General features: G+C 48.6%; 95 protein-coding genes and 1 pseudogene (1 of these 96 running past the window's edge). 56 read left to right on the top strand and 40 right to left on the bottom strand.

Annotation, left to right across the window (positions count from 1 at the left end; translation table 11 throughout):
• Positions 1–1,932, bottom strand: partial view of a transglycosylase domain-containing protein gene (locus tag NT073_RS20875; protein ID WP_297377311.1) — the 5' portion only. It extends 426 nt beyond the left edge of the window; the window shows 1,932 of its 2,358 coding nt (coding positions 1–1,932); its start codon is at positions 1,930–1,932; its stop codon lies beyond the left edge, outside the window.
• A 77-nt stretch (positions 1,933–2,009) separates the two neighbouring features.
• Positions 2,010–4,259, bottom strand: a complete 2,250-nt coding sequence (locus NT073_RS20870) for a hypothetical protein (RefSeq protein WP_297377309.1) — start codon at positions 4,257–4,259, stop codon at positions 2,010–2,012.
• Positions 4,260–4,376: 117 nt separating this feature from the next.
• Here NT073_RS20870 and NT073_RS20865 point away from each other — a divergent pair, with 117 nt between their 5' ends.
• From NT073_RS20865 to atpH, 6 genes are all read left to right on the top strand, one after another.
• Positions 4,377–4,652, top strand: coding sequence for an AtpZ/AtpI family protein (locus NT073_RS20865; RefSeq protein WP_297377307.1), 276 nt, complete (start codon positions 4,377–4,379; stop codon positions 4,650–4,652).
• A 51-nt stretch (positions 4,653–4,703) separates the two neighbouring features.
• Positions 4,704–5,066, top strand: a complete 363-nt coding sequence (locus NT073_RS20860) for a hypothetical protein (RefSeq protein WP_297377305.1) — start codon at positions 4,704–4,706, stop codon at positions 5,064–5,066.
• A gap of 19 nt (positions 5,067–5,085) precedes the next feature.
• Positions 5,086–6,207, top strand: a complete 1,122-nt coding sequence (gene atpB, locus NT073_RS20855; RefSeq protein ID WP_297377303.1) for a F0F1 ATP synthase subunit A — start codon at positions 5,086–5,088, stop codon at positions 6,205–6,207.
• Between the two features lie 81 nt (positions 6,208–6,288).
• Entirely contained in the window at positions 6,289–6,546 is a 258-nt protein-coding gene (gene atpE, locus NT073_RS20850; protein WP_012927750.1) for an ATP synthase F0 subunit C, read from the top strand.
• 238 nt (positions 6,547–6,784) lie between these two features.
• On the top strand, positions 6,785–7,279 hold the full coding sequence (gene atpF / locus NT073_RS20845; RefSeq protein WP_297377301.1) for a F0F1 ATP synthase subunit B: 495 nt from the start codon (positions 6,785–6,787) through the stop codon (positions 7,277–7,279).
• Between the two features lie 7 nt (positions 7,280–7,286).
• A complete protein-coding gene (gene atpH, locus NT073_RS20840) occupies positions 7,287–7,826 on the top strand; it encodes an ATP synthase F1 subunit delta (RefSeq protein ID WP_297377300.1) in 540 nt (179 codons plus the stop codon).
• A 109-nt stretch (positions 7,827–7,935) separates the two neighbouring features.
• Here atpH and NT073_RS20835 read toward each other — a convergent pair whose 3' ends face one another.
• Together NT073_RS20835 and NT073_RS20830 are read right to left on the bottom strand one after the other, a co-directional pair.
• Positions 7,936–8,850 (bottom strand): serine hydrolase, encoded by a 915-nt coding sequence (locus NT073_RS20835; RefSeq protein ID WP_297377298.1) that lies wholly within the window; start codon positions 8,848–8,850, stop codon positions 7,936–7,938.
• Positions 8,850–9,311, bottom strand: a complete 462-nt coding sequence (locus NT073_RS20830; protein ID WP_297377296.1) for a GNAT family N-acetyltransferase — start codon at positions 9,309–9,311, stop codon at positions 8,850–8,852. Before NT073_RS20830 ends, NT073_RS20835 begins: the two co-directional genes overlap by 1 nt.
• A gap of 80 nt (positions 9,312–9,391) precedes the next feature.
• Here NT073_RS20830 and NT073_RS20825 point away from each other — a divergent pair, with 80 nt between their 5' ends.
• On the top strand, positions 9,392–10,612 hold the full coding sequence (locus tag NT073_RS20825) for a DUF6786 family protein (RefSeq protein ID WP_297377294.1): 1,221 nt from the start codon (positions 9,392–9,394) through the stop codon (positions 10,610–10,612).
• 65 nt (positions 10,613–10,677) lie between these two features.
• On the opposite strand, the gene NT073_RS20820 is transcribed toward NT073_RS20825, so the two are convergent.
• Complete coding sequence (locus NT073_RS20820; RefSeq protein WP_297377293.1) at positions 10,678–11,337, bottom strand: oxidoreductase; 660 nt, start codon at positions 11,335–11,337, stop codon at positions 10,678–10,680.
• A gap of 74 nt (positions 11,338–11,411) precedes the next feature.
• Between NT073_RS20820 and NT073_RS20815 the strand changes: the two genes are divergently transcribed.
• Positions 11,412–13,883 (top strand): TonB-dependent receptor plug domain-containing protein, encoded by a 2,472-nt coding sequence (locus NT073_RS20815; protein ID WP_297377291.1) that lies wholly within the window; start codon positions 11,412–11,414, stop codon positions 13,881–13,883.
• Between the two features lie 92 nt (positions 13,884–13,975).
• On the opposite strand, the gene NT073_RS20810 is transcribed toward NT073_RS20815, so the two are convergent.
• Positions 13,976–15,019, bottom strand: coding sequence for an ATP-binding protein (locus NT073_RS20810; protein WP_297377289.1), 1,044 nt, complete (start codon positions 15,017–15,019; stop codon positions 13,976–13,978).
• A 946-nt stretch (positions 15,020–15,965) separates the two neighbouring features.
• Here NT073_RS20810 and NT073_RS20805 point away from each other — a divergent pair.
• The gene (locus tag NT073_RS20805; RefSeq protein WP_297377288.1) at positions 15,966–16,580 is read left to right on the top strand and encodes a hypothetical protein; all 615 of its coding nucleotides are present in this window, start codon (positions 15,966–15,968) and stop codon (positions 16,578–16,580) included.
• A 137-nt stretch (positions 16,581–16,717) separates the two neighbouring features.
• Here NT073_RS20805 and NT073_RS20800 read toward each other — a convergent pair whose 3' ends face one another.
• Positions 16,718–18,154 carry a Gfo/Idh/MocA family oxidoreductase gene (locus NT073_RS20800; protein ID WP_297377286.1) on the bottom strand — a complete coding sequence of 479 codons (1,437 nt, stop codon included), beginning with the start codon at positions 18,152–18,154 and terminating at the stop codon, positions 16,718–16,720.
• Positions 18,155–18,294: 140 nt separating this feature from the next.
• Here NT073_RS20800 and NT073_RS20795 point away from each other — a divergent pair, with 140 nt between their 5' ends.
• From NT073_RS20795 to NT073_RS20775, 5 genes are all read left to right on the top strand, one after another.
• Entirely contained in the window at positions 18,295–19,323 is a 1,029-nt protein-coding gene (locus tag NT073_RS20795; protein ID WP_297377284.1) for an SMP-30/gluconolactonase/LRE family protein, read from the top strand.
• 159 nt (positions 19,324–19,482) lie between these two features.
• Complete coding sequence (locus NT073_RS20790; protein ID WP_297377282.1) at positions 19,483–21,447, top strand: penicillin-binding transpeptidase domain-containing protein; 1,965 nt, start codon at positions 19,483–19,485, stop codon at positions 21,445–21,447.
• Positions 21,448–21,548: 101 nt separating this feature from the next.
• Positions 21,549–22,829, top strand: coding sequence for a rod shape-determining protein RodA (gene rodA, locus NT073_RS20785; protein ID WP_297377280.1), 1,281 nt, complete (start codon positions 21,549–21,551; stop codon positions 22,827–22,829).
• Positions 22,830–22,971: 142 nt separating this feature from the next.
• The gene (locus tag NT073_RS20780) at positions 22,972–25,791 is read left to right on the top strand and encodes a substrate-binding domain-containing protein (RefSeq protein WP_297377278.1); all 2,820 of its coding nucleotides are present in this window, start codon (positions 22,972–22,974) and stop codon (positions 25,789–25,791) included.
• A gap of 173 nt (positions 25,792–25,964) precedes the next feature.
• Entirely contained in the window at positions 25,965–26,546 is a 582-nt protein-coding gene (locus tag NT073_RS20775; RefSeq protein ID WP_297377276.1) for a hypothetical protein, read from the top strand.
• Positions 26,547–27,111: 565 nt separating this feature from the next.
• Here the strand turns inward: NT073_RS20775 and NT073_RS20770 are convergent.
• The 8 genes from NT073_RS20770 to NT073_RS20735 are packed head-to-tail and all read right to left on the bottom strand — an operon-like array spanning position 27,112 to position 33,448.
• Entirely contained in the window at positions 27,112–27,720 is a 609-nt protein-coding gene (locus NT073_RS20770; protein ID WP_297377273.1) for a 4'-phosphopantetheinyl transferase superfamily protein, read from the bottom strand.
• Entirely contained in the window at positions 27,717–27,977 is a 261-nt protein-coding gene (locus NT073_RS20765) for an acyl carrier protein (protein ID WP_297377271.1), read from the bottom strand. Before NT073_RS20765 ends, NT073_RS20770 begins: the two co-directional genes overlap by 4 nt.
• A gap of 8 nt (positions 27,978–27,985) precedes the next feature.
• Entirely contained in the window at positions 27,986–29,257 is a 1,272-nt protein-coding gene (locus tag NT073_RS20760; protein WP_297377269.1) for a beta-ketoacyl-[acyl-carrier-protein] synthase family protein, read from the bottom strand.
• Complete coding sequence (locus NT073_RS20755; protein ID WP_297377268.1) at positions 29,250–29,696, bottom strand: hydroxymyristoyl-ACP dehydratase; 447 nt, start codon at positions 29,694–29,696, stop codon at positions 29,250–29,252. Before NT073_RS20755 ends, NT073_RS20760 begins: the two co-directional genes overlap by 8 nt.
• A 10-nt stretch (positions 29,697–29,706) precedes the next feature.
• Complete coding sequence (locus NT073_RS20750) at positions 29,707–30,504, bottom strand: SDR family oxidoreductase (protein WP_297377266.1); 798 nt, start codon at positions 30,502–30,504, stop codon at positions 29,707–29,709.
• Positions 30,498–31,550 carry a type III polyketide synthase gene (locus NT073_RS20745; RefSeq protein WP_297377264.1) on the bottom strand — a complete coding sequence of 351 codons (1,053 nt, stop codon included), beginning with the start codon at positions 31,548–31,550 and terminating at the stop codon, positions 30,498–30,500. The genes NT073_RS20750 and NT073_RS20745 overlap by 7 nt, the downstream gene beginning before the upstream one ends.
• A complete protein-coding gene (locus NT073_RS20740; RefSeq protein ID WP_297377262.1) occupies positions 31,547–32,260 on the bottom strand; it encodes a methyltransferase domain-containing protein in 714 nt (237 codons plus the stop codon). Before NT073_RS20740 ends, NT073_RS20745 begins: the two co-directional genes overlap by 4 nt.
• A gap of 45 nt (positions 32,261–32,305) precedes the next feature.
• Positions 32,306–33,448: an NAD(P)/FAD-dependent oxidoreductase gene (locus NT073_RS20735; RefSeq protein ID WP_297377261.1), complete on the bottom strand. Its 1,143-nt coding sequence runs from the start codon at positions 33,446–33,448 to the stop codon at positions 32,306–32,308.
• A gap of 288 nt (positions 33,449–33,736) precedes the next feature.
• On the opposite strand from NT073_RS20735, the gene NT073_RS20730 reads away from it, so the two are divergent.
• The 3 genes from NT073_RS20730 to NT073_RS20720 all read left to right on the top strand — a co-directional run bounded on the left by NT073_RS20730 (position 33,737) and on the right by NT073_RS20720 (position 37,707).
• Positions 33,737–35,062, top strand: coding sequence for a sugar porter family MFS transporter (locus tag NT073_RS20730; protein ID WP_297377259.1), 1,326 nt, complete (start codon positions 33,737–33,739; stop codon positions 35,060–35,062).
• Positions 35,063–35,073: 11 nt separating this feature from the next.
• Complete coding sequence (locus tag NT073_RS20725) at positions 35,074–35,967, top strand: carbohydrate kinase (protein WP_297377257.1); 894 nt, start codon at positions 35,074–35,076, stop codon at positions 35,965–35,967.
• Positions 35,968–36,186: 219 nt separating this feature from the next.
• Entirely contained in the window at positions 36,187–37,707 is a 1,521-nt protein-coding gene (locus NT073_RS20720) for a glycoside hydrolase family 32 protein (RefSeq protein WP_297377255.1), read from the top strand.
• 106 nt (positions 37,708–37,813) lie between these two features.
• Here NT073_RS20720 and NT073_RS20715 read toward each other — a convergent pair whose 3' ends face one another.
• Positions 37,814–38,128 carry a hypothetical protein gene (locus NT073_RS20715; RefSeq protein ID WP_297377253.1) on the bottom strand — a complete coding sequence of 105 codons (315 nt, stop codon included), beginning with the start codon at positions 38,126–38,128 and terminating at the stop codon, positions 37,814–37,816.
• A 301-nt stretch (positions 38,129–38,429) separates the two neighbouring features.
• On the opposite strand from NT073_RS20715, the gene NT073_RS20710 reads away from it, so the two are divergent.
• From NT073_RS20710 to NT073_RS20690, 5 genes are all read left to right on the top strand, one after another.
• A complete protein-coding gene (locus NT073_RS20710) occupies positions 38,430–39,467 on the top strand; it encodes an aldo/keto reductase (RefSeq protein ID WP_297377251.1) in 1,038 nt (345 codons plus the stop codon).
• A gap of 75 nt (positions 39,468–39,542) precedes the next feature.
• On the top strand, positions 39,543–39,899 hold the full coding sequence (locus tag NT073_RS20705) for a VOC family protein (protein ID WP_297377249.1): 357 nt from the start codon (positions 39,543–39,545) through the stop codon (positions 39,897–39,899).
• A gap of 136 nt (positions 39,900–40,035) precedes the next feature.
• On the top strand, positions 40,036–40,422 hold the full coding sequence (locus NT073_RS20700) for a hypothetical protein (protein ID WP_297377247.1): 387 nt from the start codon (positions 40,036–40,038) through the stop codon (positions 40,420–40,422).
• 179 nt (positions 40,423–40,601) lie between these two features.
• Complete coding sequence (locus NT073_RS20695) at positions 40,602–45,005, top strand: CusA/CzcA family heavy metal efflux RND transporter (RefSeq protein WP_297377245.1); 4,404 nt, start codon at positions 40,602–40,604, stop codon at positions 45,003–45,005.
• Between the two features lie 25 nt (positions 45,006–45,030).
• Positions 45,031–46,266: an efflux RND transporter periplasmic adaptor subunit gene (locus NT073_RS20690; protein WP_297377243.1), complete on the top strand. Its 1,236-nt coding sequence runs from the start codon at positions 45,031–45,033 to the stop codon at positions 46,264–46,266.
• Between the two features lie 49 nt (positions 46,267–46,315).
• On the opposite strand, the gene NT073_RS20685 is transcribed toward NT073_RS20690, so the two are convergent.
• Positions 46,316–47,068, bottom strand: a complete 753-nt coding sequence (locus NT073_RS20685) for a LytTR family DNA-binding domain-containing protein (RefSeq protein WP_297377241.1) — start codon at positions 47,066–47,068, stop codon at positions 46,316–46,318.
• Between the two features lie 21 nt (positions 47,069–47,089).
• Positions 47,090–48,136, bottom strand: a complete 1,047-nt coding sequence (locus tag NT073_RS20680) for a sensor histidine kinase (RefSeq protein ID WP_297377238.1) — start codon at positions 48,134–48,136, stop codon at positions 47,090–47,092.
• Between the two features lie 235 nt (positions 48,137–48,371).
• On the opposite strand from NT073_RS20680, the gene NT073_RS20675 reads away from it, so the two are divergent.
• Positions 48,372–49,448 carry a DUF5694 domain-containing protein gene (locus NT073_RS20675; protein ID WP_297377236.1) on the top strand — a complete coding sequence of 359 codons (1,077 nt, stop codon included), beginning with the start codon at positions 48,372–48,374 and terminating at the stop codon, positions 49,446–49,448.
• Between the two features lie 190 nt (positions 49,449–49,638).
• Positions 49,639–50,364: an outer membrane beta-barrel protein gene (locus tag NT073_RS20670; protein ID WP_297377235.1), complete on the top strand. Its 726-nt coding sequence runs from the start codon at positions 49,639–49,641 to the stop codon at positions 50,362–50,364.
• A gap of 36 nt (positions 50,365–50,400) precedes the next feature.
• On the opposite strand, the gene NT073_RS20665 is transcribed toward NT073_RS20670, so the two are convergent.
• Entirely contained in the window at positions 50,401–50,934 is a 534-nt protein-coding gene (locus NT073_RS20665; RefSeq protein WP_297377233.1) for a hypothetical protein, read from the bottom strand.
• 242 nt (positions 50,935–51,176) lie between these two features.
• Between NT073_RS20665 and NT073_RS20660 the strand changes: the two genes are divergently transcribed.
• The 4 genes from NT073_RS20660 to NT073_RS20645 all read left to right on the top strand — a co-directional run bounded on the left by NT073_RS20660 (position 51,177) and on the right by NT073_RS20645 (position 58,331).
• On the top strand, positions 51,177–53,660 hold the full coding sequence (locus tag NT073_RS20660; RefSeq protein ID WP_297377231.1) for an outer membrane beta-barrel protein: 2,484 nt from the start codon (positions 51,177–51,179) through the stop codon (positions 53,658–53,660).
• A gap of 275 nt (positions 53,661–53,935) precedes the next feature.
• The gene (locus tag NT073_RS20655; protein ID WP_297377229.1) at positions 53,936–56,377 is read left to right on the top strand and encodes a TonB-dependent receptor; all 2,442 of its coding nucleotides are present in this window, start codon (positions 53,936–53,938) and stop codon (positions 56,375–56,377) included.
• Between the two features lie 77 nt (positions 56,378–56,454).
• Complete coding sequence (locus tag NT073_RS20650; protein WP_297377228.1) at positions 56,455–57,072, top strand: hypothetical protein; 618 nt, start codon at positions 56,455–56,457, stop codon at positions 57,070–57,072.
• Between the two features lie 38 nt (positions 57,073–57,110).
• Positions 57,111–58,331, top strand: a complete 1,221-nt coding sequence (locus tag NT073_RS20645; protein ID WP_297377226.1) for an AraC family transcriptional regulator — start codon at positions 57,111–57,113, stop codon at positions 58,329–58,331.
• A 6-nt stretch (positions 58,332–58,337) separates the two neighbouring features.
• Here the strand turns inward: NT073_RS20645 and NT073_RS20640 are convergent, their stop codons facing one another.
• The 6 genes from NT073_RS20640 to pth form a co-directional block, all read right to left on the bottom strand.
• Entirely contained in the window at positions 58,338–59,498 is a 1,161-nt protein-coding gene (locus NT073_RS20640) for a DUF692 family multinuclear iron-containing protein (RefSeq protein ID WP_297377223.1), read from the bottom strand.
• A 36-nt stretch (positions 59,499–59,534) separates the two neighbouring features.
• Positions 59,535–59,693: a hypothetical protein gene (locus NT073_RS20635; protein WP_297377220.1), complete on the bottom strand. Its 159-nt coding sequence runs from the start codon at positions 59,691–59,693 to the stop codon at positions 59,535–59,537.
• Positions 59,694–59,842: 149 nt separating this feature from the next.
• Entirely contained in the window at positions 59,843–61,447 is a 1,605-nt protein-coding gene (locus NT073_RS20630) for a DUF5060 domain-containing protein (protein ID WP_297377219.1), read from the bottom strand.
• 105 nt (positions 61,448–61,552) lie between these two features.
• Positions 61,553–62,623: a nucleotidyltransferase domain-containing protein gene (locus tag NT073_RS20625; protein ID WP_297377217.1), complete on the bottom strand. Its 1,071-nt coding sequence runs from the start codon at positions 62,621–62,623 to the stop codon at positions 61,553–61,555.
• 177 nt (positions 62,624–62,800) lie between these two features.
• Positions 62,801–63,241 (bottom strand): hypothetical protein, encoded by a 441-nt coding sequence (locus tag NT073_RS20620; RefSeq protein ID WP_297377215.1) that lies wholly within the window; start codon positions 63,239–63,241, stop codon positions 62,801–62,803.
• 240 nt (positions 63,242–63,481) lie between these two features.
• Positions 63,482–64,042 (bottom strand): aminoacyl-tRNA hydrolase, encoded by a 561-nt coding sequence (gene pth / locus NT073_RS20615; RefSeq protein WP_297377213.1) that lies wholly within the window; start codon positions 64,040–64,042, stop codon positions 63,482–63,484.
• A 220-nt stretch (positions 64,043–64,262) separates the two neighbouring features.
• Here pth and pyrR point away from each other — a divergent pair, with 220 nt between their 5' ends.
• The 3 genes from pyrR to fdhD all read left to right on the top strand — a co-directional run bounded on the left by pyrR (position 64,263) and on the right by fdhD (position 68,490).
• Positions 64,263–64,802 (top strand): bifunctional pyr operon transcriptional regulator/uracil phosphoribosyltransferase PyrR, encoded by a 540-nt coding sequence (pyrR, locus tag NT073_RS20610; RefSeq protein WP_297377211.1) that lies wholly within the window; start codon positions 64,263–64,265, stop codon positions 64,800–64,802.
• Between the two features lie 206 nt (positions 64,803–65,008).
• Entirely contained in the window at positions 65,009–67,582 is a 2,574-nt protein-coding gene (locus tag NT073_RS20605) for a DUF5686 and carboxypeptidase-like regulatory domain-containing protein (RefSeq protein ID WP_297377209.1), read from the top strand.
• Between the two features lie 62 nt (positions 67,583–67,644).
• On the top strand, positions 67,645–68,490 hold the full coding sequence (fdhD, locus tag NT073_RS20600; RefSeq protein WP_297377207.1) for a formate dehydrogenase accessory sulfurtransferase FdhD: 846 nt from the start codon (positions 67,645–67,647) through the stop codon (positions 68,488–68,490).
• A gap of 32 nt (positions 68,491–68,522) precedes the next feature.
• Here fdhD and NT073_RS20595 read toward each other — a convergent pair whose 3' ends face one another.
• A complete protein-coding gene (locus NT073_RS20595; protein ID WP_297377205.1) occupies positions 68,523–69,398 on the bottom strand; it encodes a diacylglycerol kinase family protein in 876 nt (291 codons plus the stop codon).
• Positions 69,399–69,446: 48 nt separating this feature from the next.
• Between NT073_RS20595 and NT073_RS20590 the strand changes: the two genes are divergently transcribed.
• Positions 69,447–70,520 (top strand): phosphatase domain-containing protein, encoded by a 1,074-nt coding sequence (locus NT073_RS20590; protein WP_297377203.1) that lies wholly within the window; start codon positions 69,447–69,449, stop codon positions 70,518–70,520.
• Positions 70,521–70,541: 21 nt separating this feature from the next.
• On the opposite strand, the gene NT073_RS20585 is transcribed toward NT073_RS20590, so the two are convergent.
• Positions 70,542–70,961 carry a hypothetical protein gene (locus NT073_RS20585; RefSeq protein WP_297377201.1) on the bottom strand — a complete coding sequence of 140 codons (420 nt, stop codon included), beginning with the start codon at positions 70,959–70,961 and terminating at the stop codon, positions 70,542–70,544.
• A gap of 198 nt (positions 70,962–71,159) precedes the next feature.
• On the opposite strand from NT073_RS20585, the gene NT073_RS20580 reads away from it, so the two are divergent.
• On the top strand, positions 71,160–72,782 hold the full coding sequence (locus NT073_RS20580; RefSeq protein ID WP_297377199.1) for a hypothetical protein: 1,623 nt from the start codon (positions 71,160–71,162) through the stop codon (positions 72,780–72,782).
• Positions 72,783–72,884: 102 nt separating this feature from the next.
• Here NT073_RS20580 and fabG read toward each other — a convergent pair whose 3' ends face one another.
• Positions 72,885–73,637: a 3-oxoacyl-ACP reductase FabG gene (fabG, locus tag NT073_RS20575; RefSeq protein ID WP_297377197.1), complete on the bottom strand. Its 753-nt coding sequence runs from the start codon at positions 73,635–73,637 to the stop codon at positions 72,885–72,887.
• 438 nt (positions 73,638–74,075) lie between these two features.
• On the opposite strand from fabG, the gene NT073_RS20570 reads away from it, so the two are divergent.
• The 11 genes from NT073_RS20570 to NT073_RS20520 all read left to right on the top strand — a co-directional run bounded on the left by NT073_RS20570 (position 74,076) and on the right by NT073_RS20520 (position 87,365).
• On the top strand, positions 74,076–74,504 hold the full coding sequence (locus tag NT073_RS20570; protein WP_297377195.1) for a response regulator: 429 nt from the start codon (positions 74,076–74,078) through the stop codon (positions 74,502–74,504).
• A gap of 362 nt (positions 74,505–74,866) precedes the next feature.
• Positions 74,867–75,319 carry a response regulator gene (locus NT073_RS20565; RefSeq protein WP_297377193.1) on the top strand — a complete coding sequence of 151 codons (453 nt, stop codon included), beginning with the start codon at positions 74,867–74,869 and terminating at the stop codon, positions 75,317–75,319.
• Positions 75,320–75,412: 93 nt separating this feature from the next.
• Positions 75,413–77,017 carry a hypothetical protein gene (locus tag NT073_RS20560; protein ID WP_297377191.1) on the top strand — a complete coding sequence of 535 codons (1,605 nt, stop codon included), beginning with the start codon at positions 75,413–75,415 and terminating at the stop codon, positions 77,015–77,017.
• 355 nt (positions 77,018–77,372) lie between these two features.
• On the top strand, positions 77,373–78,521 hold the full coding sequence (locus NT073_RS20555) for a glycosyltransferase family 4 protein (protein ID WP_297377189.1): 1,149 nt from the start codon (positions 77,373–77,375) through the stop codon (positions 78,519–78,521).
• Between the two features lie 89 nt (positions 78,522–78,610).
• Positions 78,611–79,819, top strand: coding sequence for a DUF1972 domain-containing protein (locus NT073_RS20550; protein ID WP_297377187.1), 1,209 nt, complete (start codon positions 78,611–78,613; stop codon positions 79,817–79,819).
• Positions 79,820–79,860: 41 nt separating this feature from the next.
• Positions 79,861–80,961, top strand: a complete 1,101-nt coding sequence (locus tag NT073_RS20545; RefSeq protein ID WP_297377185.1) for an MraY family glycosyltransferase — start codon at positions 79,861–79,863, stop codon at positions 80,959–80,961.
• 139 nt (positions 80,962–81,100) lie between these two features.
• The gene (locus NT073_RS20540; protein WP_297377183.1) at positions 81,101–82,465 is read left to right on the top strand and encodes a sigma-54 dependent transcriptional regulator; all 1,365 of its coding nucleotides are present in this window, start codon (positions 81,101–81,103) and stop codon (positions 82,463–82,465) included.
• 24 nt (positions 82,466–82,489) lie between these two features.
• Entirely contained in the window at positions 82,490–85,309 is a 2,820-nt protein-coding gene (locus NT073_RS20535) for a PAS domain S-box protein (protein WP_297377181.1), read from the top strand.
• Positions 85,310–85,475: 166 nt separating this feature from the next.
• Positions 85,476–85,916 (top strand): MarR family transcriptional regulator, encoded by a 441-nt coding sequence (locus NT073_RS20530; RefSeq protein WP_297377179.1) that lies wholly within the window; start codon positions 85,476–85,478, stop codon positions 85,914–85,916.
• Positions 85,917–85,926: 10 nt separating this feature from the next.
• Positions 85,927–86,370: an organic hydroperoxide resistance protein gene (locus NT073_RS20525; RefSeq protein ID WP_366107594.1), complete on the top strand. Its 444-nt coding sequence runs from the start codon at positions 85,927–85,929 to the stop codon at positions 86,368–86,370.
• Positions 86,367–87,365: an NADP-dependent oxidoreductase gene (locus NT073_RS20520; protein WP_297377177.1), complete on the top strand. Its 999-nt coding sequence runs from the start codon at positions 86,367–86,369 to the stop codon at positions 87,363–87,365. Before NT073_RS20525 ends, NT073_RS20520 begins: the two co-directional genes overlap by 4 nt.
• Positions 87,366–87,444: 79 nt before the next feature.
• Here NT073_RS20520 and NT073_RS20515 read toward each other — a convergent pair whose 3' ends face one another.
• Positions 87,445–88,212, bottom strand: a complete 768-nt coding sequence (locus tag NT073_RS20515; protein WP_297377175.1) for a class I SAM-dependent methyltransferase — start codon at positions 88,210–88,212, stop codon at positions 87,445–87,447.
• A gap of 182 nt (positions 88,213–88,394) precedes the next feature.
• Between NT073_RS20515 and NT073_RS20510 the strand changes: the two genes are divergently transcribed.
• From NT073_RS20510 to NT073_RS20500, 3 genes are all read left to right on the top strand, one after another.
• The gene (locus NT073_RS20510; protein ID WP_297377174.1) at positions 88,395–89,846 is read left to right on the top strand and encodes a GWxTD domain-containing protein; all 1,452 of its coding nucleotides are present in this window, start codon (positions 88,395–88,397) and stop codon (positions 89,844–89,846) included.
• Positions 89,847–89,911: 65 nt separating this feature from the next.
• Positions 89,912–90,649 carry a 23S rRNA (guanosine(2251)-2'-O)-methyltransferase RlmB gene (gene rlmB / locus NT073_RS20505; protein ID WP_297377678.1) on the top strand — a complete coding sequence of 246 codons (738 nt, stop codon included), beginning with the start codon at positions 89,912–89,914 and terminating at the stop codon, positions 90,647–90,649.
• Between the two features lie 229 nt (positions 90,650–90,878).
• Positions 90,879–91,340 carry a hypothetical protein gene (locus NT073_RS20500; protein WP_297377172.1) on the top strand — a complete coding sequence of 154 codons (462 nt, stop codon included), beginning with the start codon at positions 90,879–90,881 and terminating at the stop codon, positions 91,338–91,340.
• Between the two features lie 66 nt (positions 91,341–91,406).
• On the opposite strand, the gene NT073_RS20495 is transcribed toward NT073_RS20500, so the two are convergent.
• The gene (locus tag NT073_RS20495) at positions 91,407–91,796 is read right to left on the bottom strand and encodes a c-type cytochrome (protein WP_297377170.1); all 390 of its coding nucleotides are present in this window, start codon (positions 91,794–91,796) and stop codon (positions 91,407–91,409) included.
• Between the two features lie 174 nt (positions 91,797–91,970).
• Between NT073_RS20495 and NT073_RS20490 the strand changes: the two genes are divergently transcribed.
• On the top strand, positions 91,971–92,711 hold the full coding sequence (locus tag NT073_RS20490; protein ID WP_297377168.1) for a class I SAM-dependent methyltransferase: 741 nt from the start codon (positions 91,971–91,973) through the stop codon (positions 92,709–92,711).
• Here NT073_RS20490 and NT073_RS20485 read toward each other — a convergent pair.
• Positions 92,706–94,394, bottom strand: coding sequence for a VRR-NUC domain-containing protein (locus tag NT073_RS20485; protein WP_297377166.1), 1,689 nt, complete (start codon positions 94,392–94,394; stop codon positions 92,706–92,708). The two genes, NT073_RS20490 and NT073_RS20485, sit on opposite strands and share 6 nt — an antisense overlap.
• A 50-nt stretch (positions 94,395–94,444) precedes the next feature.
• Here NT073_RS20485 and NT073_RS20480 point away from each other — a divergent pair, with 50 nt between their 5' ends.
• The 3 genes from NT073_RS20480 (at position 94,445) to NT073_RS20470 (ending at position 98,082) form a co-directional block, all read left to right on the top strand.
• On the top strand, positions 94,445–95,446 hold the full coding sequence (locus tag NT073_RS20480) for a DUF2157 domain-containing protein (RefSeq protein WP_297377164.1): 1,002 nt from the start codon (positions 94,445–94,447) through the stop codon (positions 95,444–95,446).
• Complete coding sequence (locus tag NT073_RS20475) at positions 95,433–96,623, top strand: hypothetical protein (RefSeq protein WP_297377162.1); 1,191 nt, start codon at positions 95,433–95,435, stop codon at positions 96,621–96,623. The genes NT073_RS20480 and NT073_RS20475 overlap by 14 nt, the downstream gene beginning before the upstream one ends.
• Positions 96,624–96,894: 271 nt before the next feature.
• Entirely contained in the window at positions 96,895–98,082 is a 1,188-nt protein-coding gene (locus NT073_RS20470) for a phosphoglycerate kinase (RefSeq protein WP_297377160.1), read from the top strand.
• Positions 98,083–98,145: 63 nt separating this feature from the next.
• Here the strand turns inward: NT073_RS20470 and NT073_RS20465 are convergent, their stop codons facing one another.
• The 5 genes from NT073_RS20465 to NT073_RS20445 form a co-directional block, all read right to left on the bottom strand.
• Positions 98,146–99,633 carry a tetratricopeptide repeat protein gene (locus NT073_RS20465; RefSeq protein ID WP_297377158.1) on the bottom strand — a complete coding sequence of 496 codons (1,488 nt, stop codon included), beginning with the start codon at positions 99,631–99,633 and terminating at the stop codon, positions 98,146–98,148.
• Between the two features lie 125 nt (positions 99,634–99,758).
• Complete coding sequence (locus NT073_RS20460) at positions 99,759–100,514, bottom strand: C4-type zinc ribbon domain-containing protein (RefSeq protein WP_012927660.1); 756 nt, start codon at positions 100,512–100,514, stop codon at positions 99,759–99,761.
• 17 nt (positions 100,515–100,531) lie between these two features.
• Positions 100,532–101,632: a Nif3-like dinuclear metal center hexameric protein gene (locus NT073_RS20455; protein ID WP_297377155.1), complete on the bottom strand. Its 1,101-nt coding sequence runs from the start codon at positions 101,630–101,632 to the stop codon at positions 100,532–100,534.
• Between the two features lie 194 nt (positions 101,633–101,826).
• Positions 101,827–103,140, bottom strand: a complete 1,314-nt coding sequence (locus NT073_RS20450) for a sialidase family protein (protein WP_297377153.1) — start codon at positions 103,138–103,140, stop codon at positions 101,827–101,829.
• Between the two features lie 26 nt (positions 103,141–103,166).
• On the bottom strand, positions 103,167–105,596 hold the full coding sequence (locus NT073_RS20445; RefSeq protein WP_297377151.1) for a TonB-dependent receptor: 2,430 nt from the start codon (positions 105,594–105,596) through the stop codon (positions 103,167–103,169).
• Positions 105,597–106,196: 600 nt separating this feature from the next.
• Between NT073_RS20445 and NT073_RS20440 the strand changes: the two genes are divergently transcribed.
• Positions 106,197–106,562: a hypothetical protein gene (locus NT073_RS20440; protein WP_297377149.1), complete on the top strand. Its 366-nt coding sequence runs from the start codon at positions 106,197–106,199 to the stop codon at positions 106,560–106,562.
• A 186-nt stretch (positions 106,563–106,748) separates the two neighbouring features.
• Entirely contained in the window at positions 106,749–107,102 is a 354-nt protein-coding gene (locus tag NT073_RS20435) for a hypothetical protein (RefSeq protein WP_297377147.1), read from the top strand.
• Positions 107,103–107,313: 211 nt separating this feature from the next.
• On the opposite strand, the gene NT073_RS20430 is transcribed toward NT073_RS20435, so the two are convergent.
• The 4 genes from NT073_RS20430 to NT073_RS20415 form a co-directional block, all read right to left on the bottom strand.
• Positions 107,314–107,499 carry a hypothetical protein gene (locus NT073_RS20430; RefSeq protein WP_297377145.1) on the bottom strand — a complete coding sequence of 62 codons (186 nt, stop codon included), beginning with the start codon at positions 107,497–107,499 and terminating at the stop codon, positions 107,314–107,316.
• A gap of 286 nt (positions 107,500–107,785) precedes the next feature.
• Positions 107,786–108,031 carry a hypothetical protein gene (locus NT073_RS20425; protein WP_297377143.1) on the bottom strand — a complete coding sequence of 82 codons (246 nt, stop codon included), beginning with the start codon at positions 108,029–108,031 and terminating at the stop codon, positions 107,786–107,788.
• A 909-nt stretch (positions 108,032–108,940) separates the two neighbouring features.
• Positions 108,941–109,630, bottom strand: coding sequence for a YetF domain-containing protein (locus NT073_RS20420; RefSeq protein ID WP_297377141.1), 690 nt, complete (start codon positions 109,628–109,630; stop codon positions 108,941–108,943).
• Positions 109,631–109,636: 6 nt separating this feature from the next.
• Positions 109,637–110,320, bottom strand: a complete 684-nt coding sequence (locus tag NT073_RS20415; protein WP_297377139.1) for a YetF domain-containing protein — start codon at positions 110,318–110,320, stop codon at positions 109,637–109,639.
• Between the two features lie 130 nt (positions 110,321–110,450).
• Here NT073_RS20415 and NT073_RS20410 point away from each other — a divergent pair.
• The 3 genes and pseudogenes from NT073_RS20410 to NT073_RS20400 all read left to right on the top strand — a co-directional run.
• A pseudogene (locus tag NT073_RS20410) lies at positions 110,451–111,746 on the top strand (alpha-amylase family protein); the annotation flags it as partial.
• A gap of 550 nt (positions 111,747–112,296) precedes the next feature.
• Positions 112,297–114,216: a malto-oligosyltrehalose trehalohydrolase gene (treZ, locus tag NT073_RS20405; RefSeq protein WP_297377135.1), complete on the top strand. Its 1,920-nt coding sequence runs from the start codon at positions 112,297–112,299 to the stop codon at positions 114,214–114,216.
• A partial coding sequence (locus tag NT073_RS20400) for an alpha-amylase family glycosyl hydrolase (protein ID WP_297377133.1) occupies positions 114,158–115,343 on the top strand: 1,186 nt, incomplete at its 3' end. The genes treZ and NT073_RS20400, both read left to right, overlap by 59 nt.

Genomic DNA, 115,343 nt, shown 5'->3' with positions numbered 1-115,343 from the left:
CATTTCGTAAGCTCGTTGAGCACTAATGACCTGTTTGGCATCGGGGGTGAAATTTTTCAGCACATTACCATTTTTGTCCGTAATACGAATAAGCATCATTGGCCGAACGCGTGTGCCTCCATTGGCAAATGCGCAGTAGGCCGCTACCATCTCATAAACGGATACATCACTCGTTCCTAAACAAAGGGTAGGGTCTTCACGCAGGTCTTTGCTTTCGATCCCCATGTCATGGGCGTATTTAACAACGGCAGCCGACCGCGTTTTCTTAATCAGTTGAGCACTTACTGTGTTGATTGACTGCCCAAGGGCTTCCCGTAGTGACAAACTCTGACCACTATAACGGCCAGTTGAGTTCTTAGGCATCCACGGCGGTCCATTGTTGTTGTCTTCGCCATGCGCAAATACTGTAGGCTGGTCAACGATATGGCTACAGGGTGTAACAAATCCCTGATCCATGGCCGTCAGATAAACAAACGGTTTGAAGGTAGATCCCGGCTGGCGTCGGCTCTGACGCACGTGGTCAAATTTCATGTATTTAAAATTGATACCACCTACCCAGGCTTTGACGTAACCATAGCGAGGGTCCATCGACATAAATCCGGTGTTGAGCAGCCGCTTGTAGTACCGGATTGAATCGAGCGGACTCATGGTCGTATCTTTGTCGTTGCGCTGGTTTCCATATACGAAAACCTTCATTTTAATGGGCTTGCGCATCTCGGCCCAGATGGCTTTCTCATCGTCGCCAAAAGCGGCCTTCAGTTGTTTATACCGGGTTGTGCGTCGGGCTACGGATTCAATGAAGCCCGGAATTTCGACGTACTTTTTGGTTCTTGGGTCTTTTTGTACCCAGGGGTTTCGACCGCGCCAGTGCTCATAGAACTTTTTCTGCTGGTCGCGCATGTTCGCCATCACGGCTTCCTCGGCATAAGCCTGCATTCGGGAGTCGATGGTCGTATAGATTTTCAGCCCGCTCGTGTACAGGTCCAGTTCGGCACCGGGATTCTCTTCATTGTATTGCCGAATCCAGCGCTTGATATCATCGCGGATAACCGACCTGAAGTAAGCGGCCATCCCTGTATTCTGATTCTCGACGCTGAAGTCAAGTTTCAGGGGCTTGTTCTTATAGGCAATGAACTGGTCTTCGGTCAGAAATTTGTACTTTTTCATCTGACTCAACACCACATTCCGGCGTTCCCGAGTCCGCTCTTCGAATAAGCGCGGGTTGTAGAACGTTGGGTTTTTAAGCATACCTACCAGCAGGGCTGCCTCCTCTACCGTCAGATTCCAAGGTTCTTTACTAAAATACGTTTTAGCTGCAGTTTTAATGCCATAGGTATTATTGCCGAACGATACGGTATTGAGGTACATCATCATGACCTCCTGCTTCGTATAATTCCGCTCCAGACGAACGGCCAGAATCCACTCTTTCGTTTTTGCGATGATCAGGCTGATAATAGGGATATGGCCTAATGCACCACGTAATTCTTCCCGGCGGGTATCAAACAGGTTTTTCGCTGTTTGCTGAGTGAGTGTGCTGCCCCCTCCGGAACTTGACGCATTCTTGAACGTAAGAAAACCACCTACTGCCCTGAACAAAGACCTGGGATCAATACCAGAGTGTTTAATAAAGCGGGCATCTTCCGTAGCCAGCAGGGCTGAAGTTACATTGGGCGATACCTGCGATATCTCGATGGGCGTTCTGTTTTCGACGTAGTATTTGCCAAGCAATTGATTGTCGGCAGTATATACTTCGGAGGCCTCTTCACTTTTAGGGTTTTCCAGCGCTTTCAGACTAGGCATACCCCCGAAGAGCCACAGAAAGTTATAGCTGACAGCAACAATATATAAGACCAGCAGAACGATGCCCAGCAGTGAGTATCGCCAGAGGTTTCGGATTATCTTCCGGTAGGGACCAGGAGCAAGATCAAACATGTAATAGGTGTTAGTGTTTAATGGTGTTGATCATTATGGAAAAGGACACTTTGTCAGCGTGACCGGCCGAAAATGCCTTACTTTTTTACTGTTGCCGAGTTGGCCGCAGTCTGCATATCTTTCACATGAGGGACTAACTGGCTGGCTGGATAATCACGAATAAACTCAGCTAATGCCTGCTTATAAGTATCCAGTGGCTTCACCTTACCAACCAATATAACCCGCAGCAGGGCTAATTTGTCTTCTAACTGACTACCAGCGAAACCAGGCATAGCCGCATCGGCACGAGCAAGCGCTTCGGCGTTGTTATTTGCTTTATACAGGTCATAAATAGTTGTGTAGGTTTTTTGAGCCTGTGCTTCCGAATCCGTCGTCTGAGCTACTAATTTCCCCGTCAAACGGGCGTATGAAGTATTGGGGTACTCGGCCAGCAGTTTTTCCTTCCAAGTCGATGCTTTGCCAATCTGCTCGTTTGATAGGTACAGTAAATAATATACTTCAGGTTTTTGAAGTGTGTTCGGGTACCGTATTAAAAGCTTTTCGAATGTTGGAATGGCATTGGCAGGCTGATTGAAGTCAAATTTATACAGCTTGCCCAATCGGTAAAGCGCATTCTCAATGCGTTGGTTGGCGGCAGTCTGGGCTTCTTTTGTAAAGGGAATAGTAGCCATCATGGCCTCTTTTTGCCCTTTTCGGCTGGTATTGGGACCCGCCAAGTTAACCGGTACGCCACTTACCGTAGCAGGTTGCAAAGTTGGGTCAGGATTAATTGAATTAGCCGGAGATGCACCGGAAAGGGGGCTGTTTGCGGCAGCAATGGCACCGGATGCTTCCTTATTGCTTCGTCGCCAGTTATCTTCTAGGGGGCGGTTACCCCATCGAACAGAAAACTCCTGACGTCCCTGACTCAGGGCGACGGGATTATACAATATCCAGCGTTCGGCAGGGGGCAAATTTGAATTTGTTGCGCCGGGTACGGCACTTATGTTACCCGACGTAGCCTTCTCGATAATCTGTTGGGCGAGGGCCGCCTGCGCCTTATCCTCTTTTTCGCGCTGTGAAATAGTTTTCTCAAGCACATTGTCGAGTGCAGCCGGGTCCATTCGGGCTAGGTTCAGTAAACTATCGTCGGTGCGGATGGTCGTTTGATATTGAACAAACTCATCGAGCGTTTTTTTACGGTTCTGCAAAGCAGCGTAATCAGCCGATTGTTTAGGAATCAAGGCCAGTGCGCTGTCATAATAGACTTTCGCATGTTCGTAATCGGCTTTCTTCTCAAAATACAGCTTTCCTATTTCCAGATATGTATAAGGAACCTGAGTTGTATTGCCGCCCGCTGCCTGAATTGACCGGCTATAATAGGCAATGGCTTTATCAATCCGACCACTTCGAGCTTCGAGAAGCCCCATGGTAAAATATATTTTGTCTTTCAGGTCGGCGTTTTTTCGGTCACTGAGCATCTGCTCGAACGTCTCTGCCGATTGAGCCATGCGCTTCTGGTCGCCGGTGAGGCCGTTGCTTTGAATGGCGAACAGATTGGCGTAAAACGATTGGTCGTAGGTTGGTTGTGAGGCTAGTACCTTTTTGTAATGCTCGACGGCTTTCGCTGGCTGGCCAACTAGATCATACAACTGACCGGCTATCAGGTGAAGCCGGGCCGTCGACTCTCCTTTTTTTAGAACCGGAAAGGTAGCGTCCAGAATACCGGCGGCCGTGAGGTACTCACCCTGACGTTCATGCAGATACGCTTTAGTGAGGTAGAAATCACGGGTGTTGTTCTTGTTGAGAGGTTGGTTGCGAAGATACTCAGCTACGTTCAAGGCATTGGTGTAATCACTTGCTTCAACATACGCCCGCATTAAACCAACCAGCGCTGTATGTTTGTCGTTCTCGTTGGTTCCCTTTGTGTTAACGTACTTGAATACCTCGATTGCGTTAGGTAAATCCTGCTTGATCAATCGGGCGCGGCCAATGAGAATGTACGCGTTGTCGAGCCATTTGCTGTTCTGGTGGCGTTCGGGAATTATAGATGCTTTCTTGATGGCGTCGTCCAGTTGCGGCTTTAGGGGCTGAGCAAGCATGGAATCGACCGGCAGCAGAATAGGCAGCAGTTGATTATAGTTTTCCTGGCGGGTTTTAAACAGTATTTGTTCTGCCTGATTGATCTGATCGCGGGCAATCACGTAGGCATTAAAATGGGCCGTCAGATTATGATACCCTTTGCTTACTGGTTTGGTGCTGTACTGAGAGCACGATACCAGACCACCGGTCAATGACGTAAAGACCGTAAGGAATAAAACTAGTTGGATACCTGAATAACGGGACATTCGAAAAATAACACGTGGTCACTCGTACTAAAACGTTTCAGGACGGTTTGGTAATATGGAACCTTAGCCCAAATTAACGAATTTTGCACGGCATATAACATCAAACGCCCTAATTCTATGGAAAACGACCCGGACCAACCTGAACAGAGCAACCCGGATAAGCCGGTTCGGGGCGATCAGCCAATTAAAAACGTAACTGAGAAGACAACCTCATTTGTACAATTTAGTGGCATTGCCTTTCAAATGCTGGGGACTATTGGATTGGGTGTTTGGATAGGCATGAAGCTCGATGCCTGGCAGAATAATCATCGGCCTGTCTGGACAATCATACTATCGCTGACGGCCATTGGTGCCTCACTCTATCTGTTTATCCGGCAATTGACAAAAAGATAATCTAGAACGTTTGCTTTGAACTGACTTCAACTGACAGGCTGGATGCCCATCATGATCAAAATAATTTTATTTACGGCGTTTTTCGCAATTGCATTTTTCGTAGCCGAACGATATTCTGTCACCCTCTGGCTTCACCCAAACTGGAAGATTTTACTGATTTTCTTTTTGTGTGTGTCATTCCTGACAAACCGGCTGGTAGAGTCTGGTTTACAGGATAATCAGGAGCGGTTCATCCCTCTTTATATGGCAGCTACCGTAGCCCGTCTTATCCTCGGACTAGCCTTTATTGGTTTCTTTCTATTCCGCCATATCGACCAGCGCCGAACCTTCGTTTTGGACTTTCTTGTACTATATATATGTTACACAGGCTTTGAGATTTGGACGATGACTCGTAACTTGCGACGCGATTCGTAAAAACGATTTGTCACATCATATGATGCGTTCGGCTATTAATAGAATTTTGTTAGCAACGGCTCTCATTCTGAGTTCGTTAGTAGGTGCCCAGGCACAAGAGCATGCCCACGAGGGTGAAGCGCATGCCAATCATGAAGGTGAGGCAAAAGCCACCAATGGAAAATTTGATGTCGGTGGAATGATTATGCACCACATTAAAGATGATCACGGTTGGGAGTTTGCCCACGGTGTTACGCTACCATTACCCGTTATTCTATATTCTAAAGATCGTGGATTGGAAGTCTTCTCTTCGTCAAACTTAGCCCACGAAGCTACTTACAATGGCTACAAGAATGTACACGGCAAAATTCACCGGGTCAATGAAGCGGGCGAGGTTGATCATGAAGCGAAAGTTTATAACTTCTCGATCACCAAAAACGTAGCGTCGCTGTTATTGAGCGCTGTCATTCTGTTGCTGGTGTTTTCGGCGGTTAGCCGGGGCTATGCGAAAAACAAAGGCAAAGCACCCAGCGGAATCCAGTCGCTTCTGGAGCCGATCATCCTGTTTGTTCGGGACGAAATTGCCAAACCAAGCATTGGACCTAAATACACCAAGTATCTGCCTTATCTGCTTACCCTGTTTTTCTTTATACTGGTTAACAACCTTTTAGGACTGTTACCGGGTGCGGCTAACCTGACGGGCAATATCACCGTAACGCTGGTGCTGGCCGTTATTACCTTCCTGATCGTTACGTTCAGCGGGAATAAGCATTACTGGCTGCACATTCTAAAGCCAACGGGTGTTCCGGTTGCTTTGTTACCCATCATGATTCCGGTTGAAATTGTAGGTGTGTTCATGAAGCCGCTGTCGCTCATGATTCGACTATTCGCTAACATCACCGCTGGTCACATTATCATTCTGAGCTTGCTCGGTCTCATTTTCATGGCCAACAACATGGGTGGTATGGGAACAAGCGTGGCGATCAGCCCGGTTGTGTTGTTCTTTACCTTGTTTTTGAACCTGATCGAATTGCTGGTAGCGTTCCTTCAGGCGTTTATCTTCACCCTGCTAACGGCGATGTACATCGGCAGTGCGGTTGAAGATCATCACGATGCCGACCACGGCATTGGTTACGAAGGCACGCCTTCTGAATTAGGTTAATTATTGGCTATCTCCCGGCTGGTTTGGGGAGTAGTATTGTCTGGCAATCTTTTGTTTCACTAATAAATACGTTTGAAGTTTATGTTCGCAATGTTGTTTGCTCTGCTGTTGGAAGCTACTGGTAGTGTTTCGGTTATGGGTGCTGCTATCGGCGCTGGTTTAGCCGCTATCGGTGCTGGTCTTGGTATCGGTAAAATTGGTGGTAGTGCTATGGAAGGTATTGCCCGTCAGCCAGAAGCGGCTGGTCGTATCCAAACTGCCATGCTGATCATCGCGGCTCTGATCGAGGCCGTAGCTCTGTTTGCAGCTGTTATTTGTCTGCTCGTCGCTACTGCCTAAGCCAGCGCGACGTAGCCGTCAACTGAGTTTGAGCAGGCTGGTTGCATTAGGCACCGGCATCCCTGCTCGCCCAATTTAAGAGAAACGTCCGCCCGTTTGGGTTTGCCGATGGGCGGACGTCCTCTAACAAAAGATTGAGTTGAATTCCGCTGTACGATTGACGAATTCCGATTTGTGGACGTACCAATAAACTTATACATCAAAACTCGAAATCAGCCGCTCGCGCGGTCGTAAATCCATGGATTTGCTCACACCCGATCTTGGTTTATTATTCTGGCAGGTAGTGGTTTTCCTCGGCCTGTTTCTTATCCTTCGTGCCTTCGCTTGGAAACCTATTACCGAGAGCCTGAACGAACGGGAAAACAACATTCAAAGTGCGCTTGATCTGGCCGAAAAAACCCGGCTCGAAATGACCGCGCTAAAAGCCGACAACGAAAAATTACTGGCTCAGGCTCGTTCGGAACGTGAAGCTATCCTGCGCGGTGCCAAAGAAACTGCCGATAAAATGATGGCCGAAACACGTGAGAAAGCCTCGGCAGAAGGTCAGCGCATTCTGGAGCAGGCTCGTGAGTCGATGCAGAACGAACGCCTTGCACTGGTTGCCCAGATGAAAAAAGAAGTTGTTACACTTTCGCTTGACATTGCTGAGAAAGTACTTCGTAAGGAGCTTAGCGACAAAGCATCTCAGGAGAAGTTGGTAACTGATCTGGTCTCTAATTCACGCTTAAACTAATTCGATTATGGCAGTCGCTACTGTTGCCTCTCGCTACGCCAAATCGCTGTTAGATCTGGCGCAGGAGCAAGGCCTGACCGAGACGATGTATAAGGACATGCAGTTGTTCAAAAACACAGTTGACCAAAGTCGTCCGCTGATGTTAATGTTAAAGAACCCTATCGTCCGCGCAGAAAAGAAAAGTGCCGTCATTAAAGCCGCCTTTGCTAATCGGGTTAATCCAATGACGATGGCTTTCTTCGAAATCATCGGAAAAAAGAACCGCGAGGGGATTATGGACGCCATTGCAGAGCAGTTTATTAGTCAGTACGATCAACTGAAAGGCGTTGGCCGGGCTACTGTTATTACCACTGTTCCGCTAACAGCTGCCCAGCGTGACACATTCAAGGCAATGGTCACGAAGGCAACGGGAAGCAACTCTGTTGAGCTGGAAGAAAAAATCGATTCGAAATTAATTGGTGGATATGTTCTGCGTTTAGGCGACCGTCAGGTTGACGGCTCAATCCGTAGTCAATTAAACGACATTCGGCTGAAGTTCCTGAATTAGTCATTCTGCCGGGGAGACCCGCACGCACCGGTTTACTAATACTTGCGGAGATACATTCGCACTACTTTAGAATAAAGCCGCTTCTCATATCGAGAAGCGGCTTTACTCATTACCACCATTTTTCGTAGCCTACGCTGGGTTTCCAGGTAGATTTTGGCTCGAAATGCTGCCATAACAGAGCCCCTACATTGCGTAAAAGTACAAAGCCTTCATTGGTTCGCTCCCAACTCTCGTCCTGCTGATTCTTTGTCATAACGCAATATACATAATCGCCATGGGGTGCGTGCACAAGCACAACTTCTGAGCGTGACTGGTTGACGGCTCCATTTTTACAGGCCGTTTTTACATCCGGCGGCACCTGCGACAGCCCGTCGTTATCCCAATACTGACGACCGAGATTCCGGTACATTTCCTCGCTGGCATCCGGGCTGACGGCGCGACCCTGGCGAATATAGGTCATCAGGTCAGCCATTTCACGGGGGGTAGTCTGTCCCCAACCGTAACGGGTCCGGTCGGCTTCACGGCCCGGTGTTCGTGAGTTAACGCGTGTCTGGTGAAAACCGTTATTCTCCAGCCAGGTGTTAATTGCTGTGCCTCCGCCTGCCAGTGCCTGACACCATAAACTAGCAGTATTGTCGCTGACGGTTTCCATGAGCATGACAACCTCACCCAATGGAATTTTAGCCCCGTCTTTAAGTGAACCGACAATGCCATCGTCATAGTGAAGGGAGTCTTTATAGGTCAGGGTTTGTCCATAGGTCAAATCGCCTTTATGAATTTTATCAAAAAGACCGCATTGAATTGGTATTTTAATCGTGCTAGCGGTTGGGAATAGGGTGTCGGCGTTAATAGCTACCGTTTTCCCCGTCTTTAAATTGTGAACATAAACGCCAACATCTCCTCGAAAGCCCTTTAACGCAGCCTGAAGATTGCGTTCCAGAATGGCATCTCGTCTTTGGGACGATTGACCATTTGTTACAAGTGAATGAATGGCAAAGAGAAGGCAAAAAGCTAATAAGCGCATCAGGATTGTATAGGTTTAACTAATTTAACATGCGTTCGGATGAATGCTTCGCGCTCGTAAAACCGGATGGTATCGACGCGTTTCTGGTTGGTCGTTACCTCAAGATTGACGAAATTTTCTTCAATGGCAAGCGCTGTCAGGGCTGCTACCAACTGCTGGCCAACACGCTGGTTGCGGAACTCAGGACGGACAAACAATTCCTGTATTTCGCCAACCTTGCCAGTGTGGTGAAGTAGATACTGAACATGGCAACTAATAAAGCCGATCACTTCTCCCTGCCTTTCGGCGACCAGATAATGTACAAGTGGACTAACTGTATTATGATGGAAAATTGCGGTGAAAGCCCTGGGGTCGAGTATTGTCTCCTCCAGTGTACATAGAAAATCGTACACAGCAGACTCGTCAGTTTGCGTAGCTGGCCGGACGGTAAGGTCGCTTGGGAAAGTAGATTGAGTAGGCACGATGATTTATAGCAATGTAGACTATCAGGCTACATAACGTTCTCAAGTTCGTCATTTTTCGCCTTGCATCTTACCCTGTTATGCATAAAATCGTCGTGTTAGCTTTGCTGGGATCGCTAATGGCCTGCTCGGGTCGTAAAACGGAAACCAGCGAAGCGCAAACCAACAATACAACTTTGGATACTTCACCCGACTCATCCGCCTTTGCCAAAGACCGGCAGTTTCTGCAACGTCATCACCCAGATTTAGTCGAACTGAAAAATGAAGACGCCTGTGCACTTATCTGTCCGGCCTATCAGGGTCGAGTTATGACGAGCAGTGCCGACGGGAAGTCGAGTTATGGCTGGATCAATTATGACTTGATCCAGTCGGGTAAACTGCTTCCGCATATGAATGCGTTTGGCGGAGAAGATCGATTTTGGCTTGGACCCGAAGGGGGGCAGTTTGCGCTGTACTTTAAGCCGGGAGACCCTTTTGACGCGATACATTGGCAAACGCCCGCAGCCATTGATTCAGAGCCTTTTATTCGTGCAGAAAGCAGTGCTTCGTCGGTTCGCTTCACGCGTGATGTAGCATTGACAAACTACGCCGGAACCCAGTTTAACCTGGGTATCGAACGTACCGTTCGATTGCTGACCAAAGCTGAAATTAATGCTCAGCTTGGTTTGGAAACCAGCTCGTTAAAGGTGGTCGGTATTGAATCGGATAATAAGATCACCAATAAAGGCAAACAAGCCTGGACAACGCAAACGGGAATGCCGTCAATCTGGATTCTGGGGATGATGAATGCGTCTCCGAAAGCCACGATCATAGTTCCATTCCGGCCGGGGGCGGGGCAGCCCGTCAATGATTCGTATTTCGGTAAAGTGCCCGCCAACCGGCTACGAATTGGTAAAACAGCTGCCTTGTTTACGGCTGATGCCAACTACCGAAGTAAAATTGGGGTTTCGCCGACGCGGGCTACAAAATGGATTGGCAGTTATGATCCGGCTAACCAAACGTTAACGCTTGTTACGTACGACTTTGACCCCGTAATCAAACGGTATGTTAATTCGGCCTGGGAGCTGCAGAAAGAGCCGTTCTCCGGAGATGTAGTCAACGCCTACAATGATGGACCGATGAAACCAGGTCAGTCTCAAATGGGGCAGTTTTATGAGTTGGAGTCGTCCTCACCAGCCGCTCAGCTAAGCCCCGGAGGCACGCAACAACATCGACACGTAACCTTTCATATACAGGGACCGGAACAACGACTAAACAACTTGGCCAATCAACTATTGCAGATAAACCTGTCTGAGATGTAATTGGCTAATAAGGATGGATAGGTGGCTTTACTTAGTGCAAAGTATACGGGAAACAATTACCTATACTAAAAGGCTTGTAGCGCATCAGATTCAAAAACGGTTTTACCCGTTAGCCCCTGCTGCGCGGTTGTGAGCATGGCATTGGCGACTTTGCTAGCCTCAACAGCTCTGTATTTGGGCGGAATTAAGGGTTTTAATAAGCGCATGGTCCCTTCTGCCAGTCGTTCGCCGAGCCGGTTTTCACCCTGTTCGGCGCGGTTGCCCAATAAGAGCGAGGGGCGGTAGATAAGTAGCGTCGGGTAGTTCATCGCAGTCAAGTCGCGCTCAACTTCGCCTTTGACTCGATTGTAAAAGAACGATGATTCGGTATCCGCTCCCATTGACGTAACGATGGCAAACTGCTTGGCTCCGTTGGTAAGCCCCATTTGAGCAACCGTCAGAGGATATTGGTAGTCTACTTTTTGAAAGGCTTCTTTTGACCCTGCTTTTTTCATGGTTGTACCCAAACAGCAAAATATATCGTCGGCTTGTATGATTAATCCATTCGGGTGGTCAAATTCGAACGAAATTTCCTGTAAGTGAGGGTGCTGCCAGGTCAATGGTTTGCGCACCAGCACTTTAACCATCGAATAAGCTGGTGAGTTGACAAGCTGATGCGTTAGCAAGTTACCGATTAGGCCGGTAGCCCCTAAAACAAGCGCTGTTTTTTGAGCGGGTAAGGTCATAGGTTAAGGGAGAGGTTTTGCTAAATTAGTCACTGTAAGGATAAAGGGATATACTGCTGTTTGAAATCTTTTCTATGCGCACAATTACTTTTAGATTAATTGGGTTGTTTTTGCTACCTGTAGTAACATTACTTGTTGCGTTCCAAACATATAATGACGAGTTTATTAAACGTTTACTCGACCAGTTTCGTCTTTATAACCAGCAGCGACCTACGGAGAAAGTATACATTCATACCGATCGGGACGCCTACCTTACGGGCGAAACGATCTGGCTGAAAGGCTATCTTGTAAATGGAAGTTCGCACGAAGCCGATACACTCAGCCGGGTGCTGTACGTCGATCTGGTAGACCCCATGGCCAGACGTGTTCGTTTACGGACTCAGCTCCGGGCCACAAGCAGCTATGCGCCTGGTCAGCTGACGTTGCCTGATTCATTAGCAGCCGGAAGCTATCAACTCCGCGCCTACACCAATTTCATGCGGAACTATCCGGAGGCTTACTTTTTCACCAAAACGCTAACCATTCTTCGTCCCGATACGGGTGCCGAAAAGAACACAGGTACTCAAGCCAGCAATCGTCCTGATATACAGTTTCTACCCGAGGGCGGGCAGTTACTTACGGGTTTGGTCGGTCGGGTAGCGTTTAAAGCCGTCAATTTGTCGGGAATGGGGATAGACGTAAAGGGCTTCGTGCTGAATACACGCAAGGATACCGTTACCGGCTTTTCCAGTTCGCATCTGGGTATGGGCTTCTTCATGCTTAAACCCGAACCCGCTCAGACCTACACGGCTTATGTACCGCTTCTGGATGGAACGTTAGCTGCTTATCCACTCCCTGCGGTCCAGCAGGAGGGTGTAAGTATGCAAGTCGAAAATCTGACGAATAAAGACAATGTGCTGGTGTATGTCATGCACAATAAAACTGGCATCGATACTACCGCCCGAATAACGCTGGTGGCGCAGACAAGAGGGCAGATTTATCAGACGGCCCGGATTCCATTTGTCAAAAAGCTGGCTATGGTGCGTCTGCCACGCGCTCAGTTTCCAGAAGGCATTTCCCAACTGACGATCTTTGACGAAACCAATAAGCCCGTTTGTGAGCGACTTATATTTATTCACCGGGCCGAACAGATCAACGTCTCTCTGGAGGCTGATAAACCTGCCTATCGGAATCGTGAGCAGGTTAATCTAACTGTGACGACGACCGACGCAAACGGCAAACCACAGGCTGCTAATTTGTCGTTGGCTGTTGTCGATGCGCAACTCGCGCCCGAAGTAGATACTAACGGGTCCACCATCCGGTCGCATCTGCTGCTGGCGTCTGATATAGCTGGCACGATCGAACAACCCGAATATTATTTTAAGTCTGCCAATCCGGACCGGTGGCTGAAACTGGACATACTGATGATGACCCAGGGATGGCGACGATTTGCCTGGGCCGATGTGCTGTCGGGAAGCGTACTGCCGAACAAATATCCACTGGAAGGGGGCTTGTCGCTGACAGGACGGGTTGTTCGGCCTAATCAGAAAGATATTGGCGGAAAAGTTAAGCTTACGTTTATGCTGGCTAAACGGGACAGTACACGTGATATCCTCATTGGCGACACCGATGAGGCTGGCAATTATGCCGCTTATGACCTTGATTTTACGGATACTACAACTGTTATGATCCAGGGCCTGAAAGGGAGTGCAAACCGAAATATGGTTATTACCCTCGACCAGCTTCTGGTGCCACCAGTAACCATTCTCAAAGTCCCGTACAATCCGCTCGAATTTAGGCGTGATGAACTGGCCAACTTTATCCGACGAACCAAGGAATATCAGGAAATTGAGCGGCAGATCCGGCGCAACGGCGAAGTATTGTTGAATACGGTGACTGTAAAAGCAAAAAAGTATAGGGAGCAGGATTCCAGAGTTATTTATGGTACGCCGGATGCCAGTGTCAAATTCGATCAGGTGAATACCTCCGGACGGTTAACGTTTCTGGATGTTATTCAGGGGCAAATTGCGGGCGTGCAGGTAACCGGTAACGGGTTGAGCGCCCGGGTGCAAATTCGGGGAGCTGCCAATTTTAATGGGCCGATAGAACCGTTGTTCGTGCTCGACGGTATGCCGATGGACTTGCAGGGGGTTATGGGGGTATCCGTGCAGGACATTGACCGGGTTGATGTCCTGAAAGGAGCGTCGGCCGCTATTTATGGGTCGCGGGCTGGGGGTGGCGTTATTTCAATCCTCACCAAACGAGGTAAGCCCGACTACGATTTTTCGAAAGATGTAACGCCGGGTACGCTCATTGCCAAACTACCCGGCTATGCACCCCTGAAAGAATTTTATGCTCCCCGTTATGATGTTAAAAAGCCAGAACACGTTCGCCCGGATTACCGGACAACGCTGTTCTGGGCACCCATGATCCAGACTGATCAAGACGGGAAAGCCACCGTTTCATTCTTTACGTCTGATGCTAAAACCAATCTTCGGATTCGGGCGGAAGGCCTTACCCGATCAGGAATGCCAGGCGTAGGTGATGCGCGAGTACGGGTGGAGTAAAGCCCGCTCCTAACGCACAAAAGGGTAGGTTAGGAGCGGTCAAAAAGTCAGTGCTGGGTAAATTTTTGCCGAAAATCAGTATACTGGCAGGTCTAGGAAAGAGGGAGTTGAATAATAAACTCAGTGGCCCCATCCGCTTCGGTTTTCACCTCAAGTCCGCCGTTATGGCCTTTGGTAATGATGTCATAGCTAAGCGACAGGCCGAGACCAGTTCCCTCTCCGGTGGGTTTTGTCGTGAAAAAGGGCTGGAATATTTTGGCTTTAATTGAATCCGGTATCCCAATTCCGTTGTCGAGTACCCGAATTTCAACTTGATTATCGGTTAATGCGGTACTTGCCATAACGGTAGGTTGGTAGGAGAGGTCTGCTTTTTTCTTTTTTTCCCGTACGGCGTAAAACGCGTTGTTTAATAGGTTTAGCAATACACGGCCGATCTCCTGAGGAATAATATTGAATTTGACCAGCTTTGGGTCGAGGCTGGTTACTAGCTTGCACGTAAACTCGTTATCCTTAGCTCGTGAACCATGGTATGCCAATTTCACGTACTCATCAACTAACGCATTGAGGTCGGTGGGCCTCCGTTCGCCAGAACTTAATCGAGAGTGTTCGAGCATACCTTTTACAATGCGGCTGGCCCGGTTACCGTGTGTACTGATTTTTTCCAGGTTCTGCGAAAGTATTTCGGCCAGATCAAGTACACTTTTTTCGTTACCCGCCCTGACTTCCTGCTTTAACTCGCTCATAAACTCGATGGATAATTCCGAAAAGTTTTTTACGAAGTTGAGCGGGTTTTGAATTTCGTGAGCAATACCAGCCGTCAGCTCGCCAAGCGACGCCAATTTCTCCTTCTGAATTAACTGCATCTGTGTCGACTTGAGTTCTGTGAGAGAAATCTGTAATGCTTCTTTTTGCTCTCTTAGTTCTGTGGTTCTTTCCTTGACCCGCTGCTCTAACTGATCATTTTGCTCTATGAGTAATTTCTTTTGTTGCTCATGCAGCAATTCCACTTCTCTATGGTGTTGAATTTTTTTTCGTTGCGACGTTATAAAGGATATGAGGAAGCCGCTGAACAGTAAAACCATTGCTGAGATGCCGACGATGATACGGGATTCAATAGACAGGTCGAATTGGTACATAAATTGCTTTGGTTATGGATAGGCAAAGAATGATATAGGCTAGGTTATGTATACTCCACATTTTTTCGGCAAGGCTGAGATTTTCCTGAATTAACGGAACATAAAACAAAAAGATAAAAAAGTTAATGACCACATATATACTAAGTCCCGTGACTATCCAAAAGGGCTGATCATTCCAAAAACTTTCTATATTATCCCGCAGTTTAGACAAGTAGTACAGCAAACAGTAGATAAGTAAAAAATAAGCTTCAATAGTAAATAAATTTCCACTTAAGTGATTTTGGTCTAAATAATCTTCCAGGAATATATAGTTTACGATAATAAATAGCAGGTATAAAAAAGGAATCAATCGTCTTAATCGTAAAAAATAAGATTGCCTGATCAATGAGAAAAAATAAGTAAAACAAACAAAGCGAAATATTGAGTGAATAACATATAAGATCAGATTACTCTGCAACCAATCGGGTAAGTATCGTTTAAAGTCACCTATTAAGTCACCCGATAAATTTAGCGCCAACGCCACCCAGAGATAAATCGAAATAGCCTTGAAATAATCGGGTTGCCGATTATGAATATAATAAGTAATAAGGGGAAAAAATAAGGCCCATACTTCCGACCAGTCAAGAACTACCTGTAACATTACGTCTTTGTGTGTTTAAACATATTTATTTCATATCATTTAAAGGGCTACCGGATCGGTGAAGCTAATCAAATATACAATTTCCGTAAAGAAGGTGGTGAAGTCTCAGTAGAGTATTACTAGTTGTCAATAGATAATTTACTCTATAGGTATTATCTGGAAGATAAGTGAGTTTACTTCCCCTATAGCGAGGCAATATTCTGATAATCAATGCTTATTTTGTGTATTTTAGGGCAATTACTTGCCTTTTAGAAGGTTATTTAACTAACTATTTTTATTTTTAGCGCTCACCTTAATCCCATCAGAATGACGCAATTTACACCTGTCAGAGTTCTCGCCTTCTGTCTGCTTTTTTCTTTCATGTTTGTCGCCTGTCAATCGGGGCAAACGTCAGCAGATAAAGCAGATTCTTCCGGAATTTCTTCTATGACTCAAAATGAAGGGGCCAGTAACTTAATTCCAGTCGTTTATCTGGATTCTTTAGTTGTTTCTGCCAAAGTGTTTGAGGACGCTAAGGGTAAGAGCTTTATTTTTGACTATTTTTTTGGTGATTCTACCGTAAGTCTAAATGGGTGGATTACCCAAAAGACAAAGTCAGATTCTATTTATTACAGCCCTAACCCTGATGTAAAATTACAGCCAAAAGGAAAAACAAACGTATCAATCGGGGCTAATACGTACGTTGGTAATCAACTTCTTTCAAAAGAAGCGGTAAAAAAAATAGTAGCTAAAATAAAATCAGATAGTTTAAAGAGGCAGGCTAATCTGCTTTTTATACCAAACCGAGATCATGCTACTAACCGAATCCAGTATAAAGTATTTATTCAGTTTATTAATAAGAACGAATCAGATCTCGATACCAACCTATACTCAGATTCGGAATTTTCTACAAACCCGTCTCCTCCTCACGGCTATAATTAATAAGTTGCAAGGAAATGTTTAGGCTTTTTAAAAACGGGTTCGAATTGCCATAAGACAGTAAAAAAGCAGCAGGACTTTCAAGCGAAAGTCCTGCTGCTTTTTTACTCGTTTAGTAGTTCAGCAAAAATGCTTAATCCTTATACAGCACCCAGGATTTTCATGTTGATCGGGTCCCAGCTAATTGCTTTCTTCTGCGCAAAGCTCATATTGCCACACTGCGTTGGTCCGCAGGCACGCAACCCGAACGTTGCATCCTCAATGTTGGGTGTTTTTGACCGAACGGAGCTGAAGAAATTGACAAAGTGCTCGTAGCGGTCGCCCTTGTAATCTTTGGGGAACGAATACTTAAACTCTTTGGGCCCTTCCAACTCGGGGCGGGACGGATAAAGTTTGTTATACTCCTGAATATACAACTCCTTCTGGTCCTTCGGGAAGTTGTCAATCGACATGCCCGGTGCCTTCGGAAACTTGTTTCGATGAACGGTCAAGGAGTCGAAGCCCAGGGATAAGTCGCCTTCCGTACCTACCAACCGAACGAGGTAATTGCCTCCTCCGCCATCAACGAAGTTTGAGCGGGTAGTCAGGTTAAATTCGGGGTGTTCGGCAGTTTTGCCATAATCATAGATACTCAGCTGAATATCCGGTACATCGCGTCCATCTTTCCAATAGCGCGTACCGCCACTCGAATAGACTTTGTTTGGTCCTTTTGAGCCCGTAATACAGTGCAGTGAGGTAAGCAGGTGAACATACAGGTCGCCCGCAATACCGGTGCCGTAGTCCTGATAATTGCGCCATCGGAAAAAACGGAGTGGGTCCCAGGGGCGTTTGGGTGCGCTGCCCAGATACGTGTCCCAGTCAACTGTTTGGGGCGATGCATCAGGCGGAATCGAATACTGCCAGGCGCCCATAGCGCTGTGGCGGTCGTAGATGGCTTCGGCAAAGACAAGTTCGCCAATATCACCGGCTTTCAGAAGTTCACGGGCTTTAGCAATGAGCAGCGAACTGGCAAACTGGCTACCTACCTGAAAAACTTTACCGGTTTCTTTAGATACTTTGATCAGCGCATGGCCGTCCTCTACCTTCTGCACCATTGGCTTCTCGCAATAGACGTGCTTGCCTTTGCGCATGGCATCCGACGATATTTTTTCGTGCCAGTGATCGGTTGTTGCGTTGATAACCGCATCAATATCCTTGCGTTCTAGAATTTCCCGGTAGTCTTTGGTTACCGGCAGGCTGTCGCCCCACAATTCTTTTGCCCGGCGCAACCGGCCGTCGTATAGGTCGCAGGCCGCAACCATCTCCACTCCATCGACCATAAGCGCCGTTTGGGTGTCGCCGATACCCATGCCACCCGTGCCAATAAGGGCAATGCGCACTTTGTCGTTAGCGGCTGTACTGGAGTGGCTTCGTACCAGATTTAAATACTGCGGAGTGCCCGTACGGGCGGTGGTTTCTGCCAATGCGGCAGGGGCAGCCGCGGCAGCAGTGCCGGCAAGGCCAAGGGTCTTCAAAAACGAACGCCGGGATTTATTTTCCTGGTCGGTTGATGAAGCCACTCGTTTTTTATCGTTCATAACAAAAACAGATTGGGAGTAAAAACCCACTTGAATGTAAGCGAAGTTGTAAGTATAATTAAAAAGAAAACTTAATCCACTTTCTCATCTTGCTACCTGCTAAAAATCGTCGTAGCATTAAGGCTTATTCCTAAAAACGTATGAACCTAAACTCTATTCTACTCGTCGGCTTATTGGGCGTTACATTTTGTCCGCTTATGGCTCAGCCGACGCCTTTTCCCACAATTGGCCAGATTGTGCGGGTCGACCCGCGTCTGGATAAGCTGATTTCCGCGGAGGCCAAAGTTGAGGTGCTGGCCAATGGTTTCGTCTGGACCGAAGGGCCCATTTGGGTCAAAGACCAGGGCTTTCTGCTCTTTTCTGACGTTCCGCAAAACACAATTTTTAAATGGACGGAAAAAGACGGTGTCACGCCGTTTCTGAAGCCGTCCGGCTATACGGGTGTGGGACCCTACAGTGATGAACCCGGTTCCAATGGGCTAACCATCGACCGGCAGGGGCGGCTCATTGCCTGCGAGCACGGCGACCGGCGTGTAACGGCTATGCCGCTAAACGGCACCGGCGGTAAACGAACGCTGGCCGATAACGTTAACGGCAAACGATTCAATAGTCCGAACGATGTAGTGGCGCATTCCAATGGAAGCTATTATTTTACTGATCCACCGTATGGAATGCCTAAAAAAGAAAAAGACCCGGGAAAAGAAACGGATGGGTGGGGCGTGTACCGGATTGCCCCCGAACGGGCTGGGGTGCCCGGTACGGTGTCGATAGTCGTAAGCGACCTTACCCGCCCGAACGGTATAGCGCTGTCGCCCGACGAGAAAACCCTTTACGTGGCGCAGTCCGACCCACTTCGCCCCCTTGTCATGGCCTACCCCCTGCAAGCCGATGGTTCGGTGGGGAAAGGACGGGAGGTTTTTGGTGCTGCGGGCATGAAAAAACTAGGTTTGGAGGGCGGCTTCGATGGAATGAAAGTAGACCGTGCCGGTAACTTATGGGTTACGGGCGGGGGCGGAGTGCTGGTTCTTTCGGCAACGGGCGAAACACTGGGTTTTATAAAAATCGGGGTAGCTACGGCAAACTGTGCCTGGGGAGATGATGGGTCGACATTGTATATCACTTCCGACATGTATCTCTGCCGACTGCGGACTATGGCTAAAGGATGGTGATTTTTTAGGATAAAGTAGGAATGATGAATGACGGGTCCTGATTACGAGTGAGAAGCAAATTAAACAAGCTGATTATTCGTACTTCTTCACTTATCATTCATCATTATTTAAACTAACTTTGTAGAGAGTACATAGCTTGATTGAAAGGAAAATATTCTCATGTTAGAGAATCGAAAGTGGGTCATCATTGGTATTTTTTGCCTGGTTGGATTAACGTATCTGACCCGATTGTTTTATCTACAGGTGCTGGACGACACCTATTCGCTGGGAGCGTCGAAGAACTCCATCAAGCGAGTGGTCGAAATACCCTATCGCGGGCAGATTTACGACCGAAACAACCAGCTTATCGTTTATAATACCCCTGTTTACGATCTATACGTGACGCCAAAGCAGGTTCGGATTCCTGATACATCGGCCTTCTGCCGGATGATGAACATCAGCGTTTCGGACTTTGACAGCATCATGGGGCTGGCGAGTAACTACTCGCGCGTAAAACCCTCCCTTTTTCTGCGACAGCTTTCCAAAGAGGATTTTGCCCGAATACAGGATGCCCTGGTCGATTATCGGGGCTTCGAGCCGGTCATAAGTTCCATGCGTACGTATCCGGCACATACCTTGTCGAACGCACTGGGCTATGTCAGTGAAATCAGTAAAAAGCAGCTTGACAGCCAGGATATTCTCTATTACCGACAGGGAGATTACATTGGCCATAATGGACTGGAGGAACAGTACGAAGAGCAGTTGCGGGGTAGGCGGGGCGTTAAGTTTATGATGCAGAATGTGCATGGCGTGAACAAAGGCTCCTGGAAGAATGGAGCCTATGATACGCTGGCCGTTGCCGGACAAAATCTGATCACCGGTATCGATGTAGACGTGCAGAAGTACGCCGATAGCCTGATGCAGAACAAAGTAGGCGCGGTGTTGGCCGTTGAACCCGCAACCGGCGAAATTCTGGTGTCGGTTTCTGCGCCAACTTATGATCCCAATCTGTTATCGAGTCGTTTCTTTTCGAAGAACTACCGGGCATTACTCCGAAACCCTTACAAGCCCCTTATCAACCGACCGGTGATGTCGAGCTATCGTCCCGGTTCAACATTCAAGTTAATTCAGGCGTTAATTGCTCAGCAGCAGGGGTCTCTTCTCCCAACTACCGTTTATGGGCATGCGGGTTCGCCCATGCGTTGTCACTGCCGGGGTGGAAACAACCTGCGTGGGGCCGTTCAGAACTCATGCAACCCGTATTTCTATTTTGTATTCCGCAAGTTTCTCTATTTCAACGGAGAGCATAACACCTTTAAGGCGTCGGCTATTGGTCTCAAACAATGGCATGACATGGCAGAGAAATTCGGGATTGGTAGTAAGCTTGGCGTCGATCTGCCATCGGAAAAGAAAGGAAATCTGCCAACGCCGGAGTATTACGATAAAGCATACGGTGGAACATTGCGCTGGAAGTTTTCAAATGTTTACTCGCTCAGCATTGGCGAAGGGGAATTGTTGATCAGCCCGTTGAAGCTGGTCAATTTGGCGGCAACCATCGCCAATCGGGGTTGGTTTATTACTCCGCATTACATCAAAGGCTTCGGTAAATCAGGCGCTGGTCTCCCTGCCGAATACCTCGAACGGCACGAAACCGGTATTGATTACAAGTATTACCTGCCTGTCATTGACGGTATGCGGGGAGCCGTGGCACATGGTACCGTAACGCCCCTGGCAAACATCGCGGGCATCGATCTGTGTGGTAAGACGGGTACATCGCAGAACAATAAATTCGGGCATAAATTCGACCACTCCATCTTCATCGGGTTTGCGCCCATGAACAACCCTAAAATTGCGGTAGCGGTTTTTGTGGAGAATGCCGGCTGGGGCGGTAAGGCGGCCGCTTCGGTGGCCGCTCTGGTGGCCGAACGCTACCTGAAGCGGAAGACAGAAGCTAAAAAACTCGAGGAGCAGGTTTTGGCTTCTAACTATATGCCACCCATTAGTGGACTGCCCGGCTATAAAAAGCCGGTACCCGTATCGCCCAGGAAGGATACCGCCCAGCATAAACCAGCACCGGCGCCTAAACCCCTGATGACCGACACAAAAGCGAAGCCGGTCGTAGCTGCTTTTATACGCGGAAACTAAGAAAATGTATGCTATAGGATGGATGGTGTATGCCGGTTCGGTATTATTCTGCATCCTGTATCATACATTATACATATTACATCTTATAGCTTAACATTGCTTTGGCCCGTAACAACGACCCATTTTCACAAAACATTGACTGGCTCACGCTCCTGCTCTATTTCGGCTGCGTAGCAATGGGCTGGCTCAATGTCTATGCCGCCGTTTATAGTCCCGAAGATCATACCAGCCTGTTCGATATGTCGACCAATGCCGGGAAGCAGATGATGTGGATTGGCACCACAGTAATTCTGATTATTTGTATTCTGGTTGTCAATCACACGTTTTTCGACACCTTTGCCTTTGTCTTTTATGGCTTCATGATTCTGGTGTTAATTCTGGTTTTATTTGCCGGAACGAACATCAACGGGTCGAGATCGTGGTTTAAGTTTGGCTCGGTCTCCATTCAGCCGGCCGAATTCGCAAAGGTCGCCACAGCACTAGCGCTGGCCAAATACCTGGATGTGCCCGGAACTAACCTGACCAAGCAAAAGGACCTGATGTACATCGGAGGCATTATTGTCCTTCCCTGTCTGTTAATTCTAGCTTCCAACGAAACCGGGTCTACCCTTGTTTTTGCGTCGTTTACAATTATGCTGTATCGGGAGGGGCTGCCAAGCTGGATTCCGGCAGTGGGTATAACGGCGGCTGCGCTGTTTGTGCTGGCACTAATTTTTCCCAAGCTGTATATTTTTATTGGTATCGGTGCCCTGCTGGGGCTGGTTATTCTGCTAATGCCTCGTTACAACCGCACAGTGGCCAATTTACTGGCAATTGGTCTGGTAGGGATTGTGATGATTGGCTATGTGACCGGGGTCGATTTCTTCGTCAATAACGTTCTGCAAAAACACCAGCGCAATCGGATAAAAGTACTTGTCGACCCCAAAATCGATCCGCTTGGCGTAGGCTGGAACGTAACGCAGGCTAAAATTGCTATCGGTTCCGGCCGACTTCAGGGCAAGGGTTTCCTGGAAGGCACACAAACTAAGTTTGACTTCGTGCCCGAACAAAGCACCGATTTTATCTTTTGCACGATCGGCGAAGAGCACGGCTTTATTGGCGGTCTGGTCGTTATTGCCTTATTCATCGGGTTGGTATCACGGATCGTTATTCTGGCCGAAAAACAGCGAACAAAATTTGCCAGGGTGTATGGCTATTGTGTCGCCGGGATCATATTCTTTCACGTCATGGTAAATATCGGCATGACGATTGGCTTGATGCCCGTGATCGGCATTCCCCTTCCATTTTTCAGTTACGGAGGCTCTTCGCTCTGGTCGTTTTCTATTCTGTTATTTATTTTTCTAAAGCTCGACTCCCGCAGAACGGCACTAACGAGACGGTAATTGGTGGATGATTATTGGTTAGTCAAATAACCAATGGCTTATTCTGGGTGATCGTGGCCCGCCAATGGCTGTTTGCGGTAAGCCTTTGCCGCCAATTCTTTATACATTATCTTTGAGCAGTGCCAAAATCTGTCTCTCTTTCATGAGTTACATCCTTCGTGGCTTTGTAGCTGTCCATATGTTGCGATCAATCAAATCGCGGTTGAGTAACGGAACCTGCGGCTTTCTGCTTTCGGTGCTGCTGCTGCTGCTGGCTGGCTGTCAGTCGGCAATAAAGAGCAAAACATACCGGATTGGCTTCTCGCAATGCACAGGGGGCGACGAATGGCGAAAAACGATGCTGCACGATATGAAACGGGAGTTGACGTTTCATCCCAATTATACCCTCCTCTACGAAGATGCCGAAAACAGCACGGCCCGCCAAATTAGTCAGATTCAAACGCTGGTCGATCAGGGAATTGACCTGCTGATTATTTCTCCCAACGAAACGGCTCCGTTTACCAAAGTTATCGAAGCTGTTTTCCGGAAGGGTATTCCTGTCATTCTGCTCGACCGTAAAATCGAAACGGAGTTCTACAACGCTTATATCGGTGGCGATAACGTCGAAATTGGCCGGTTAGCGGGCGTTTTCATTGGCAATCATCTGAAGGGGAAAGGACGGATTGTCGAAATTTGGGGGTTGCCCAGCTCATCGCCCGCTCAGGAACGGCACCGGGGACTTCTGGAGGAGTTAAGGAAGTACCCCGGTATTCAGGTGCTTAAAGAACTGAATGGACAGTGGGAGCGCGACACTGTAGGCCGGGTAGTGGCTGCGGAATTGAACACCCTGAAGGATGTCGATCTGGTATTTGCCCATAACGATGTGATGGCCCTTGGCGCGTATGCCGTCTGTAAGCAGAAGGGTATTGAAAAAAAACTCGATTTTGTTGGAATCGACGCCTTGCCGGGTCCTAACGCGGGCATGCAGGCGGTTACGGATGGTATTCTGAAAGCCAGCTTTTTGTACCCGACGGGTGGAGAGGAAGCCATTGAGACAGCTACGCGGATTCTGGCCGGGAAATCGGTGAAACGGGAGCAGATACTCAATTCCATTCAGATAGATGGGTCGAATATTCGGGCATTGAAGACACAGAGTGACAAACTACTAGCGCAACAGGCCGATATCGAAAAGCAAAGCCAGCGCATCGACGCATTAACGCAAACCTACGCGTCCCAGAAAAATACTTTATACATCACGCTGGCCAGTCTGTTCGTCGTGATGCTGCTGGGAGCCTGGGCTTTGTATCTTTTCCGGTCGAAGCAAACAGCTTACCGGACGCTTGAAAGACAAAATGAAGAAATACGGGAACAGAAAGATAAAATAGAAGCTGTGTCGCAGCAGGCACGGCTGGCAACGGAAGAAAAACTTCGGTTTTATTCCTACATATCTCATGAATTCAATACCCCCTTAAGCTTGATTCTGACGCCGACGGAGGATCTGCTGACCAAGAAGACCGTCAGTTCCCATGACCTGAAAAGTAACCTGGCACTCATCCAGAAAAACGCCTATCGGCTGCTGCGGCTGATCGATCAGATGCTTGACCTGCGCAAAACAGATGCCGGTAAACAACGCCTTCGCACGGTTGAACAGGACTTGGTTGCCTTTATTCAGGACATTGTTCAGGATTTCAAACGCAAGGCGGAAAAACAGCGGATCGACCTTCAATTTATGCCGTCGAAATCCAGTTTGCTGGTCTGGTTCGACAACGAGAAGCTGGATAAAGTGATTGTGAACCTGCTCTCCAACGCATTCAAATACACACCGAAAGGGGGCCTGATTCATATTCGGCTCGACGTGCGCGATAATCAGGTATGGATTCAGGTAGAAGATAATGGCGAGGGTATGACGCCCGATGAACAGGCGCACGCCTTCGACTTGTTCTTCAGCGGTACCCGACCGTTCAATCTCTCGAAAGGATTGGGGCTGGCGTTGTCGATGGAATTTATCCAATTGCATCAGGGTGAAGTCAGTGTGAAGTCCGAAAAGGATAAAGGCACAACGTTTACCATTCTGCTGCCCCTGGGCAGGGACCATCTGGCCGAAGAGGAAATGGATCAGTCGGGGTCTCGAAATACACTCAGGGAGGGAGCGTTCGTTTCTCCGCGCCTGCTGGTTGATGTGGAAGAGGAAGAGAGTACGATCCCTACGGATTTCACACAAAAACGGTCGGGTACCCTGCTGGTCGTTGAGGACAATGACGACATACGGACGTTTCTGACTACTCGATTGGGTCATGAGTTCGAGATTATTGCCGAGAGTACCGGCGAAAAAGGCTGGGAACGCGCCATTGACGTGATTCCCGATCTGATCATCAGCGATATCATGTTGCCGGGCATGGATGGAATGCAGCTGACCCAGCGCGTAAAAGCCGATCTGCGTACGTCACACATTCCGGTGGTACTGCTAACGGCCAAAGGGCAGATGGAGCAACGCATTGAAGGCACCCGCGCCGGAGCCGACGCTTACATCACCAAGCCGTTCAACACTACGTACCTACTCGAAGTGCTGCGTACCACGCTCGCCAATCGGGAGAAGTGGCAACGCCGGTACGCGTCCGACTTCCTGTCGCAGGCAGGGGCGGGTAATCGGCAGGATAAGAAATTCCTGAACGAGTTAACCGGGCTAATCGAGCAAAACCTAACTGATCCTGACTTTGGCGTCGAAAAGCTGAGCCGCGATATGGGCTTGTCACGGGTGCAGCTTTACCGAAAGGTGCAGGCGCTGCTGGATATGAATGTAATTGATTACGTGGCCGAGATACGTCTGAAAAAAGCTCGGCGTCTCCTGACTGAAAGTACCAAAACAATGGCCGAAATTGCCTACGAAACCGGCTTTAGCTCACCGGCATATTTTACCACCTTTTTTAAGCAGCACACGCAAAAAACCCCTTCGGAATACCGAAAATCACCGGCAAGTGCATGAGGATTAGCCTGGCAATAATGGAGTTTTAGATTGGGTGAGTAAGTAAGTTATTATGCCAGTAATAAATGGCTGGTAGAAAAGACGCAATGGAGTTATAATAACGAATTTTTATGTGAGATTACCGATAGGTTAACATAACATTTAATTATACAATGGTGCTAAATGTAAACTATATGACTTTGACCAAATGGATACCTAGCTTATTTTTGGTTTGCATGGGTTGTGCAAAGCCGTTTACATTAACCGCTTCACTAAACAACTCACCTTGGTTTGGCACAGGAGATATTACCGAAATTCACACGCCAGAAAATCAAACCTGCTCAATTGATCGATTTAGCCTAACAATTCGAACCGATCTTCCTTTTGATCAAGCAGCTCGGAAATCCATTCAAAAAGTAACAGGCTGCATTGATAAATGCACGCCTACTCAATGGTTAGGTATCTATCAAATACCCTTGACAAGAGGTACATACGACTTGGCTCTACCTGATACTTGCTTACCGACTAAGGTTGCGAAGTCATCTCAATCGTTCACCGTAGGCAGGGCTTCCTTACAATTGATGAATCCCGAAACGGGAAGCTCACAAATGACCTACCAATTTTCAGATAAGGATAAGGGGCATATAAAAATAACTAAATTGGATCGAGCCACGGGACAAATAAGGGGTAGATTTGAGCTAACATTAAGTGGCACAAACGGTCAAACTGCTCACTTCACAAGAGGGAAGTTTAGGGGTAAAATAATGCACCAATAGAGTGCTAGGTTTTCATATCGGCACTTATACAACAAATGGAAATGGTAAGACTCTTCTATATTTTAGTATTTATATTGCTGTTGTTATCTTTTCCAATAGTTTGGATAAATATTTATCCTCATATACCATTTCTCAGGTTTTCGAATGAAGTATTAAATATCACTCTGCTAGTGTTTGCACTATTTTTGTCTGGTCCACTACTAATTTTATATAGTTTACTTGTTCACCTGTTTGTTAGTATAAAATGGAGCAAGTTGCTTTCATATATATCACTATTTATCGGTTTGCCTTGGGTTTTATATTTGGTGTATTTTCGTATCTCTAACCCACACATGATCTAATTGCTATTTAGCTTTTTACAATTCCGACACAGGCATTATCCTAAAATAATTTCTTTACATAATTCCTAGTTATGCAACGTGTCCAGAAAAAGTACAAACTTGCTCTACTACGGGTAGTTGTACTATTTTCCGATACGTTGTCCTTATGCTATCCGTTTTTTATAGATACCAGTTTTACTAATTACGTGGGTCATTCCAAAACACCACAAGCAGGGGATGAATTTTTATAGGACGGCATTCGGTAAACCAGCGGCTGACTCAATAGCAAACGCCCCATACAATCCATGATGGCTTATTGAGAGTGATGCCGGAACAGAATTGCCAACCGTTAATAGGGGGGCTCCGATACTGTCTTTCGAAATAAGAATCTCCCGTTCCGGGGTATCGAACAACCGGGCGCAGTGCTGCCTGATCTGCTTCCGAATCTGATACGTGTGAAAATCGGTCGTCTCAAAGGGAACGATGACCTGCGTGTAGCTAGGCATCGCATTGGCCGAAAACGCTACGGTGCTGATATGCCGGGGCGTACTAACTGACTTTGTTTGATGAGTTCCGTGGTAAAACACGAAGCCTTCCGCAGCTCCAACCGTCGATGTTGTAAGATGACAAACAATTTTCGAAGGAGCAAAAGCGCGGTTGTATGTGCGCCGAACAGCTCGTTTATAGGCGCTTTCTTTCATGCTCCATAGCAGCCAGACCATCTGGTCGGGGTCGATGGCTGCCTCTATCAGCTGTTGCTCGTGGGGAGTAAAGATTTTGTCGAGATAGCCCCTTCGGCGCCAGTTGCTGTCGCGTTTTGCCTGGGCTAAATCGACAATATCGTTCCCAATCATGCTTTTTCGGCCAGCTTCCGAGTGATAACATCCATGGATGAACCTACCGTTAGCATCCGCTCCATGGCTTCGTTATCAATCACGATGTCGAATTCTTCCTCAACATCCAGCGCAATATCGACCAGATTGGCTGAGTTGATTTTAAGATCGTTGATGAAATCGGTGCTTTCGGTAACGTGCTCGAATGCCTGTTCGTCCTGAACGTATGGTTTTACAATTTTTTTTAGCGTGGTAATTAACTCGTCTTTAGTTTGCATACGGCTGTTTACTGATAAAACGTCTTTAAAATAACACAAGCATTCACATCGCCGAACCCGAAGTTGGCCTTCGCAAGTACGGTACTATTTTGTTTAATTACCCGCTGTGGGATTCGTTCTGGCGCGATCAGGGCCGAAATTTCTGGATGAAGGTCTTCGCAGTTGATGGATGGGTAAACGAATCCGTTGTGTAACTCCAGCACGGACGCCACACACTCGATACTCCCGGCGGCACTCAAGCAATGCCCCACCATCGACTTCAGTGAGTTGATGTATGGAAAATCTGCGCCCCGCCGACCAAGGGCCTCGCACCAGGCGGTCACTTCGGCGGAATCTTTTATGGTGGCCGTCAAATGCCCATCAATAATGTCAATGTCGTCGGGCTGAATACCTGCAAGTTTAATGGCTTGCTGAATACAGCGTTTCACGGCATGAGCGTTGGGAGCCGTCATGGACCCACCGCCCCGCTGCCCGCCCGAATTTTGATGCCCGCCCAGCATCTCGGCGTAAATGGTGGCCTTCCGCTCCAGCGCCGACTCCAGCGACTCCAGCACCAACGCACCGGCCCCGCTGCCCGGTACAAATCCGCTTGCTGTGGCGCTCAAAGGCCTCGACGCCCGTTCGGGGTCGTTGTTGAACTGATAAGGCATCACGCGCATAGCATCGAAACCACCCCAGATGTAGGGGCCGTGGTCACTGCAACTACCCGCCAGCACCCGTTTCGCCTGTCCGTTGGCAATACGTTCATATCCCAGCAACAGGGCTTCCGTACCCGTGGCACAAGCCGATGAGTTGGCCGAAAGCTGATTACCACAGCCAATTATACCACCGAGAAAGGCACTTACACCACTGGTCATCGTCTGGATAACAACCGTACTGCCTAACCGCCTGACCTGACCCTCATCGACTTTATAAATAGATTCCCTGAACTTATCAACGCCCAGCATGCCCGTTCCAAAAACGATACCACTGTCCCAGTCCGGCTCATCGGTGGCAACGGGTAATCCAGCGTTTTGCCAGGCTTCCATGCCAGCGATTACGCCATAGACGATACCGCTACTGTTGAGTTGACGGAGTTGCAACTCGCTGAAATACTGGTTTTTGATTGAGTCCGTAACGGGCGGGATGCCGCCAATCTGACACGAGAATTTCAATTCGGCCAGATCTGGCTGAAACACAATACCGCTTCGACCGGCCTGAATAGCTTCCAGGAACGACGGGATGCCTACCGCATTGGGTGCTGTAACACCCAGACCCGTAATGACAACTCTGTTACGCATAGGTAGTGGGTTTCATCATGCCCGAAATACTGCCCCGGCAAACCAGTTCGTGCCGGCTGTTCAGCATTTCAACGTTACAGGATAACTTATGAAATCGAAAATACTCTTTCGTTGAACGCACGGTTACCGTTTCTCCGGGGAAAACCGGCTTATAGAAGTCGATTTGCGTGCGGGTCATGGCAATGGCCAGATCGTCGGTCAGGGCATCGGTCAGCAGAAAAATACCCAGGCAGACAACCCCAATCTGGGCCATCACTTCCGTCAGAATAACCCCCGGCGTTACGGGCGTCTGTTTGAAATGGCCGGTATAGAAAAACGAATCTACCGGAAACGTGTAGCGGCCTTCGACCCCATTCTCATCGACATGGTTCAGCGTGTCGACAAACAGAAATGGGTGGCTGTAGGGGAGCTTTTCGAGTATGGATGTAAATGTCTGCAAGCTTGTCCGATTATTGAAGATGTTCGCCACCATTGACCGGAATGACGGCCCCGTTGATCCAGGCCGCTTCATCTTTGCACAGTAAATAAACCACATTGGCCACATCTTCGGGCATGGTCAGCCGTGAGAATGGATTCCGTTCCAGACTATGCAATCGAAGGGAATCGGCACCCGGAATCAGGCGCAACGAGGCCGTATCCGTAACGCCCGCCATGATGCAGTTGGCCCGTATGCCAAAGGGGGCCATTTCCAGCGCAATACTTCGGGAAATAGCTTCCAGCGCAGCTTTGGCGGCCGAAACAGCGGCATAGTTTCGCCAGGCTTTCTGGCTTCCCTCGCTGGTAAAGCTAAGGACGCGAGCATCGGCGGCAAACAGGCCCGCGTCAAGCAACGCTTTTGTCCAGTCGTACAAACTAATGGCCATGGCGTCGATGGTTAGTTGAAAATCATCGTGCTGAAGTGGGCGCTGGCTGTTGGTAATCATCGGTTTCAAATTGCCTTTGGCAAGGCTATGTACAAGCGTCCGGACTTTGCCCATAGCGCCCAGAGCTTCGGTTAAGTTCAAAATAACTTCCGCCCGTTTTTCCGGATTAGTTGCGTCGACATTATATTGCTTAAGTAAAACGCCTTCGGCTTCCAGTTGAGCAAACTCCCGGTCAACATTGGGAAGATCAACTTTTCGGGTGCGGTGGAGAATGCACAGATTCAGGCCGTGTTTCGCCAGCATTTTAGCCGTGGCTAACCCCAATCCTGAACTCCCGCCCAGAATAACCGCCCAATAATTGCTGCCTTTGAACTCGTTTACCACTGTAACAAAACGCGTTGGGCTGTAAAGCCGGGACCGAAACTTAACATAAGGCCATAGTCACCTTCGTTGAGGGGCTTGTCCATGAATCGTTCCAGTACATACAGTACCGTGGCGCTCGACATGTTGCCATATAGCCGAAGGACTTCTTTTGTATCGTCGATATTTTTGCCCAGCTTCCCGAACAGTTCCTGTACGACCTCCACAATTTTGCGCCCTCCGGGGTGGAAAATCAGGTGCGAAATATCGTCGATGACCAACCCGTTTTTTTTCAGGAAGGGGTGGATGATGGCTGGGAAATGTTCGGCAATGTTGTCCGTAACGGCTTTGTCCAGCACCATTTGCAGGCCGCTGTTTGTAAGGTTGAAGCCCATCATATGGGTGGCGTCGTAAAAATGGTACATCTCTTCCGATACCACTTCCGGGCCTTTGTCGTCCTCGTGCGATGAAAGCAATACGCAGGCTGCCCCATCGCCGAAAATAGCTGCACTAACGATGTTGGCCATCGAGAAATCGTTCAGCTGGAATGTGGCCGTTGGTGATTCTACAGCCAGCAGAGCCGCGCGTTTGCCGGGGTTTGCTTTTAGGAAGTTTTTGGCGTAAATAATACCTGACACTCCCGCTACACAGCCCATTTCCGTGACTGGTAACCGCACCACATCCTGCTTCATCTGCATACTGTTGATCAGGTAGGCGTCCAGCGACGGAATCATGATACCCGTGCAGCTCACTGTAATCAGGTAGTCGATATCAGTGGTTTGCCAGTTGACTTTAGCCAGGGCTTTTGTCAGCACATCTTCACCCAGCTTAATGCATTCCCGGCTGTAAATGGCGTTCTTATCTTCGAACGATGTCATTGAAAATACCTCCGTTGGGCTCATGACGGAGTAACGCCGGTCGACGGCGGCATTTTCAAAGATCTTTTTTACTTTTCGTTGAAAGCGGCTTTCCTGGCCGTCTAGCCAGGTATCCAGAAACGGTAAAATGTCATTCGTATCCCGCCAATTGGCTGGTAAGGATTTTGCAACTGCCGCAATTTTTACACTCATAGGGTTTCAATAATCCATTGGTAGCGAAAAGCCCATCGCCAGTTGATATGATAGCTTTTTAACCGTAATTGTTTCGAGAAAGCCACTAACTCCTGCTTTTTAAATCCACGGAGTATGGAAGTAAGGCCATCCTCGCGTGACAGTTTGTTGAGCCGGAAAACAAAACAAACGAGCTGGAACAGCCGATAAGCCAGTGCCGATCGCTGTAAGTCGTTGATAACAACCCCAAGTTTCGCTTTTTGCGCTAATAAACCCATTAAATACATAATTTCCTGATCGCTAAAATGATGCAGCGTCAGCGTACATAACGCAAGATCATACTCCACTGACGCAAAACTCCCATCGAATATATTTTGCGTGGTATACTGGATTGTCGGGTAAGCCGTTGAACTGGCTTTGGCGTGGTTAACGGTGTAGGCGTTGGCATCAATGCCCGTAACGATAACGTTGAGCCCTTCCTGTTTAGCAAAGTCAACGACAGCCCGGCACATATCGCCATTGCCGCACCCAATATCGACTATCGAGAAAACACGGTCTTTAGGCTGACTTTTAAGGAGTTTCCTGATGCCGTCGATCGTGACCCGGTTGCCGCCCAGCCATTGATTGATAATGGCAATTTTATCCAGGGCATCACGCAGTTCGTCGCCCTCTAACGAGAAATCATCCAGATATTCTTCTTTGGTGGTACGCTGCGTAGTACTTAAAAACATGCGGTTCGCTTTAGGGGTTGGGTTGTAGTACCGAATGTAAACGAATTAGACCAGTAAGGGTTTGCCGTGGGTTTGCTTAATGATAATGGGTAAAATGCCGGGCGTCCGTTGTACGCTTTTCAACAATACACCGGTGATGCCCGGATACGCTAATACCGTTTGGGCAATACGACCGGTAAGCAGTCGGGTTTTAAATTCGGACGACCACTGATGGGTATAGTGCTTTTCCAGCGCCGTTCGATTTGCTAGTTTACCACTAAAATACGCGATGACCAACTCGGACACCAGTTTGGCGCTGTGAATGGCCATAGCCATGCCGTTTCCGCAGAGCGGGTGAATGAGTCCGGCGGTGTCGCCACACATTAATATGTGGTTTTCGACGGGGCTTTTTCGGTCGAATGAAATTTGGCTGATCGTTAACGGCTTCGCAAAAACGGGGGTAGCACGGGCGAAAAAATCGTTCAGAAACGGGTTTTTTGCCAGCACCTGCTGCTGAAAACTCTCAATGTTTCTGAATGCCTTGAAACTGCGGTAATTGGTGAGGTAGCAGGCGTTGACGATTCCATTTTCGACCTGAGATAGTCCGCAGTAGCCGCCATCGAAATTATGCAGGGCCACCAAGTCATTCGGGAAATCGGCCTGATAGTGCGCCTTTACGCCCAGCCAGCCCGACTCCCGGCTGGCAAACGGTCTGTTGAGCCGCTTGTCTAGCTGAGATCGCTTGCCATACGCGCCCAGAACTATTTTAGCCGTGTACGTTTGGTCCGTAGCCGTGGTTACCGTAAAGACATCGTTCGCAAATTGAATATCCGTGACATCGGCTTGCCGAAGGGCTACGCCCACTGATTTAGCTTTACGGGCCAAAAAATGGTCGAGTGTGTACCGGCTCACGCCAAAGCCGCCCAGGGGCAGTTTGCTTTCCACCGTTTTACCGGCAGCCGTGCTGAGCAGGAAGCGGCTAATTCGGGCGGGGGCCAGCTCGTCGATGGAAACGCCCAGGTAATGCAAGTAGGGGAGTACTTCGTTCGAGATGTATTCTCCGCAAACTTTGTGCTGCGGGTAACTATGTTTCTCCAGCAGGAGAACCTGCATACCAGCCCGTGCCAGATGAATTCCAGCTGTTAATCCCGCCAGACCGCCCCCAACGATAACTACATCGGCATTATATGTCATTCGGACTGGCGTCATGGCTGATAAAACGAGCGAGTTAACCATTAGGTTTTAATTTTCAGCGATGAGGGCTGTGTTGGCGAAGTAACTACTTTTTTTACGAATAAGTATATGAATCAAAATCATAATTTAGAGTATCAAAACCCAAATACAGCTTTGTTTGTTATTGGTTAATGCTTTGGTAATCAATTGTTTATTTTCTGGTGTTAATTTGAAAGGATTTGATCAATTACCGAAAGTGACTCGCGGAGCATTCGCCTAAATTTGACAGGAAGCTATTCGTAAACCGTGGGCTTTCCAGTCGGTATGAGTCAAAAACAACGCATCTTTTTCTGGTCGATTACTGCCGCCCTGGGTGGTTTTCTTTTTGGCTTCGATACGGCCGTTATTTCCGGCGTGGAGCAGTCCCTGCAAACGCTATGGCACCTTAACGTGTGGGAGCACGGATTAACGGTTTCTATTGCGCTGATCGGTACCGTAGTGGGCTCTATGCTGGGAGGTATTCCAACGCAGCAACTGGGCCGTAAAAAAACGCTTTTCTGGATTGCGGTTCTGTATTTACTAACGTCCGTTGGTACGGCGATGGCTACTAACTGGCCTGTTTTTCTGGTCTTTCGTTTTCTGGGCGGCCTGGGCGTAGGAGCATCGTCGGTGGCGGCACCTATGTACATTACAGAGATTTCGCCCGCCAAGTCGCGCGGTAAACTGGTGGGGATGTTCCAGTTCAATGTGGTGCTTGGTATCCTGATTGCCTACCTCTCCAACTTTCTTTTACAGGGACTCGGCGACGATTCGTGGCGCTGGATGCTGGGCGTACAGGCACTGCCTTCGCTGATCTTTCTGATTGCCGTTCTCAACATTCCGGAAAGCCCCCGCTGGTTATTACTGGCAAAAGGCCGGGTAGAAGAAGCCCGCGATGTGTTGAACATGATTGACCCGGAAACAGCCGAAGAAACCCTGCTGGCGCTACAGGCTAATGCAGAGCATCAGAATAAGAATGCCCGGTTGTTTTCCGGTCAGTACAAGACCCCCGTTATGCTGGCCGTTTTGTTTGCCGTGTTCAACCAGGTGTCGGGTATCAATGCCATCATCTACTATGCTCCCCGGATTTTTGAAATGACGGGCCTGGGTAAAAGTTCGGCCCTCTTGTCATCGGCAGGCATCGGTTTGGTGAACCTGATTTTCACGATGATCTCCATGAACCTTATTGACCGTTTCGGCCGACGAACGCTGATGAAGATCGGGTCGGTAGGGCTGATTGTTACCCTGGCTTTGGTAGCGCGGGCGTTCTACGTCGAAGAGTTCAGTGGTATGACGGTGCCGCTGCTGCTGTTCGGCTACATTGCGTTCTTCGGTTTCTCGCAGGGGGCGGTCATCTGGGTATTCATTTCTGAAATATTCCCCAACGAAGTCCGTTCGGGTGGTCAGGCACTGGGCAGTTTTACTCACTGGTTCATGGCTGCCATCATCACCTTCTCGTTCCCCTATCTGGCTGAACATTTTGGCGGTGGAAACACTTTTCTGTTCTTTACCATCATGATGGTGCTCCAACTCCTGTTTGTGGTGCGGCTCATGCCCGAAACAAAGGGTACCAGTCTTGAAAAAATTGAAAAAACATTCGTTGTTCATTAATCCTACTCATCATGAATCCAACAATAACCTGTTTCGGCGAAATTCTTTGGGATGTGTTACCCACCAGTAAACAGCCCGGCGGAGCGCCCATGAACGTGGCCGCCGACCTGCGAAACTTCGGAGTTGATTCTCAACTGATCAGTCGCGTTGGAAGCGATGAGCTGGGTAGCGAACTGCTGGACTTTCTGCGGCAGAAAGGGCTCCCGCTCGACTTGGTACAGGTTGGCCAGTCGCACCTGACGGGTGTAGCCAAAGCGAATATTTCGGACCTCAACGAGGTAACCTACAAGATCGTCCAGCCGGTTGCCTGGGATTATATCCAGCTGGAGCCTAACCTGGTTGAGGCTGTTCGAAACAGTGATTTGTTCGTATACGGAAGCCTGGCCGCCCGTAGCCCGCAAACGTACCAGACACTGCTGGCGTTGCTGGAGGTGGCACCTAGAAAGGCGTTTGATGTTAACCTGCGGGCTCCTCATTACACCCGCGACATTGTGGAAGAGCTGCTGGAGAAAGCCGATATTGTTAAACTCAATGAACACGAACTGGTCGAACTCTCCAGCTGGTACGGCGACGAGAACGACCTGCACCGGGCCATGTATCAACTCCGGGCCCAGTATAAGCTCGAAAAGCTCATTGTCACCTTGGGCGAACATGGAGCCGTGCTGCTGGACAGAGCCGGTATGCACAGCCAGGTTGGGTTTCCGGTCGAAGTAGCCGATACGATCGGTAGCGGAGATGCCTTTCTGGCGGCTTTTCTCTATAAAACGCTGCAGGGAGAAACGCCCCGGAAAACACTCGAATTTGCCTGTGCTACGGGTGCGTATGTGGCCGGTCAGCGGGGAGCCACACCTTCGTTCACGGAGGAAGTCATTAAAAATCAGTACCTGATCTCGACTACGGTTTGACTAGCCATCTGCCGTTGCGTACCCACCCTGGCCCGTCGTGTCAGAAGCTATCTGTTTAAGTAGTATAGAGGCCGGGCAAAATTTGCAAGTAAATTATAGAGGCCACTTCATTGAGACTCTATTCTAGGTTGGTAGTGCAGTTTATTGAGGGGGGCGGCTTTTTTCAGAGTAGACTCCCCTCTATATCTTTCTTACCTTCACTCATCTGATCTATTCCCGATGTACAAAACACTCCTGAACGCTGTCTTCCTGACTTTACTAACCTACTGTTCTTTCGGGCAGGTAACCAAACCCGAAACGTACCGCCCTCAGTACCATTTTTCGCCCAAAGCCCACTGGATGAACGACCCCAATGGGATGGTCTACTGGAAGGGTACCTATCATCTGTTTTTTCAGTATTACCCAAATGGCACCACCTGGGGGCCAATGCACTGGGGACATGCCACCAGCAAAGACATGGTTCGCTGGCAGGAACAGCCCATCGCGTTGTACCCGGATAGCCTGGGCTGGATTTTCTCGGGCAGTGCGGTCGTTGATATCAACAATACCAGTGGTTTCGGTAAGGATGGAAAAACGCCTATGGTAGCGATTTTTACGCACCATAATGATAAGCTGGAGAAGCAGAAATCAGATAAATTTCAGTACCAGAGTCTGGCCTATAGTCTCGATGAAGGCAAAACCTGGACCAAATATGCCGGAAACCCAGTACTGCCAAACCCCGGTATCGTTGATTTTCGTGATCCGAAAGTGCGGTGGAACGAACAGGCTAAGAAGTGGATCATGACCTTGGCTACCAAAGATCGGATTACATTCTACTCCTCGCCAAACCTGAAAAATTGGACAAAAGAAAGTGAGTTCGGCAGCGACCTGGGCGCACACGGGGGCGTTTGGGAGTGCCCGGATTTGTTTCCGTTGGATTACAATGGTAAAAAAGCCTGGGTACTGCTGGTGAGTATCAATCCTGGTGGCCCAAACGGTGGTTCGGCTACCCAGTATTTTGTGGGTGATTTTAACGGGAAAACCTTTACGCCTTCTTCCAGGGCCACAAAATGGATGGATTACGGGACCGATAATTATGCCGGTGTGACCTTCGCCAATACGGGTAACCAGACAATCCTGATGGGCTGGATGAGCAACTGGCAATACGCCAACGTCGTACCTACCGATCCCTGGCGCAGCGCCAACACGGTTCCCCGCACATTGGGCCTGAAAGAAGTAAACCGCGAGCTTTTCCTGACCTCAACCCCCGTTAAGGAACTGGATGGCCTGAAAGGCGAGACGGTTTCGCTAAAGAATCTGACCGTAAAAGAGGAGTATGACCTGACGGCCAAAACAAAAAATGAGACCAGTCTATTCAGACTTGACCTGACTACCCAGCCGACAGCTGATTTCTCGATCGTGCTGGCCAACGAACAGGGGAATGAGCTTGTTGTCGGGTACGACAAAGCGGCCAATGCGTATTACGTGGACCGCAGTCGTTCGGGTAAGGTCGATTTCGAGAAAGGGTTTGGTAAGCGGCATACGGCTCCCCGTTTGTCGACAGATGGTAAGATGTCGCTCAGTTTGCTGGTCGATGTAGCCTCTGTCGAGTTGTTTGCCGATAATGGCCTTACCGTGATGACCGACATATTTTTTCCGGACAAGCCGATGAATAAACTGTCGATCAAGTCGACTACCGGTATTTCGATTTCCAGTCTGACCTACACAAAAATGGTATCTGCCGGGCAGAGTGGACTTTAAATAAAGATAAAACCTATGATAAATGTGGAGTAATACCAGCTTGTGAAAATGGGCCGGTTGTAATGAAAAACGGTATCGAGTCATCTCGATACCGTTTTTGGTTTACCTAGGCTGTAAGTCTGGTTAATTGGTCGGTTTTTAGCTGATAAGTTATTGTTTGATTGGCTAAACGCAGGGCTTGTGCTATCCGGATTATCTGGTCACCGAGTTTACCCTGCTCTTCTATCTGAGCCCGGTTGTATTCGTACTGACGTTGTGGCTCCCAGTAAAAAAGCTCTGTTTTTGCATCGTAGATGCCAATAGGGGCATGTCCTTCCAGCGAAAATAAATGGTCGAGGACTGAGACGGCTTCCGAATTTGTTCGACAGGAAATATGGTAGTACTGCTTTTTAAGCATATAGACTACAGAATACCGGTTCATACAATTTAAGATTAAGTTACGGAGGGTACTTTTATGAAAATCCTGATTCCTATCAACGAGTAAGGGACTAATGTTACCAGTAGTTGAAAGTCAAACAAATTTATATTTTTAATTTAATGTAAACATAAAATTTACATTAAAATTTATAATTAAACTTAATGCTTGTTTGATATCTCCAATTGAGCTTCCAGAGTAGATAGATTTTGGGCGTACTAACCAAAAAAATAGGCCCCTGTTCGCTGATTATCGGCAAACTTCTGGTTGTGGTTTGTGTTCATGGACAAAAGTAGAGACCTGAATTATGGATTATCGGCAGTTAGGCGCATCGGGATTGACTGTTCCGGTGCTGAGTTTTGGCACAGCTACCTTCGGGGGCGGAAACGATTTTTTTAAAGCCTGGGGAAGTACGCAGACCGACGAAGCGGCCCGTCTCGTTAATCTTTGTCTGGATGCCGGGGTCAATCTGTTCGACACGGCGGATGTCTATTCGGACGGGCTATCGGAAGAAATTCTGGGTAAAGCCTTGCAGGGGCTTCGGGACAAGGTTTTGATTTCAACCAAAGCCACCTTTACGTTTGGCGAAGGACCCAACAACCAGGGCTCATCGCGGTTCCACTTGATAAGGCAGTGCGAAAGCAGCCTTAAACGGCTTAAAACCGATTACATTGATATTTACCACATGCACGGTTTTGACGGGGTAACGCCAGTGGAAGAAACCCTGCGAGCCCTCGACGATCTGGTTCAGAGTGGTAAAATACGGTACATCGCCTGTTCAAATTTTTCGGGCTGGCATTTGATGAAGTCGCTGGCCATTTCCGAGAAATATGGCTGGAATCGGTACGTCGGTCATCAGGTATACTATTCGCTGGTGAACCGGGAATATGAGTGGGAACTGATGCCGCTGGGCATCGACCAGAAAGTTGGCGGCATTATCTGGAGTCCGTTGGCGGCTGGCCGACTGGGTGGCAAGTATCGCCGAAATCAGCCTATCCCGCCCGATAGCCGCGTGGCCCAGGGAGGAAGTCCCGTACCGGCCTTTGCCATTTCCGACGAGGTTTTTTACAACATTATCGATGTGCTGGACGAACTGGCCGAAGAAACCGGCAAAACGGTGGCTCAGATTTCGCTCAACTGGCTATTGCAGCGCCCAACTGTATCGACGCTCGTCATCGGCGCACGGAATGAAGAGCAGTTGAAACAGAACCTGGCCGCCGTTGGCTGGAATCTCACCACAGAGCAGGTAAAACGCTTGGACGCAGCCAGCGAGGTGCCAACTATTTACCCATATTGGCATCAGCGGCAAAATTTGACGTTGAACCCCCTGCCAAAATTTTACTAAGAATTGTGTTTTTTTGTAGCCGGAGCAATTTTTCGGCTACAAAAAAACACAATTCTACCTGCCAACCTTCTTTCCATGATACAATTCAAACGCCTGGATCATGTCTTACTCTGCATTCCGGAAGGAGCAACGGCCCGTGCCCGACAGTTTTATGGTCAGGTGTTAGGCCTTGTTGAGATACCGGGTAACCATCCTGCCGGAGCTATCTGGTTTCAGGTTGCCGATATTCAGTTGCACCTTCGGGAGGAGGCTGGCGGCAATTACTCCAAGCGGCACCCGGCATTTGAAGTCGCTAATCTGGACGAATCCCGGGAAGCCCTGAACGCTCAGGGCATTGACATCGAATATTCTTCCGAAATAGACGGTCGGCAACGGTTCTTCTTCCGCGACCCGTTCGACAATCGAATTGAGTTGCTTCAGTTTTTAGCGTAGTACTGTAACGATGGTCCAGCGACGGTCTCGATCGGTACTACGCGAATCCAATGGATTAGTTCTAAATTAGCGGGCTTTGTTTGGCTTTAGCAACTTTCGTATTTACTTGCCGTTAATGGATTGACACGGGTGTCTTATGAAATCAATTGTCGCACTACTTTTGGCTGGTCTGATGTTGGGAAGCAGTTTGCTGCCCGGCTTTGGCATTGACCAGTCGGCCAAGTGGGTCGAGTTGATGCAGCATTACAAACACCACCGGCAAACGGACGCCCAACTGAGTTTTATGGATTTTCTGGGGATGCACTATGGAGCCAATTCGGAGCACCAGAAGCATCCTAACCACAGTCACCACAACCTGCCCACAGTAGGTCATGCTGTGCCCGTTTTTTCCTCGACCGCCGTCCGGCTGCATTTCGCGTCGGTTGTAGGGGCTATTCTTTCCCATAAAGCCGATTTTTTCAGTAAGGCCGACCTCTATTCTTTCCTGGCCGTTTTTTCGCTAATCAACCCGCCCCGAGCGTAGTACCAAGTTGTTGTAAGCCTCATTGTGCCCGTTCAGTGGCATAGTCTACCCCCTTTCGGGGTTTCTCTTTCCTGTCTTTTATTATTTCTATAATCAGTTGGTTTTGGTGGTTGTCAGACCACCTGGCCGTAGTTATCCAGCAGATAGCTACGGCTGTCCGTTGATTCTGCTGCTCTCCCATGTTAAACGCAATCATCCAATTCTCCATTCGCAACAAGCTGATCATTGGTCTGTTCACCTTTGCCTTAGTGCTCTGGGGCGGCTGGTCGGCTACGCAGTTGCCGATTGATGCCGTTCCCGATATTACCAACAATCAGGTGCAGGTTATTACCAGCAGCCCATCGCTGGCAGCCGAAGACATTGAGCGTCTGGTTACCTTCCCCGTTGAAGTAAGCCTGTCGAATATCCCGGATCTGGTCGAAATTCGCTCGTTTTCGCGCTTTGGCCTTTCCATCGTCACCGTTGTATTTACCGATGCAACCGATGTGTACTGGGCCAGACAACAAATTGCCGAGCGGCTCCAGAACGTAGTTGGCCAGATTCCGCCCGGCGTCGGTACGCCCGTAATGGCTCCCGTGACGACGGGGCTGGGTGAAATTTTCCAGTATACCGTCATCCCTAAAAAAGGCTACGAGTCGAAGTATTCGCTGACTGATCTACGTACTATACAGGACTGGACCATCCGGCGTGGGTTATTGGGAACGCCCGGCGTGGCCGATGTCAGCGGGTTTGGGGGGCTGATGAAGCAATATGAAATTGCTGTTGACCCCGACCGGCTTCGGAGTATGGGCATCACCATCACCGAAATTTTCACCGCCCTTCAGCAGAACAACCAGAATACCGGGGGCGCGTATATTGACAAACAACCCAATGCCTTTTTTATTCGCTCGGATGGCCTGATCAATTCGAGGGATGATATTGCCGATATCGTTATTCACCTGAATGACCAGGGATTACCGGTGCGCGTACGGGATGTGGCGCAGGTAAATATGGGTTCGGCCGTGCGGTATGGGGCCTTAACCCGCAATGGAGAGGGGGAATCGGTAGGAGCCATTGTGATGATGATCAAAGGAGAAAATTCATCAGCGGTCATCAAACGGGTAAAAACGAAAATTGCCGAGATTCAGAAAACACTCCCGGAAGGTGTTCAGATCGTGCCATTCCTGGATCGTACAAAAATGGTGAACAGCGCCATTGGTACGGTTGAACGGAACCTGTTGGAAGGAGCCGCTATCGTCATTTTTGTGCTGGTCTTGCTGCTGGGTAATTTCCGTGCGGGCTTTGTGGTGGCATCGGTCATTCCATTGGCCCTGCTGTTTGCCATTGCCATGATGAACCTATTTGGGGTATCGGGTAACCTGATGAGTCTGGGCGCTATTGACTTCGGCCTTATTGTAGATGGGGCCGTCATTATCGTTGAGGCTACGCTCCATCACATCATGTTACGTAACCGGGATAAAACCCTTACGCAAAGCGAAATGGATGAAGAAGTGTTTCTGTCGGCGGCTCGGATCCGTTCATCGGCGGCTTTCGGCGAAATTATTATCCTGATCGTTTATCTGCCCATTCTGGCTCTCTCGGGCATTGAGGGAAAGATGTTCCGGCCAATGGCCCTTACGGTGGCTTTCGCTATTCTGGGCGCATTTATCCTGTCGATCACATACGTTCCCATGATTTCGGCGCTGATGCTGAGCAAGAAAATCGTGCATAAAGAGACGTTGTCGGATCGGCTTATGAAACGCATTTACCGGGTTTATGAACCGCTACTGCTGCGGGCTCTCAAACATCGACTGCTTATCTTGACCGGTGCCGTCTCGCTGCTGGCGGTTACCGTATTTCTGTTTGGCCGGATGGGCGGAGAGTTCATCCCGCAACTGGATGAGGGCGATTTTGCCGTCGATACCCGAACATTAACGGGCAGTTCGCTTTCCGAAACGGTGGATGCCACTCTGAAAGCCGAACGGATTCTGCTCAAACAGTTCCCGGAAGTAGAGCAGGTCGTTGCCAAGATCGGGTCCGGCGAAATTCCGACAGATCCAATGGCCATCGAAGCCGCAGACCAGATGGTGATTTTAAAACCAAAAGACGAATGGACATCGGCCACGACCCGCGATGAATTGGCCACGAAAATGGCTGAAGCGTTGTCCGTTATTCCCGGTGTAACCTTTGGCTTTCAGCAGCCGGTGCAGATGCGATTCAATGAGTTGATGACCGGCGCCCGGCAGGACGTAGCCCTCAAAATCTACGGAGATGACCTGACTCAGCTCGCCAAATTGGCCGATCAGGTAGGCCGGGTCGTTCGGACCATCGGCGGGGCGCAGGATTTGTATGTGGAGCAGGTTGGCGGGCTTTCCCAGATTCTGATCAAGCTCGACCGGGCGCAGATCGCCAAATTTGGCCTGAACGTGTCGGATGTGAACCGGGTGATCAATACCGCCTTTGCCGGTCAGTCGGCGGGGTTGGTTTTTGAAGGAGAGAAACGGTTCGATCTGGTGGTTCGACTGGCCGCCGAGAAGCGGCAGCGCATTGAGGACATTCAGAACATGTACATTTCTGTACCCACGGGGCAAGCGGGTTCGGGTGGGCAGATTCCGTTGAGCCAGGTGGCTTCGGTCACGATGGAGCAGGCCCCTAACCAGATTCAGCGCGATAATACCCACCGACGGATTACACTGGGTTTCAACGTGCGGGGGCGCGATGTGGAAAGTATAGTGGCTGAACTACAGCAAAAAGTAGGACAGCAGATCAAATTTCCGCCCGGCTATTACATAACCTATGGCGGGCAGTTTCAGAATTTGGTCGATGCCAAGAAAAGACTGACGATCGCTGTTCCCTTGGCACTGGGGCTGATTTTTGCCCTTCTCTTTTTTACGTTCAACTCCGTTCGGCAGAGCTTACTGATCTTCATGGCCATCCCAATGGCGGCCATTGGCGGGGTCTTCGCCCTGTTGCTCCGCGACATGCCGTTCAGTATTTCGGCGGGGGTGGGTTTCATTGCGCTGTTCGGGGTATCTGTGCTAAACGGTATTGTGCTGATTGCCGAGTTCAACCGACTCCGTCATGAGGATGGATTGACAGACATGATCGAAATTATCCGGCAGGGAACCGAAGTACGGTTGCGCCCCGTCATCATGACCGCCCTGGTTGCGTCATTCGGCTTTATTCCGATGGCCATTTCTAATTCGGCAGGGGCAGAAGTACAGAAACCACTAGCCACAGTTGTGATTGGGGGACTGCTCACCGCAACGCTGTTAACACTCATTGTATTACCTATACTCTATTCGCTTATGGAAAAGAAAGCTGTTGAAAACGAAGCGGATGCGGCCCGAAAGTCGACTACGGTGGCTACTATAATCCTGCTTACACTCCTGGCTATGGGCAGTAACATACAGGCGCAGGGCACACAAATGCAGGTTGTTACGCTGGAACAGGCCCTTCAGCAGGCTGGAACACGCAACGCACAGGTGCAGATTGCCGGGCTGGGTGTTAGTCAGCAGCAGGCGCTCCGCCGAACGGCCTATGATGCCGGGCGACTGTCGGCCACGGCTATGCTGGGCCAGTACAACAGCCGCCGGTTCGATAACAACCTGAGCGTTACGCAAACGATTCCCAACCCAACGCTTATGCGCCGACTGGCTACGCTGAACGATGAAACCGTCGCTAGTCGGGAGGTCGGCGTGTTGGTAACCCGGAATGATGTTCAGTATCAGGTGAAGTCGGCCTATTATAACCTGGTGTATTTACAGCAGAAAGGTCGGCTGTTCCGGCAGCAGGATACGCTGTTATCTGAATTTGTTCAGGCCGCCAACCTTCGGTTCAAGACGGGTGAGACGGGCAGTCTGGAAAAAGCAACCGCCGAAAGTCAGCTGGCCGACCAGCGCGTACGGCTGGCGCAGAATGAAGCTAATCGGATTGGCGTACGGACGCGCTTGCAAACGCTGCTCTACAGTTTAGCGCCCGTCGATGTGCCCGAACAGGCGTTGACCAAACTACCACTGCTCATTCCCACCGACACAGCTAGTCTGAATCGGAATCCGCTGCTTCGGCAGTTAAGTCAGCAGATCCGCGTAGCCCAGCAAACCCGGTTGGTGGAGCAAGCCCGGCTCAAGCCTGATTTTGTGGTGGGGTTGTTCTCGCAAACGCTGATTGGTAATCAACTGATTGATGGGCAGGAGTTGTACTTCGGATCAGGTTACCGCTTCAATGGCGGGCAGCTCGGCATTTCGGTGCCGCTGCTGGGGCAGGCGCAGAAAGCCCGGATCAATGCTGCCCGTATTGGGGAGCAACTGGCGCAGACGGAGTTGCAGCAGCAGCAGTTTGCTCTGAGTCAGCAGATGACGCAGGCCGTGCGGCAGTTTGAGCAATACCGCGACGCGCTGACCTATTATGAGCAGAATGGATTGGCACAGGCAACCCTCATTCAAACCAATGCCAGACGCGAATTTAGTAGTGGCGATATTGGCTATGTCGAATTTTCGCTGGCGCTCCAGCAGGCCCTGACGATCCGTTCCAATTATGTCGATCTGCTCAACGACTACAATCAATCGGTCCTTTACATCAATTATGTACTGGGCAACCCCTAAACCCACCGTATTTCACAAGATTTATATGCATCCGTTCATAAACTTGCGTTACTCCCTTCAGGTAGCTCTTTTGGTCGCCACTGTTCTGTTTGGGGCCGCTGCCTGCCAGTCCGGTAATTCGTCGGAAGAAAACAAATCTACCCCTAACCTTAACGAGCAGGCGTCGGCCAAAGATACAAGCGAGAAAGAAGCCCCCGGTGGACCAGTGATGGTGGAATTGAGCCAGGCACAGTACGACATGGCAGCTATCCAGCTGGGGCAACCGACTCTCCGGCCATTGAGTACCACTTTAAAAGTAAATGGATCACTCGATGTGCCCGCGCAGAATTTGGTGTCAGTATCCGTGCCGGTGGGTGGGTATATCCGCCAGATTCAGCTTGAGCCGGGTATGCGTATCCGCAAGGGCCAGACGCTTGTGGTACTCGAAAATCCGGAATACGTTCAGCTGCAGCAGGACTACCTCGATACCAAAGCCAAGCTGGAGTATGCCGATCTGGAGTTTGCCCGTCAGCAGGAACTGAGCCGGGATAATGTCAATGCGCTGAAAGTTTTCCAGCAGGTTCGGGCCAACCGGCAAAGTTTACAGGCGCAACTGGCGGGCATGGCGCAACGGCTGGCTATTCTCCGCATAAATCCAGCCACCCTGACGCCCGAACGAATGGTTCGAACCATTACCGTGCCATCGCCTGTGTCGGGTTATGTTACGGATGTGCCTACCAACAACGGCCGGTTCGTGAATCCATCCGATGTGCTGGTGCAGATTACGAACATAGACCACCTGCATGTACGCCTGAGTGTTTTCGAGAAAGATATCAGTCGTATTCATTCGGGGCAAAAGGTCCGTTTTGGCATGGGGGGCGACGCCACGCTGGAACATCAGGGAACGATTTTTCTGATCGGTAAATCTATTGCGGCTGATCGCACCATTTCGGTACTGGCTCACCCGGAGGGCGATGCCAGCCACTATATTCCGGGCGGATATATTACGGCGCAGGTCGATGTGAAAACCCAGCCTTTGACCGCTTTGCCCGAAACGGCTGTCATTGGTTTTGGGGGCAAATCGTACGTTTACGTGCTCGACCGGAAGGATACCAAAGCTGCTATGTATCATTTCAGACAAGTGGAAATTAAAACGGGCGTACATGAAAACGGCTACGTGGCCGTTACGTTGCCCGGTGATGTAGACCCGATAAAGACGCCAATTGTCATTAACGGCGGGTATGGCCTATTGTCCAAGCTGAATAACAGCGAAGAAGAGTAGCCTTTTATGTGGTGTCAGTTTTGAGAAACTGACACCACATAAAAGGCAATTATCCGTCAATCAACTTATAAAAACTATCCCGATAGGTATCGCCAATGGGAATGACTGCTTTTTGAATGAAAATGCGGTTTCGTTCGATGGATTCAATGCGATTGAGGGCAACGATGTAGGATTTGTGGACGCGGGCAAACTGATTGACCGGGAGTTTTTCGTCCAGGCTTTTCATCGTTTGCAGGGTCAGAATCCGCTCCGTTGGGGTGTAAATGGACACATAGTCCTTCAAGCCTTCGCAATATAAAATCTCACTCAGGTCAACCCGTTGCAAGCGGTATTCGGTCTTGACGAAAATGAAATCTTTCGTAGTAGCTTCTGGCGGTATCGCTGTGAATACGCTATCATGTACGGCAGCCGCCGGGGTTAGGTCGGTCTTTTCAGCCTTAACGGGTGGAAATAATTTTTGAACGGCTTTATAAAACCGCTCGAACGAAATCGGTTTGAGCAGGTAATCGACAACATTATGCTCGTAGCCCTCCAGTGCGTACGTGGAGTAAGCCGTTGTTAGAATTACCCGGCACCTGCTCTCGCCGACTGCCCGCTCCACCAACTTCAAAAACTGCATACCGGTGAGCTCCGGCATTTGAATATCCAGAAACACTAGGTCGACTGTTCCCCGTTGCACCTGCGTAAGAGCGTCGATGGGGCTGGTCGTAGCACCCACCAGTTCCAGAAAAGGTACTTTTTGAATGTAGTCGCTCAGAATAGCGTGGGCGAGGGGTTCGTCGTCAACAATGAGACAGCGCATAAACGATGTTTGAAAATCAACTTATAAACTCAATTCCAGCGAACAGGCGTAGCTATCGGCCTCATCCGTAATATGCAACGTATGTTGGTTAGGGTAGAGCAGTTCCAGCCGTCGTCTCACATTCGTCAGGCCAATTCCACCCACGGCATCCGTTTGCCGACTTGTCTTTTTATTGAGTGTATCGAACCGCAATCTACCCTTCTGAACGCTCAAATCCAGAACGAGCGGGTGATTGGGGTCGGTTAGATCGCCATGCTTAAACGCATTTTCAACGAACGATACCAGCAAGAGTGGCTCAATACGGTACAGATCCGTATTGCCTTCAATACTAAACTGCACATTGGCATCGACTACGCGCAGCTTTTCGAGTTCGACATAATTTTTAAGGTAGTTGATCTCGTTCGACAGCAATACGCGACCACTTTCTTCCGTACGGTTATTGCTGTCGTAAAGCATATAGCGCATCAGTTCCGACAGTTTCAGAATCGCACCCGGTGCGGCATCGGATTTAGTGTAGGCCAGCGAGTAAATATTGTTCAGCGTATTGAACAGGAAGTGCGGATTTACCTGCGATTTCAGGAACGCCAGCTCGGCCATGTTTCGCTCCCCAACGAGTTCGGTACGTTCCTGCTGATGCACAAGCCAGTCTTCGATGATTTTAAAGGCCAGGCCCAACCCAATGGCCGGGAAGGCAAAGTAAAGATTATCCTTGGCGTAATAGAGCAAGGTCGTGTCCGGATCGTAGTTGGTGAAGCCAAATACGTACCAGAAAAAGACTTGCTCCAGTAGATAACGGAGTACAATAAAAACGCCCAACGCCCCGACTGAACCAACCAGCGCCCATAGTATTTTTTGACGGGTAAGGTAGCGGTTAAGCACAAAAGCGTGTTCGAACCAAACGGTAAACCAGAACGTAACGCTGATCGAAATCTCCAATGGCTCGAACACATACGCATTCTTTTTAGGCTCGTAGGCATTCATAAGGATCATAGTACCACACAGCAGCAAGTAGAGCAGGTTACGAACGCGGGTACGATTGTTCAGGAAAGCGGGTACGCGAATTGCCATAAGTCCAGGAGTTTTACCGACGTACGAAATACGTCAGTGAGGCAGTTTGTCGCAAACGGGATCGACAAACGCCCATTTTTAACCGATCAACGACCGTTGGAATAGCTGAAGGGCGTTGGTCGATTGAAGAGGCTGGTTGCCGACATGATAATGAGGTTGGTCGAAAACAGGTGAACGGGCTATTTCGAAGGCCCCATCTTTGGTTCATCAATTCACAAACACAATCACGACGACCATGAAATTTTCTGTTACGCTCCTGCTGATCGCCATGTCAATTCTGGCAAAAGCTCAATCAAAAATGGTCCAACCCCTTGAAATCCTGTTCATTGCTGCTTCGCACGACTACGGTACGAAAAGCATCGAGGACTTTTCGTACCCGATCAATAAAGCACTTGCGTTCAAACCGGATGCCGTTTTCGGCGAAAATCTTTCACCTGAAGATTACGATGCCCTGGATCGCCACTGGAATAAAGAAGCCATTGATAAACGGCTAGCGTACCTCACAAAAGTAGGGTACAAGCTGCCTAAAAATCCAAAGGCGTTCATTGCGCGGCAGTATAAGCTTTTGCAGACGTACCCATACTATCACCAGGAGCGGATGAAACTGGCCCATGCCTTATTCCTGACGCACGATTTTGGCAATGCGTCTTACCAGTTTTATCTGCTCGACAAACTGCGACCTGCCTTTGGCAACGAAGAAATTGCCGCCTTTACCCGGATACTTGGCCCGGTCGATTCGCTTAAAAATCTGGGTTTCCGTCGCACGAACGAATACTACAACATCTTTCATCCAATTGCACAAACGCTGAAGTTCGAGAAAATCATGCCGATGGATTGCCAGAAATACAATACGCCCTGGAGCGAGGCATGGGGTAAAACGGATTCCCTTTACAAGCAATTTGAAACAGCCATTGAAGCCGATACCAACTCGGCTGATTACCGGAAGTATGCCGCTTTACTAAACGAGAGTAATGCCCTGCAACGGCAGATGAATGCGGCTGTCAGAGCGGGCAAAGGAACGGCGTTTTTTAACACGGCCGAATGGGATAAGCTGACCGACTTTGGTAATTTTTATGGCAACCACTATCTGTTTGGCCTGAAAGGGTTTCCGGAAAACGGAGTACGTGACATGCTCAATTACTGGACCCTCCGCAATGAAGGTATGTGTCAGAATCTGGTAAGCCGGGCAAGAAATGCGGGTGCTAAACGGGTTGTTGTTGGGGTTGGCGCTTCGCACCGGGAACTGATGGTGAAACTACTAAAGGCTATGCCTGGCGTGACGGTTTACACATTAAATGAGTATGGTAATTAATTTTTTTATACCTATAAAGATCTGATTTTTAGAAAGTTGTGGATTATTTTAAAGTGAGTTGGTGATTTTTTTTGTCCGCCATGCAACCTGCATCCGGTGTTCTTACATCTTCCTGCCAAATGCCAAAAAGAATACAACCTGAAAAAGAAACAACTCAATTATTCCTAAACCTTTAATCTTGACTACAACCATGAAAACGTTCAAACACCTCCTCACAACCACCTTAATCGCTGCTTCGACCGCTGTATTTGCTCAAAATACGACCGTTATTATCAAAACTGATTCCAGCGTTTCGACAACCCGCTACCACAAATCGGTTAACCGCGTCACATCTGATTTTAGCCTGTATGTTGGGCTGAATAACTTCGGCGGATCGATGCCGGCGGGTTATGATTTCCGACCCCTTGGTTCGCGCTTCGTGGCACTGGCCTGGCAAAAACGAATTCCACTTTCCGTGAAAGGTGCCACTAAGCTCCGGCTCGTGACCGGCCCCGAAGTAGCCTGGAACAACTTCATGTTCGAGCGGTCGGCCGATGCGGGTAGAAACATCCTTGTGGAACGAAACAATCAATTGAGCATCGAGCAGTCGGATGTCGATCTACGCAAGTCAAAACTGGTCATTGCCCAACTCAATTTGCCCGTTATGTTCAACCTGTCGTTCCGTTCGGGGCTAACGCTGGGGCTGGGTGCCTACGCCGGTATTCGGCTGGATAGTTACACGAAAGTGAAGCCCGTTGGTGGCTCTGCGGTTCGGGATCATGGCTCCTACAATCTGAATACCGTTCGCTGGGGGCTGACATCGGAGCTGGGTTTCCGGGGCAGTGCCAAATTGTTCTTCCGTTACGAACCTAATAGCCCCTTTAAGGCAGGGCAGGGACCGGACGCTAGTGTGTGGGCGGTAGGTGTAAAATTGTAAACTATTGAAGTACAGTGAGTCAGGTTGCCTACTAACTCACTGTACTTTTGTATTAGTAGTAGGTACGTCGCCCGTAAAGTGTTTCGCTTGTGTGTAAAGTGGTATACCAAGCAAAAGCCATTGTAGCGTGCCGGACGAATTGTACCGAAGATGCCGGTCAGCCCCCACCGTAACGGATGTGTAGATCGATGTCCAGCTGATTCCCGACATAAAGCCCGTTAGATTGACATAACTGCTAAGCTGAGCGGTGGCTGAATCCGATTGGTTGACAATTACCCTCTGAGTCAATTTAGAGAAGCCAAAGTCGGCCAGTTGAACAGAGTACGAATGGAATCCGTCGTCCTGAATGAGTGAACTGGATATGGTCGTTTGGAAGGCAGCGGGATTGGCTCCGGCAGATTGCTTTTTTCCTGAAGACTGACACATTGCTGCTGTTAATAAAAGAAGAATGCCGGTTGCCAGACTTCCATACCGTTCGGAATAGATACGAAAGTTACGCCATGAAATGACGAACACAGTAATTGCCAGGCCGAGGTTTAATAACCCCCAAACTATTGTGAGAGCCGCCATGAAAGGGTGGTTTGGATGTGCTTAAAAGTAGATAAAAAAGTTAAACGTGAATGCAACATTCCGTTTTTGACTGTGTCTTTCTCTCGAATTCCCTTCTAAAAATACCCCCTCCCCATTAAAATCCGCTTATCCTGCCGTTCAGACCGCTTGTGTAAGAACAGGTACTTTGCGATGCATACTACCTACCTTTGCCATGTACTTCTGAATGACATAAAGCAACCTTCCGAAAAAAGTCCAAGATCATGAAAACGATTTTACCAATATTCCTTTTAAGCCTATTTGCTCTATCAACATCATTTGGGCAAGTATTAACACGGGGAACAGTAACCGGCCAAGTGGGTACTGTAGCGGGTAAACCACTTGAGTTTACCACTATGATGCTCCTGAAAGCAAAAGACTCTACGCTGGTAAAAGGGGCCATCAGCGATGCCGAAGGAAAATATGCCTTTGAAAACGTTGGTGCCGGAAACTACCGGGTGGCTGCCCAGCAGATCGGTTATAGCAAAACGTATAGCGCACTGTTCTCTATAAATGAAGCAAATCCGGCCGTCGAACTGCCCGCTCTGACTTTGGTCGATGAAACCAAAAGCCTGACCGAAGTGAAGGTCGTGGCGACGAAACCCTTCATCGAGCAGCAGGTTGACCGGACGGTTATGAATGTAGAAAACAGCATTGTGTCTAGCGGCAATACGGCACTGGAAGTCTTGGAAAAAGCACCCGGCGTCACAATCGACCGGCAGAACGACCAGATTCAGCTGAAGGGTAAAGCCGGGGTGATCGTTTACATCGACGGCAAACAGACCTACCTCTCGCAGCAGGAAGTATCGAACCTGTTGAAAAATACCCCCAGTGACAATATTGCATCAATTGAGATTATTACCAATCCTGGCTCCAAGTATGATGCTGCGGGTAATTCGGGGATCATCAACATTAAGATGAAGAAGAATAAGAATTTCGGTACCAATGGTACGTTTATCGTCGGTACGGGCTACGGCTGGGTAAAAAATTTGCAGGGTGCCCGCGACGATCTGCCGAAATTCAACTCGTCCCTGAACCTCAATCACCGCGAGGGAAAATTGAATGTATTTGGCAACTACAGCTACGTGAACCGGGAAAGTGCCCAAACCAACGAAATCAACCGGGCTATTCCGTACAACGGTAAGATCACGTATTTCGATCAGTATTCCTTCCGGCCAAATCAGTTTACGGGTCATTCGTACAAAGCCGGGCTGGACTATTACATCAATAAGAAGAGTACGGTGGGTGTGTTGTTCAACGGTTTCTCGAACGACTGGCGGTCGGGTGGGCAGAATAATACACTGATCAGCGACGAAAATCGCCGATTGACCAGCCGCCCCACGACCAAGACAGACGCCCGTCAGTTCATGTCGAACGTGACCGGCAACGTCAACTATAAGTACGATTTCGATGGCAAAGGCCGCGAGTGGACCGTCGATGCCGACTACGTTCATTATGGTGGAAAAAATAATAACAACCTGAGCACAGTCTACTACAACGCGGATAATTCGCTGACCCGCCCCAACCAGGATGTACGCAATAACATGCCATCTGAGATCAACATCATGGCCTTCAAAACCGATTACGTACATCCGTTGAAGAACGGTAGCAAAGTGGAAGCCGGTTTAAAAAGCAGTTTTGTCGATGCAGACAACAACACCATCTACGATACACTGCAGCAGGAAACAAAACAGTGGCTGTTCGATGCCAGTCGGTCCAATCAGTTCAAATACAACGAAAATATCAACGCGGCTTACGTTAATTACGCCGGTAAATTCGGTAAGCTAAAGGTACAGACAGGACTTCGCGCGGAGCATACCCACTCAACGGGCACGTCGGTAACGCTCAACCAGACGGTGGATCGCAACTATTTGAACCTGTTTCCAACGGTGTTTCTGTCTCGTCAACTGGATACGAACAACGTGCTGAACATGTCGTACAGCCGCCGGATCGACCGGCCCGATTACCAGAACCTGAATCCATTTGTGTTCTATCTGGACCCCTACACCTATCAGCAGGGTAATCCGTTTCTGCGGCCACAGTACACCAATTCGGTTGAGTTGACGCACGTGTACAAAGGAGCTATTTCAACGACACTCGGTTTCAGCCGCACCACAGATTTTATCAACCAGGAAACACCCCGCCAGATTGCTGCTCAGAACATCACCTACGTAACACCCGAAAACTTGGGTCACCTGGACAATCTGAACCTGAATGTCAGTTTCCCGGTGTCGGTTGCCAAATGGTGGCGGATGCAGAATAACGTGAATACGTACTATCAGAACTACCAGACTTTCTATTCGGGAACACCGTATCAGGTGAAGCTAGTGGCTTTCAATCTGTACACATCAAACAACTTTACCTTGAGCAAAACCCTGTCGGCCGAAGTGTCGGGCTGGTTCAATTCAGCATCACAGTACGGGTTCTACCGGGCTCAGCCAATGGGCGGGTTTAGCATTGGGGTTCAGAAAAAAGTGATGGAAGGCAAAGGAAATATCAAGCTGAACGTTAACGACCCTTTCTGGCTGAATCAGTTCCGGGGACGGGCAATGGTTCAGGATATTGACTTCCGGGTTGGGTCGCGCTGGGAGAGTCGCCAGATCAGACTGACGTTTACCTACCGCTTTGGTAACCAGAACGTAAAAGGAGCCCGTGACCGGAATTCAGCCACATCAGCCGAACAAAACCGGGTTAAAGCAGGTAACTAGAAGATAGATAATAAATAATAATGAAGCTGGCGCGGATACATACATTGTACATTATCCATCATTCATTATACACAACAACGGACTTAGTTTAGGTTAAGAAAATGGGAAACCCGCTCTCGTATTTGAGGAGCGGGTTTTTTGTGTTCTGACTTTTTTAATTCACAGGCCTAAGAGACTCAATTCATCATTTGAGACGGCTCAAATCTTTTTTGGGGCGAAGCAGGGGGTACCAATCGGCCACCTTTGGGTCATCAATCACAAAACGACTCAACCCAATGGTACGCTACTGTATACTCATTCTTCTTTTACTCGCAGGCCGAATAATCACAGGACAATCGTTGTCCGGCTCCGTACTTGACGCTTCCCGCCAGCCCGCTCCTTTCGCCGTTGTTAAACTGCTCAAGGCTGCTGATTCGACACTCGTGAAGGGAACGATTACGACCGAAGTCGGGCAGTATTTCTTCGCAAACATTGTTGATGGAAACTACTATGTGCAGGCATCGAGTGTGGGAATGGCGAGCGCTATGAGTCCAGTTGTAACGGTTAAAAGCGGCATGCCGGTGAGCGTTTCCTCACTGCAACTTTTGGCGATTGAGCAAACGCTCACCAGCGTGGTGGTGCGAGCCAAACGGGCCCTTGTTGAACAGCAAGTTGACAAGACCGTGATGAACGTGGCGGCAGATGCTACGGCGCAGGGCAAGACGGCCTATGAACTACTCCAGCAGGCACCGGGCGTCGTTATTGACCCGAATGATAACATACGAATGGCAGGCAAGCAGGGTGTCAACGTTTTTATCGATGGTAAACCGACAAACCTGTCGGTCAGCGATCTCGCCAATCTGCTCCGGGCAACACCTGCTTCAAGCATTGATAAAGTAGAGTTAATTACCAATCCCCCCGCCCGATTCGATGCCCAGGGGGGCGCCGGTATCATTAACATCCGGTTCCGGCGCGACAAAAGTCTTGGACTGAATGGAAATGCATCGGCTGGTTATGGCCAGAGTGACCACCATCGGGCCAATGCCGCTGTCGACCTAAACTACCGTACCAAAGGGCTGAACCTGTTTAGTAACGTAGCGGTAAGCGATAATTATCAGATTACCAATGTACGGCTCGACAGGCAAACGGGAGGGAGGCAATTCCTCCAGCGGGGCTACGACACCGATGGCACCCGAGCTGTAGTTTATAAAGCCGGTGTCGACTTCATCATCGACAGCCACCAGGCTGTACCCAGGCACACAATCGGGCTGATCGTGTCGGGGAATGTGTCAGGCAACCGGTTTGGTACGTTCACCACCACCCAACTGATCAATAGCCGAAATGGACTGGATTCGAGTATCGTGAACCGGGCAACGAACGGAACGTCGGCTCAGCCCGCCCGAAACAATCGGACCAACGCGTCCCTGAATTACCGCTATGCCGATACGCTGGGACTGGAACTGAACCTCGATGCCGATCTGACCTACTTCCAGAATACATCGCCCAACCTGATCACAAGTGATTACTACAACGCCGATGGCCAATCTCTTTTTCAACGCCAGCGCCGGTTCGATGCCAGCACAAACATCAAAATTAGTACGTTGAAAGGTGATTTTGTGAAGGAATGGAAAGAGCGCCATCTTAAACTCGAAACGGGTTTGAAACATACGGATGTCTCGACCGATAACGACTTGCTGGCGTTCACTGGGTCAGCGCCTGAACAGGTTGATGTGAACCGGACCAATCGGTTCACCTACCGGGAAATCGTGAATGCCGCTTATGCATCGCTGAATCGTTCAGTGGGCAAATGGTCGATGCAGGGCGGGCTGCGCGTCGAGCATTCCAATGTGAACGGCCGGTCGACCGATTTGCTTCAGCAAACGATTCAACGACCCGATACAACCTACCTGAACCTCTTCCCAACGGCGTTTGTGCAGTACCGTGCTACCGACAACAGTCAGTTCGGTGTCAATTACGGACGGCGCATCGGTCGGCCCAGTTATCAGGACATGAACCCCTTTATTTACCAGGTCGACCCTTATACCAGCCAGCGAGGGAACCCTTATTTACGTCCCACGTACACCCATACCCTGGAGGCCAGTTATACCTACAAATGGGCGTCGACAGTAAAGCTGGCCTATAGTCATACCAATGATTTTACGACGGATATTATCCGGCAGGAGGGACTGAACGCTTACCAGACGGTTGCCAATGTGGGCCAGGTCGACGCACTGAACCTATCGGTCAGTACACCGTATCAGTTCACGAAATGGTGGAGTACCTATGCCTATGCCGGAGCCACCTGGAACCGGTTTCGGGGGAGCCTGTCACCATCGGAACGTTTCGACCAGCGGACATTTGCCTTCGAAGGCTATATGCAGCACTCTTTTACGATCTCGAAAGTGTGGTCGGCACAGGCGTCGGGGTTCTGGAGTGCTCCTACGCAGCAAACGATCTACCGCATTGGCGATCTGGGCGCGTTGAACCTGAGTGTGCAGAAGAAAGTCATGCAGGAGCGTGGCAAGGTCACCTTCGGCGTCGATGACGTGCTAAACACCATGCGCTGGAGACAGTCCGCTGATTTTCAGACCCAGCAGTTTGCCATTGATCGTAAATGGGAGAGCCGCCGTATCACCATTCGGTTCAGCTATCAATTTGGCAGTAAAGACATCAAGGCTGCCCGCGATCGGGAGACGAACAGTGATGCGGGTCGAATCAAAGTAAAAGGAAATTTATAACCCATTTGTACCGCCAACAGGAGACAAACACTAGCGCTTCCAGGCGCGGACAAACCGTTTTAACACCCACTAATCAAATGAAAGCGACTCTATTCCTTATTGTGAGCTTACTCCTTTCGAGCGTTATCTCAACCAGTTCAGCGCAAAACCCGGCAATGGCAGAACCGGTTGCTCGTGTGGCGTTCACTCTCCGAAACAACCTGGGCTATCACCGCATGTTCCGGGCAGAAGGGCCGGGTATGGCCTATGGGTTTACCATGAACCGAAACGAATCGACACCCAAGAACTGGCCGGTGGGCGGTAAGCTTTATTTCAGCACAGATGGAGAAACTACGGAGGGGTTAATTTTTACAGTGACAGCTGCCGATGCCGGTAAAACCCTCCTGACAGCCCCCAAAGCGACGACTTATGCCACTGTACCCACAGTTATGGTTCGTTTCCGAAATAACAGTTTGATTCCCCGTAAGGTGATGCTCATTTCCTATAAACCTGATGAAGCAGGCAACGGCACACAAGGAATTATGCTCTTGCCCTACAGCAGTACGACCCAGACGTTTCCTGTTGGGACTAAAGTCTATTTTGCTGACAGCGAACAGGTAGACATCGTGATGAGTGGAAAGAGAATTGACGAAGACACGCCCTTTTTAACCGTTCGCAAAGAGAATAAAGGTAAAACATTCAATATTTTTCGGTAACAAAACAGGCTGTATCTTTCCCGTAAATGGTTTTTTAGATGACGTTTGACTTCAACACGTATTCGTCACCCCTGTTATTTGGCTTTGTGCAGGGCTGGATTTATGCTATCTTATTGTGGGTGAGGGCTCGGCGTGAAGAACGACTGTCGGACTGGTTGCTGGGCTGGGTACTGGTGGGGCAGAGCTTCAATATATGGGAGTATATGCTGGGCTTCGGCGGCATCGAAATTCTCTGGCGCGAACTGGAGTTTTTTCCCCGATCACTCGGCTATCTGTTTCCGGCATTGTGCTATTTCTACCTCAAAAGTCAGGTGAATGCCGATTTCCGGTTCTCCCGGCGCGACATCTGGCATGCCGTTCCATTTCTGGTTCAGGTTACCTATCACCTCAGCGTTTTTTCGATGGGCCATGATTTTGTCGAGCGGTGGAAAACAACGGTACAATACCCATATCACCTGGAGGATGCTGAGTTTTTCGTGGGTGTTGGCCTGGATGTATACTACCTGATTTTGTCCCTGCGCTTGTACCGGCATTACCGGGCCTGGATAAAAACGCAGTTTTCGGAGACAGAAACCATTAGTTTTCGATGGTTCCGAAACTTTCTTGTCGCCCTCACAGCCACGATGTTGTTCAGTCTGTTAATGACGCTGATAAGTGCGACGTTCAATCTTGATTTCTGGCAAAACTGGTGGGACAAACTGGCGGGTGTCGTCCTGATTTATTACGTGAGTATTCATGGCTACGCACAGGCACAGCCCGGTAGGCGGCTAACGTTTTATCCGGTGTCGGCAGATGAGCCGTCTGCGCTGACTGAATTGTTGCCTGACAGAGACAATGTCATGCAACGGGAACCGGTGCTGGTAAATCAAACCGTACATGATCAACTTGTAAAAACGTCCACGGGTCTGACAACGGATTTGATGCCGTGGCGTGATACCTTACTGGAATACATGGAAAACGAACGCCCTTATTTGGACCCTGACCTGTCTCTAACCGATCTGGCCCGCCGACTTAAGACCAACGCGTCCGTATTATCGCAGGTCATTAATGCCGGAATGGGCAAAAATTTCAATGATTTTGTAAACCAGTACCGGGTGGATGATTTCAAACGACAGGCGCTCGATCCGGCGAACAGGCATCTGAGCTTGCTGGGGATAGCGCTCGAAAGCGGCTTCAATTCGAAAGCTACGTTCAATCGGGCCTTCAGGAAATTAAGCGGTCAGTCGCCGAGGGAGTTCGTTGAGTCAGTGGAACGATAGTGCGGTCTATCTGTCCTTGATAACAGGACGCTGCACGAACCCATCTTTCCATTTCTGGGCGATGGCAATGGCCGTTTCGAGCATTTCAGGTTTCCAGTTTTCGATTTCCCAATCTGAATTCGCCAGACTCGATGCGCTCAGAAACAGTTGAGCCTGAGCACAATCGGTAGCCGTTTCCAGAATGGTCGACAGTTCATTCTGTTGTTGGTAAAGTACTGAATTCTCCGTTGGCGTTTTAGGAATGCTTACTGGAGACAAAGGCAGGAAAGCGTTGGTTGCCAACAGGCTATCTACCCGGTTGGCTCCTTCGACGATGTGGTCCATGGTATAGAAATCTTCCTGAAAAAGATGCCGACTTGCATCGGTAGTGAGCCCGGTGCCAAGCTGCTCAAGCACCACATACTTCAGGTTGGGGCATTGGCCGATAACCTGCTCCAGCGCATGGAAAACCGCTGCCGGTACAGAGTCGTCGTGCGTGTCCCGCCGGATCTGTTTCGTCGGGTTTACGACCGACGGCACCCAGCTTCCACCCGAGATGTGGATTTCGCGAACCCGGTCGAGCGGGTAGAGCGTCTGTAAGTCAGTGATGTCGATAGCAAAGTTCTGACTTTGGCAATACAGGTTGTGTAAATCCAGAATAATGAATCCGTTGATTGGTTCGAGTAGTTGATCCAGAAAGTTGCCCTGCCGCTTTACGTCGTCGAGCGAATAGGCGACTGCCAGATTTTCCAGGCCGACCGGGCAGTTCCCCGCATCCTGGAGCCGGAGCAGCCGGTCGCGGCCTATGGCCAGTGTGGACGCTGTAAACGGAATACTGACGGGTGCTCCCTTGTGAAAGTCCTCACCCGTCATAAACCCGAAATGCTCCGTCAGGTGGTCGAAGGTGAAGTCGGCCGAGATAGCTTTCAACTGGTTCAACCACTGTTGCTGGTCGGGCGTCCATTTGCCGGAGAAAAGGGAAAAGAAAACCCCGTGCCCAATCAGCCGACCTTCCTGGCTGTAGGCCCGGAGTAATTCAGCAAACCATTCGGGCATCTCGCCCAAGGCAAACAGGGTATCGAACGACCATTCAATGGCCTGAACTTTTTCGGACTCAAAAAGCGGCAGCGACGCCTGTAAACTGTTGGTATCCAGGTTGCAGGCAATGGAAGAGTATACCCTGGCCATATGGAAATCAATTACACAGGAGGTTCATTTGGTACATTAACCCAGGCCACAGCCGGGGCAGTCATACGGCACTTTTTTCTGCTGCTCGCCATTGGGCGCTTTGGGATCGACGACTGTGCCTTTGGCGCAGGAACTGAGCGTGGTAACCGTTACCGCAACGGCGATAGCCTGGAGAAGGGATTTAGAAAGTTTCATGGCGCTGTTTTTAACGAGAAATCGGACGATATGGAATCTGATCTATTTGTCGATTGGGTAGACCACTGTCACCTGAAAAAGGTTGGAATCAGGGTGCTGATTTTTTGTACAGGTATCCTGTCTATCTAATTTCCTGAGATCAACAGTAATTACCGTATCTCGGATATTCGCAACGCTATATATGGTTTTAGCGGAAGCCGGACTTTTTTAAGCGTTTTGTCATACAGCCGGTAGTCGTTTTCGCTGGCTGTTTCAAAAACCTGCGGGTCTGCTTGAATGGTCATGTCCCAGGTGTCGATGACCTCGACCTTAAATCGCTGGCCAGCCGTTACTTTCTGAAACGAGCTGTTTTTGGCCGGGAGGTTGAAGAGCCAGCTATCACTCGTTTGTTTGCCGAAATAAATCAGATACTGGCCCTCCCCGGCACTAGCCGTTACATTGTCCCGGCTAACGTCCGAAAGGCTGATTGGATTGGGAAAGGCTTCAACGATTTGTCGGAGAAAGGCAATCCGTTTCCAGCTTGTCCCTTTAAAATTTCCGCCTTTGGCCCAGAAAATTGTGTCCGTCGGAGCCGCCATATAACACTCGCCGTGGGTAACGTACGTACCGCCAAGCACTCCGTTCCAGACGAGATAGGTCATTTCTTCGGGACTGTACCGGCCCCAGCGGGATTTTAGATTGCCTTCGTAACCTACCTCATCGGCAATAACAGGCTTTTGGTATATATGTCTGAGCATGGCGGCCGCATTTGGCGATTGAACCGGTGTTTCGTCCTGTATGCTCACGTGCGTGAACTCGGGTTTCCGGTAGTCGTAATAAGTGGCTGTAGCGCCGTGGATGGAGCAGAGGTGCTTATACGGGTCGTTTTGTGCGACGGTTTTGGCCAGAAGGTCCCAATCGCCAACGGTTTTACTTTTCACATAATCCCACTCATTCGCCAGCGACCACCATACGTTTTTATAGGAGGACAGCCGGGCTAGTAAGTACTTCAGGTAGCGGATGTTTACTTCGTTCGGCATGGCGTCGAAGCCCCAGCGTCCTTTGTCGTATGGATGAAACAGAATCAGATCGGCTTCAATGCCCAGCTTATTCAGGTCGTCGACCCGTTTTTCAAGGTGCTGAAAAAAAGCCGGGTTGAACTTGTCGAAGTTCCAGACGGTATACGATTTTCCGTCCGCATCTTTTTTCTGTTCCTTTATTTCAAAGGGAAACAGGTCGGGCGCTTCTTTGACTAACTCATAGTTCTTCGGAAAAACGCACATACGCAGTTTGTTAAAGCCGGACTTTTTTAAGGTGTTGATCGTAATTTCCTGCGTTTCCTGGCCCATGTGCGTCCAGGCATAGGCGGTTGTTCCAAACGGGTAATAGTTTGTCCCGTCAGCGTATTTGAAGGCATAGGTATCGCTGACCCGAACCGGTCCGGCGTTGCCTCTGGCGGCTGCTACGCATGTAAATTCTCCCTTTTGATTGTTGAGCCGGGCTACATTACTACTGATTTTATACCGCCATTTGCCCGTTTTCTGTGGCATGAAGCGAATTCTGAATGTATCCTTCCCATCATAAAATCCCGCTACGGAATAGGTTGTATCTCCATTTGACAATTCAGCCGTTAAGGTCACTTCGGTAAACGGGTTTGCCGTCGTTTTGGCCGTGAATGTTTTTTCAAAACGTCCCCATTGCTCAACCTCCTGTGCAAGGAGTGATTTTGAAAAAAGTAGACCGAGTATAAGTAGAGATAATAGTTTGTATTGCATCGTTCTTAACTGCTGGGAAAAGTAAGTAAGCATCAACTGCCAAAGAGAGTCCAATGCTTCACGTGAGTAGTGTGAAGTAAGTACAGATAGGTGTCGATATACCCACTAATAGGCCCGTTTTGCGTATAATTCCATTCTCAGGCCAACCAAGATATGCTCAATTGCAGAAAGGTCCGGGTGCTCAGGTAGGAGGCTTGCCTGAGCAGCGACATCAATCTGGTGTAACTTTTCTTCGGCTTGAGCCAGCAACTCATCGTAGTCGAAGGTGCCGGAGCGAATGGAGAGTAACTCCTCCCGATTTGGCCGACGAACAATCACTTGACCCGTTTGCAGTATTTCGAGCGCCATATCCAGCAGTCGAAACGTATGCATCATATTCTTGGTATCGTAATTTTTGCCATGCTCAACCGTATTTTCGTACCGTGCTGTATTGCGTTTATCAACCCAGTCCCAGTACTCCCGGTAATCTTTGCAGTAACTCGAATAGCCATCATGGTTGACGTATAGAAGGGCGATGGATTCTTGATCTACGGGAACGCTGCTGAGCGAAACGGCGGTGGCGTCTTCATGAGAAATCAGGCCCTGAAAGCCCAGAGAAGCCGTTTCGTCGTAGTATAACGCATACATATCGCGGGCGTGGGGAACACTGACAAGGCCACACTGTTCGGCTCTCCGATTATGCGCCGACAGCCAGTCGGGTACCGGAATGGATTTTTGTCCGACTACGACGTAACAGAAATGGAGTAATGATTTGCGCTCTTTAGGAAGCGGGTTCACAATCTTTTTGTTGAGGCCTCGCGCTTTCTTGATCTGACTGGCCGCGTAACCGGCAAAAGTATCCCGACAGCGCTTTGACAGGAAGTCACTTACCTGCAACCGATCAAACAAAGGGTTTTTCTGGAGAACACAGTCGGCAGGTGCACAGAGTAATTCCAGAATATTTGGGTTGTTTTTGGCGAGCAGTTCGACAAACCGGCGCAGTTCGTAGAAGATAACATCGTTTTTCGCATCGTTCACCTGCTCTACATAGCGGAGTCCGTACAGATCGGCCTGTGGCAGAATAAAAACACCCCGGATGTCAGTATCGGAGGAAGGTAAATCCGTTCCATACGCCCGGCTGCCGCTGATGCACTCGAATAAGATTAATTGGTTGTCGCGTAGGTCCTGAATGGTCATGGTACTGGAACGTGAGGGTTCAACATTCGGTAACCCCTAAAAAAAGATAAGGTTCCCCGATCTGTAGCGGAGAACCTTATACTGACTATTCCTAAACCCTTAACCTTTTCTACATGAAAAACTAACTTTTACTCTTTTCTGTTCCAAATCCCCGATTAATTCAGGATTTGATGTAGCTTACTGAATGTCAGCTGCTTCGGCAGCGGTCTGATTAACATTCCAGAGATAATTGATCATCCGGGTAGTGTAATCAGCCTGATTCATCCAATGGCTGGCGTTTGCATTTTTCTGCTTGACCAGCGTATTCTGTAACTGAGTAGCAGCTTCGTTGAACTTGGTACGTTCGGCAGGACTGAGAGCCAGCACAGCCGAAGGACTTTGGTTATACAACGAGACAACACTCATAAAGTTTTGCCAATTGGTAGTCTGCGCAAACTTAACAACGTTTTGTCCGATATAAGCAGCGAACTGCTTTTGCGAACCGTTGACAAGCATAGCACTTGCCGGCTTGGTGGCTGCCGGGCTATCATCAGTGTTGGTGGTGGTAGCCGCGTCTGCCTGAGTACTCACTAACCCTAATCCAAGAATGAGTGATGCAAAGATAACACGCGTTTTCATTGTTTTGTTCTATTTTGTTTTCAATCAGATAACACACAAATGTCTATAGAAAGTTTGAAATGGCAAATGCCTGTAGCGTCCCCTTCAAAATTTTCTTCCGAATATAATGTGGTTTATGATGAAAAATGGTCAATATAGAGACAAAAATTCAAGCGAAATGAAATATTATTCTAATATTACGCTTAGTTCCTATGAATTTATATTTTTCCGGAAAAGTGCAATTTTCTTTAAAAAGTTATATCATTGGTTGTAATTATTCATGGCCATTTGTATGCCCATAGTACAAAAACTGAGGGCTGCATTACCGGCCCGGTCCAAATAGTCCGGTAATTGAATCAGTTCGTCCTCCGGAAACTGCCCCAGCACAAAATCGACCTGCCTTCCTTTCGAGAAATTATTGCCGATGCCAACCCGGAGCCGGGCGTATTCCTGCGTGCCTAAAACTTCATCGATGTGTTTTAAGCCGTTATGGCCGCCGGGCGAACCTTTGGGCTTTAGCCGAAGCTTGCCAAAGGGTAAATCTTTATCGTCGGTGATAATCAGGATGTTTTCAATGGGAATAGTTTCCTGCTTCATGTAGTAGGAAACTGCCTTGCCGCTCAAATTCATGTAAGTAGTTGGCTTTACAAAAAATAGCTGTTTGCCTTTATGCTGCCATTTGGCCGTATAGGCCAGGCGGGTCATAGAGAAGCTGAAGTCATTCTGAGCGGCCAGCCGGTCGAGAACCATAAAGCCCGCATTGTGGCGGGTCAGTGCATATTCAGGGCCGATGTTGCCCAGACCAACGAGTAGGAATTTCATAGACAATGAATGTAAACGGGCAAAATTAACACGATTAAACAGGACTGCATCCAACGGTCGTAAACTATACAGGTCATTAGCCTCAAATTGGAGAAATCAATTCATTGTTTAAGCACCGGGTGATAATACGGCTGCCTCACTAAACGTCTGGATAAACTGCTCGGCTACATTTATGTGCGGGTAAACCGCTAAATGAATGACTTACTGCTATTTTTACCGCATGAATCAACAGCGTCTAATACTGTCCAGTCCACTGCTCGAAATTGTTGTGAGTCGACTGGCACAGCAACTCATTGAGAATTATCAGGATTTCGCGGATACCGTTATTCTCGGTATGCAGCCGAGGGGGATTTATTTTGCCGAACGCGTAGCCCACGAACTGAATCGTACACTTGGGTATGATGTTCCGCTGGGGTACCTGGACGCGACATTCTATCGGGATGATTTCCGACGGCGCGATACGCCCCTGCGGGCCAATACTACAAACGTGCCTTTTATTATCGAGAATAAACGCGTTATTCTTATCGACGACGTGCTGGCAACCGGCCGAATGGTGCGAGCCGCCCTCGACGCGATGACCGCCTTTGGCCGACCCCGTAAAGTAGAACTTCTGGTACTAATTGATCGTCGGTATAACCGCGACCTGCCTATAAAGCCCGATTATACCGGCAAACGGGTAAATACGCTGGAGTCACAGCAGGTTTTGGTTGAATGGACCGAGCAGGGAGCCGAAGCCGATCGTATCTGGTTAGTAGGTTAATCTGCTTGTTTGGTAGATAAAATATAAGTACGTAAAATTACTTACACATGACGAATAATAAATAAATCAGCTTTTGTAACAGTTGATACAGGATATTTGACACTTTGGCGCCTTTTTATAACGGCTAAGCTGAGATCGCCACATATAAACGTTTGTATTTGTGCTATCTTCGCTTGGTAAACAGGGCAACAAAGACTACAGAACGCTTGAAAACACTTTTACATTCTCTATCATTTATTCTGTTACTATTACTTAGTGGGCTCATTACTCAAACTAAAGCCCAGACAGTTTATACCGTTACTGGTCTGGTTACCGATGCCCATACGGGAGACCCAATCCCCTTTGCCAGTGTAGCACTGGTAGGACGCCGGAGTGGGACCCTTACCGATGAAAAAGGCCGTTTCTCGCTGGTCGTAAAGATTTTGTCCGATTCGCTGGCTGTGAGTTCAATGGGGTACAAACCCCTGCGTCGGGCTATTGATCCGGAACGCGTATCGCAGGCGGTCGATTTTAAGCTCGAGTCAGGTGGGAATTCCCTGCAGGAAGTGACGGTTAAAGCGGGCGAAAACCCGGCTTGGCGCGTGCTGCGGCAGCTTCGGAAAAACCGCTCGATAAACGACCGCAAACGGCTGGCTGCCTACGAATACGACAGTTATGTAAAGACCGAGATTGCATTGAGCCATGTTACTGATCGCATGCGAAAGAACCCGCTTATCAAACGGATTAACGAAGCGATGAGCAAGCACGACTCCATTGTCGATAACGAAGGTCACCGTGTACTGCCACTGCTGGCTTCGGAGTCCGTATCCCGATACTATTATAAAGCCAATCCCGAGCGTAAACGCGAAGACATTCGTAAAACCCGCATAAAAGGGGTAGCCGTAGACGATGCCGGGCTGAGCTCGCAGCTGCTGGGTGGTACGAACCTGGTCAGTCAGAATTTCTACGATAACTACATTCCGATTCTGGGTAAAGATTTTGCCTCACCCGTAGGCGATAACTGGAAAAACTGGTACGAGTTTTTCCTGGCCGACACCACTCAGATTGGCGATCATATCTGCTACGAAATTCAGTTTGATCCCAAACGGCCCGAAGATCTCGCTTTCACGGGTAAAGCCTGGATCGATACCACCTCCTTTGCCTTGTGCCAGATCGAAACCCGGATTGGTAAGGGAGCCAACCTGAACTACGTACGCGACCTGACCATTGAACAGGAGTTGGAAAGTACAACCGATTCATCAGCTGGCGCATCGGGCACGGCGGGCTGGCTACCAGTAAGTATTCACCTCAATGCCGACCTGACGGGTGTGGGTAAGCAATCCCTTGGTTTGCGGGCGAAGGTTACCCTCCGAAACAGTAACATTCTCGTCAACAGGACTCACCCAACGCTGTTCTACGAGCAGCCAATTGAGCCAAGCGACACTGTAGCCACCAGCAACGAAGCTTACTGGCATACGGTTCAGAGTACGCTTGCCGGGGCCGATTCATTGAATAAAGACGATCAGAAAACCCGGCAGGTCATTGAGAAACTGCGGGCCGTTCCGGCTGTAAAAATGGCCGAAGCTGTTGGGCAGGTTGCCGTTACCGGATTTTATAAAGTGGGCGGTTTCGACCTTGGCCCTTACCCGTATTTGTTTGCCGTTAATAGTGTGGAAGGCTTACGAACACGAATCGGATTCCGTACTAATGAGCAATTTAGTCGAAACTGGATTTTGAGAGGGTACCTGGTCTACGGAACGTTGGATAATCGGTTTAAATACAGTGGAGAAATAAGTTACCTGTTTTCACGGCAGCACTGGACTGTTGCAGGCGTGCGGATGGCGGATGATCTGGAGCGGCTTGGATTGACGCCCGAATTAATCGGCGGTAATCGGATTTTTTATGCTCTCAGCCGATTTGGTCGCTACCGGGGAGGCTATCGCAGCCAACAAAAAGAAGTTTACTTTAAGACAGAACCTGTTAAAGGTATCCTGCTGACGGCTACCCTAGGGACCCGAACGTTCGACCCAGTGTTCCCATTTCACTACCGCGTTCAGCCTGATTTGGGCGATCAGTCAGCGTTGCAATCAGATATATTCGATGCCTATTGGTCAATTGAAGCCCGGCTGGCCCGGAAAGAGAAGTACCTGATGGATGGCAATGAACGAATTACCTTGGGCACAAAACGGGCTCCGGTGCTCACTATTCGCTATACACACGGCTCTCAGGCATTGGGTGGGCAGTACAATTACGATCGGTTTAACTTACGGGCGCAGCAAACGTTTCGTCTCGGCCCCCTCGGTCGGATGACGTATCTGCTATCGGCGGGTTTTACGCCTTCAACGCTGCCCGCTCCGATGTTGTTCCCGCACATTGGCAATCCAACGCCCCTGCTGACCACCAATACCTTTAACCGAATGCAGTTTTACGAATTTGTAAGTGACCGTTTCGTTGCGGTACACGTCCAGCACCGCTTTGAAGGACTGCTCTTTAATCGGATTCCCGGAATTCGTAAATTGAACTGGCGCTTAATTGCCAACGTCGATGCTCTGTGGGGAGGGCAACGGAAGGCCAATCGGGATGTTGAGTCGTTTAAACTGTTACCCGGTGGAACAAGACCTATTTACTTCGGAAGCCTAGATGGAAACAAACCTTATATGGAAGTGGGTTACGGCATCGACAATATTTTCAAGATTATCCGAATCCAGGCTATCCATAGGCTTAATTACCTGAATGATAGTCCCAATGGGTTACCGCTGAACTCTTTTGCCTTAAAAGCGTCCGCTTCAATTAGTTTTTAGCCCGCCTACGTAATCATTTATGGGCGTAGCGGGTTAGTATAAACAAACTAAATTGGCTGGAAATGTCTCTTGTTGCGCCGGTTACCGTTCATAAAATCCTAGGCGAAAGTCTTTCGGAAGCGCCTGATCTGCTCGCTGTTGAAGAGCCGCTGGAAATACGCCTTGGCTTTGGCCCTGCTTCCAATCGGGAGCAACGCTCCATATCGGTCACCATGCGAACACCCGGCCACGATGAAGAGTTGGCGATGGGGTTCTTATTTACCGAAGGCATTGTTCAACGTTCAGCCGATATTGTCTCCTGCCGACATTGTGTTCAGGATGCCGAGAAGGAAGGTAATGTGATGAGGGTAGAGCTACACCCCGATGTTATTGTCGACTGGGCGCGGCTGGAACGAAACACATTTACCTCGTCAAGTTGCGGGTTGTGTGGGAAAGCCACCATCGAAGCGGTTATGGCCCTCACGCCGGGTCCGCTATTGAGCGATTTCTCGGTTGAGCCTGCCATTCTTCATGCGTTACCGGATCAGGTTCGTCAGATACAACGGGCGTTTGCCTATACCGGAGGTATTCATGCTGCCGCCCTGTTCGATGCGGACGGTAAACTGTTACTCGTCCGGGAGGACATTGGTCGCCATAATGCGCTGGACAAACTTATTGGAGCCGCTTTCTGGCAAAACTGGCTTCCTCTGGCCCAATACGGCGTTTTTTTGAGTGGCCGCATTGGGGTCGAACTAGTTCAGAAAAGTTGGCTGGCTGGTGTTCCCCTGCTGGCTGCCGTAGGCGCTCCGTCGAGCCTCGCGGTTCAGATGGCGAAAGAGGCCCATATGACAATGGCCGGATTTGTTCGCGATAACCGCTTTAATATTTACAGCCAACCCAAACGAGTGCTGGTGAATCAGTTGGTCTGATGGAGCTTTGTCTAGCCCTTTAAAGCAAATGTTTATAGCACCGACGCCGGAACAAGCATAGTCAGGGCACCTGGTTTAATAGTTGCGCTAAGGCTCGTGATCCGCCCTCGATATTCGCCGTCTATCTGAAAATACGCCTTCCGGTGGGTTTCAATCGTGACCGATGTAGCTGGGTAAATTTCTATATTCTTGGGGTTAAACGGCTGATAGCGCCAGAAAAGCTTGATGATTTCCCAGAACGACAGTCGACGGAAGATAACGACTTCGAACTGGCCGTCGAAGGGAGTACCATCTGGGTTAATAACCGCACCTGTGCCGTACATGCGGGCATTGGCCAGTACAATCATGAAGGCAGCCCGCTGCACGCATTCATCACCAATTGTAACGGCTACGCGGAGTAAGCGCCGTTTCTGAAGCACATTGACCACACTGCGGAGATAGCCAAGTTTGCCCCGCAGGTTGTTTTTTTCGTAATGCTGAACCAACTGGGCGTTCATACCAATATCGCTCAGATGTAAACAAACGTCGTTATCGTTAACGGCTATGATGTCGGTGGCTCTCTCGATTCCATTGACCAGCACATCCAGACTACCCTCAACATCGGGCGGAATGCCCAGTTCGCGCGCCATTCCGTTAGCTGAACCGGCGGGCAGAACACCCAGAGGAATACCGCTGTTAAGCAGGGCTGTTGCCACAATCTTGATGGTTCCGTCGCCACCCACGGCTACCACGCGGTCGGGTTTATGGATTTCGAGTTGCTGCCGAATCTGTTCATCATCTGTTTTCCCATTAAGATGAAATAAGTGAACAGTATGGGGTTTATCGGCAAAGTATGACTGGATACCTTCTTCCCAGGCAGTTTTTTCTTCCCCGCCCGAAACGGGGTTTATGGCGAATAAAAAGGTCAACTTCTGCGTAGATTATGTGTTATAAGATGGCGAGTATCGACTGAACGTATGAAAGCTGTGCAACCCACTCACCCTGATAAACAAAAAATAACCCTGAAGGGTAAGATAAAACGTTATTTCTTAACATTACTGCGGCTGACCGACCAGCCCACAGTGAAGATTTATCGTGGTTTTGGTAATGATAAACAGCTGACTATTTACGGCCATGTGTTCAGAAGGAGCCCGATACCTCGGAAAAAATACCGCGATATTGACTTGGTTAACCTGCTGGCAGTCATTCGCTTATTTCTGGTGAAGCCGTATCCGCGAACAATGGTACGTATCCGCTTCAGTGAACAGCTAGTTACTGTCATGACCGACGACGATGGTTGTTTTCAGGTCGAGCTTCCCATAATACATCCATTGACGCCTGGCTGGCACCCGGTTCGGGCGCAGCTCATTTCGCAAACTATAGACCCGGAACAAATACTGGCAGAAGGCGAAGGCCAGGTATTGATTCCGCACCCGGCTCAATTCATTTGTATCTCGGATATTGACGATACATTTCTGGTTTCGCACTCGGCCACGATTGCCAAGCGTCTGCTGGTCTTATTGACTGAAAACGCGCACAGCCGAATGCCGTTCGAAGGCGTCGTTGCGCACTATAAGCTGCTTGCCGAAGCCAATAGTGGGTTGAAGGCTACAAATCCGTTTTTCTATGTGTCGAGCAGCGAGTGGAATTTATACGATTATATTCTGGAATTCTCGACAAAAAACGAGTTGCCAAACGGTGTGTATCGCCTGAGTCAGCTCAAGCGTCTGTCGCAGGTACTAAAAACGGGGAAAGGCAAGCACCATACTAAATTCGACCGGATTGAGCAGATTATCAACACTTACCCGAATCAGCAGTTTATCCTGCTCGGCGACGATTCGCAGCAGGACCCAATCATATATGAGTCGGTTGTCCGGCACTTTCCCCGCCAGATTCGTTGCGTGTACATCCGTCAAATTCATGCCGAACATAAAGTCCGCACCAAGCAGTTGATGGCCAGTATAGAAGCCAACGGAGTAGCCAGCTGTTACTTCGCGCACAGTGCAGACGCCCGGCAGCATTCGATAGCTATTGGCCTCATTCCTGAGTAAAGAGACACGGTCAGCCCAGCACTAGAATCCATGCTGCGGTTGCCAAACCGTGCAGCTATCCGTTGCCGACTGCGTTTTAATAAATGCGTAATAGATAGACCGCTTGAGTTCGCCCTGGCAGTTGGTCGCTACTGTTACGATCAGTCGCTGGCTGTTAGTCGCCAGACTGTCGGGTATTATCAGCTCGTTGGCGGTGTTTATCTTTATTTTTAAATCCTGGGGCGTAAAGCCGAGGATTTGCGCCGTATCCTTAAGCGCATATACACTCCATTCGAAACTTGAGGGAGAGGTACCGTATTCACTAGCCGTCAGTGCCAGACCGTTACCTTTATAACATCGTTGATCCACACTTATTTTTTGGGGAGATCGACAGGGGCTGGTATTATCCTGAGAAGCGCAGCTACTTACGCAAATCAGGCTGAATGCTACTAGGGTTTTCATAACGAAGATGTTGAGTTGTAGTTGAACATACTCTTACTACTTAAATAGAGCAGAAAAGTTGGTAGTCCTGAAGAAGTGTGAAAGAATTTGTCTGGAGAGGGGGTATACGCAGTTCGGCAAATAAGGCAAAGGCTTTGTTTGCGGGTTCGTCCTGCTCTACGACTAACCGGCAAACCCCATCTAAACTACCGCAAAGCTATGCCTGCACAAATCTTCTTTTCTGAGAATGAGCATTTAAGTAAGGCGATCAAAGAACGGACTAACCTTCTGAAGCTGTCGCCCGAAAAACTTTACCCCTGGTGGCGCCGACCCTGTAAGGTGAGACTTCTGTTGCTTACCGATGGTACTCTCAACTTTGGCCTGGGCGATTTCGGCCTGTCTACTTTTGTTTCTATTCTGTCCAATGACGGTCGCAGTTACGTCGATTTCGAAATCACGATTGCTCACCGGGGCCTTGCTGTTGGCAATCCGGGGGTGCCGGTTTCCCGAAGCATCCCGAATTTTCGCTTTACCGACGGTTCTCATTTCTCCGACACGATGTACGATCAGGTCTGGCTGTTCGGCTTCGACGCATCGCCCGTAGGCCTCTCCGACGCTGAACTGGTGCTTCTAAGTACATTTATGAATAACGGCGGGGGCGTATTTGCCACCGGCGACCACGGAGAACTGGGCCGAGCTCTGGGTGGGTCTGTTTCGCGGGTACGCAAGATGCGGCTCTGGACCAACGCCAGTGGCAATGTAGGGATGCAGGACCCCAACCGAAACGATACGAACCGAATTGGGCATGACTCGGGTTCACAATTTGACGACCAATCGGATGACGTTCCTCAGGAAATACAGCCTCGTTTGTACTCTAGTTCACTGGGCGGTTTTCTACGCGAAACCTACCCGCATCCTATTTTGTGCAGCCCGCTGGGCCGTATCAAGGTGCTGCCCGATCACCCTCACGAAGGACAATGCGTAGAGCCGACAGACCTCACCGGCAATTACGAAAAAGATGGAACCCCCGAGTTTCCGATGGGGATAACCCCCGAAATTATTGCCTATTCAACGGTACTAGCCGGTAACACAGCAGGCACCAAGCTGGCAACGCAGGCGCAAACCTTCGGTGCCATCTGTGCCTACGACGGCCATAAAGCCAACATCGGGCGGATAGTGACCGATTCGACCTGGCATCACTTCGTGAATATTAACCTGATTGGCGAAGCCTCCGAACCTGATACAAACGTAAAGGGACTGGGCTTTATGGCATCTGCCACGGGACAACAACACCTGGCCCAGATTAAACACTACTACATCAACACGGCGGTATGGCTTTCACGAACTACTAACCACACCTGTTTCCGGTCGCGCTTACTTTGGCAGTTGGTAGTTGAACACCGTATTCTGGAGGCCACCATGGACAATCCGGCTCTGCGGTTCGAGCGAATTACGCCGTCTCTGCTATACAGCATTGGCACTCATGCCACTGATGTGCTGGGGAAAAAAGCAAGTCAGTGCCGACGGTTGATCTTACTGATTGACATTGTGCGGCCTATTTTGCCTGAATTTGTCCAACTGATTGACCCGTGGCTAAACAATCGAAAACAGGAGCCGAATCCACCCATTCCGTGGTTTGACTTTAATCCGTTGCTGGCCATGGCGTTGGGTGGCGGACTGTTGACCCTGCGGGATAAGTTCGTCAATAACAACCTGGACGATCCCAACCGGATTGAGGCTAAAGAAATTATGGCAGTGTTTCAGGAGGGAGCTAAACGAGGTGTTGAAGTGGCTTTGAAGGAACTGAATACGGATCTCCGTAAGTTTAGCTCCATCCGTTAAGAAGCTGGCTAAGATAGGGTAAGATAGCCCTGTCTTTTGATTGACCAATAACCTAACCCTCCGCATAGCTGCTGTTTTCGGTTATGCGGAGGGTTTTGCTGTTTACCGGGCTAGATACCCGCCATCGACCGGATAATACGAACCCGTAACGAACGATGCTTTATCGGAACTGAGCCAGACAACCAGCTCAGCCACTTCCTCTGATTTACCCAAACGGCCAATGGGGTGAAGTCCAATTAACTGCTGTTTGACGTCGTCCGATAGCACCGATAGCAGGGGAGTATCAATATAACCCGGCCCGACGGCATTGATGCGAATGCCCTGGGGTGCGTATTCAATAGCCGCCGTTTTAGTGAGGCCCACCATGCCATGTTTGGCGGTTACGTAGCCCGGCGAACCGGGCGTACCAACCTGCCCTAAAATAGAAGCCATGTTCACAATGGTGCCTTCACCTTGCTTCAGCATTTGCTCTAACTCGTATTTCATGCAGAAGAATACGCTGTTGAGGTTCACATTGATTATACGGTGCCAGCCCTCGAGACTATAATCGGCAGTCATATTCAACTCGCCCCCAATCCCGGCATTATTGCAGGCAATATTGAGGGCGCCAAAGACAGTAACAGTTTCCTGTACCAGTTTCTGGCACTGAAGCGGGTCGCTAACATCGCTTTTATAAAAACGGGCATTTACACCGGCAGTTGTTAGTTGCTCAGCTACTTGCTTGCCCTGCACCTCATCAATGTCAGAGATCATCACATTTGCCCCGCGCAGCCCGTAGAGTTCTGCTACTGCTTTACCAATGCCGGAAGCGGCTCCGGTTATCAGAGCCGTTTTCCCGAGTAAGTCTTTATCCATAGCCAAGTCATTAAGAGAAATAAGTGTACGCGTCGTTTTGGTTGATTAGTTGGACTATTTCACTAATTAGGCCGGTCGACGGGCCGAAATAAGCAGATATATGCCGGATGCTTTATGACTATAACTAACTATAGATTTGATAAAAATCAGGAAACGCACCCCTGGCCGTAGCCTATGATAAATAGATACCCTGAAACACTCTTTAATGCTCTACCTTTGTCCCTTATTTAACCTGGAAATAAAAATATAGACTAGGTATAAAATTAGACGCTATTCATTTACATAAGTTGGAAAAGCGGATAAGATTGGTTTCCATATTATGGAAAAATGTTCCGTTATATGGAAACTAAAAAAGATTAAATGTTGATTTTGGCCTGATAATCAGTATACATGTTTGTTGGCATAGTTTTGGGTTTCGCGTGCTTTTACGAATTATCTATGGAAACCAGACGATCTTTGTCAATATTTATTCTGGATGATAATCCCTTTTGTGGAACTATTACCGAACAACATATTCGTAATCTTGACTACACTGATGTTGACTTATTTACAGACGCAGAAACCTGTTTAAAGCAGCTTGGCAGGAGACCGGATATTATCTTCCTGGATTACCCGTCAAAATCCCCGGATGGCTTGGATATCGTTCGCAAAGTGGGTCGCATCAATCCGGATATTTACATAGTCGTTCTTACTGATCAGGAGAACAGAGAGGCTACCGCACACTCGCGTAAATATGGAGCGTTCGATTATATAGTCAGAGGTCATGATGACCTGAATAAAATACACACTGTGCTGAAAAAAATTGAGGAGGTCATGACGCTTCTGGAGTTACGACCACCTGGCAGCCCAACTCCCCAGAAGTTATAAATACAGCTATTGAATTACACATGGCCTTTGTATGATAAAAGACAATGATACCCTCTTTTGTCATACAAAGGCCATATTTGTATACTAAATATCTAGGAATAATGGCAAATTAACCTTATTCCTGAAAAATTCTAATAAAAAGCAGAAATACTGATAGTTGAGTATTTACTTTTGTAAAATATTATAAACTATATTTGCATATAATAGCTCATACGTTAATAATAGGCAACTTTCCATAATGTGGAAAATTATTCCAAATGATAGACTTATCTAGTAGACTATTGTAGTCAACAGCTTGATAATTAGGGTATTTGCCCACTGGCATAGTATTAGATCAATTAGTTAGTATAAAATAAATACACATGGAAAATAACAAATCCTTATCCATTTTTATTCTTGACGACGATGCATTTTGTGGCAGTCTTTATGAACAGCATGTCCGCAACCTTGGCTTTACCAATGTGAAATTCTTTATGGATGGGCAGGAATGCTTGAACAGTCTGACTGAACAGCCTGACGTTATCTTCCTGGACTATCACATGGAGCCCCTCAACGGCCTTGATGTTTTACGGAAAATAAAGCGCTTCAACCCCAACATTTATCTGGTTGTTGTTTCCAGCCAGGAAGATGTACAGGTCGCGGTCAATTCCCTGAAATATGGTGCCTTCGATTATATTATCAAAGGGCGCAATGAGTTCGAGCGTATAGGCTCAGTATTGAGAAAAGTTCAGGAGGTGATAGAGCTTCTTAAGCAGCATCCGCAGGGCAAATGGAAAAAATTGCGGAACATGCTCGGCATTGAACCAAAGCAGTAAAGAAACCTTAAGTCTAATTTACAGACTACACAACTGGTTATAAACACCATTGAGTTGATTTAGGCTGGTATACCACTGCTAACGCTTATTTATATGAATCTGCCCGCTGCTTATACAACTGATATTGACCGACTCCGTCGAGGCCTGCATACGATTGGTATTCCGGTGGTTACGGCATCTTCGCCTGAATTTACTTATCCGATAGACAGTTACCTGTACCGAAATACTGATGGTAGTATCCGCTGGTTATGGCCGGTAGAGGCTACAGAGCCGGACTTCTTACGGTTTTATCAGGTTGATAACCGACGAGCGCAACTGTTTGTGTGGACGGTCAGGCTGTTGTTTCGTATGGGGTTAGGCCGGCTGGTGGCTCACGACCGGCTGACGCTCTACACATCCGAAAGCGGAAACCAGCTGGTACGGCAAAGTCATATAAAACGCTGGGCTTTATCGACCGGTGCGCCCGGGCCCAATCGCAAAATAGTTATCTGGCACTGCATGCGTTCGGGAAAACGCTATCTAACCAAAATTGCCGTAGGACCGGCTGCACTAACCGGCTTACGACAGGAAGCGCGGGCGCTGCGCCATCTTCAGCAGGCTCCTTTTTTGCAGGTTAACACCCCCAAACTAACGGCGTATTCGCTGCGATTTATTGCAACCGGGTTTCTGATTCAGGAAGATATGGGGGTAACCTGTACGCCACAAACGAATCAGCTGGCTCAGTTACCCGAACGTGTTTTGCCGGAATTGTTTAGCCGAAACTGGCATACGCAACCGTTACATCAGACCGGCTTCTGGCAGCAGGCTCACCAAAACCTGGCAGCGCTAAAGGCGGCTAACGATCCACGGATACCAACCGGTTTACTTGACAAACTGAACTTGTTGATGCGGTCGCTTAATGATCAGATCGCCGTACCGATTGCTGCTGCCCATGGCAATTTTACTCCCTGGACTGTGTTATTGACGAACCGGCAGGTGAGTATCGTGGATTGGGAACGCTACGCAGACGAGTTGCCGGGGCTCTATGATCTCTTTCACTTTCTATACCAGTCTGCAACACGGATTGGCAATCAGGACTATAGCACAACCCGGCGCCTGATCGACGATACGCTGAACCGTCCGGAATGGAAGCTGTTTCGGGAAACCTATGAGCTGGACACGGCTTTGGCCGAAATATTATACCTGATTCAGGCCATTACCGCTACGCTGCTGGAGTACACGCAACAAACGAACTGGTCGGAGCCGATTAACGGGCAATTGGCGACTTGGAGCGATGCTCTAACACATTGGCTAAACCGGCAGGATAGTATCTCTGACCATCAGCTGCTGTTTTATGACGTAGCATTCTGGCTGCATCAACAACCTAGTAAAGAATTGACTGCCACAAGTTACTCTGGTTTGGTACCTGATGCATTGAAGTTGTGTTTATCTCAGTCAGCCGCTCTTCAATTGACACATTATCTCCGACATCATTCGCTGATGTCTGAATTCGTTGCCAAACCAAATGAAGGAGTAAATCAGCTCCGTATTCGTTGCCTTGATAACTCAAGCCTCCGCATCGATTTGAATTGTCGCGTTAAATCTGGTAAACTGAGCGTATGGAAGTTGTCCGGAAGTCGGCTGGGCGCTATTCTCATGAGCCTACGGTACTCAACGCCTAAGTCAGTTAAGCGTACGTTCACCTATTTTATCGCCTGAACGGGGTAAAGACCATTAGTGATTAATTGTTACTACTAGCTTATAGTATCCTTGTGGGACTCAAACGGATTCTGTAGTGGGGTGCTCGTTTTAGTAACTCAGCAAAAGCCAGTCTGTATGCATACGATGTATGAGGTAGGTCGTAACCGATATATTAACCTTATCAGTATAAGTACCGTATCATTCATTCCGTAGCTGACGGGTCGTTTTGCTATCCGATCTGTAACAGCGCCCATACCAGCTCATTTGGCAGCGGCTCAATTTTATACCCAACGGGCTGACCCAGTAATCCTAATTCAACAAAACAGATACACCATTTGGTAAAAAGGCCATGTAGGGGTAACCCACAAAAGCTATGAAATCGAAGCGAATAATTGCCGTTCATCTACTTAATGACTTCAGTGGTAGCCCCCTCGTTTTTCGGCAGGCCCTGGAAGCACTTGAAGAGGCAAATCTTGATGTTGTTTTGTTTACCGCTACGCCTAGTGGGCGTGGTTTTTTGAGCGATCTACCTGGAGTGGCAACCCAGGCTATTGCCTACAAATGGCATCCGGCCAAGCTGGTCACCCTGTACTATTACCTCAATATTCAGCTCCGGCTGTTTTTCAGACTTTTGTTTTTTCTACGGTCGACCGATGAGGTCTATATCAACACCTTGCTTCCTTTTGGCGCGGCACTGGCCGGTTGGCTGCGTAGTTGTCGGGTAGTTTATCACGTACATGAAGTTAGCTTAAAGCCCTGGCTGTTAAAGGCCTGGCTTCGGCTTATTGCAAACGTTACGGCTCAGGAGGTCTTGTTCGTGTCGAAATATACTCAGCAGCAGACCGGATTAACGCGCCCCGTTTGCCGGCAAGTATACAATGCCTTACGAGACTCCTTTACAGAACAGGCCAGCCAACTCGCCGAAGCCAATACCGCTTTTCCCTTTACGGCGCTGATGCTCTGCTCCAACAAGGCTTACAAGGGTATTTATGAGTTTGTGACCTACGCCCGTCAGTTATCGCATATTCGGTTTATACTCGTCCTGAATGCAAAAAATGAGGAGGTTACTGCATTTACAGAACAGGTAAGCCCTCCGGCTAACTGTTTGGTTTATCCCGCACAGGCCGATACAATTCCGTTTTACGAACAGGCGCATGTAGTGCTTAATTTGTCCCGGCCCGATGCCTGGGTCGAAACATTTGGCATGACAGCGCTCGAAGCTATGGCATGCGGACGCCCGATTATTGTTCCGCCGGTGGGGGGGATCTGTGAACTGATAGAAGACTCGAAAGAAGGCTTTACCGTTGATGCCCGCCAGACAGAGGAGGTTGTTCAGCGTCTTCAATTGTTGTCGTCAGATATGAACCTGTATCTGAAAATGGCTCAGGCCGCTCGTCGGCGCTCCGCATTCTTTTCGGCACGCCGATTTCGTGAGCAGATAACCAGCGTTTTTCTGCCGGAACAGGTCAGCAGTCGATCAGTGTATTCTGTGGAAAAAGTGTCCAGAATCGAGAATGAATAAGTGTTAGTTTAAATATAAGTAATTGATTTTTAGCTGTTTGCTGGTTTGGCACGGCTTAGGATAATAGAAAATTAATAAATAATAAAAGCATGAGTAAGACCAACGTAGCAATTATTGGAACTGTAGGTATCCCGGCCAAATATGGCGGTTTCGAAACCCTGGCCGAGCATTTGGTGGATCACCTGGGTAACGAAACAAACATAACGGTCTACTGTACGACCAAGAAGTACGGTCAGTCTGAACGACCGGCGACGTATAAAGGGGCACGGTTGGTATACCTGCCGTTTGATGCCAACGGTATTCAGAGTATCATTTATGACTGCTTCAGTATTTTACATGCATTATTTTATGCCGACGTAATGCTCATTCTGGGTGTTAGCGGGGGCTTTATGGTGCCCTTTGTCCGGTGGTTTACAAAGAAAAAAATTATTATCTCGATTGACGGTATTGAGTGGAAACGGAACAAATGGAGCAAACTTGCCCGATGGTACCTGTGGGCGGCCGAATGGGTGGCTGTACGTTATTCACACGCGGATATTTCGGATAATGAGTCGATTCAGAATTACACCGCTATTCGCTATAAGACGCTGAGCCACATTATTGAGTATGGCGCCGACCACACCATCGCGGTTAGTCCAACGCCTGACGACCGCGAAAAGTATCCATTTCTGGCTGCGCCCTACGCATTTACCGTTTGCCGGATCGAGCCGGAAAACAATATTCACCTGATATTGGAAGCTTTTGCCCAATTACCGAAGCATACGCTGGTTATGGTGGGAAACTGGACAAACAGTGAGTACGGAGCCAGTCTGCGCGAACAACATAAAAAGGATACGAATATTCACTTGCTCGACCCTATTTACGACCAGCGTCAGCTTGATCTGCTGCGCAGCAATTGCCTGATTTATGTTCATGGACACAGTGCCGGTGGAACAAATCCATCCCTGGTAGAAGCCATGTACCTCGGGTTACCGGTTATTGCGTTCGATGTAGCCTACAACCGGTCGACTACGGAAAACAAGGCCCTGTTTTTCAGAACATCGGCCGAATTGACCAAGCATATTCAGAACACGTCAATCAGTGAACTGAAGAACCGAGCCGACATCATGAAGACCATTGCCTATCGCCGGTATACCTGGACGGTGATTGCCCAGAAATACGCCTACCTGATTCGTCTTGTACAGCAGGTATCTACCAAAAAAGAACTTAACTCCCTGGCCGGTACACGCCTGTCTTCCGATTGGTTGCTGGAATCGGAACTGGCTCACTTAGAGAGACCATCTTACTTTTACGAATAAATTATACGTATCGATAGAATTTAGTCTATATAAAAAACATCATGATACAAGATCTTCTTACAACGAACAGCCTTATTCTTGGCTTCCTGATTGCCCTGGTAAGTTGCTGGGTGCTTTTACCCTTTCTCATTAAGTTGAGCCCCAAAATCGGGCTTGTTGATAAACCCAACTTCCGGAAGGTACACCAGAAGCTGATTCCGGCCATTGGCGGACTGACGATCGCGCTGGCCGTTACGTTTACGGCACTGGTATATGCCCCGTTGCGCAATTTACTGACCGCAAACCTGCCGCTTACTATTGCCCTGGCAACCCTTACGATAACCGGCGTGCTTGACGACCGACTGAACCTGCCGGCCATACTTCGCCTGGGAATTCAGTTAGGCTGTGCCTTCCTGATCGCCAAATATGGCATTCGCCTGACATCGCTTCATGGGGTGTTCGGTATAATGGAACTGTCCATGTTTTTTCAATATGCCATCACCATGTTTGTGCTGACCGTTATGGCAAACGCCTTCAATTTGATCGATGGTGTTGATGGTCTCGCGGGAAGTCTGGCATTTAGCAACAGTGTTGTGTTCAGTGTTTTAGCTATTGTGGTAGGTCAGCAGGAATGGCTGGCACTGCTGCTGCCCGTAGCTGGTGCCTTGCTGGCATTCCTGAGGTATAACTGGCGCCCCGCCAAATTATTCATGGGCGATGGTGGCTCGGTAGTACTTGGCTTTCTCACGGCTGCTTTAGGCATTATATTCATTGAAGGCTCTTATCAGCAGACAGTCGATTATGGTCCTTACGCCATTATTTTAACCACTGCCAGCTGCATGATTCCGTTAATTGACGCACTTCGCGTAGCCATTAATCGGATGCGAAAAGGGAAATCACCATTTGCCGCCGACAAAAATCACATGCACCACTGGTTCCTGAAACACCGCTTTGTTCACTCGGAGATTACCCTGCGTATCGTTAAAATGCATGCCGCCCTGACGGTTATGTCTATTTTGGCGTCATTTGTGTTCAGCGTTACAACAATAATTTTCCTTCAGATTTTTGCCGTTATTATTTATACCTGGTTGATTCAGTTCAGTCATGCCTTCCTCAAAAACGTCAGGCTGGTGAAAGCACTTGAAACAAAATTTGTTCCCTAAGCTTTTAGTAACCCAAACGTCACAAGGAACGTAGACAAATTCATTAATCAAGGTAAGTTTTTGTTTGCTAATTTCACTTTTGAATAAATTAGGGAATAAATTGTCTTAGTCGCTCAGAGCCAGAGCGATAACTTGTATTATGAATGAGTCTGATATCTACCGTATTTTTATTGTTGAAGATGATCCATGGTATGGTGAAGTACTGAAATATCACCTGTCCTTGAACCCTAATTACGAACTTCACCGGTTTACGACCGGTGAAGATTGTCTTAAACATATCAGTGTGTGTCAGCCCCACCTGATTACACTTGATTATTCATTACCCGATACCAACGGGGCTGAGCTATTTCGGCGTATTCAGGAGCGATTGCCTGATACGCCGGTTATTGTTATCAGTGGCCAGAAAGATGTTGAAACGGCTGTAGGATTACTACAGGCGGGGGTTTACAATTATTTTGTGAAGGATGATCGGACAAAGGATCTCCTGTGGAATGCAATCCTTAAAATCCGGGAAAATCAAAGCCTTAAGCAGGAAGTAGATCAGCTCCGCGAAGAATTAGGTCAGAAATACGACTTCAATTCAATCATTAAAGGAAGCAGTCAGGCAATAGGCAAGGTTTTTACCCTTGTCGAAAAAGCTGTTCGGACAAACATCAACGTGTCGATCACTGGTGAAACTGGTACCGGAAAAGAACTGGTCGCCAAGGCAATACACTACCACTCTGACCGTCGTAAAAAGCCATTCGTTGCCGTCAATATGGCTGCCATCCCGAAAGAGCTGGCTGAAAGTGAATTGTTCGGGCATGAAAAAGGATCGTTTACCGGTGCGATAAACAAAAAAATCGGACGTTTTGAAGAAGCCAATAAAGGCACTTTATTTCTCGATGAGATTGCGGAGCTGGATTTAACATTACAAAGCAAATTACTGCGGGTTTTGCAGGAACGTGAGCTTACCCGAGTGGGAGGCAGCGAAAAAATCATGCTGGATATCCGGCTGGTAATTGCGTCGCACAAAGACTTGCTGGAGGAGGTCAGGCAGGGGCGCTTTCGGGAGGATCTGTACTACCGGATTATGGGATTACCCATTGCACTGCCCCCGCTTCGTGAACGCTCTACAGACATAATGTTGCTGGCGAGACACTTCCTGGATGAATTTTGTAAGGATAATCGCCTGGGTACAATGACTATTTTACCCGCAACTACCGAAAAGTTAATGCGGTACAACTTTCCCGGTAACGTGCGCGAGTTAAAGTCCATTATTCAACTGGCTGCCGTAATGAGTGATGGTGTCGAAATCAGACCCGACGACCTGTTGTTTACGTCTCTTTCCGGAACTAACGAAAGTATGGCCGAAGAAATGACACTTCGCGATTACACGATTCAGATTATTAAGTCTTACCTGAAAAAGTACGATAACAACGTGCTCCTTGTGGCTGATAAACTGGATATAGGAAAATCGACTATTTACAAGATGATCCAGAACGATGAGCTTTCTCTATCCTGAGTTTGAGTGAACCAGAAATCCAACATGAAAAGAGAGACAACCCCTCTGCCCGTACATGAGCCGTTATCAACCGATTTGCTGCACCAGGAAAACGAGCGGCTCCGGGCTGAAACGAAGCAGCTGAAGGATATAATACGCCAGCAGCAGGCAGAGTTAAGACGTGTTGAACAACGCTGGAAATTTGCACTGGAAGGCTTTGGCGATGCCGTTTGGGAACTCAATCTTCAAACCAGAGAAATTATTCGCTCGGTCCGGTACCGCGAAATCCTGGGTTACACGTTGGAGGAATTTCCGGATGTTGTCGAGGTCTGGATGGATAAACTGCATCCTCAGGACCGGCAAAACTTAACCGATCCGGATATGAGTTTGTATTTGTCCGGTGCCCGGAAAAACCATATAACCGAATACCGCCTTCTGGCTAAAGATGGTACGTATAAACATTTTCTGGACAAAGGTCGGGTGTTTAGTTATTCGGAAGACGGCAAGCCACTGCTCATGATTGGCACCAGTACCGATATTACCCACCAGAAAAATATTGAAGATGCCTTACGAACCAGCGCACATCGACTATCAAACCTCATTGCCGATTTTCAGGAAGGTATCTTGCTGGAAGATGAAAACAGAGCTATTGTACTGGTCAATCAGCAGTTTTGTAATATGTTTTCTGTGCCACTGAAACCCGACGAGTTAGTTGGCGTCGATTGCTCGGGCATGGCTGAGCAAAGCAAAGGTTTCTTTAAAGAACAGGATGCGTTCGTAACCCGGGTTAATCAATTGCTACAGGAACAGAAACTGGTGATTGGCGAGGAAATTTCCCTGGCAGATGGGCGTACTTTTGAGCGTGACTATATCCCCATCTTTATCGATGGCGTTTATGCCGGGCATCTGTGGAAATACACCGACATTACAAAACGAAAACACGCCGAGGATGCTGCATTTTACCTCAACGAGAAATATCAGCGTATCATCGAGAACATGAACCTGGGCCTCATTGAGGTCGATTCAGAGGAGCGTATCGTTTATACGAACCAGAGTTTTTGTGCCATGAGCGGCTATGAACCGGATGAGCTGATTGGGCAGGTTGCTACAGATATCCTGCTAAAAGGCCAGAACATTCAATTCATGAAGGAGAAGAATGAAAGCAGGCTCAAAGGTAATGTCGATGCGTATGAAGTATCTATTAAAAATAAGCGTGGCGACGCTATGTGGTGGTTGGTAAGTGGAGCCCCCTTATACTCCCAATCAGGACAGGTCATTGGCTCTACTGGTATCCATCTGGATATTACCAAGCAGAAACAACTTGAATCGGAACTGCGGGTTGCTAAGCAGGAAGCGGAACATTCGGCCCGGGTCAAAGAACTTTTTCTGGCCAATATGAGCCATGAAATTCGTACGCCCATGAATGCTATTCTTAACCTGGGGCAGCAGATCACAAAGACGAGCCTGACAGAGCACCAGCAGTTTTTTATCGGCATGATCAATACGGCGGCCAGTAATCTGTTGGTCATTATTAACGATATACTGGATTTTTCAAAAATCGAAGCGGGTGAGCTTTCTCTGGAGCACATCAATTTCGATTTGGCCGATCTTATTGAGCAGGCTGTGCTGGTGATGACACATGATGCTGAAAAGAAAGGGTTGGTAATTTCTACAGAAGTTAGTCCTGGTCTGCCGCCGACACTTCTGGGAGATCCTTTCCGCATAAACCAGATTCTATTAAACCTGATCGGCAATTCGGTTAAGTTTACAAACGCGGGTAGTGTGCATATTCAGTGTGATTCTAAGAAGGTGGCTGGAAATCAGCTAATTGCCTTGTCTGTAGCTGATACCGGAATTGGGATCGCCCCTGAGTTCCTGAGCAATTTATTTACGAAATTTACCCAGGAAGATGGTAGTATTGGGCGTCGGTATGGTGGGTCGGGGCTTGGTATGAGTATTACCAAGCAATTGGTTGATCTGATGGGTGGTACCATTGATGTTAAAAGCGAAAAAAATAAAGGAACTACAGTAACTGTAAAGCTATCACTGCCCATAGGGAAGAACGAGAACGACGTGAATCAGAAACAAACTACTCCCAATGAAGACCTCTTGCAGACGAAACGTATTTTGCTGGTAGAGGACAATGCCATGAACCGACTGGTGGTTACAACCATTCTTAAACCGTATGGGATCACTATTGTTGAAGAAACAAATGGCTACAACGCCGTAGAAAGGCTCCGAAAAGAAACGTTCGATATCGTGTTAATGGATGTACAAATGCCGGTTATGGATGGGCTGGAAGCCACCCGCATTACACGTGAGGAGATCAGTAAATCACTTCCTATTATTGCATTGACGGCCAGCGTCATACGGAGTGAGAAAGAAGAGTGTTTTAACGTAGGTATGAATGACTTCCTGGCAAAGCCATTTGAAGGAAAAGAATTGGTTAACATGCTCATGAAGTGGCTCACTGGCACTGTCGAGGTTGCTGAGCCGGAAATCAAAGAAGCGGATGGGTCGCTCTACAACTTGTCCCGCTTAGAAATGATCAGCCGGGGTAGTCAGGAGTTTATCCAAAAAATGATTCAGCTATTCTGTACGGAAGCACCGGATGTGGCAACTCAGATAAAAGCAGCTTATGAAGCCGACGATTTTGCTAAAGTGAAGTACCTGGCCCACCGGATAAAGCCTACCATTGATACCATGGACATTACATCGCAGATCGACGCTATCCGTAAAATAGAGGAGCTGGCGATTATTGGAGAGAACTCCAGCGACTTTAAATCGCTCGTTGATGATTTTGAAAAGACAATCCACCAGGTAACCGGGCACATGCAACAAACCTACGGAACTGGAAGTAATTAAAGTTATCAACTATTCAGTGATTTGTTGTTGATGTTAGTCGGTTGAGCAACAACCAAAAATTGGTCAATACATAAAAAGCGGTCAATCTTTCTCGAAAAGTTGGCCGCTTTTAAACTTTATAGGCCCCGGTTTAGTTAGTATATTGTGCACAATCTAATTGTAGGCAATGAAAAAGCTACTCCTTGATAATCAGCTCTGCTTTCCCCTGTATGCACTCTCGCGCCAGGTAACGGCGCTATATCGCCCCTTGCTTGAACGATTGGAACTGACGTATCCTCAATACCTGGTTATGCTGCTGCTGTGGGAAACAGACAATCGATTTGTAGGCGAAATAGGCGATCGTTTGCTGTTGGATTCAGGTACGCTTACCCCTTTGTTAAAACGACTTGAACAGAAACAACTGGTTACCAGAAAACGTAACCCGGCCGACGAACGTCAGGTTACCATTCAACTTACCGAAGCTGGACAGGCTTTGAAAAATCAAGCCGTCGATATTCCGACCCAATTACAGGAAGGTCTAAATCTGGACGATAAACAGATAATTAATCTGCGTATTCAGCTAGTAACATTATTAAATCAACTTACAAAAACAGACACAGTAAACTAGTTAACCAATTATGATTCAGCCATTATATACAGCCCACGCTACCGCCACCGGCGGCCGTGATGGCCATGTGACTTCATCCGACAAGGTTTTAGATCTGGATGTGCGGGTTCCCCGCGAAATGGGGGGTGCCGGGGGGGCTTTTACCAATCCCGAACAACTTTTTGCCGCTGGCTATGCAGCTTGTTTCGATAGTGCTCTAAATCTGGTTACTCGAATGAGTAAAGTCAAAACGGGCACAACAACCGTAACCGCCGATGTAAGCATTGGTAAACTCGCGGACGGTGGCTTTGGACTGGCCGTTACACTCGATGTCAATGTGCCGGGTGTTGAACAGAACGTTGCTGAAGAACTGGTCGCAAAAGCACACCAGGTATGTCCTTACTCGAACGCAACACGCGGCAATATTGATGTGACCCTAACGGTTACGAATCACGAAAGCAGCGTACAGGCATGAGTATTCAGCAGATCGTATTAGTATCGCGTCCCAAGGGGATGCCCGATGCCGACACATTTCGTATTGACGATGCCAGCTTACCCGAGTTGCAGGCTGGAGATGTACGGATTGAACCCACTTATTTCTCGGTAGATCCATACATGCGGGGCCGGATGAACGATGCTAAATCGTATATACCTCCCTTTCAGGTTGGACAGCCGTTAACGGGTGGAGCTGTGGGTAAGGTATTGGAGAGCAAAGCCGATGGTTTCGCCGTTGGTAATCTGGTGACGGGCAATCTGCCTTGGGCCACGCAGGCCGTTGTTGCTGCCAACGGTCTTAAGAAGATAGATGCCAGTCTGGCCCCGGCCAGTTACTATCTGGGTATTCTCGGTATGCCGGGTCTGACCGCCTATTTTGGCCTGCTGGATATTGGCAATCCTCAGCCCGGCGAAACGGTAGTGGTATCGGGCGCGGCCGGTGCCGTCGGAATCATTGTGGGGCAGATTGCCAAGATCAAGGGATGCCGGGTGGTTGGCATTGCCGGTTCCGATGATAAAGTAGCTTTGCTGAAAGAAGAGTTCGGATTTGACGAGGTAGTCAATTATAAAACAGCTACCAACCTAACTGAAGCTATCGCCGATGCCTGCCCAAACGGAGTCGATGTGTACTTCGATAACGTTGGGGGAGAGGTTTCCGACGCCGTTATCAACAATATTAATTTTCATGCCCGCATTCCCCTGTGTGGTCAGATCGCGTTGTATAACACGACCGAGGTACCCATGGGACCCCGTATTCAGCCCATGCTGCTGACCCGCAGTGTGCTGATGAAAGGCTTTATTGTCGGTAATTACCAAGCCCGTTTTGGCGAAGGGGTCAAGCAACTGGCGGCTTGGGTAAACGAAGGGAAACTTCGGTATACCGAAACGACGCTTAAAGGGTTTGATAAATTACCAGAAGCCATGTTAGGCCTGTTTTCCGGCCAGAACACGGGTAAAATGATTGTGGAAGTTTAATCATCGACACAGAACTGGTAAATACAGAGAAGGCCAGACATTTAATGTCTGGCCTTCTCTGTATTTACCAGTTCTGTGTTTACTTCGTCGCTACGTAAAAGAAGTCCAGGCTACCGGCCGGGTTATTACTAACTAGGTAATCTGAATAATTGATTTCGGCGGCAATACCGTCTGCCTGTAGGAGTCGGTTTCGGTTCAAGCGATTCATCAGGTCATAAGGAACCTGTAACAGTCGGCGGGGAAGCCGGTATTGCAGATTGAAAATATCGAAGCGGGTCAGCCTTTTAACCGATTCTTTGTTCTGCTCATAATACGTCATCACTTTCTCATTGCCGTGAATACCCCTCGTTTCTACGTTAGGGAAATACTTGCCCATCAGCGATTTCAGGCCATCGGCATAATACTCCCGAACGTGCCAGGGGTTGCGTGTCAGCGAAAACGTCTTATTAACGGTCGTTAGCAACAGCTTCCCGCCGGGTTTCAACACACGGTGCGCTTCTTTGATAAACAGATCATCGTTTTCGATATGCTCAATCACCTGAAACGTAACGATATAATCGAACGTATTGTCCGGTAAACCGCCAAGAGGTGGAATATTGGCAGCGATGAATGTTGAATTGGGATACCCAACACTCAACGACGAAATTAACTCCTCGTTCTTATCAATTCCGGTGTAATGTTCGGCTGCTTTGGTGAGCAGCTCCAGCCCTCGGCCCCAGCCGCAACCAATTTCGAGTACCCGTCCGCTTACCATAGCAGCTGCTTCGACATAAGGGAATAACAGTCGTTGGTGAACAGGGTTGTCCGATGCGATTTCGGCGGAAGTAATTTCGGTCGTCTTATACATGCGTTTGCAATTCAATTGGCAAAATTACTCTTTTGCATAAGTAAAGAAAAATGGATGCAGCCGGTAACCCAAAAGATGTCTTTTTTTCGTTATTAATGCACCATCTTAAAGTGAACAATTAAACCTATACAGTTTCTGAGCCTTTATAGGTTTACAGGGTCATAGATTTTACATCATTCTTTATGCGTATTCTATCTGCTTTCTTTTTCATTTGTTTTCTGACGGCCTGTTCGACCAATAAAAAAACGCAGCAGGACCGGGCTAATGCAGCCTACGATGCCCGTACCGAAGCGCAGCGGAATCAGAATCGGCCCGCCACCCGCCCCGCCGAAGCGCCCCGTACCGATTCCCAGCGATCAGAATCTCCGCGTACCGATTCCCGTTCGTCAACGGCGCAGACCCCCGCTCCAGTTAAAGTTATGACGGATGGGCCAGCTTTGGGAACCACCCCGTCGGTATCCGGTAAAGCGGCCGGTGAGTGGATGGTAACGTCCATTAAAGGGAAGTTTCTGGCTATTGACAGCAACAGTGTTCGTGTGTACATGGACATTACGGCTAAATCTCCGGCGGGCGAGGTTGTACTAAAGCCTGCTGATTTTGTTGAGCATTTTCTGATGGCCTACGTCATGTACCCCGATTATAATAACCGGGAGCGACTTGGGTATGGAACTGTTCCGCTTACCACGGAAAACGTAGGGCAAGAGGGTGATCATTTAACCCTCAGATTCGATGTAAAACGCCCCAAAGACGCACCCTCCTCTGTCCTGCTATCTGAATTTACCGAGAGTAGCTCTGGAACCAAAGCCCGCAATGACCTGACCTTACGCTTTAAAGGGGCAAAGCTGAGCGACCGGTATTCGCTGTTCGATAAAACGGGAACGCGTCCTCAACTGCGTAATTATGTGAACATTGGCGATACGGTTATTATCCGCGATGTAAACGGATCGAACAAACAGCTGTTGGGCTATCGATACCGGCACGATTTTGAAGCGGCCTCATCACCCATGAATACGTCGGCCCGGCCCGCAGCCAAATCGCTGACTGAAGATTCTACCCTGAGCATTACAACCAATAAACCATTTATCATTCCGCGCGAAGGGCTGTACTATTTTGTGGAAGATACCGCCGACGTAGCCGGTATTGGCTTGGTAGCGGCTGATAAGCGATTCCCCAAGCTGACCCGCCCCGAGAAACTGATTAAGCCAGTGCTGTACATGAGTACCAGTTCTGAAATCAGTGAACTGAATCAGGCGCAGGACACGAAAAAGGCCTTCGACCGTTACTGGCTGAGTCTGATGTCGGGGAACGAAGAAGTAGCCCGCAAAACCTTGAAAGCCTATTTCGACCGTGTAGAAGAAGCAAACCGCTTATTTACGTCCTACAAGGAGGGCTGGAAGACCGATAAAGGTATGATTTACATCGTACTTGGCGCTCCGGACCGGGTGCAAAGGAACCGCGAGCGCGAAGTGTGGGTTTATAATCGCCGGGCCAATGTCTCGGAGGTTAACTTTACCTTTACAAAAAAACCGAATCAATTTGTCGAGGATCATTACGAACTGGTGCGCTTCATTGAGTATCAGCCGGTTTGGTACCCGATTGTCGAAGCATGGAGAACCGGCGCAATCCGCGAGTAAATCGCCCCAATTATAAGCCACGCCCAGGAGGGTCAAAACCACAGTACCAGCCTCAGCCCGATGAGATGGTGTTTGGTATTCAGTCCGTTATCGAGACGTTGAAATCCGATCAGCAGATTGATAAACTCTACATGGAGAAGGGATTGAGCAATCCCGATATTCAAAATCTGGCTTTTCAGAAGCGGGTTACCATCCAGCGCGTTCCCGTTGAGCGTCTCGACCGGTTTACCCGAAAGAACCATCAGGGTGTAGTTTGTCTGATTGCCCAGGTGCAATACGTTAAACTATCGAATGTAATAGCCGATGTATTTGAGCGGGGCGAGGTTCCTTTCTTTCTATTGCTGGACCGTATTACCGATGTCCGTAATTTCGGTGCTATCGCCCGCACGGCGGAGTGTACTGGTATTCAGTGCATTGTTATTCCGGGACGGGGTGCAGCAGCTATTAACTCCGATGCCATGAAAACATCGTCTGGAGCGTTGAACCACATTTCCGTTTGCCGGGAACCTGATCTGACTGAAACCGTAAAATATTTACAAGAGTCGGGTATCACGGTGGTGGCTTGTACTGAAAAATCGGCCCGCGACCTTTACGAACGGACCACTGATCTAACAGGTCCCATGGCGATCATCATGGGTTCAGAAGAGGACGGTATATCGCCCGAACTGCTTCGTATGGTGGACACCCATGTTAAGATTCCGCTTTTGGGAGCCGTTGGTTCATTGAACGTGTCGGTAGCAACCGGCGTGATTCTATACGAAGCCGTCCGACAGCGGAGTTTGCCTGTGAGTTCAGTTCAGTAACCTCCCGACTCTCCTCTTTATTCACGTATAAAAATCACCAGACTAAGTCTGGTGATTTTTTTTGTCCCTACTCCACGAAGCTGCTAAAATAAAGATCACGTCATGTAACCTGACTGGGTTTCTGGGTCTATTAATTAGGCGTTGTCATAAGCCATAGACAGAACAGCAGACCAGGTCATAACTCATTTGCCTACATCCGACTAATTCCACCCAAATCGTAACTAAACCAATGAGCGCGAACCGTTTTCTGCCTACGTACGATACCCGTGTAGTATTGATAGCTCTGTTCTTGTATGCACCATTCCTCCAGGCGCAGACCTTTACCGGGCAACCGAAGCTGACGCCGTTACCCGCTGGTTTTGAGGCTATGGTTTACCCATCAACTACCCAGCCATCGACCGTCAGAGTCGTTTTTAATAATCCCACGGGTGGGTCGGTTCGAGTACAAATAGAAAATACCGAAGGTCAGATTTTTTATGATGCCTACGAAACAGTTAGGCAATACCGACGACGGTTCGATCTGGCTATCTTACCCGCAGGCAACTATACAATTGTACTGAGCAAGCAGAATAGCCGTTACGCACAGGCATTTGTTATTGATCCACCGGCCAAACCTCAAAGCCAGGTTACGCTCATCGGCTCTTACGCCAAGAAAGCATCCGGGAAAAAGATAGTTGTCAGCGACTACTGATCTTCGTTCATGTTTAGGTAGCCCTTAAAAGAAAAACACCGGACTGATAAGTCCGGTGTTTTTCTTTTAAGCTTTCTTGCTTTTGGATTTCGCTTTGGTAGCACCGCCCTTCTTGGCAGGGCTATCATCCAGAGAATTAATCCAGACCGCCAGTTTCATCGCATCTTCTTTGGGCACTTGCTTCATCGCAGCCATTGGCGGATAACCCGGCCAGTGAGATGGAATTGGATTATAGATCAGGTTAACAATTTCCTCGTTTGAATACTTCTTTTTGGCTACATCGGCATACGCTGGACCTACTAACCGTTGATTTGGACGGTGGCAGGCTATGCACGTATATTTCGTCATCAGGGTATTCATTTCTGCAGGAATATCGGATGGCGCCTGAGCCTTAACGTCGATGGAAGCTACGGCAAGCGAAGCCGAAGCGATGAGAATACCAAGTATTTTTTTCATGAGAATCGGGTAAACGGTAAATAAACAAACAGATTGAGTGAGGGCAACAAGTCAACCGCGCAAAAATAGATGGTTTGGGGTCATAACCCAATTTTAGCAACGGTTTTTCCTATTAAACCACTGTTTAGACAGTTGTTCTTAAAAAACGTTTAAAATTGCTGAAAAGAAATTTATATGCAACCCATCGACCGCTTCTCGGGTCATGCCGATCTATACGCTCAATACCGTATCGACTACCCCGCCGACTTATATGATTTTATCCTAAAAGACTGCCCTGGTCGGCAGCGCGCTTGGGATTGCGCCACCGGAAACGGTCAGATTGCCGGTGCATTGGCCGAATTGTTTGATCAGGTCGACGCTACGGATATCAGCGAAACCCAGCTTATTCTGGCCGTAAAAAAGCCGAATATACAGTATCAGACGAGTTTAGCCGAACAAACGCCTTTTGCGGATAACTCTTTTGACCTGGTTACCGTCGGTCAGGCCATACACTGGTTCGATGTAAAGGCCTTTCACCAGGAAGTCCGAAGAGTTGCTAAGCCCAATGCCGTTATTGCCGAATGGGGCTACGGATTAGTACAACTCGGTTCTGATCTCGACCCAATCATGCTTGATTTTTACCGGAACCGAATCGGACCTTACTGGGACCCCCAACGGACACACATCGACAACCGGTATGCAGCCTTGCCGTTTCCGTTTTCGAACATCCAATACGCTACCTTCACGGCACGTCGCAACTGGTCGCTGGACCGATTCATGAACTACCTCCGCACCTGGTCGGCGGTGCGGCAATACATTCACGAAAATGAAGAAGACCCTATTATCGGGCTGGGAGATGATTTACGTCCGGCCTGGGGTGATGGTGAGCGCGATGTAGCTTTCCCGATCTTTCTTCGACTGGGAGTGGTTTCATAACTCCCAGATTACCCGCACAACTTTGCCCCGTACACCAATAGTCTGGAAAAATTCCAGCCAGTGCAGCTGCTGCGGGCCGAGGTGGTCGGTAGGCGATTTAACTTCCACAAAGCTATAGCCGCCCTGGTCGTTCCAAATCAGTAAGTCGGGGAAGCCGCGGGTATGCTCACGGACATTGCGGGCCATTTCGAGCAGTATCAGCCTCAGTTGCTCAATATCCAGTAACTCGATCATCTGCTGAACAAGCCCTAACAACTCATCCGACCAGTCGACCAGCACATTCGTAATGCCATATTTGGCGTTGAACATCCGGCCTACATGCCGTCGCCAGTCGTCTTTCGTATCGAGTTCGGTTAGTCGCTTTTTTAGCAAGTCTTCGCGTTTCAGGTAGAAATCGGGTAGATAAAAATCGGACGGAGCCCGTTGCAGCGGGTGGTGAATAGCCGACACGTTGGCGTCGTAGATAATGTCCCAGAATACCAGTCCGAACAAACCACGCCAGGGATAATTTTCTGTGAAAGCCGCGTCGAAATCATTTTCTAAATAATAATTCATCACGCCCGCTTCGACATGATGACGGTAAGCTGCCGGGATATTGACACTTTCGGCATCGGACAAAAAACGCGTCGTGGCTTTGCGCGTCCGTTTTTTCTCGCTCAACCCCAGGATCTTCTCCCGAAAATCGGTAGCAAAGTAACGTTCTTCAGCGTTTAATGGGCTGACGGCTATTTCATCACAGAGAGCCAGCGCTTCCTCAACGGAGCCGTTTTTGAAAAGTAGTCGAACCCGCCGTTCCCGCGCCGGAACCCGGTCTGAGAGTTCATAGACGGCTAGTGCCTGATCGGGAAGTTTTTGCCGTTCCAAAAATGCCCCCACGCGGCAAACCAGTTTCTGATAACCCGGAATGGCAATTTCTGTTAGCTCGGGGCGTGTTTCGTTCCAGTTCAAAAACCAGTTGTAAATATCATCGGCGGGAGTTTCAGCTTCTTTGAGGTCGTAAAACTCTTCGTTCGTGAGCGAAATCAGCAGTTTATCCTCCACTTCTTTACGGGTGCGGAAGCGGGCCGTTAGCTTGCTTTCGTCGTATTGCTCGAAATTGACCATGCCAAGGTCGCGCACCACAAATTCGGTCATGTTGCTGCCTCGGTTGCCGAAAAAGAGGTACTTCACCATCATGCCTTCGGCTTCGAAGTTCATCTTCACCACCGTCTCATGCGTAGTCAGGCTGGTAACAACTTCGGCGAAATCAAGCTCGTGAAGCGCGTAGCGGACAACACTTTCCTTTTTCTCTTTTGCTAAGGGCCGACTCTCTTCCGGTTCTAGAGGAAGCAGGTTGAGGAGTTCTGGCTTGGTGAAAACGCTCAGAGCGGCTTCGCCCATAATTTCATGGTGAGCCGACAGCCGTTCAACAAATCCGGCTTCTATCAATGCATTTACACTAGCCGGTAGGTCAGTTATTTCGTTATACTGTAGTTTATTGGTACGAAAAAAGAGTCCTTTACGGTTACTGAACCGCACATACAGGCACTGGGCGTCGAGGGGTAAGGCCTCGAACTGATGAATAAAATCCCATTCGGAATCGCTTAACAGATTGCCGTACAGCCGTTTAACAAAGTCCAGCACGTAGCGGAAATTGTCGAGGTAGTAACGGGGAGTAAGGGGTGTCTTTTGTCGTCCAACCATGCTGTAAAGCGGGTGAAAACCGCATTTGTATAACAAAAAAACAATCATTTATGTCCCCGGACGATGTGCTGAACGTACTGAGCAAACAAGGGCTTATACTACCCAGGCAGCAGACCGAAATAGCTGAATTAGAGCGTAAAAAACCTTTTTCGCTACATTGGGAGCTCCGCTCGATGCTTTATATCGGGATTCTGTTACTTAGCCTGGGGTTGGGATTGCTGGTCTATGATAACTTCGATCAGATCGGACAGGGGGCTTTGCTGACGGCTATCGCGGCTGCCTGTACCGGAAGCTTTTATTTCGCCTGGCGCAATCGACCGGTTTGGACGCTGATTCAGGCAAAAAGCAGGTCGACTTTTGGCGATTACGCCTTAATTCTGGCCTGTCTGCTCTTCCTGACGCTGGAAGGCTACGCGCAATATGCGTACGAAGTGTTTGGCTCGCGTTACGGATTGGTTACCCTGCTGCCGGCCGCTTTGTTTTTGCCAATTGCTTATCGGTTCGATCATCGGGGCGTGTTAGGTATGGCATTGACGGCCTTGATCTCGTGGGTAGGGGTAACCGTCCGGCCGCTCCAGCTTTATTTTAAAACCAACTTTTTCGATCAGGATACGGTTATTTCTGCCATTTCGCTGTCCCTTGTGCTAATTGGTGTCGCGTTCGTTCTGGAGAATCGGCGTATCAAACCCCATTTTACCTACACGTACCTGACCATAGCTGGTAATCTGCTGATGGTAGCACTGCTGGGTGGATTATTCAACTTCGATGAAGCGCGATTGTGGTTTGCCTTGGGACTTGGCATCGCCTGCTTCGCTTTTGACCGGTACACGCGGCAGCAGCGTCAATCGACGGCTGCGTCGGAGGGGTCGTTTCTGTTCCTGCTGATGAGTAGTGTGTATGGGTACATCGGGGTAACCTACCTGTTTTTTCATTACCTAAAACCATCCAGCGACGATACCTATTACTGGTACTTTATCGTAACCGGCATTGCGTTTGTCTATTACCTCATGAGCCAGTTACCCAAAGGCAATCGAACGAATGAAAGCATATAACGAACAGTGGATTTATAACCGAGACCTGCTCATACAGTCGGAGCGGTGGCATCGACAGGGGCTGTTGTCCGACGAGCAAATGGAGGCCATACGCAAAGCTTACCCCGTGGAGTTTCGCCGGACAAACGGGTTCATCGAAATTGGTCTGTTCCTGTTTACGACCGTGGCCATACTGGCGTGTTACCTACTGCCCGCCAGTATTTTCTCCGGTATGCTGGACAATCCAACAGTCTATGGTGTATTCAATATTGCCTTTGGTATCGGTGTAGGAATAGTGGGCTGGTTTCTGATAAACCGTCGGCTGCTGTACCGGAATGGCATCGACAATGCTTTTGTTGTGACATTGACGGGCTTTCTGGCGTTTGGCTTTAATCAGTTTCTGCCGAATGGACTATCGGTATCCACGCATTGCCTGTTCACGTTGCCGCTATTGCTGCTGGTACTATGGTATTACGGCGACACACTGATCGCTTTCTTTTCGCTGGCGGCTTTTTACACCGCTATCTTCGATAGTTTACTGAAGGTAAGCGGGGGGCGAGATGTACTTCCCTTCGTTATGATGGGCGTTTCGCTGTTACTGTACATCGGGGTTAGGCAGGTCATTAACCGAACCAGCAATCCAACTTACTACGCCGATCCGCTTAATCTGGTGCAATGGCTGTCGCTGATTGTTCTGGCTGCCAGCGGTAACTATTTCATGGTGCGCGAACTGAACGGACTTCTACTTGAATCGAGTTCGGGCCGATCTGCACTGACGGAAGCTCCTCAAATTGGGTTGCCCGTTCTCTTCTGGATACTGACCTTTGCTATTCCGGGCCTCTATCTGTGGCAGGGCCTGACGAAGCATAACCGGATGCTTATCATCCTGGGTACGCTGGGCCTTATCGCTGCGTTCATGACGGTACATGACTATACGGCGCTGGTACCGCTCAATGTTGCCCTCACTGTAGGTGGGTTGGGGCTGATCGGTCTTGCAGTAGCTGGAATTCGGTATTTATCCAGCCCTAAACACGGCTTCACCGATGCCCCTGACGATGATTCGCCAAACGAATTATTTATCAACGTGGCTACTATTGCCGTCGCTCATGCTACCAGTACTATACCCAACGGGCCAAAAGACGACCTTCAGTTTGGCAAAGGTGATTTTGGCGGAGCTGGGAGTGAAGGGAAGTATTGATGTGTATGGAATTGAACATGGTTATGTATAAACGGATGAAAAAGCTATGCGGACAAATATTGATATTAATGATGAAAAGATTTGGTGATCTTTGGAAATGAGCCATCTAAAGACAAAGAAAGCCTTTGCTGAACTAGCTCTTCAACAGTATATTGAGTGGCATACAACCCTTCGAATCGCGGTTTGATAGGAACAACCATAAACTTACCGCTCGCGTCTGCTAAAAAACCGCTAAGTTTGGCCTCGAAAACCAACGACCATACGCAGTCGCATGAAAACCGTAGATACCTACAATTTTGCCGGTAAGAAAGCCCTCGTTCGGGTGGACTTCAACGTGCCACTCGACAAAGAGTACAATATTACGGATGATACCCGCATCAAGGCAACCATCCCAACCGTTCTGAAGATCGTGAACGACGGCGGTTCAGCCATCCTGATGTCGCACCTCGGCCGCCCCAAAGGTGGTCCCGAAGAAAAATATTCGCTCAAGCACATACTGCCTGCCCTGAAAGAAGCTTTTGGCCGCGACGTGAAATTCGCGGACGATTGCATAGGTCAGTCGGCAACGGACTTAGCTGCCAGTCTGCAACCCGGCGAAATCCTGCTGCTTGAAAACCTGCGGTTCTATAAAGAGGAAGAGAAAGGGGATGTAGCGTTCGCCGAAAAGCTTGCCAAGCTGGGTAATGTCTGGGTTAACGACGCCTTTGGAACGGCTCACCGTGCTCACGCGTCGACGGCCGTTATGGGCCAGTTTTTTGAAGACCGCGTGGCGGGTTACGTGATGAATGCTGAGCTAGCTAACGCCAAGAAGATTCTGGAAGAGGCAGAGCGGCCATTCACCGCCATTATGGGTGGAGCTAAAATCTCTGATAAAATTCTGATCATCGAGAAACTACTCGACACGGTTGATAACCTGATCATCGGCGGTGGTATGACCTATACCTTCACCAAAGCGCAGGGCGGCAACATTGGAAAATCGCTGCTCGAAGCCGATAAGCAGGAACTGGCTCTTGAACTGCTGAAAAAAGCCGAAGCTAAAGGCGTGAAGATTTATATGCCCGTCGACAACCTCTGCGCCGACGATTTTTCGAATGATGCCAACCGTCAGATCGTACCAACCGGTCAGATTCCTGATGGCTGGGAAGGACTAGACATTGGTCCAAAAACCATTGAACTGTTTAAAGAGGTTGTTCTTAAGTCGAAAACCATTCTCTGGAATGGCCCGATGGGCGTATTTGAATTCGAGAATTTTGCCAAAGGCACGAATGCCATTGCCGAAGCCGTGGTGAAAGCTACTGAAGAAAACGGTGCTTTCTCGCTCATTGGTGGTGGCGACTCGGCGTCGGCAGTCAATCAGGCTGGCTACGGCGATCGTGTTAGTTACGTGTCTACCGGTGGTGGAGCCTTGCTGGAATACATGGAAGGTAAAGTACTGCCCGGTGTAGCTGCGCTGGAATAATTAATTAGACATACAGCCAAAAACAAACGCCATTTCTTGGAGATATGGCGTTGTTTTTTCATCCTACAACCCATTTAAACCCGCCCTTGCTTTATTGTCGACGCTATTTTTGTACTCGTGGCGTTTGAAACTGAGGGCTTTTTGGAAAAACGACCGTGCACGAGCGCGGTCGTTTTTTTGCTGATAAATATATCCTAATTGAAGGGCCGCTGTGGCACCGAAAGAAAGCTGGATCGGTTCACTCAGCGCTAGCGCGCGCGTTAGCCAGGGTATAGCTGCATCGGGGTTATCCCGGCGTTGGAAAATACGGCCCATACGGTACGTATATTCTGCTTTTTCGGCTGTTGTTGAGAAACTGCCTTCAGTGTAAGGACGCAGGTAAGCCAGCGCACTATCCGTGAAACCACCATCGGAAGCTAGCCGCGCCCGCATCAGTACTTTCTGGTTGGCTGAGATGCCTTTGCCTAAATACGACTCGGCAAATTTCTGCGCGGCCTTATCTGACTCCACCGTTGTTCGGCCAGTAGTAATTACTTTCTGTAGGAAGGGACGTGACTCAGCATCGGGTTTGTTCGCCAGCCAGCGGCATAGAAAGAGTTTATAGTAGGAGTCTTTCAGAAAATTACGGCCTTTATAGGTGGCCAGAAACTGCTGAAAATGGGTTGTTGCTGTGTTGTATTCACCCTTTTGCAGGTAAATGTCGCCCAGAATGTTTTCAACAACGGGTAAGGGTAGATAATTTTTACCACTCGGGCGGGTAGATAGGTATGTAAGCGCCTGTTCACCGTGGCCGTTCTTTTGTTCAATAGTTGCCCCAAAGAAATGCAGCAGCAGGTTATCGGGATGGGCGCTGACCAACTGCTGTAAGCTTTGACCGTCCGCGTCGGAAAACGTCAGCACATAGGCCCGTACCATCAGGTCAATCAGCCGGGCTTCGAGGCCGAAGATTGGGTCTTGCCGGGCGCGTTGAAGTTCCTGTTGCCCCTGCTGAATGTTTCCGTGTAAACCCAGTAGGTTTGCCACCCAGCTGTAACTATCTGGCACAGAGCCAATCATGACATGAAGTGTTCCCAGCGATTTATAAGTAGGGACAAAGGCTGGAAATCGTCTCTGGTTCTCTGCCAGTAGTTTATAAGCCCGAATGACATCCCAACTCGCGCTCATCTCCTTTCCGAATTTCAATTTAGTAAACGCCCAGTGGAGCCGCACCTCAGCCAGAAGCACCCGTTTCCAGGGGGATGCGTCATCGAGTTTTTTAAGGGCATCGAGCCGCTCCTCCTCCCGGTCACTGATTGAGGCAAAGAGCCGGTCGTCGTCGGAGGTAACGAGCAGAAGCATATCGGCGTAATCATCAACGAAAATGCGTACACCATTCTGTGCTGACTCTGCCGTTAGTATATGTTGAGTGGGTTGTACCGCTAGTTTTTGAAGTTCGCTATAGGCCCGTTGCAGACCCGGTGTCCAGACAAAATCCTGCGCCATAGCCACAAACGGATTGAGCAGGACAAACAATGCTGCAACAACTATAAAGCGGCATATAAACGTGGGCATGGTTGATGCAGGTTGATGGCCGAAACACTTGAACAGGTACGACAGCAACATAACGGCTAGTGTGCGGTACTACTATAAAAAAAGGTCGCCTAAAGACGACCTTTTTTTATAGTATTCGGGAAGGCCTACCGGCCACGGCCCGTTGGTGCTGGTTCGGGAACACCTTCTACATCGGCAAAAATCCGTCCGCAGTGTTCGCAAACGATGATTTTCTTTTTGTCTTTGATGTCAGCCTGGCGCTGGGGCGGAACTACGTTAAAGCAGCCTCCGCAGGCTCCCCGCTTCACCATCACAACGGCCAGACCATTGAGGGCGTTACCGCGAATCTTCTTGTAGGAGTTCAACAAGCGGGCTTCGATAGTTGTTGCCTGCTCATCCCGCTGTTTGATGAGTTCCTTTTCTTCTTCCTGGCTTTCCGACGTAATCTGATCGAGTTCCTGCTTTTTGGCTTTCAGGTCTTCTTTCCGTTCGTTCAGGGCCGCTGTTGTCGTTTTGATCTCCTCTTCCTTGCCTCGTACCCGGAATTGAGCTTCGTTGGCACGTTTTTCGACCAATTCAATCTCAAGTGACTGTAACTCGATTTCTTTCGAAATGGCGTCAAACTCGCGGTTGTTGCGAACGTTCATCTGCTGATCCTTGTATTTGGTGATCAGCTTTTCAGCGTCCTTTTTGGCCACGCGATTGCGCTCAATTTCTTCCTCCAGCGTTTTGATTTCGGCCTGGAATTTCCCAATCCGGGTTTCAAAACCTGCTATATCGTCTTCAAGGTCACGAACTTCTTCGGGCAGACCACCGCGAATTTTAATGAGTTCGTCTAGTTGAGAATCCAGGGATTGCAGTTTGAGAAGAGCGTCTAGTTTTTGCGCAATCGTCAGTTCCATTCGGAATGTAGTTAGTGCTATATGAAGTACCGAACCGGATTCGTATCCGTTTCTGATAAAATTACCGCAAAAGTAGTGAATTTTTTTGCCAAATGCCCGCAAATCAAGTCTTTCGTATAGACTTCACTTTCGTAATGCCCAATATCGCAGATGCTTATGCGTTCTTCGGCATCAAAGAATTCGTGATACTTGTAATCCGCCGTCACAAACACATCAGCTCCCGCCCGGATGGCGTCGGGGAGTAAAAAGCTGCCAACACCCCCGCAAACGGCGATTCGGCTAATCGGTCGGTCGGGGAGGGCCGTGTACCGGATCAGGTTCAGACTCATGTGTTCTTTTAAATAAGACAGCCAGGCCGTTCCTGTCAGGGGCTCCGGCAAATCGCCCACGGCTCCTGAACCGACCTCCTGATGCTGGTTATCCAACGGCGTTAGGTAATAAGCCACTTCGTCATAGCGATGTGCCTGCCGGAGGGCGGTTAATAACTGTCCCTGCTGATGGGTCGGGATGATAACTTCAATCCGATTCTCGGGCTCTTCATGGTACTCGCCAATCTCACCAATGACGGGCTGGGCGTTCTCGCCCGGCTGGAACGTACCGGTACCGCTAACCCGGAAACTGCAATTTTTGTAGTCACCGATCTGTCCTGCTCCGGCCGCATAGAGTGCGTCCAGTACCCGCTGGGTGTCGTTTATAGGGACGAATGTAACCAGCTTGCTCAGAACCTGGGTTTTAGGTGCTAGAATCTGTACGTTCGTCAGTTTTAATTTCTCCGCGATTTTAAAGTTAACGCCCCCCGCCACGTTATCCAGATTGGTGTGAGCTGCATAAATGGCTATGTCATTCCTGATGGCTTTGATAACGGTACGCTCTACATACGTTTTTCCGTTCAGCTTTTTCAAGCCCTTAAATACAACGGGATGATGCGCCACAATGACGTTGCACCCTTTGGCAATGGCTTCGTCGACAACCGCTTCAGTTACATCGAGCGTTACCAGCGCGCCTTTAATATCGGTGGTTGGGTCGCCTACAAGCAGCCCCACGTTGTCGTACGATTCCTGATAGGCAAGGGGGGCCAGAGCTTCAATATGGGCCGCGAGCTGACGGATTTGTGGCATAATGTCGACGAATACGGGTTTATTGGTGGTCTGTTAGCGCGCAAATTACGGAATCTATGGGCGGGATAACATCCTACCCGTCGCGGATAAAACGACAAAAGCCCCGGATATTGGTATATGCCGGGGCTTCGATTAAAAAGAGGAAAGAAAGAAAAGTAGACCGCGGTTGATTAAATCTGATGCTGAGTTGCTGGTTAAAGATCAATCTGGGCCAGACCGACAGAGTTTTTGTTATTGGCATGCTTCACTTCGTAAGCAACCAGGAGTTGATTGTCGATAACCAGGCCGCTGGCGTTGGTTCCATTGAGGGCGTTCTTCACCAGCTGCGTGGTGGGCGTCTGGTCTGTTTTAATGTTTTTGAAGGCAATTACGGAGCTTATGCCGGCTTCCGATGTTTGATTTTGTTCCCACAGTAATACGGATGATTTTGGGGCTGCCACCAGATAGGCATTTTTAGCTGTTGGATCGTCCAGAACAAATAACCGTTTGCCCTGCTGATTTACCACGCGGATGCCCGGCGACTCCTGCGTACCCGAAAACCACGCAATCAGATTCGTCCCCGCGCTGGCGCTGGAGGTGGGACCCGAGTGAGGGCAGCCGTTGATCTGCCAGTTGTCTTTGAACAGGATTTCTGATTTGGTGAACGAGGCTCCATTGTCCTTCGAACTCATTTTGGCAATGTCGCGGATGTTGTCCTGGTTGTCCCGGTAATACAGGTTCAGCGTGCCCGAATTGTCGACCAGTAGACTGATGTTGCAACAGTCGCAAACGAACGGATCAATAATGCGTTCGCTGCTAAACTGGTTGCCTGTGGAGCTAACAAACCGCATGTCGCGCTGGTGTTGCTTTCCTTCGATGTCGTTCAGATAAGCCACGCCGATTTCTCCGTTTGGCAGCACCGTCGCGTCGAAAAATCCACGGACGATATTAGGCGTTTTATCGGCGTGTACGGGCGCTGGCTGACTCCATGTTTTTCCCTGATCGTTCGAATAAGTATAGACAATCTGTAAATCGCTGGGACGGCCACCGCCCCGTTGAGCACTTTTGGCCGGTGCTTCCTGATGAACAGCACCGTGGTCATGTCCGGCCGGAGCCGCTTCGTGGTTAGCATGAGCAGATTCCGCTTTTGGGGCCTGTGCCGTTGGCTGAGGAGCCCCTGTTCCGGGACCGCGCAAGGTAAAAACAGCAACGGGTGTACCGTCTTTTTTGAAAAGCAGTTTAGGTCGCATCAACCGGGAGTTTCCAATACCAGCCGACGAAAAGATGAGTTTCTTATCGCCGAAAGTTTTGCCCTTGTCGGCCGACTCGGCCCAGTATAAATGGATAATACCATCCTGGTCTTTTTCCGTCCACGACAGTGCGATAGCACCTTTGGGTGTTTTGGTTAGCGTTGGAACCGCATATGCCCGGGTTGTATCGCTGAACTTTCCGTTATCGGTAGCGTAGCCAGTCAGGCCTAAGGTGAGAAGTGCGCCGAAGCAGACGATTTTTTTTACCAGCTTATTCATAATCAAGTTTGGGTTACTGTCAGGTTCTAAAAACGATAGGAGAGGGTGCTAATAAACTGCCGGGGAGGAATCGGCATAATGCTATACCGGTCGTGAATCAGGTAGTTCAGTTCATTGGTGATGTTCGAAACTTTAGCCAGTAGCGATACCTTCCGATATGTGTACCCGGCCGACAGGTCGAATGTGGCAAAACCGGTAAGGGGAATCAGGCGGCTGAACTCCGGCGTTTGGCCAAAGGTATTGTTATTGCCGCCGTAGCGGGCACCGGTATAAAAAGCTGAAACTCCCAGTTTAAGTCCACGTAAGGGCGACCGGTCAACGGTATAAAACAAGGTGAAATTGGCTGTATGAGCCGGATTGTTCGTCAGGCGTTCCCCCTCAAGATAAGCTCCCTTTACCTGCGTTGTTTTCGTATACCGCATGTAGTTATAACCATAACCGCTAATGAAATAAAAGTTTTTGGATAGGTTACCAGTCAGGTCTACCTCCAGCCCATCGCTGGTTGTCTGGCCCGTAAACTCTTTCACGTTCGAGTCGGTATTAGGTGATCCATCCAGTCTGAACGGGGCCATCAGGGCCAGATTGCTATTGACGATATGATACACACCGAAATTGGCCGTGATGCGACCATCCAGAAATTCGTTTTTAACCCCTGCTTCGTACTGATCGACAATCGATGGTTTTAGTAATTGTCCGTTGATGTCGACACCGGTATTGATGGTAAAGTTGCTGGCGTAACTGCCGAAGAACGAAGTCCCCTGGGTTGGTTGATAAATCAGCGCCACCTTTGGCGAGAAGGCCGCATCCGTCCTGGTTTCAACAGAGCCCCGCTTTTCGATCTGGGTTGTTAAGTCGAGAAGGGTAGTCTGAACCGTTTTCTGTTGTGACCAGCGCAGACCAGCCAGTACTTTAAGTTTGTCGGTCAGGCTTATGAGGTCCTGGGCGTAAAAACCAAGGCGGGTGGATGGGGAAGTCGTGCGAATAGTGGCGGTAGCCGTCGGAATGTCGGAACGAGTTTCGAATTTCGTCGGGTCCAATATATTGATTCTGTCGTAGGTGGTTACTGTAACGCCATTGCTAGTGATGGAAAACGCGTTACTCTCACTAACAATACCCACCAGATCAGAACCCACCAGCAACTGGTGACCAATGACTCCCGTATTGAATCGACCGTTGAGGTTTACCTGGCCGGTGTAGTTGTTTTCGGCAGTTTTAGTGCGGCTCAGCGCCCGGTTCCAATCACCGTTGGTAGCAACATTGTTGTTGGGAACCCCGGCACCGTAGGCCGATACGCTAGTGCCCTGAGCTGCGGCAATGAAATTTAATTTCCAGTTATTAGTAAATGAATGATCGAGGTTCAGCGAACCACTGGTCTGTTCAACATTATTGTAGGCCCAGTTTGTATTGATAAACCGCGACCGGGGTACATCTGGTATGATGGCGTCCTGGTTGGCATTCAGGGAACCAATGCCATTGTCGGGTGTCAGGTTCGATTTCAGGTAGTCGCCCTGTAGTAGAATGGTTGTCTTCTGGCCGAGTTTATACAATAGCGAAGGGTTGATATAAACGCGGTCGGTTTTTACTACATCCCGGTAGCTTTTGGCATTTTCGACAGTGCCGATCACCCGGAACGCTAGGTTTTTTGCCAGAGGGCCGTACACATCGACTACCGGCTTTAGCAGCCCAAAGCTGCCTGCACGCATCGACACCTCACCACCAAATTCGAACTTCGGTTTTTTGGTCACCATGTTCACGATCAGCCCGCCCGACACATTGCCGTACAATAGAGACGAACTACCTTTCAGTACTTCTACCGATTCCAGCGTACTGGCTTCGGGAAAGCCCATCGTGTTGGTAATGACGCCATTTTTAAAAATACTTCCACCAGCACCGGCAATACCAATGCTGTAACCGCGGGCCGAAAATGTTTCGGCCACACCACCCCGCTGCTGCGTTAACGAAACACCGCTCACGTTTTTCAGTGCATCGCCCAGACGGGAGATTTGTTGATTTTCGATAACAACGCTGCTGACAACACCCGTCATTTGAGGTAAGTCGAGTGGGGCAATACTGGCTTTGCCGACTGTAACGGCCCTATTGGCGCCTACAACCTCAACTTCGCTCAACTGGGCCGTGTTTTCTGCCAGAACGAAGTCAATGGTTTCTGTTTGGCCAGATCGAACATGCACTATTTTCTCCTGAGACTGTAAGCCAACAGATGTTACCCGCAATGTATATACCCCCTGGCTGATGCCTTTCAGCAGAAAAGAGCCGTCTTCAGTAGTAAGTGTTCCTTTACGGATTTCTTTTAAACCAATGTTAACAAAGGATGCTGAGTTGCCGTCTCGGGTGGTAATAACTCCTTTGATAATTCCCTGACTTTGTGCTTCTGCTGGCAATGTCAACAACGTGAGCAGAGTACTTACATAGAAAAGGAGCGTATAGTGTATTCTCATTTATTTAGAATTATTATAAGTAATGGCAAAGCTAAATGTTGCTCTACTGAATGCAAAGTTTATTTAGAATAATTCTTAATTATTATGGAAATGCACTACTGTTTCCTAGAATGGTTCAATTGATGATCTGGCTTAGAAATTGATTAAGTGTCGAGAACTATAGTAAAGGACAGACTCGGCGACATCTGTCTGTTCATAGTCGCCTGTATAGGTTATACTCTTATTTTTCAATGTTTCAGGTCGTCTTTCGCAACGAAGTGGCTAGTTTTTAATCACTCAGGTGCCCGAACAGGTGCTGATCTCAGGCTTGGAAATTCCGGCCGTTAGTGCTTGTCTACTTTAAGAATCGCAGTCAAGCGTTTCCCGTATGATAAATTACCGCCGGGTTAATGTATACAAAACTACACGGCCACTATAAATTCTATACTTTTGCTTAAACTTATAAGTAGTCTTTAAAGTATTATTAGTAGAGTCAACTTCCATAATTGATGGAATGGACATTCACCACAGTGCTGGTTAACTGATAATGGCTTACAACAACCAGGCACTTTAGAGAAGTGGCTTATATAAAACACAGTATAGTATTAACCTCTTGGAACCATGAAGACACACCTACAGGGAGATGCGTTTGTCGTTATCGATGACGCAATTTTGGATCAACAAGTGATTCAGATCAAGGTCAAAAAAGACTGGCGGACGATTGAGCCATACATGACTGGTTTAGACAGAAACAGTTTGAAGTCCGTTGTTTATGGCTTTTGTCGGGATGTAGTTCCTTCTCTTTCGTACCCTAGTAGATGGAAGTGTTTTGATCTTGATGACATTGACGCTGTTGAGGTAACAAACTATTCCTTTGATCCTCATATAGATTACGAAGGAGAGAATGATTGTATGCTGACGGTATACCGAAAATTAAAGCCAGCGTGGACGTCTGAAGAATCAGTCCATTTATGTATCGCCGGATGAGTCAGGGGATCATGCGGGCCTCCGTATTTAAAAATCATCCGGCTCGTTAATGACGAGCCGGTGAAAACCTTCCTCTTTTTGTCCAGATACTATGTACGAGTTATGACTGGATCTGGATTGGTATAACTAAATTTTTGCTATCTTTATATTTCATGTAAAATATATAAATAGCAAAAGTAAAATACAATGAATGAGGTAAATTTGACGGGTTCAAAGGCGATAATTCGATTCATGCTCTATACAGATGTGAATCGCAGACGAGCGGCAAAAGTAGGCAATGATATAGAAGTAGACCTTAAACTAGCGCTTGGGAGTGTGTATGATTATGGCACGAAACATGAGTTACTATTTGAGGAAATAGACACTGAACCGTGTCAATACATTGTAGCTATGCTGCCCTATTACCGGCAGATTCCTCACCCTTACAAAACAGATGGTCTTATACCTGTACGACTTGTGTATTTAACAACCATTGCGCTTTGGCCATTCTTCGAGCCAATTGATGGCAAAACGCTGAACAGAGCCATGCTTCCCGAATAATTAGCCGCAAGGGTTCGTCTTATAATCTAGAATTAACGTAGGCTTTTAGTCAGTGTCTTACCTTTAAGCAGACAATTAGGTTACTAACATCATGTGTATCAGTCAAACGCCAGTTTCTGTGAGACTGGCGTTTTTATTAACCTACAAGTTTTCGATAAAGGATTAAGTAGATCGATTCTGTTGAATTGATAACCGAACTTATGCCCTATACTTATATAATAGCCCAAGCCAAGACGCCGAGGAAAGTAACTGTTAAACTCATAAAGAGAGTGATGACGTCAAGACAGGCGGGAATGGATTCTTCACGTTGCTGCTCGGTCATGTCAGGATGAAACTCGACAAACTGATCAACAAGTTGTCGAACAACACTCTTGCGTAAAATTTCGTATGTAATCATATTGATTAGTAGTTAGCGTTTTGCGTTTGCATCTACACACCGAGCTTGACTTTCTTTGTATGATACTATTTTTTCGGGAAAAAGTCAATTCTTTTTACATAACGTAAAGAAACCACCAATGGTTATGATACACCAATAATAAATTAATAAAAAGATGATACGGGGCTAATAGTAAGGGCTGGGGTTTATCTTCAGAAGTGTATTATCGAGCCGACAATACCTGAACCGGCTATTCTGTACCGATCTATTCAACCTACTGGTTTTCGGGTTCGACTAAATGATCTTGTTAGCTTTCGAGCGACGATACGTCCCACTCAGCATAATAGCCGCCCATTTCGATTAATGTATATAAAGTGGCTCGTAACAGGGATGTCATTGGTCCATCATTCATCAAAATGAGCTTACGATTGCCCTCTTGGTAAATACTAAAAATATCTTCTTGATTTAAGGGGTTGATCAATAGCCATTTGTCTGCTAGGTATATTGGTTCTATACCGGTACGAAGACTTACCCGTTGAAGTATTTCTTCCATTGAAGGTAGTGGATTGTCAAAGTGTACTTCTCGACTAAAAACCATTATTTCAAGTTGTATTAAGGCGATATGCTAACAAAAGTCAGCATGTAAGAGATTTCGTGGTATATTCGCTTTATCAAAGGGGATTTAACGATTCCCTTATGGTGTGGATAGAAGCGGAAAGCAGGCTGACAATGTTGGTCTGCTTTTTTTTATCCAATAATGTTAACGAATACAAACGGCTCCAATTCATAAGTAACTAGTGGTTTCTACTTACTGTTTTCCTGTATTAGTTAATAGTAACATGTATTCTCCCTACCAAGGCAGTCTTTTCTCATTTCTCCAATTAATTTTTGACCAATCACAGTGCAATACAGCACTGTTTTTGAGTTAGTCAGTAAAGTAGTAGGCAGGCCAGCATTAAGAAGTGATAGTCTACTGGCGGGACTGGTATCCGTTGCGGGCACACTCTTTTATTAGGTTTAATACGTAGAATAAATATTTTTTGTTGCTCTTGTATCAACCTATTTTCATGATACAAAGGCCTTTTCTTCGTTTATCCGGGGTTCTCCAGGTATTGGCCGTTAAGTCTTGGCCTAAAATACGCCGTACGATCAGTGAGTCAAAAGTCTATACTTATCAACAATAGGTTAACAGCTGCTTAAGTATATATGCCTGTGTCTTAGCTCCAAAACCGCTTTGGTTGTAAAAGTAATCTACAGTTTTCTTGAGTATAACTTAATGTAGAAAATAGTCGGATTAAATTTCCATTATGATTTCAACAGGTGCTTGAAAAGAGGTGATGTACCAATTTGTGTTATGGACGGTTAGCCCGGTGTCAAGGAGAAATCGTTCAGTTTTGCGGACAAATCATTAGCACCAAAATAAATTTTCGGTTAAGTAAAGATTGCCTCTTACAGGTTACGATCAGGCGAGCGCCTGAACCCACTGGTGATGACTACAGTTGGGGCAGACATCGGCGGTTTGATCAAGAGGTTTCTGTAGATAGCCGCATCGGAAGCAGACGCACTCATGGGGCGCTTTGGGCTGCTGGTTAGCAAAGTCATCATCCCAGACTGGAATAAGGGAAAGCCCGGGTCTGGGTTTAGGGTCTTTAATAAGAGTAAAAGCACCGTTGGCTTCCATATAGAGTCGTTTAACCTGCCCCAGATGAATGATACCGCCCGACCGGAGTTGAGCGAAAAGTAACTCGCGTGTGACCCGCGACTCGCTCAGGCTGGCAAGTTGGATAACCGAATTCTCGACAAGTGTGCTGCTGATTCCCTGAGTAAGGCCTTCAAATTTCTCGTTTTTGGCCGCCCAGTAAGAAATAAACCGCTGGGTAAACACCACCACCAGTGCAATAACCACAACAGGTAATAAGCCGCGTTGGGCATCCAGGATTGGAATACCCACCGCAGCCGCCAACGAAACCATAGCCGCCATTTCATTCCGACTAAGTCGGGAAGCCATTCGTCGGCCCATCAGACGCATGGACACAACCAGAATCAGGTAAACTGCAGCCGCCCGAATGAGAATTTCGATGTAAAACGTTCCCGGAACTTCACCAACGAGAATCCTAAGCCAGTCGGATAGAAAGATATCTTCTTTTTTCATGGGGTATTAGCGCACCGCAGCTATCCAGTGATTGGCCTGACAAACCGGGCAGGAGTTGGGTTGAGGTTGTGCGGGAGCAGTATTGCCGCAGTTGGTGCATGCAAGCGTCTCCGTTTTCTCGTGAATAGACTGAATTTCATTGTCTGAGGGTTCCAATACGGATAGCCCCGGCTTTCCCGGTTCGTCCCGGTAAATGCTGAACATGCCGTACGCTTCCAGATACAGCCGTTTCACCATACCTAGATTATAGACGTTCTCGCTCCGGAGAGCAGCAAAAATCTGCTGGTGCGACATGCGGTTCGATACCATCTGTTCCAGTTGAAAAACGCCGTCTTTTACCAGCACCGTCGCGGTTCCCTGAACAATCTTTTCCGTTTTACTGCTTTTACCACCCAGCCAGTTCGTACCTCGCTGAAAGATGAGCGCACAAAGCAGAGCCAACACCCCCAACAGTAAGCCCCGGTCGGGTAGTTGCATGGCCGGGGCAATAATGGCTCCCATGGTGAGCATAACAGCCAACTCCAGATTGGTGAGCTGTCCGTTCATTCGCTTTCCCAAAAGGCGCATTACAATCAGCAAAATAAGGTAGATCAGTGATGTTCGAATAAACACCTCCAGCAAAAACTCAGCCGGGGCATCGCCGAACAGAATCCGTTGCCAATCGTCTAAATGGATAGCCTCTTTCTTCATATGTATTTAACTTTTCGTTCAATCGAAAGGATAAACTTTTTCCGAAGAATCTGACTTTTCTTATGGTACCTATTGAATAAATACAAAAAATCGGCCATGAAATAGGAGAAATGTGAGGATAGCTAACAGGATGGTTCGTTGGGGAGTTATCCTTACAGAAAGCCATTACTACTCACTCATGAAACAACTTTTGATTCTACTGAGCTTCGGTATCCTTTTGTCCTGCGAATCAAAGTCTTCTGAATCAAAAGAAGATAAAGCCCCGCCGGTAGCGGTACCAACCGATTTTATTGAGGAATTATGGTATAAGAACAGCCTTATCTACAATGTCGATGTGGAAGTGTTCAAGGATTCGGATGGGAACGGATACGGCGATTTTAAAGGCCTAACGCAGGAACTCGATTACCTGAAAGGGTTGGGCGTGCAAACCATATGGCTGGCGCCCTTTCAGCCCACCCCTAACAAAGACGATGGGTACGATGTTTCGGATTTCTACGGTATCGACACGCACCTGGGCACAACGCAGGATTTTGATGCGTGTGTACGACAAGCTAATCTGCGGGGTATTCGGGTAATTATGGACTTGGTTACAAACCACACGTCCGATCAGCATCCTTGGTTTAAGCAGGCCCGACAGCGGAAAGATTCACCCTACCGGTCGTGGTACGTATGGTCGAAAGAGCGACCCGAAAAGTGGGATTCCGGCATGGTGTTCCCCGGTGTGCAGAAAGCCGTCTGGACGTTCGACAAACAGGCAGGCGAATATTATTACCACCGCTTTTATGACTTTCAGCCCGACCTAAATATGCAGAACCCGGCTGTGGTACAGGAAATGCGGAAAATCATCAGGTATTGGCTCGATAAAGGCATTGCGGGTTTTCGGGTAGATGCCGTTCCGTTTTTGATTGAGGTGGCAAACCCTGGCTTCGACCCCGACAAGCCCCAGCACCAGTTCGACATGATCACCCAGATGCATCAGTACGTACAGTGGCATAAACGAGATGCCATTTTGCTGGGTGAAGCAAACGTTGATCCAAAAGAGCAGGAGCCCTATTTTGGTAAAGAAGGACAGGGAATCCAAACCATGTTTAACTTTTTCGCCAACCATCACTTATTCTATGCCCTGGCAACGTCGGATACGAAGTCGCTGAAGAAGGCGTTGATCGATACTAAAAATATACCCACAACGTCGCAGTGGGCGCATTTCCTCCGAAACCACGACGAAATTGATCTCGGCAGGCTCAGCGATGAGGAACGGAAGAAGGTTTACGCCAAATTCGGACCTGACGCCAACATGCAGCTTTATGACCGGGGCATTCGTCGACGGCTGGCCCCCATGCTGGCTGATCCGCGTCTGGTCGAACTGGCCTATAGCGTATTATTTTCGCTGCCTGGCATGCCGGTTATCCGATACGGCGAGGAAATCGGTATGGGCGATGACCTGCGGCTGAACGAGCGGCTTTCCATCCGGACACCCATGCAATGGTCGACCGGTACGAATGCGGGTTTTTCGCAGGGCACCAAACTGGTACGGCCCGTTATCAGCGATGGGCCATATCGCTACAGCCTTGTCAACGTGGCTGCTCAGAAGGCCGATTCGGCATCGCTCCTCAACCGGGTAACCCGCTTCGCCCGTTTGCGCAGAGAGTGCCCTGAAATAGGCTGGGGAACCTGGGAACTCCTCGACACGGGTTCCGAAAACGTGCTGGCTATCCGGTATGACTGGCAGGGACGTTCGCTGCTGATGGTTCACAACTTCAGCGCCGAACCGAAATCCTGTACGCTAAAGCCATCCCAAAAGACCAAAGGATTTGCCCGTAACCTGTTAAGTAATAAAGCTGAACAGCTGGATCGGCAGGGGAGCATTACCATTCCGTTGGCGGGCTATGGGTATAGCTGGTACCGACTGACTGACTAACTAACAAAATTTCGTTGCGGGCTTACGTTCACCCGGACGGGCTACCATTATTTCTGCTATGCACCAACTCAACGTAACTAGACGATCACTGGGTATTCGCTTTCCCGACAAATCCGACGCCCAGGTGACAATTTGGGCGCCCAAAGCGACGCAGATAGCCCTTAACATACACGAAAGTCAGGCAGTGCTGCCCCTGCAAAAGGATGAACTGGGCTACTGGCATCTAACCACCGACCAAATCAAACCCGGCGATCAGTACACATTTGTGCTTAATGGCAATGAGGAGTACCCCGACCCTGCGTCGCTTTCCCAGCCTCAGGGGGTAGAGGGGCCTTCGCGGGCGGTCGATACAGCTGCGTATTATTGGGAAGACCAGAGCTGGATAAACCCGTCGCTGGATAGCTACCTGATCTATGAAATTCATACCGGCTCCTTTACCGATGCCGGTACGTTTAAAGCTCTGGAAGCCAAACTGGATTACCTGAAAGCACTGGGCGTAACGGCCATTGAGATCATGCCCGTATCGCAGTTTCCGGATTCGCGAAATTGGGGTTACGATGGTGTGTACTCCTTTGCCGTGCAACATTCGTACGGAGGGGTCCAGGGATTGCAACATCTGGTGAATACCTGTCATTATAAAGGACTGGCAGTCGTGCTGGATGTCGTCTATAATCACTTCGGGCCGGAGGGCAACCACATGGAAAATTTTGGCCCCTACCTGACGGACAAATACCGTACGCCCTGGGGAAGAGGCATCAACCTGGACGACAACTGGTGTGATGGTGTCCGACGGCACTTCATTGAAAATGCTCTGATGTGGTTCCGGGATTTTCATATCGACGCCCTGCGGCTCGATGCCGTTCATGCGCTCATGGATTTCGGTCCTGTTCACCTATTGCAGGAACTTCGGCAAAAAGTCAATGAACTGATGCAGGCAACCGGACGTCAACATTATCTTTTTGTCGAATGCGACCTGAACGACCCGCGTTACATTAAACCACTGTCCGAACAGGGCTATGGCATGGATGCCCAGTGGATCGATGAGTTTCATCATGCCCTTCGGGTAGCCGTTGGTGAAGATAAAACCGACTATTATGCCGATTTTGACGGCCTCAATCACTTGGCCAAATCCTACAAGGATGCATTTGTGTACGACGGCCAGTTTTCCGTTGTTCGGCAGAAGCTGTTCGGGCAGAAAGTTCATGGTAATGCCGGCCAGCAGTTTATCGTCTTCTCGCAAAACCACGATCAGATCGGGAACCGGAAACAGGGCGAGCGGTCGAGCCAGTTGTATAGTTACGAAATGCTCAAGCTGATGGCTGGTGCCGTGCTGGTCAGTCCGTTTATTCCGTTGCTGTTTATGGGCGAGGAGTGGGGCGAAACAAATCCGTTCTTTTACTTCGTTAACCACACCGAACCCGAGCTGGCCGAAGCCGTACGGCAGGGCCGAAAAGAAGAATTCGCTACGGATGATGACGATGACGACGTGCCGGACCCCCAAACGAAAGAAACGTTCGAGCAGACAAAATTACAATGGCAGCTGCCTGCCCAGGAGCCACACCGGACGCTACTTCGCTATTACCAGACGCTGATTGCGTTGCGCCATCAGCTACCGGCCCTCTACCACCTCGACCGGGATCAACTCGACGTCGTTGCCGATACGGATAAAGAGCTTTTGACCGTACGTCGCTGGTATGAGGATCAGCATGTGCTGTGTCTGATGAACTTCTCCAAACAACCGCAGTCAACAACCCTTTCTGTATCAGGTGAGGACATATGTTGGGAAAAACTGCTGGATTCTGCCGATGCGCAATGGCAACCAAATGTGCCATCGGCCAGCAGTAAATGCCCAGTTTTAATAAAGAATGGAGATGCCATTCTGCTACAACCCGAATCATTTATTCTTTACGCTCAACATCATGAAAAATCCCGTTTCCACCTACCGGATCCAATTCCACAAAGACTTTACGTTCCGTGACTTTGAGCGAATAATTCCCTATCTGGACCAATTGGGTGTACGCACTTTATACGCGTCGCCCATTTTTGAAGCCGTACCCGGCAGTGCCCACGGCTATGATTCCGTGAACCCGCAACGGATTAACCCCGAAATTGGTACCGAGGCCGAACTTCACACCATTAGTCGGCAGCTGAGCCAGCGCGGTATGAACTGGATACAGGACATTGTGCCCAATCACATGGCCTTTGATCCGCATAACTTATGGCTGATGGATGTGCTCGAAAAAGGCCAGCTATCACCCTACGCTTCCTTTTTTGATATCAACTGGCAAAGCCCGGTCCATCAGGGCCGACTCATGGTGCCGTTCCTGGGCGACCCGCTGCCTGACGTGTTGGACCGGGAGGAGCTTACCGTAGACTATCAGGATGGAAAGTTTGTTGTTCGGTATTTTGACACCACCTATCCGCTCCATTTGCGTTCCTATAAATCTATTTTACAACCTGTCGATGCCGCCATTCCGGTTGCGGTGCAGGCATTACTGGAGCAGCTAAGCCTTCTTGAGCAGTTCACGGATACGGATGCTTATGCCCATTTATCGGATAACTGTCAACAGACGCTTGCTGGATTGATGTCGAAGGCGGAAGTAGAAACGTATGTCCGATCTTGCTTAAAAACGGTCAACTCGAGTCCTTTGCTTGTCAAACAAATTGTCGATCAGCAAGACTACCGGCTGTGCTTTCACGGCGAAACCGATCAGCAGATCAACTACCGGCGGTTCTTTACCGTCAATTCGCTCATATGCCTTAACATCCAGGACCCGGTAGTCTTCGATGCCGTGCACCAGCTTCCCAAAACCCTGCTCGAAGCCGGCGTTTTTCATGGGTTGCGGGTCGATCATATCGACGGACTTCAGGACCCAAACCGCTACCTCCAGCGACTGCGCCAACTGGCCGGACCCGAGGCTTACATCGTCGTCGAGAAGATTCTCCAGAATAAGGAAGATTTGCCCGATGACTGGCCGATACAGGGGGCTACGGGCTATGCCTACCTCTCGATGGTCAACAATCTCTTCACCCGAACAGAAAGTGAAGCCAGCTTCACCCGCTTCTACCATGCCCTGTTGGGCGAGAAAATGGCCGTTCGGGCGG

It is taken from the genome of Spirosoma sp. (genome assembly GCF_026391055.1).
Lineage (GTDB): Bacteria > Bacteroidota > Bacteroidia > Cytophagales > Spirosomataceae > Spirosoma.
Note: the sequence above shows the minus strand (reverse complement) of the source record. Positions and strands in the feature narration are given on the sequence as shown.

Coding starts and splice junctions, on each gene's coding strand:
- NT073_RS20870 (WP_297377309.1), bottom strand. CDS start 4,259: ATGTCCCGTTATTCAGGTATCCAACTAGTTTTATTCCTTACGGTCTTT.
- NT073_RS20865 (WP_297377307.1), top strand. CDS start 4,377: ATGGAAAACGACCCGGACCAACCTGAACAGAGCAACCCGGATAAGCCG.
- NT073_RS20860 (WP_297377305.1), top strand. CDS start 4,704: ATGATCAAAATAATTTTATTTACGGCGTTTTTCGCAATTGCATTTTTC.
- atpB (WP_297377303.1), top strand. CDS start 5,086: ATGATGCGTTCGGCTATTAATAGAATTTTGTTAGCAACGGCTCTCATT.
- atpE (WP_012927750.1), top strand. CDS start 6,289: ATGTTCGCAATGTTGTTTGCTCTGCTGTTGGAAGCTACTGGTAGTGTT.
- atpF (WP_297377301.1), top strand. CDS start 6,785: ATGGATTTGCTCACACCCGATCTTGGTTTATTATTCTGGCAGGTAGTG.
- atpH (WP_297377300.1), top strand. CDS start 7,287: ATGGCAGTCGCTACTGTTGCCTCTCGCTACGCCAAATCGCTGTTAGAT.
- NT073_RS20835 (WP_297377298.1), bottom strand. CDS start 8,850: ATGCGCTTATTAGCTTTTTGCCTTCTCTTTGCCATTCATTCACTTGTA.
- NT073_RS20825 (WP_297377294.1), top strand. CDS start 9,392: ATGCATAAAATCGTCGTGTTAGCTTTGCTGGGATCGCTAATGGCCTGC.
- NT073_RS20820 (WP_297377293.1), bottom strand. CDS start 11,337: ATGACCTTACCCGCTCAAAAAACAGCGCTTGTTTTAGGGGCTACCGGC.
- NT073_RS20815 (WP_297377291.1), top strand. CDS start 11,412: ATGCGCACAATTACTTTTAGATTAATTGGGTTGTTTTTGCTACCTGTA.
- NT073_RS20810 (WP_297377289.1), bottom strand. CDS start 15,019: ATGTACCAATTCGACCTGTCTATTGAATCCCGTATCATCGTCGGCATC.
- NT073_RS20805 (WP_297377288.1), top strand. CDS start 15,966: ATGACGCAATTTACACCTGTCAGAGTTCTCGCCTTCTGTCTGCTTTTT.
- NT073_RS20800 (WP_297377286.1), bottom strand. CDS start 18,154: ATGAACGATAAAAAACGAGTGGCTTCATCAACCGACCAGGAAAATAAA.
- NT073_RS20795 (WP_297377284.1), top strand. CDS start 18,295: ATGAACCTAAACTCTATTCTACTCGTCGGCTTATTGGGCGTTACATTT.
- NT073_RS20790 (WP_297377282.1), top strand. CDS start 19,483: ATGTTAGAGAATCGAAAGTGGGTCATCATTGGTATTTTTTGCCTGGTT.
- NT073_RS20780 (WP_297377278.1), top strand. CDS start 22,972: ATGAGTTACATCCTTCGTGGCTTTGTAGCTGTCCATATGTTGCGATCA.
- NT073_RS20775 (WP_297377276.1), top strand. CDS start 25,965: ATGACTTTGACCAAATGGATACCTAGCTTATTTTTGGTTTGCATGGGT.
- NT073_RS20770 (WP_297377273.1), bottom strand. CDS start 27,720: ATGATTGGGAACGATATTGTCGATTTAGCCCAGGCAAAACGCGACAGC.
- NT073_RS20765 (WP_297377271.1), bottom strand. CDS start 27,977: ATGCAAACTAAAGACGAGTTAATTACCACGCTAAAAAAAATTGTAAAA.
- NT073_RS20760 (WP_297377269.1), bottom strand. CDS start 29,257: ATGCGTAACAGAGTTGTCATTACGGGTCTGGGTGTTACAGCACCCAAT.
- NT073_RS20745 (WP_297377264.1), bottom strand. CDS start 31,550: ATGAGTGTAAAAATTGCGGCAGTTGCAAAATCCTTACCAGCCAATTGG.
- NT073_RS20740 (WP_297377262.1), bottom strand. CDS start 32,260: ATGTTTTTAAGTACTACGCAGCGTACCACCAAAGAAGAATATCTGGAT.
- NT073_RS20735 (WP_297377261.1), bottom strand. CDS start 33,448: ATGACGCCAGTCCGAATGACATATAATGCCGATGTAGTTATCGTTGGG.
- NT073_RS20730 (WP_297377259.1), top strand. CDS start 33,737: ATGAGTCAAAAACAACGCATCTTTTTCTGGTCGATTACTGCCGCCCTG.
- NT073_RS20725 (WP_297377257.1), top strand. CDS start 35,074: ATGAATCCAACAATAACCTGTTTCGGCGAAATTCTTTGGGATGTGTTA.
- NT073_RS20720 (WP_297377255.1), top strand. CDS start 36,187: ATGTACAAAACACTCCTGAACGCTGTCTTCCTGACTTTACTAACCTAC.
- NT073_RS20715 (WP_297377253.1), bottom strand. CDS start 38,128: ATGAACCGGTATTCTGTAGTCTATATGCTTAAAAAGCAGTACTACCAT.
- NT073_RS20710 (WP_297377251.1), top strand. CDS start 38,430: ATGGATTATCGGCAGTTAGGCGCATCGGGATTGACTGTTCCGGTGCTG.
- NT073_RS20705 (WP_297377249.1), top strand. CDS start 39,543: ATGATACAATTCAAACGCCTGGATCATGTCTTACTCTGCATTCCGGAA.
- NT073_RS20700 (WP_297377247.1), top strand. CDS start 40,036: ATGAAATCAATTGTCGCACTACTTTTGGCTGGTCTGATGTTGGGAAGC.
- NT073_RS20695 (WP_297377245.1), top strand. CDS start 40,602: ATGTTAAACGCAATCATCCAATTCTCCATTCGCAACAAGCTGATCATT.
- NT073_RS20690 (WP_297377243.1), top strand. CDS start 45,031: ATGCATCCGTTCATAAACTTGCGTTACTCCCTTCAGGTAGCTCTTTTG.
- NT073_RS20685 (WP_297377241.1), bottom strand. CDS start 47,068: ATGCGCTGTCTCATTGTTGACGACGAACCCCTCGCCCACGCTATTCTG.
- NT073_RS20680 (WP_297377238.1), bottom strand. CDS start 48,136: ATGGCAATTCGCGTACCCGCTTTCCTGAACAATCGTACCCGCGTTCGT.
- NT073_RS20675 (WP_297377236.1), top strand. CDS start 48,372: ATGAAATTTTCTGTTACGCTCCTGCTGATCGCCATGTCAATTCTGGCA.
- NT073_RS20670 (WP_297377235.1), top strand. CDS start 49,639: ATGAAAACGTTCAAACACCTCCTCACAACCACCTTAATCGCTGCTTCG.
- NT073_RS20665 (WP_297377233.1), bottom strand. CDS start 50,934: ATGGCGGCTCTCACAATAGTTTGGGGGTTATTAAACCTCGGCCTGGCA.
- NT073_RS20660 (WP_297377231.1), top strand. CDS start 51,177: ATGAAAACGATTTTACCAATATTCCTTTTAAGCCTATTTGCTCTATCA.
- NT073_RS20655 (WP_297377229.1), top strand. CDS start 53,936: ATGGTACGCTACTGTATACTCATTCTTCTTTTACTCGCAGGCCGAATA.
- NT073_RS20650 (WP_297377228.1), top strand. CDS start 56,455: ATGAAAGCGACTCTATTCCTTATTGTGAGCTTACTCCTTTCGAGCGTT.
- NT073_RS20645 (WP_297377226.1), top strand. CDS start 57,111: ATGACGTTTGACTTCAACACGTATTCGTCACCCCTGTTATTTGGCTTT.
- NT073_RS20640 (WP_297377223.1), bottom strand. CDS start 59,498: ATGGCCAGGGTATACTCTTCCATTGCCTGCAACCTGGATACCAACAGT.
- NT073_RS20635 (WP_297377220.1), bottom strand. CDS start 59,693: ATGAAACTTTCTAAATCCCTTCTCCAGGCTATCGCCGTTGCGGTAACG.
- NT073_RS20630 (WP_297377219.1), bottom strand. CDS start 61,447: ATGCAATACAAACTATTATCTCTACTTATACTCGGTCTACTTTTTTCA.
- NT073_RS20625 (WP_297377217.1), bottom strand. CDS start 62,623: ATGACCATTCAGGACCTACGCGACAACCAATTAATCTTATTCGAGTGC.
- NT073_RS20620 (WP_297377215.1), bottom strand. CDS start 63,241: ATGAAAACGCGTGTTATCTTTGCATCACTCATTCTTGGATTAGGGTTA.
- pth (WP_297377213.1), bottom strand. CDS start 64,042: ATGAAATTCCTACTCGTTGGTCTGGGCAACATCGGCCCTGAATATGCA.
- pyrR (WP_297377211.1), top strand. CDS start 64,263: ATGAATCAACAGCGTCTAATACTGTCCAGTCCACTGCTCGAAATTGTT.
- fdhD (WP_297377207.1), top strand. CDS start 67,645: ATGTCTCTTGTTGCGCCGGTTACCGTTCATAAAATCCTAGGCGAAAGT.
- NT073_RS20590 (WP_297377203.1), top strand. CDS start 69,447: ATGAAAGCTGTGCAACCCACTCACCCTGATAAACAAAAAATAACCCTG.
- NT073_RS20585 (WP_297377201.1), bottom strand. CDS start 70,961: ATGAAAACCCTAGTAGCATTCAGCCTGATTTGCGTAAGTAGCTGCGCT.
- NT073_RS20580 (WP_297377199.1), top strand. CDS start 71,160: ATGCCTGCACAAATCTTCTTTTCTGAGAATGAGCATTTAAGTAAGGCG.
- fabG (WP_297377197.1), bottom strand. CDS start 73,637: ATGGATAAAGACTTACTCGGGAAAACGGCTCTGATAACCGGAGCCGCT.
- NT073_RS20570 (WP_297377195.1), top strand. CDS start 74,076: ATGGAAACCAGACGATCTTTGTCAATATTTATTCTGGATGATAATCCC.
- NT073_RS20565 (WP_297377193.1), top strand. CDS start 74,867: ATGGAAAATAACAAATCCTTATCCATTTTTATTCTTGACGACGATGCA.
- NT073_RS20560 (WP_297377191.1), top strand. CDS start 75,413: ATGAATCTGCCCGCTGCTTATACAACTGATATTGACCGACTCCGTCGA.
- NT073_RS20555 (WP_297377189.1), top strand. CDS start 77,373: ATGAAATCGAAGCGAATAATTGCCGTTCATCTACTTAATGACTTCAGT.
- NT073_RS20550 (WP_297377187.1), top strand. CDS start 78,611: ATGAGTAAGACCAACGTAGCAATTATTGGAACTGTAGGTATCCCGGCC.
- NT073_RS20545 (WP_297377185.1), top strand. CDS start 79,861: ATGATACAAGATCTTCTTACAACGAACAGCCTTATTCTTGGCTTCCTG.
- NT073_RS20540 (WP_297377183.1), top strand. CDS start 81,101: ATGAATGAGTCTGATATCTACCGTATTTTTATTGTTGAAGATGATCCA.
- NT073_RS20535 (WP_297377181.1), top strand. CDS start 82,490: ATGAAAAGAGAGACAACCCCTCTGCCCGTACATGAGCCGTTATCAACC.
- NT073_RS20530 (WP_297377179.1), top strand. CDS start 85,476: ATGAAAAAGCTACTCCTTGATAATCAGCTCTGCTTTCCCCTGTATGCA.
- NT073_RS20525 (WP_366107594.1), top strand. CDS start 85,927: ATGATTCAGCCATTATATACAGCCCACGCTACCGCCACCGGCGGCCGT.
- NT073_RS20520 (WP_297377177.1), top strand. CDS start 86,367: ATGAGTATTCAGCAGATCGTATTAGTATCGCGTCCCAAGGGGATGCCC.
- NT073_RS20515 (WP_297377175.1), bottom strand. CDS start 88,212: ATGTATAAGACGACCGAAATTACTTCCGCCGAAATCGCATCGGACAAC.
- NT073_RS20510 (WP_297377174.1), top strand. CDS start 88,395: ATGCGTATTCTATCTGCTTTCTTTTTCATTTGTTTTCTGACGGCCTGT.
- rlmB (WP_297377678.1), top strand. CDS start 89,912: ATGGTGTTTGGTATTCAGTCCGTTATCGAGACGTTGAAATCCGATCAG.
- NT073_RS20500 (WP_297377172.1), top strand. CDS start 90,879: ATGAGCGCGAACCGTTTTCTGCCTACGTACGATACCCGTGTAGTATTG.
- NT073_RS20495 (WP_297377170.1), bottom strand. CDS start 91,796: ATGAAAAAAATACTTGGTATTCTCATCGCTTCGGCTTCGCTTGCCGTA.
- NT073_RS20490 (WP_297377168.1), top strand. CDS start 91,971: ATGCAACCCATCGACCGCTTCTCGGGTCATGCCGATCTATACGCTCAA.
- NT073_RS20485 (WP_297377166.1), bottom strand. CDS start 94,394: ATGGTTGGACGACAAAAGACACCCCTTACTCCCCGTTACTACCTCGAC.
- NT073_RS20480 (WP_297377164.1), top strand. CDS start 94,445: ATGTCCCCGGACGATGTGCTGAACGTACTGAGCAAACAAGGGCTTATA.
- NT073_RS20475 (WP_297377162.1), top strand. CDS start 95,433: ATGAAAGCATATAACGAACAGTGGATTTATAACCGAGACCTGCTCATA.
- NT073_RS20470 (WP_297377160.1), top strand. CDS start 96,895: ATGAAAACCGTAGATACCTACAATTTTGCCGGTAAGAAAGCCCTCGTT.
- NT073_RS20465 (WP_297377158.1), bottom strand. CDS start 99,633: ATGCCCACGTTTATATGCCGCTTTATAGTTGTTGCAGCATTGTTTGTC.
- NT073_RS20460 (WP_012927660.1), bottom strand. CDS start 100,514: ATGGAACTGACGATTGCGCAAAAACTAGACGCTCTTCTCAAACTGCAA.
- NT073_RS20455 (WP_297377155.1), bottom strand. CDS start 101,632: ATGCCACAAATCCGTCAGCTCGCGGCCCATATTGAAGCTCTGGCCCCC.
- NT073_RS20450 (WP_297377153.1), bottom strand. CDS start 103,140: ATGAATAAGCTGGTAAAAAAAATCGTCTGCTTCGGCGCACTTCTCACC.
- NT073_RS20445 (WP_297377151.1), bottom strand. CDS start 105,596: ATGAGAATACACTATACGCTCCTTTTCTATGTAAGTACTCTGCTCACG.
- NT073_RS20440 (WP_297377149.1), top strand. CDS start 106,197: ATGAAGACACACCTACAGGGAGATGCGTTTGTCGTTATCGATGACGCA.
- NT073_RS20435 (WP_297377147.1), top strand. CDS start 106,749: ATGAATGAGGTAAATTTGACGGGTTCAAAGGCGATAATTCGATTCATG.
- NT073_RS20430 (WP_297377145.1), bottom strand. CDS start 107,499: ATGATTACATACGAAATTTTACGCAAGAGTGTTGTTCGACAACTTGTT.
- NT073_RS20425 (WP_297377143.1), bottom strand. CDS start 108,031: ATGGAAGAAATACTTCAACGGGTAAGTCTTCGTACCGGTATAGAACCA.
- NT073_RS20420 (WP_297377141.1), bottom strand. CDS start 109,630: ATGAAAAAAGAAGATATCTTTCTATCCGACTGGCTTAGGATTCTCGTT.
- NT073_RS20415 (WP_297377139.1), bottom strand. CDS start 110,320: ATGAAGAAAGAGGCTATCCATTTAGACGATTGGCAACGGATTCTGTTC.
- treZ (WP_297377135.1), top strand. CDS start 112,297: ATGCACCAACTCAACGTAACTAGACGATCACTGGGTATTCGCTTTCCC.